The following is a 101,090-nucleotide window of genomic DNA, read 5'->3' on the forward strand; positions in this document are numbered from 1 at the left end:
CTGCGCAAACGAGATATTCGCCAAGTAAAACTGTAGCCCACTTACCCAGATAGCAAAAAGCCGACTCTGCAGTCGGCTTTTTAGTGTTGGTAGAGTTACTGTTTAGGCAACGGCAACATTACCTTGTGCTTCTTCTAAATCTTTCGCTGCACGAGCACGCTTGATGTAGCTAATCATTAGCAGTGAGGTAGCCAGAGCCAGCACGAAAGCACCAGCAAAGATGTACAGTGTCAGCTCATAAGAACCAGTCAACGTATGCAGGTACGCATTGATTTGTGGGCCAGCCAAACCTGCGGCTGCCCATGCAGTCAATACATAGCCATGAATCGCTCCGAGTTCTTTGGTGCCGAACAGATCACCGATAAATGCAGGTAGGGTAGCAAAGCCGCCACCGTAACAGGTCAGAATGGTGTACAACACAATCTGGAAGACAAGTACGCTAGTGATATTTGGCAGAATCACAAACGCAGCAATTTGAATCAAGAAGAACACCATGTAAGTTTGGCCACGGCCCAGTACATCAGAGAACGACGCCCAACCAATACGGCCCAAACCATTAAACAATGACATCAAGCCAACAACTGCTGCCGCTTCCGCCGCGCTCAAGCCAATACTTTCTTGCGCTAAAGGCGAGGCAGAGTAAATCACACCAATGCCACACGAAATGTTAATGAACATCATCACCCACAAGCCCCAGAAAGGACCAGTCTTAACGGCTTCGTTAGCAGTTTGCTGAGACAAATCTTCAACTTTTTTCTGCTTGCCTGACTCAATGGCTTCTTTCATGTGAGCAGGCATCCAACCTTGTGGTGGGCGCTCTAGATAGAGGGCAGAAGACATCATCACAACGATGTAAACCACACCCATGATGAACCAAGTGTTGGCAATACCACCGTTCTGAACACCGAAGTACTCAATGATGAAGTTAAATACTGGCGCACCAATCATGGCACCAAAACCAAAGCCCATGATCGCTAGGCCAGTAGCCAAACCGCGACGGTCTGGGAACCATTTAACCAACGTTGACACAGGCGTAATGTAACCAATACCAAGGCCGATACCACCTAACACACCATAACCGAGCCAGATGATGTAGAGGTTTTCCATCGCGGCGCCAAGGCCCGCAACTAATAAACCACCACCAAAGAAACTAGCGGACAAAATACCAGCTTTGCGAGGACCATGCTTTTCAACAAAGTGCCCCATAATGGCTGCAGCCATACCTAAGAAGAAAATAGCCAAACTAAACGTCAACGCAATTTCGTTGTTGGTTGCAGTTTCAATAAGTTGACCCAATGGCTTTTTAAATACGCTGAACGCATATACAGAGCCAATCGAAGCATGAACACCTACCGCCGATGCGGCAATGAGCCAGCGATTTTTCATTTGTTATCTCCAGATGAATTTTGTTAATGGCACTTTATATTGGTTGCGATTTTGTTAATTGACGGTGATCAATAAGTCGTCACAGCACTTCAATCATAGTGATTTTGTGCTTGGTAAAGTCTTGATACTTGGAAATGAGTGGATTGGCTGCCGGATGGGCACCCAGAAAAGCAAGCTTCATTAACATATAATTAACAAAGAGCTATTTATGAGCGCAATTCTTGTAGCATCCCTAATGGGAAACAACAGACCTGGTCTGTTAAAAGATCTTGCGGCGAAGACCCATGAACTCGGTGGCAAATGGCTCACCAGTAAGGTCAACCACCTCGACGATCAGATTTCAGCCTTAATCAAAGTAGAACTGCCACAACCACAAGTTCAGCCACTAAAAGATATTTTTAACAATGAGCCGGCGATATGCGCAGTGTTTTCCGAAGGAGAGCCAACACCGCCGCCTAGTTCGATTGTGGAAATGGTGGTTGATTCAAGCGACAGAGCCGGCATCGTCAATGAGATAACTCAGGTGTTGGATTCAGAGAGCATTGAGCTAGTTGATATGGACTGCCAGCGCATTGGTGTTGCAGAGCTTGGTCGCAGCGTCTTCACTGCGCGACTGATGCTTAAAGTTCCCAATAGTCTTAAAAGCGAAGAACTTGCCGAAGAGCTTGAGGGGATAGCCGACGATATGGTTGTCACTGTGGTGTAACCGCTACCAAAGCACCATTAAAAAAGGGAGCAGCTGCTCCCTTTTCGTGTCTGCGACAATTGTCTGTCTAGGCTTTGAACAGCGACTCGACAGATAAGCCATTTTTGCTCAATACGTCACGCAGGCGACGGAGCGCTTCGACTTGAATCTGACGTACGCGCTCACGAGTCAATCCAATTTCAGAACCAACATCTTCCAACGTTGATGGTTCGTAGCCGAGAAGACCAAAACGACGAGCCAGTACTTCTCGTTGCTTTGGATTCAAGTCTTCCAACCAACGGACAATGTTGCGCTGCATATCAGAATCTTGTAACCGTTCTTCGGGTCCTGAATCATTTTCATCGGCAATCACGTCGAGTAATGCTTTGTCATTACCACCGCCTATTGGTGTATCGACTGAACTGATTTTTTCGTTCAGGCGCAACATACGGCTGACATCCTCGACAGGCTTGTCGAGTTTCATGGCGATTTCTTCCGCAGTCGGTTCGTGATCTAACGATTGAGCCAACTCACGAGCTGTACGCAAGTAAACATTCAGTTCTTTGACAACATGAATCGGCAAACGAATGGTTCGCGTCTGATTCATAATCGCACGTTCGATGGTTTGTCGGATCCACCAAGTGGCGTATGTAGAAAAGCGGAAACCGCGCTCAGGGTCGAATTTTTCTACTGCGCGAATTAAGCCCAGATTACCTTCTTCAATGAGATCTAGCAGCGTCAAGCCGCGATTGTTGTAACGTCTGGCAATTTTTACAACCAATCGCAGGTTACTCTCGATCATCCGCTTTCTTGCTCGCTCGTCACCTTTCAGAGCGCGGCGGGCAAAAAACACTTCCTCGGCCGCAGTGAGTAGCGGCGAAAAGCCAATTTCACTTAAGTAAAGTTGCGTTGCATCGAGGTTTTTTTGTAAATCTTGCTGTGTGACTTCGTCGCTTAAGAGCGATTCTCTACCTTTGGAGTTCGTCCGTTTTGTTTCTGCTTCAACGACTTCAAACGCTTCATCTTGTTCGTGGATTTCGTCTTCCAAAGTGACTGCTTGTGCTTCTTGAGTCATACCCATTCTCCCAACCTAATATCCCTATGTATTTTTGTAGTGCTACCTTGCGTACGGAGCCCCCGCTCCAACAGACCGCCCTATTTAGGTAAATATTTCATGGGATCGACTGGCTTTCCTTTGTATCTAATCTCAAAGTGCAGCTTGACCGAATCAGTCCCCGTACTACCCATATTGGCAATCAATTGACCAGCCTTCACCCATTGTCCTTCAGTGACACGAATGACACTGTTATGGGCGTAAGCGCTAAGGAATTCGTCGGAATGTTTGATGATGATGAGTTCACCATAACCACGCAGTCCAGACCCGGCGTAAACGACCTTTCCTTCAGCAGAAGCGGTTATAGCTTGACCAAATTTACCTTTTATATCAATACCTTTGGAGCCGAGAGAAGATGCCGAGAATCGTCCCGATAAAGTTCCCTTGGTGGGCCAAAGCCACTGTTTTACACGTCCATATGGGCGCGGTTTGGTCTGAGCCGTACTGCTTCTTTCTTGACCAGCCTTGACCTGACGATATCCCTGTGCGGAAGTCGAGTCAACGTCATTTTTATGACGACTGTCGATGTTTTTTTGTTGGTGAGTTGAACTATTTGACCGATCGGTATTTTTTTTACTAACGACGGAATTATTGGCTTCTCCACGCAGTTTTAATGTCTGTCCCGGAAAAATTGTATACGGCGCTTTTATATCATTAATTTCTATCAGGTTTTTATGATCTTGACCGGAAGCCCAAGCGATCGAGAAAAGTGTGTCGCCGGACTTAACACGATAAGTGTTACCGGTAATTTTTGTCTGATACTGCTGGGAATAATCTTTTGTGATTGATCTCACAGGGGCAGGATTTTGTGATTGGCTAGCGCAGCCAGCCAATCCAAGACTCATCATTAACCATAATATTTTCATGGCTTTTAGTGAGTTCAAGTAGGTCTCCTGATTACTACTAATGCTTCAGCACTAGATACAAAACAACACCTAGAGCAACGACTAGCCAGCCAAGTACCTCAACGTACTGCCTCAGCTTTTGCTCCATTGCAGCACCGCCCCAAACCATCAGTCCAGCAACTAAGAAGAAACGCATTCCCCGTCCAACCGCAGAAGCGAGCATAAATGGCAAAAAAGCCATGCTTAGAACGCCTGCACCGACGGTGAACAATTTGTAGGGTATTGGCGAGAAACCGGCAATGAATACCACCCAAACGCCGTATTGCTCAAACCAGTCGACCACAAGGTTGAACTTGTCCATCTTGCCCATCGATTCAATCACTGGAACAACCAGAGGATCGAATAGTAGATAACCCAGCAAGTACCCTAAGGCACCGCCGATTATTGAGGCTATCGTGGTAATGGTAGCGTAACGCCATGCCTTGGCAGTTTGCGCCAGCGACATAGGAGCAAGCATCACATCAGGTGGGATGGGAAAAATTACCGATTCAGTAAAACTGAGGGCAGCGAGATATGTCGGTGCGTGACGATGTTGTACTTTGGTCATCACCCAATCATACATCCCTGTGAATATCTTCATGCTAAATCTCCGGGTACCAAAGGTACGAAGCGAACGGCTTCAATCACTTGTTCTGAAAATCCGTCTTCGTGTCGGTCGATAATGTACAACTGTTGTTGCGCTTCGCCAACAGGGATCACCAATCTTCCGCCAATATTCAACTGTTGTTTCAATGCTTCAGGCACTTCCGCCGCTGCGGCTGTGACAATAATCGAATCAAACGGCCCTTTGCTTTGCCAGCCTTGCCAACCATCGCCATGACGCATCGACACACCATGCAAGTCAAGCTGGCCGAGACGTCGCCTCGCCTGCCACTGCAACGAACGGATTCGTTCAACACTAAACACCTTCAAACCGAGCGCCGCTAAAATTGCAGTTTGATAGCCGGATCCGGTACCTATTTCTAATACCGATTGCGGCGCGTTTTGCAGCAACAGCTCAGTCATTCTGGCAACAATATAGGGTTGCGAAATGGTTTGCCCTTGGCCAATTGGCAACGCGGTGTTCTCGTAGGCTTTATGGCCTAAGATCGACTCAACAAAATGCTCTCGAGGCACCATTGCAATGGCTTTGAGGACCGCTTGGTCGGTAATCCCTTGTTGTTGTAATACGCTGGCTAAGCGCAGTCCATTGCGAGACATGGCATTCAATTCTTTCATCATTCCAGTGTTAGTTGGCTAGCCCATTCGGTGAGCGCTGGTAGTTGCCGATGGGCCGTCAAGTCGACCTTAATAGGGGTAATGGATACGTAACCATTCTCGATGGCGTGAAAGTCGGTACCTTCGCCGGCATCGGCTTTTTCTCCCGGCGGGCCAAGCCAAAAGATTTCTCTACCGGCAGGATCCGTTGTCCGAATCATATGCTCAGCTCGATGACGGCTACCTAGTCGTGTCACCTTAAAGCCCTTCAGTTGCTCAAATGGCAGATCAGGCACATTGACGTTAATAATTTGGTCCGATTCTAGCGGTGACTTCATCAACTGGGCAACTACTTGCGCTGCCACTTTTGCCGCAGTAGCGAAATGTTTTGGCTCTCTCGCGCATTGCGACACCGCGATCGCTGGCAGGCCTAAAAATCGCCCTTCTGTCGCCGCTGCAACAGTACCGGAATAGATCACATCATCGCCCAGATTTGCACCAGCATTGATACCACTCACCACTAAACTTGGCAGTTGTGGCAACAACTCATTGATGGCTAAGTGAACGCAGTCGGTCGGAGTACCTTTCACTGAGATATAACCGTTCGCTAAAGTCTGGGTTCGAAGCGGGTTCTCTAATGTCAGCGAATTCGACGCGCCACTGCAATTGCGATCGGGCGCTACGACCATGACTTCTGTGACGCCAGGCAAATTGGCCAATGCTCGTTCTAGCGCTTCAATCCCTGGCGCCTGTACGCCATCATCATTACTCACCAAGATCTGCATGGGCACTCCCTGAAACATCCTGATAGGACACTAATTCGCGAAGAATACTGGTTGCGAAAGAACCAGAAGGTAACACAAAGCCGATTCTGACATCATCGACAACTTGGTCAATACGACCATGTTCGGGTTTCAATAGTAACGGCCGCAAAGCCAGCTTAACCCGCTGTGCAACCAAACCATTGGCCAATTCAGGTTCTTCGTTGATAACAGATTGAGCTAACTGGGCGTAGTCACCTGCTAGCTTTTCGAAGCCCTCGCCCCACATAGGCGCGGTCAACTGCACATCGCCCGAGGCTAAGCGTTGCGGCAGATCACTTTCACCTTGATTCATAAAGTGGCTTCGACTGCCCGCCAGCATCAACATATCGCCGGAAACAAGAGTTTGTAGCTGTTGCTCATTAATCCGGTTACTAACAATCCGATTAAATAACCAAGAACGTGCTGCGGATAAAAACAAACCTTGCAGGTGACGTTTAAAGTGCTTACCGGCAAATAGCTGCTTGGCTTTTTCTATGTTGCCAAAGTCATGACCAAATCGTTGCTCACCAAAGTAGTTTGGTACCCCAGCGGAGATTTTCTGCCAGCGCTCGATCACTGCTTGAGGATCGCTAACTTTGGTAAGGGTTAACTCGAACCGATTAGCCAATAGTACCGCGGGGCGAAGCTTTTGCGAATGGCGATGAGCAGCAATGACCTGAATATCATCAGACTCTAGCAACTGAAAATCGGGATCTGGTTTGCCGGGCAATTGGACCGACAACCACTGCTCAGTGACGGCGTGGCGATCTTTTAATCCGGCATGGCTAACTTGTCGCTCCGCCACTCCGGCCCACTTCGCCACCTGTTTGACCAAATACTGAGTATTCATCCCGCGTTTGCGAATGTTCAACCACAAGTGCTCGCCCTGGCCGTCGGGCTCAACTCGGATCAGCTCCTGTACTTTAAAGTGTTCAGGCTGTTTACGAATCGCGGCAGTTTCTGTTGGCTTACCAAAGCGATACGCCAACTGTTCGAGGGAATATTTAGTCATAACTACTTGATTATCGTTGCAGCAATACCACTGCGTGAGCGGCGATACCTTCTTTACGGCCGGTGTAGCCGAGCCTTTCGGTAGTCGTGGCCTTAACATTGACTTGATTCAAGCCACACTTGAGATCTTCCGCCAGATGCTGCTTCATTTGTTCGATGTACGGCGCCATTTTCGGCGCTTGGGCAACAATAGTGGCGTCAAGGTTGCCAAGGACGTAGCCATTCTGCTCGGCCTGAGCAAAACACTGGCGCAACAATTCACGACTGTCTGCCCCTTCATAAGCATCATCGTTATCTGGAAAATGATGACCAATATCGCCAAGCGCCATGGCACCTAGAATCGCATCGCTAATGGCGTGCAACAGCACATCGCCATCCGAATGAGCAACTAATCCCATTTCGTAATCAATCGATACACCACCAATGATCACCGGCCCTTCGCCACCAAATTTATGGACATCAAAACCATGACCGATACGAATCATACGAGCTCCTGTTGTAGGTAAAAGCGTGCCAACGCTAAATCTTCAGGGTGGGTGATTTTTATATTGTCGGCGTGACCTTCAACCAATAATGGCTGCTTGCCGGCCCATTCCAGTGCTGATGCTTCATCGGTAATGGTTGCGCCAGCTGTAAGCGCAGAGGCAAGGGCCGACTCGAGCTCAGCAGCAGGAAACATCTGTGGCGTTTGCGCATGCCATAGCGCGGTTCGATCAACCGTTGCACTGATGGCACCGTTGTCGGATCGTTTCATGGTGTCGCGAACGGGCACTGCCAAGATTCCACCTATGTTGGTGGACATCGAAGTGGCAATCAATTGCTCCAAATCTGCCGCCCGCAAACAAGGCCGCGCAGCATCATGAACCAAGACCCAATCGGCTCGACAAACTGATATCGCATATCGAATACCTGCCAACACCGAATCAGCGCGCTCTTTGCCGCCAGTAACCACATGGACTGGTTTGTCGACAGGCCACTGAATATCGCCGACGTACGGATCATTGGCCGACACAGCAACGACCGCCTGTGACACTCTAGGATGCGCAAGTAGTCTTGACACGCTATGCCAGAGAACAGGCTGCCCTTCAATGGATAGGTACTGCTTGGGACAATCAGCCTGCATACGCGAGCCAACACCCGCCGCTGGAATGACAGCCACCAGATTGGCGGCATTACTCATGAATCTGGCTCCTCCAGATCCTGATAAATTCGGTAGAACACTTCATCTTTTTGAATTAACCCCAGCTCATTACGAGCTCGTTCTTCAATCGCATCCAAGCCACTTTTTAAATCGCCAATCTCGGCATAAAGCAGTTCATTGCGCCGTTTTAGCTTTTCATTGGTCAGCTGCTGCTCCGCCACCCGCTCTGTCAGAACGACATAATCAGGCATGCTGTTGCGGCCGAACCAAAGTCGGTACTGCAGCAGCACAAGCAAGATCAACAATATAGGGGTAACAAAACGCATGTAGCGGGCGGTTCGATTAACTTTGACGTTATTATGCGAGGTTGCAGAAGGATAGCCAACTTAAAAAGTTGCCAACAAGAGTTTTGTTTGAGATTTGGTCACTTTTTTAGCTTACCGTATACTCCGGCAATGATTTCCCCGTGTTTGCGCAAGGTTCACTGCGCATCCATGCGCTTCGCCCTCCGGGCCAGCTAAAGCTGTTCAAATTCGTTCCAGACCAATTTGTGAGCATTCCCAACGCAACACTCGAACGCTCTAAAAAAGCAAAAACCCCGCCAGAGCGAGGTTTTTAATGAGCTAAATCAGCTAAATAATTTGTTTGGATTGAACTCAGAAGTGTTCAGGACAAGACCGAAACGCGCAGTTTGCTATTGCAAATACTTCGCGCATCCATGCGCTTCGCCCTCTGGGCCAGCTAAAGCTGTTCAAATTCGTTCCAGACGAATTTGTGAGCATTTCCAACGAAGTCATGGGCTCTTCTGAGGAGTAATCCAATAAATTATTGACCTTTAACTTCTTTCAGACCGTTGTACGGTGCTTTTTCGCCCAAAGCTTCTTCGATACGGATCAGCTGGTTGCCCGTAGTTAGATATGAGCAGCAACACGGTCAGAACGGCTCATTGAGTTTTCTCAGGGTAAAAAAAATCCCCGCCGAAGCGAGGATTTATCAACAAGCTAAAAGCTTAAAGCGTCAATTACTGACCTTTAACTTCTTTCAGACCGTTGTAAGGAGCTTTAGAACCTAGAGCTTCTTCGATACGGATCAGCTGGTTGTACTTAGCAACACGGTCAGAACGGCTCATAGAACCAGTCTTGATTTGACCTGCAGCAGTACCAACAGCTAGGTCAGCAATGGTTGCATCTTCAGTTTCACCTGAACGGTGAGAGATAACAGCAGTGAAGCCAGCGTCTTTCGCCATCTTGATCGCAGCCAGAGTTTCAGTCAAAGAACCGATCTGGTTGAATTTGATCAAGATAGAGTTAGCAATACCGTTGTCGATACCACGCTTGAGGATCTTGGTGTTAGTTACGAACAAATCGTCACCAACCAATTGGATTTTGTCGCCCAGCAATTTAGTTTGATGTGCGAAACCGTCCCAATCAGACTCGTCCAAACCGTCTTCGATAGAAACGATTGGGTAGTCAGCAACTAGGCCTTCCAAGTAGTGGTTGAACTCTTCTGAAGTGAAGATCTTGCCTTCGCCCTTCATGTTGTAGTTACCAGCTTCTTTGTCGTAGAACTCAGAAGCAGCACAGTCCATAGCCAGAGTTACGTCTTTGCCCAGCTCGTAGCCAGCAGCTTCAACAGCTTCTTTAATGGCAGCCAGTGCAGCAGCGTTTGACTCTAGGTTAGGAGCGAAACCACCTTCGTCACCAACCGCAGTGCTCATGCCTTTTGACTTAAGAACTTTAGCTAGGTTGTGGAATACTTCAGCACCGATGCGCAGACCTTCTTTCAGAGTTTTCGCGCCAACTGGCTGAATCATGAACTCTTGGATGTCGACGTTGTTATCAGCGTGCTCACCACCGTTGATGATGTTCATCATTGGTAGAGGCATAGAGAATACACCTGGAGTGCCATTCAATTCAGCAATGTGCTCGTACAAAGGCATGCCTTTGGCAGCAGCTGCAGCTTTGGCGTTGGCCAGAGAAACAGCCAAGATTGCATTGGCACCGAATTGTGATTTGTTTTCTGTGCCGTCCAAATCGATCATGATTTGGTCAACAGCTGCTTGGTCTTTGGCATCTTTACCAACAAGAGCACCAGCAATTGGGCCGTTCACAGCTTCAACAGCTTTAAGAACGCCTTTACCCAAGAAGCGGCTTTTGTCGCCATCACGCAGCTCTAGCGCCTCGCGAGAACCAGTAGAAGCACCAGAAGGAGCAGCTGCTAGGCCTACAGAGCCGTCAGCCAAGTGTACTTCGGCTTCAACAGTTGGGTTACCACGAGAGTCGATGATTTCACGACCGATGATTTTAACGATGTCAGACATGGTTATTCCTCATATCCATTTATTTACGTGTGAAATGAAAGCCGCTGAACTACTTACTCAACGGCCCTGAATTCGGCGTTTAAAGTTTAGTTGGCTTTTTGGTACTCACCAGCGGCTTTCACAAAGCCACTAAACAGTGGGTGGCCATCACGCGGGGTTGACGTGAACTCCGGGTGGAATTGGCACGCAATAAACCACGGATGGTCTGCCAGCTCAATGATCTCAACCAACTTTTTGTCTTCACTTAAGCCAGAGAACACCAAACCGGCTTGTTTTAGCTTGTCAACATAGTTGTTATTGACTTCATAACGATGACGGTGACGCTCAACAATAGTGGCATTACCGTAAAGTTCACGAGCTTTTGAGCCATCTTCCAAGTGACATTGCTGACCACCTAAACGCATGGTGCCGCCTAAGTCACTTGTTTCGGTGCGCTGCTCAACCTGACCTTCGGCATCAAGCCATTCGGTGATTAGGCCGACAACTGGAGCTGGCGAATCGGGCTCAAACTCAGTTGAGTGAGCACCTTGCAAACCAGCGACATTGCGCGAAAATTCGATCAGCGCAACTTGCATACCAAGGCAAATACCTAGGTATGGAATTTTGTTTTCACGAGCATATTGGGCCGCGGCAATCTTGCCTTCGACACCACGTTCGCCAAAGCCACCCGGCACCAAAATAGCATCAATGCCTTCAAGAACTTCCTCACCTTTACTCTCAACATCTTGTGAATCGATGTATTTGATGGTGACATTCAAGCGGTTTTTCAAACCACCGTGCTTCAGCGCTTCATTCACTGATTTATAGGCATCTGGCAAAGTAATATACTTGCCCACCATACCAATGGTCACTTCTCCGACTGGGTTGGCTTCTTCAAAGATCACCTGTTCCCATTCGCCAAGGTTGGCCTCGGGTACATCAATGTGGAAGCGACGGCAAATTAGCTCATCGAGCCCTTGCGATTTCAGCACCGATGGAATCTTGTAAATGCTGTCGAGATCTTTCAGTGCCACAACAGCACGTTCTTCAACATTGGTAAACAAAGCAATCTTGCGACGTTCATTAGCAGGAATGGTCCGATCAGAACGACAGATTAGAATATCTGGCTGAATACCAATTGAACGGAGTTCTTTTACCGAGTGCTGGGTCGGTTTGGTTTTCACTTCACCGGCAGCTGCGAGGTACGGTACCAAAGTCAGATGCATGAACATGGCGCGCTCGCGGCCTAGTTCAACGCCGAGCTGACGAATGGCTTCTAAGAACGGCAGTGATTCAATATCACCAACGGTGCCACCGACTTCAACAATGGCTACATCATGGCCTTCACCACCGGCAATCACGCGCTCTTTAATCGCGTTGGTGATGTGTGGAATGACCTGAATAGTGGCACCGAGGTAATCACCGCGACGCTCTTTGCGAAGCACGTCGGCGTAGACTTTACCTGTGGTGAAGTTGTTGCGTTTTGAGGTCTTGGTGCGAATAAAGCGTTCGTAGTGACCTAAGTCCAGATCGGTCTCAGCACCATCCTCGGTGACAAATACTTCACCGTGCTGAGTTGGGCTCATGGTACCCGGATCGACGTTAATATACGGATCCAGCTTCATGATGGTGACATCCAGTCCCCGTCCTTCTAACACGGCGCCGAGAGATGCTGCGGCAATACCTTTACCTAGGGATGAAACTACCCCACCAGTGACAAATATATAACGAGTCGTCATTCTGAACCTGAGAGCTGAGTGATAGATGTTATGCGTGATCAAAAGATCACCAAAAGACGGGGCGACAGTATATCAGCGGCCCCCTCGGTTAACAAACTCAGATCACAGTTTTTCACTGACTCTTGAGCTGATCCACATCAACAACCGGTTTATTTATCCAAATCAATGCAAAACAATTTCTTGGCGGCCGTCAACACGACGTCAATTTCGAGCCCAATTAAAATGGCATTTCGATCGCATTAGTTGTCGCTGAGGTGCTTTTTCGCGTCGCGCCAAAGGGCGTCCATTTCGGCAAGATTGCTGTCTTCAAACGAGCGTCCTTGTTCAGCTAGCGTTTGCTCAATAAAGCCGAAACGACGTTGAAAGCTGCCGTTACTAATGCGTAGCGCATGCTCCGGGTCAATGTTGTGATGGCGCGCTAAATTGACCACTGCGAACAATAGGTCACCGATTTCTGCTTCAAGACGAGAGTGATCAACTTTATCGGCAGCCAGCTCGTCAGCTACTTCATCCAGCTCTTCTTTGATTTTATCGAACACTGGCTCGGGTGTTGGCCAGTCAAAGCCGACCTTTGAGGCCTTTTTTTGCAATTTATTCGCGCGCATTAAGGCCGGTAAACCAACGGTCACCGCATCAAGTAATCCGGTTTTCACCGCCCCTTTTTGAGCTCGTTCTTTTTGTTTCTCTGCTTCCCAATTAGCCGATACTGCAGCTTCATCGACGAACTCTTTGTTGGCAAAAACATGAGGATGACGGCGAATAAGCTTGTCATTAATACCGGCGACAACATCATCAAAATCAAACAAGGATTGCTCTTTTGCCATCTGGGCATGAAAGACCACCTGCAACAACAAATCACCCAGCTCTAGACGCAGCTCTTCAAAATCGCGATGTTCGATGGCATCGGCGACCTCATAAGCCTCTTCGATGGTGTATGGCACAATGCTGTCAAAATCTTGTTTGATGTCCCAAGGGCAACCACCATTGGGATCGCGTAGCTTGGCCATGATATCGAGCAATTGTTGAATCGAGCTGGATTGGCTCACGGAATTCTCCTTTACGATTGAGTCGACAACGGGTTGTTGGAGCTTGAGGATACAAGCATCGGCCGCATGGACGCGGCCGCTGAGCCAACAGGGATGTTTTCACGACGTCTTGTAGCATTAAGCTGCGACAACCCGTCTACTCCAAATACTTGTCCCCTCAAACACCAACAACATGCCCCATTGAGATTGTGCTTGATGACAGGGTTCGGGCATTGAGCTGCAACAGCCAGTTTGTTCCGGTGACCTAAAGCCTGCGAGTTTCAATCACTCCGTTGAGCTGGCCGATTCGCGTTAGCATTCGAGCAACGGTATCAATATTGTAGATTTCAACATCCATATCGATGGTCGCAGTTTGGTCCGCGGCATTAGAACGCGTCGTCATACCCATGACATTAATTTTTTCATTGGCCAGCAAGGTGGTGATGTCACGTAGCAAGCCACTGCGATCCATCGACACAACTCGAATGGTAATGGCGTAGCCGCCGGAGTAGTTTTCTCCCCAGCGCACATCAATCACTCGCTCTGGATGGGCTTCAGCCAGATCATGAAACTGATCGCAGTCCAAACGGTGCACCGATATACCACGACCTTGGGTAATGTAACCACCAATGGCATCGCCAGGCACGGGTTGGCAGCAGCGGGCTATGTTGGTCATCAAGTTACCAACACCATCAACTACCACTGCATCCTTACTTTTCTTTTTAGCCGAGTGGTTCGTTCGCTTAATCAGACGCTCGGCAAGCTCTTCATCACTGGGTTTGTGAAGCTGGCTTTGCAAGTAATTAATCACTTGATTCAAGCGAATATCACCGGCACCAACTGCAGCCTGCAGATCTTCGACACGATTGACATTAAAGCGCTTGACCGCCAAGCCAATGTGCTTGATATCGATGTTCACTTTGGCCAGTTCGGTTTCAAGTAGATCTTTGCCTGCTTGCAGGTTGGAGTCCTTATCCTGCAGTTTGAACCAGTGCTGAACTTTGGCTCGTGCTCGTGCCGAGTTGATGTAACCCATATTAGGGTTCAACCAATCGCGGCTTGGCTTGCCATTTTTAGCCGTTAGGATTTCAACTCGGTCGCCGCTCTGTAAGGTATAAGTGAACGGCACAATACGGCCGTCGACCTTTGAGCCAATGCAGCGGTTACCCACTTGAGAATGAACATAGTACGCAAAATCGAGCGGCGTGGAGCCTGCTGGCAAGTCAACCACATCGCCATTTGGAGTGAACACATAGACCCGGTCTTCGACGACCTGATTACGCAACTCTTCTGCTAAATCACCACTTTCAGCGACATCATCTTGCCACGCCAAAATCTTCCGCAGCCAAGCGATTTTCTCTTCATACTTGCTGCTCGAGCTGCCACCTTCTTTATACTTCCAGTGCGCCGCAACTCCCAATTCGGAATCTTCGTGCATTTCATGGGTACGAATTTGAATCTCAACGTTTTTGCCTTCAGGGCCAATCACCACCGTATGAATCGAGCGATAGCCGTTAGGCTTCGGCGTGGCAACGTAATCATCGAATTCTTTAGCCAAGTGCTTCCAGTTGGTATGCACTACTCCTAATGCCCCGTAACAGTCTTGCAGTTGTTCAGTTAAGATCCGGACGGCACGGACATCAAACAACTTATCGAAAGTGAGGTTCTTACGCTGCATCTTTTTCCAGATGCTGTAAATGTGCTTCGGACGTCCTTGCACATCGGCTTTGATGCCTTCTTTATCCAACGCGGTTTCAAGAGCAGAAACAAATTCAGTGATGTAGCGCTCGCGGTCTAAGCGCTTCTCTTTCAACTGCTTGGCAATTTGCTTGTAGGTTTCAGGGTGCTGATAGCGAAATGCGTAATCCTCCAGCTCCCACTTTAATTGGCCGATTCCCAATCTGTTTGCTAACGGCGCATAAATCGTTGACGTCTGACGCGCAACCATCACTCTGGTGTCTTCATCAGCATTTTTCACCGATCGCAGATAACAAATCTGAGATGCTAATTTGATCACCACGGCGCGGACATCTTCCGCCATTGCCAACAACATGCGGCGCAGTTTATCGACCTGTGCAGCAGAAGCGCTTTCGCTTTGGTTATGAAGCGTGCTAATCGCATCCATGGTGTCGACATTTTGAATCAACGTTTGAATATCAGCACCAAACTGCTGTTCGATATCCTCTCGCTTGATGGCATTGGCTTGCACCAGAGGCACCATGAGCGCTGCCAGCAAAGTATCGATATCCATATTCAAGGTCACGAGAATTTCGACCATCTCGCGTCCTTGGCGGAGCAACTCTTGGTTTTCATCGGTTTCGCCAGCAACATCCGCTACGCACTGATACACCTCGGTAAAACGTTGTGCCTGGGTGTGATTAGCGAGTGGCAGAGCAGCCAACCAATCTGCGGTTGACGTATGATCCTGTTGGTGGGCTTGGCGCACCGAAACCATGATAAAACTCCTTTGTCGGCAGGACTAAGACGTGTTGCTGTTAATTCTTACTGAACAAGATCATCGATTCAAGATGATGAGTGTGTGGAAACATGTCCATCACCCCTGCTTTTTCAGCTTGATAGCCATGGCGTTGCAAAATAGCCGAATCTCTGACCAATGTCGTCGGATTGCAGCTGATATAGAGCACTTTACTAGCTCGACAGTGAGGCAGTTGTTCCACTACGGCCTGCGCACCTGCGCGAGCAGGATCGAGAACAATGATATCGACCGGTTGCCACCAAGGCTGTAAATCCAGTCGTTGCGACAAATCAGCCTGATAGAACTCGGCATTTGTTAGTTGATTGCGCTCAGCATTCGAGTGAGCTTGCGTCACCATCGCAGCCACGCCCTCAACCCCAACGACCTTTTTAGCTTTAGTCGCTAACGGTAGGCTGAAGTTGCCGGCACCACAAAATAGATCCAATACGGTTTCACTGCCTGTCATTTCCAGCCAACTAACCGCCTGCGCAACCATCTGTTCATTGACCTGACGATTGCTCTGAATGAAGTGGCTTCGACAATAGTAAATAGTCACATCAAATTGGCCAAGATGATAACTGAGCTCAGAATCTTGCGTTAGCAGTCGAACTTCGTGTTGCTGGCACCACTGTTCGATCAATTGCCGCTCGGGTTGCGACCAAGCACCTTGACGATGCAGCCAAACCGCAGGCTGTTGCCCACTTAGGTGCAATTCAATATGACCAACATCGGATGCTGAAGCCAATTGCTTGAGCAGCTCTTGCAATGGTTTAATCAGCGGCTGCAGTGGTTCAGCGAGCACTGGGCATTGCTGAATTGGCACAATGGTTTGACGTTCCTGATGGCGAAACCCGAGTTTGACCCGTCCCCTAACATCCAACGCTAACCGAGCTTTGCTGCGGTAGCCTAGATCAGATGGTGAATGGATCGCTGAGGCCCAATGGTCAATGGTTACCCCAACTTTAGCCAACATCCGTTGCAACGCCTGCTGTTTGTATTGAATTTGTTGGTCTGCTTGCAGGTGCTGCAACTGACAACCACCACACTGATGATAGTGCTGACAAGGAGCCACTTGCCTAAATTCCGAGGCCTTGGAGATATTTTTCAGCTGTGCTTTTATTGGCCCTTTACTCGGCACCATGGCTTGAACTTGGACAGTCTCACCTGGCAAGCCTCCGGCAACAAACACCGCGCGTTGCTGCCAACGCCCTACGCCTTGACCATGACTATCCAAGTCGTTGAGCTGACATTGGAACACTTGTTTATTTTGTCGTTTCTTGGGAGTAAAGAAGTTTGCCATAGTGGTGATGTGTGAGTAATTGCTCTTGCTCAGCGCACAAAGTGTGCAAATGATCGAGGCTGTGTCATTATAGCCCTTTGTATTTGCCGAATTGTCCCATAATCCATCACCATGACAAAGTACGGTTTGCGCACCTGGGTAATCTTACTGACATTAGCACCAACTGTGCTGGTGAGCTTGTTGCTGGGCTCGTATTTTACGGTGACAAGATATGAGCAACTCGAGATGCAGTTGGTCAAAGACGGCACCAACATTATTGAGCCACTAACCATTGCTGCGGAACAGGGCTTAGTGACCAATGATCGCGAAAAATTGATGCGTTTGTTAAGTGTCACCCATCGCAAACATTCCCCGGCCGTTCGCTCAATCACAGTATTCACCCCTGATCATGAGGTCTTTGTCAGCTCCAACTTTCATCGCCAGTTTGACTCGTTCCGACTTACTCCGGATGAGCCGATGCCAGACACCACTGACATTGAGTATAACTACAGCAACAACTCGATTTTGTTTCGAGCCCCAATCCTAAGCTCGGCAAAGCAGGATGTTGGTTTACCACCGACACCGTTGGGCTATCTGACGCTGCAGTTAGACAACTCGCCGACCATGCTCAATCAGCATCGAGCAGCATTCTATACCTTCTTAATTGTGCTGCTTGGGATCTGCGTTTGTATGGTGTTTACCATTCGCTTAGTCCGTAAAGTGACCAAGCCAATTACCGAGATGGTTCATGCCATCGATAATATTCGCAAAGGTAAGCTTGAGACTCGACTTGGCGGCCAACACATCGGCGAGCTCGATGACTTGAAAAATGGTCTTAACGCCATGGCGAAATCCATTTCCGAATACCACTTGGAAATGCAGAACAATATTGAGCAAGCAACCAGCGATTTACGTCAAACCCTAGAACAGATTGAAATTCAAAACGTTGAATTGGACTTAGCCAAACGCAGGGCGCAAGAGGCTGCCCGGGTCAAAACTGAGTTCTTGGCCAACATGAGTCACGAGCTACGTACTCCGCTCAATGGGGTCTTGGGTTTCTCCCGTCAACTGTTAAAAACATCACTGACGACGTCACAATATGACCAAGTGATGACCATTGATAATTCGGCGAAAAACTTACTGGGTATCATCAATGACATTCTCGACTTATCGAAACTAGAGGCCGGTAAGCTGACACTCGAGCAAGTGCCATTTATTTTGCGTGATGCAGTCGATGAGGTGATGCAGTTGCTAGCACCAACGGCACACCATAAAGGTATCGATTTTGCCTTTATCATCGATAACAAAGTGCCCGATGATCTGCTCGGCGACGCCCTGCGGATCAAGCAGGTCATCACCAATCTGGTTGGTAATGCGATTAAATTTACCGAGCAGGGTAGCGTCACTCTGCGGATTAGCGTTGATCAAGTTCGCGGCGACAATGTGTGCCTCAAGCTCGAAGTGAAGGATACCGGTGTTGGTATCTCCAATGAGCAGCAAGAAGCGCTGTTCCAAGCATTTGCGCAAGCTGACGCAAGCATCTCAAGACGTTTTGGCGGCACCGGCTTGGGTCTGGTGATCACTAAACGACTGCTAGCAGAAATGGATGGTGATATTGGCCTAGAGAGTGAGTTGCATCAGGGCTCATATTTCTGGTGTACCCTGTGCTGCCGTCTAAGTCCGATTGCGTTAGGCGATCACAGCCAGTCAGAAATGTTGGCAGGCAAAACCGCACTGATCTACGAGCCGCAAGCTTACTCGCTGGAAAGCTTGGAAACCCCTATGCATGGCTGGCTGATGAACGTTACCCCATGTCGGAGCAAGCAACAATGGCAGTCGCTACTTAAGCGCAGCGTCAAGTACGACTACGTCGTCGTTGCAATTGACGAATTTGATAGCAATCAGCTGCAAGCTCAGTTGCAGGCTCTCACTTACATTACCCGTCATGCCGTGCTGCTATCGGCAGTATCCAGTCAACATGAACTAGAACACCTTGAGAATTACCAAGGCATGTTCATTAGTCACTTACGCAAACCTTTGGTTAGCAACCGCTTGCTCAATGCGTTGCAGCGCATGACCCGAACCACCAAAGCATTCCCTGTCGGTCATCAATCGCTTCAGCGAGCCGAAAAAATGCCAATGAAAGTATTGGCAGTGGACGATAATCCAGCCAACCTGAAGTTGATTGTCACCTTGCTCAAAGAGAAAGTAACGCAAGTTGCAATGGCTAATAATGGCGAGCAAGCAATTGAAATGGCAGCACAAGAGTCATTTGATATCATTTTCATGGATATTCAAATGCCCAATGTTGATGGCGTAACCGCGACACAAACCATTCGCCAAGGGGAATACAATCAGCACACCCCGGTGGTCGCCGTTACAGCGCACGCCTTGCCTGAAGAAAAAGCCAACTTGCTAGCCAGCGGTATGGATGATTATCTGACCAAACCCATCGAAGAAAATTTACTCGATAGTATTCTGCAGCACTGGTATACCTTCAACCAGCAAAAGCAGCAATCGAAAGAGCTTTGCCACCCCCTAATCGATTGGCAGCAAGCGCTTAATCAAGCCGGAGGCCGAGCCGATTTAGCCAAAGAAATGCTGCATTTACTGATCGAATCACTGCCCGAATCACGAGATGCAATTGAGCAGGCATGGCAGGCAAAAGACGCCGCAACGCTAAAAGCTCAGGTGCACCGTTTGCATGGTGCTTGTTGCTACGCAGGCATCCCAAAGCTGAAGTCAGTAGTTGGCACCCTCGAACGTTTGCTCAAGGAGCAATATGGCCAACAAGACGTTGAACCAGAATATTTCGAATTGATGGATTTGCTGGAGCAGCTCATTGAATCGCCGCCTCAAGGGCTGACCGATTCTAATACCACAGTCGCCAATGCATAGTGACGCTCATCAGAAAGACTTAACCAGCAATTGGTTATCGCTTGTGCATTGGCCAGCTGCAGCGCTTGACCCGAGAGGGTCAGCAAGGGTCGCCCTGCAGCATTATTAGACACTTCAAAATCTTGAAAAGTCACACCAGCCGCAATGCCAGTGCCAATCGCCTTGGCGGCAGCTTCTTTCGCTGCAAAGCGCTTAGCCAGAAAGCGAGCTGGTTGTTTATGCTGCTGAAACTGGCGTAACTCGTTTGGTGTTAGCACTCGCGCGGCAAAGCGATCTGGCGTCCGCTGCAGCACTTGCTCAATTCGGTCAATCTCCACCAAATCATTGCCAAGTCCAATAATTGCCATGTCGTCAAATCACTCCACCAGCACAGCTGTTTTAGAACACCAGTCCACCGTCAATGCTGGCTTGTGTGCGCGCTTCAACCATCAGCTTACGCATGGTTGCGACGGCTTCGGGTAAGCCAGAATAAACAGCCCGAGCAACAATCGAATGACCAATGTTTAGTTCTTCGATCTGCGGAATAGCAGCGATAGGCGCTACGTTGTGGTAATGCAAGCCGTGGCCAGCATTAACCCGTAACCCCAGACCATCAGCAAATTCAGCACCGGCAGCAATCTTTGTTAATTCGAGTTGCTGACTGGCATCATCTTCAGCATCGGCGTAAGCGCCAGTATGAAGTTCAATGTAAGGTGCACCAGAGGACTTGGCAGCTTCAATTTGATCCGGCTCGGCATCGATAAACAACGACACTTTAATTCCGACTTCAGCCAACTGAGCAACAACGTCGGTAATGCGGGTAAGATTACCCTGCACATCCAAGCCGCCTTCTGTTGTTAGCTCTTCACGTTTTTCCGGTACTAAGCAAACAAATTCAGGTTTGATACGACGGGCAATAGCGACCATTTCATCGGTGGCGGCCATCTCTAAGTTCATTCGAGTTTTGATGGTTTGAGCCAATATTTCGACATCGCGATCTTGGATATGACGGCGATCTTCACGTAAATGTACGGTGATACCATCAGCACCAGCTTGCTCAGCCAAAGCCGCGGCATGGACCGTATCGGGGTAAACGGCTTTACGAACCTGACGTAAAGTTGCGACATGATCGATATTGACACCGAGATATATTTGTTTCACACCTTGCCTCGTTTCATTTGTAACCATACTTGACGACTCTGCAATGGTCGCCCTGCCAACAATGGCTCAAGCCGTTGCCGGGTTAAAATCTTGGCAGCCCGCAGTACTGCCTCGTCAGCATAATCTGACGATTCGATACATTGTAAATGCCAGCCCTTAATAGCACTGTCATACTCACTCGGCACCAGTCCTTGTTGGGGCTCCCAGAGGTAAAAGCCATCATCAACAAGCTGCTGAGTATCACTCAAACCATAGCCGAGATGATCCAGTAGCGCATGTTCGAACTGCCGCAATACCGGCTCTAACTTGACCGTTGGCTGAGCTAATTGCGCAATGGCAGCACCATAGTGAGCAAACACTGCGCCCGCCGATTCCAACGGAGTCAGTAACCGATACAGTAATTCATTGAGGTAAAAACCGGCGAGAGTGTTATCGCCGGTCAGGGCAAAGGCCTGATTGCCAGCTTCAACCTGTTGTAACTGTCCCAAATCAGACTTGCTTTGCCAGCTAATCAGCAATGGCGCAAAGGGTTGCAGTATCGCGCCTAGCGGCTGCTTTTTGCGCCTCATGCCTCGGGCAACCAAACGCACCAAGCCATGCTGCTGAGTGAGCAAATCGACTAGCGCTGAATCTTCGCGGTAGGGGCGCCGATTCAACACATAAGCGGGCTCTAATTGGGCCCGTAACATTTAGTCTTCGCCGTAACCCAGGCTACGCAGAGCGCGCTCATCGTCAGCCCAACCACTTTTGGTTTTGACCCAGATTTGCAGAAACACTTTCTGCTGAAATAACTCTTCCATGTCTAGTCGAGCTTCTCGACCAATGCGTTTAAGCTTTTCGCCCCCCTTGCCAATGATCATGCGTTTTTGTGAGTCACGCTCGACCAACACCAAGGCATTAAGTTCAGCAATACCTTTCTCATTGACCGCAAAACGCTCGATTTCAACCGTGACACTGTAGGGCAGCTCATCACCAGTAAAACGCATCAGTTTCTCGCGCACAATCTCTGCTGCCATAAAACGTTGCGACCGATCGGTAACGTAATCTTCTGGAAAGAAATGCTCACACTCAGGCAAGTGATCGAGGACAATTTTCATCAAAGCATCAACGTTGTCACCTTTTTCTGCCGAGATTGGCATCACATCATCAAATGACATGCGGCCAGATAGCTTTTGCAGAATCGGTAGTAACTGCGCCTTGTCTTTAAACTGATCAACCTTATTGATGGCAGCGATCACCCTTACTCGCTTCGGCAGGCGCTGCAACTTCTCAATGACCAGATCATCATCAGTGGTCCACTGATCACTGTCGCAAAGAAAGATCACCATCTCAATGTCGGTCAGGCTGGAGGAGGCTGCTCGATTCATCAATCGATTGATGGCTCGTTTCTCTTCCTTATGCAGACCCGGGGTATCGACAAATACCACCTGATCATTGCCTTCGGTGAAAATGCCAGTGATGCGGTGACGAGTGGTTTGCGGCTTTTTCGATGTGATACTGATTTTTTGGCCAAGGATCTGGTTGAGCAAGGTCGATTTACCGACATTCGGGCGGCCAACAATAGCCACCATACCTGCGCGTTGTTTAATCATCGGATAGTAACCCCTGCAATACTTGCTCTGCAGCCGCCTGCTCCGCTTTGCGACGACTTGAGCCTTTGGCAATAACTGGCTCAGCCCCAGCAATTGAGCAGCTCACAGTAAATGTTTGCTTGTGAGCCTGACCAGAGGTGTCAATTACTTCATAGTCGGGCAACGGTAATTTGTTCGCTTGCAAGTATTCTTGCAGACGAGTTTTGGGGTCTTTTTGATTAACCCCTGGCGCAATGGTGGCAAGACGGCTTTGATACCATTTCAAGACCATGGCTTTGGCGACTTCAATGCCAGCATCCAAGAACACCGCACCGATGATGGCTTCAACTGCATCGGCCAATATCGATTCGCGACGAAATCCGCCGCTCTTTAGTTCGCCCGGACCAAGCTTGAGGTAGTCGCCTAAACCAAAATCTTGCGCTAATTCTGCCAGCGTTTGCCCTCGTACTAGGGTCGCTCGCATGCGGCTTAAGTCACCTTCATTTTGCTCTGGAAAAGCATGGTACAAAGCTTCCGCAATGACCACACCCAAAATCGCGTCACCAAGAAATTCGAGGCGTTCGTTATGCAATGACGCCGCACTGCGGTGAGTCAACGCTTGTTCGAGCAATTGAGCTTGAGCAAACTGGTGACCCACGATCGTTTGCAAGCGTGCTAAATTGACGGCGTTTAACGCCATTATTCAATACTTCCTAAACGTTCAAAACGGATACCGGTTGGTATCCAAGACGGCAACCACGAATCTTCGCTGCGCTCAAATTCAAAGCTCATCCAGATAAACACGGCTTTACCGACCAAATACTCTTCTGGCACGAATCCCCAGAATCGGCTATCACGAGAATTATCGCGATTGTCGCCAAGCACGAAGTATGAATCAGCAGGTACTTTCCACTCATCGAGCTGAGTGCCCGGTTGGCTGTAGTATTCGTTAAGACGATCAGGAATGGCTGGGTTTACCAAAATTTGATGGTTGGTCTCGCCGTGTTGCTGAGAAGCCTGAATCAAAGGGAACGGCCCCTGTAAATACTGACTTTTAGCTTTATTCGTCATTTCTACCGGTTGGTACCCGGGACACTCTGTGCCATCACAAGCTGGCTTCACATACAGTTGCTTATCGCGGTAAATGATCGAATCACCCGGCACACCAACAACACGCTTGATGTAATCAACGTTGGGCGACTCTGGATATTTAAAAACAATAACATCGCCGCGTTGTGGCGCTCCGGTCTCAACTATTTGCTTGCGAAGCAGCGGCTCACGCAAACCATAGGCATACTTCTCTACGAGGATAAAATCCCCCTTGAGTAACGTGGGCATCATCGAACCAGAAGGAATTTGAAACGGCTCGTACAAGAACGAGCGCAGAATCAAGACAAAAGCCAGCACCGGAAACACCGACACTGCAGTATCAATCCAGCCTGGAATTTCCTGCAGCTTGGCCTTGGCTTCGTCTGGCAGGCCCGACTGACTATTGGCTTCGCCGGCAGCCAAAGCTTCAGCTCGCTTTTTGCTCCAGACCAAACGTTCCATGGCGTAGACAAAACCAGTGAACAAGGTCAGAAAAAATAAAATCTGAGAAAAATAAGTGGCCATTTATATCCCTATTTACCATCAACTTTGAGAATGGCCAGAAACGCTTCTTGAGGTACTTCAACGTTACCCACTTGCTTCATTCGTTTCTTACCTTCTTTCTGTTTTGCCAACAGTTTCTTCTTACGGCTAATATCACCGCCATAACACTTGGCGATTACGTTTTTGCGCATTTGCTTGACTGTTGAGCGGGCAATCACGTGGTTACCAATAGCGGCCTGAATTGCAACATCAAACATTTGCCGCGGGATGAGCTCGCGCATTTTTTCAACCACGGCGCGGCCGCGGCTTTGAGCATTATCGGCATGACAAATAATCGCCAATGCATCCACCCGATCACCATTGATCAGAATGTCCACTCTAACCATTTTTGCCGCTTGGAAGTGTTTAAAATTGTAATCAAGTGATGCATAACCACGACTGGTTGATTTTAGTCGGTCGAAGAAGTCAAGAACCACTTCACCCATTGGAATATCATAATTCAGCGATACTTGATTGCCGTGGTAACTCATGTTCGTTTGCACACCACGCTTTTCGACACACAAAGTAATAACATTACCCAAGTGTTCCTGTGGCACCAGAATATTGACGTCGGCAATCGGCTCACGAATTTCATCAATGTTGTTGATTGGCGGCAACTTGGCCGGGCTATCGACCATTTCGATAGAGCCGTCGTTTACTGCCACTTCATAAACTACCGTGGGTGCGGTCGTAATAAGCTCTAGATCGTATTCACGCTCCAAGCGTTCCTGGATGATTTCCATGTGCAGCATGCCCAAGAAACCACAGCGGAAACCAAAACCCAGTGCAGCTGAGCTTTCAGGCTCATAGAATAGTGATGCGTCATTAAGGCTCAATTTAGCCAGCGCATCTCGGAATGCTTCGTAGTCGTCCGAACTAATCGGGAACAAACCGGCATAGACCTGCGGTTTTACTTTTTGAAAGCCCGGTAATGCGGTTTCGCAAGGTTTACGAGCAAGGGTCAAGGTATCACCCACCGGCGCTCCCAAGATCTCTTTCATACCGCAAACAACCCAACCAACCTCACCGGTTTTTAGCACCCCAGTATCGGTTTGCTTGGGTGTAAAAATACCAATGCGGTCAATGCCCCAATCTTGGCCAGTACTCATGACCCGAATCTTGTCGCCTTTTTTCAGCTCGCCATTTTTCACTCGAACCAGAGAGACAACACCGAGATAGGAGTCAAACCATGAGTCGATGATCAGCGCTTGAGTTTCAGATTCTTCGTTGCCTTCAGGCGCTGGAATCGATTGCACAATTCGCTCAAGCACATCCTCAATACCAATACCGGTTTTCGCTGAACAGCGCACCGCATCAACGGCATCAATACCAACGATATCTTCGATCTCTTCAGCCACCCTATCAGGGTCGGCCTGTGGCAAATCAATCTTGTTTAAGATCGGCACCACTTCCAAGTCCATTTCAATGGCGGTGTAACAGTTGGCTAAGGTTTGAGCCTCGACGCCCTGACCGGCATCAACGACCAGCAAAGCCCCTTCACAAGCAGCCAACGAGCGTGATACTTCGTAAGAGAAGTCAACGTGGCCCGGAGTATCAATAAAATTTAGCTGATAGGTTTCGCCATCTTTAGCGGTGTAATTAAGCGTCACAGACTGCGCTTTAATGGTGATACCACGCTCTCGTTCCAAATCCATGGAATCCAACACCTGTGCCGCCATTTCCCGATCACTAAGGCCACCACAATGTTGGATCAATCGATCAGATAAGGTCGATTTACCATGGTCGATGTGGGCGATAATCGAAAAATTGCGAATGTGCGATTGCTTCATTGGGTTAGAACTGCCTGCTTTGTGTTAATTCCAAGGGCGGAGATTGTACTGAAAATAAACCGCAGACACTAGGTCTACAGCATTCAGCGCCTTAGCAGTCGACGGTGAGCCCATCCACAGGTTGGTGTCGTCGTTTTATATGCGGCTCAAACCATTGATGTTTTTGAATTTTACTATGCCACCAGCGGGCCCCAACAAAACCAGCGGCACCAAACAACAAGGCGCTGAGCACCACCATGAGCTCAGTTTGGTTAAGCAGACCGACGAATAACCAGTTGCCAACGCCCGCGCCAACTAAGATCGCCACCAAAGGAACCACAAACATCAGCCCGGCAGCGGTCAGTAAGCCTTGCTCTGGCAAGGCCAATACCACTTGTTCACCCACTTTTAACGGCGCATTGTACGGCAAGGTCAATCGATGGTAACGATTGGATAGCGCTCGGTTAACCTGACCATTACCACAATCTTTATCGGTACACTGTTCACAGCTGGAGCGCCGCAGCGCTTCAACGGTAACTTGACCGCCATGATAGTCAACGACAGTGGCAATCGTTTCGATCATGGAGCTTTACCAGGCTGAGCGTTTTTCGTCACTACAGGATGAACACTCTCAACAATACGGGTAATCGTTTCTGGCGGCAGTTGACCAACAACAGCGACTTCGACACCATCTTTGGCTACCGTCATCAAATGAGTGGCGCCTTTACTCACTAAAGATTGTCCTGGCTGACCATCAACCGCCGACCCGACATAAACTGACACTGAGCTAATGCCATCGCTGTACAGTTGATAATCGACCAAACCATTGGTGGCACCAAGTTTGTGGCGATCCCGGCCCACCAGCTCAAACCCGCTTGGCACATAGCCGGCTACCCATCGAACCCGACCTTGGCCTGATACCTGTTCCGATTCCATCAAAGGCACCGGAGCGGGCAGTGTAACCTGCGACAACTGTTGAACAATCGGACTTGGCGACTCACTGTAAGCCATCGAAACAATTTGCACATGCTCCAGCGGCTCGCCATTCGGAGCCACTAAATCTGCCCGCAATAACATGCCATGTTCGGCATCGAGCCATACCCAAATAGCATAGCGATCGGCCTCCTTTGGCTCGATCCGAATGAGTTGAGCGGCTCGTCCCATGACACGATTGCGGCCACCTAACACAAAGCGATAGCTCGTCTTTAAGACATCAATATTGTTAATAAATGCTCGAGGAATGGGGCCAACAGCGCGCTGCCCTGCAACGGAATATGGCGGTTCGTCGTGCTGAAAGTAGGTCACGGTATCGCCACGATGAAGAATTTCTCGCTCTGGACCATTGAGATAATTGACGTAAACCAAGGGCTCGCCATCGACAATGCCATGTTCAATCGCGATCGGCTCAAAGTGCTGTTGGTTGACACGAATTACCGATAATGAGTAATTGGCGGCTTTAAACGTTTGCCCCATGCGCTTGAGCCAAGACTCTGCGCTAGCGGAGTTTCCCTGATCTGCTTGCGTCGCAAAAGAGAGAGTGAGGATTAGAAAAGAGAAAGCTGCAGCGGCTAAGCGCTGCAGCGATATAGGATTATTGTTGAGGCTGTTCAGTCGTTGAACTATCTGCATCTTGTTGTTTCACAGCTCGAGCAGTGTGCTGAGGCTGCTGAATTCTCATTTGAAGCTCGTGGTCTTGGAAATATGCATTAATTCGACGTCGTTGTTCAATCAATCTTTGTCGCGCGTCGGCCTGAGATTGAGCACTATTGTTGACAGGTGTCGCATTCAAACTAACAGGAGAGGCACTAACACCGACAACCGGATTGGTATTTAAGATTGGCAGAGGTTGTTCTTCAACCGACTCTTGACCGGTTTGTTGAACACCGACAATCGCAACGGCAGCAACGGTCGCCGCAATGGCATATTGGCCGACTTGGCGGAACATACGAACCACCTTGCCAGGTACCTTAACCGTTGATTTGGTTTTCGCTGGCTTAGGAGCAAGCACTGTTGGCTCTTGTTCAATAGCCGCAGAAACGCTCGCCGCGAAGTCAGTACTCAATAAGGAAACGTCGTCACCCCGGACAGCATCGCTCACGGCATGGTGGCGCGCCCACTGATCTTGCAATTCTGGATCATCCAGCAATGCATCGATCATTTTGTCGTCTAGTTGATTATCAACCAGAGCAGAAACCCGTTCGAACTTGTCAGTCATACTAAACACCGTGCCTTAATAGGCTTATTTTATTAGCGCTGAAGAAGCGGTTGCAGCCGCTTATCAATTGTTTCTCTCGCCCGGAAAATTCGTGAACGCACTGTACCAACAGGACATTCCATCACTCCGGCGATATCTTCGTAACTCATGCCTTCGAGCTCACGCAAGGTAATTGCAGTGCGAAGATCATCGGGCAGTGTTTCAATCGCGTCGAACAACACTTGCCTGATTTCATCGGATAAAGCTTCACGCTCTGGTGTTGCCACCTCATGTAAAACTTCACCACCTTCGTAAAACTCGGCATCCTGCGCATCAACATCAGCCGCGGGCGGACGGCGCCCTTGCGAAACCAGATAGTTTTTTGCGCTGTTTACTGCAATGCGATACAGCCAAGTGTAAAAAGCACTTTCGCCGCGAAAATTACCAATTGCCCGATACGCTTTAATGAACGCTTCTTGCGCTACATCTTGAACCTCAGCAGGATTCTTTACGTATCTAGCAATTAGATTTGCGACCTTGTGTTGGTATTTATGGACCAACAAATCAAATGCGCGCTTATCACCTTGTTGCACTCGCTCGACCAACTTATGGTCGATACTTTGCTCGCTCATTCGAGCCAGTTCTCCTATGTAATCCGTTTACAACAACTTCGCCGGCTCGTTGGCGATACAAGTGAGACCAACGGGTTCCGGAAAAGTTCGGATAAATTTAAAAAAAATTTGCGACTTCAAATATGGGAGTTATGTAACGAGAAGCCAACTTCCGCTAACATAACAAGGACTAATACCTGTAGCCAGTAACTTGATGAAACAACCAGCTGATTATACCTGTGATGTTCTTATTATCGGCAGCGGTGCCGCAGGCCTGACTGCTGCTCTGCGCCTCGCACACGATGCCAAAGTGCTCGTACTAAGTAAAGGCCCTCTGACCGAAGGTGCAACCTATTATGCCCAAGGCGGCATAGCCGCGGTGTTTGATGAGACCGACAGTATATCGTCTCATGTCACCGATACCCTTGATGCAGGAGCCGGCCTTTGCGACGAAGAAGCAGTACTTCATACTGCATCTCGAGCCCGTCAAAGCATTCAATTTTTGATCGAAAAGGGTGTCCCCTTTGATACCGTTCGAGATGAAAATGGTCAGCTACGCTATCACCTAACGCGCGAAGGGGGTCACAGCCACCGACGCATTTTGCATGCCGCCGATGCGACAGGCAAGGCAGTACAAACAACGTTAGTGGATGCCGTTCGCGAACACCAAAACATTGAGTTACTGGAACGCTACAACGCCGTTGACCTGATCACTGGTCACAAACTCGGCTTAGAGCAAAACAAAGTGCACGGTGCATACATATGGAATCGCAACAAGGAAAAGGTGGAAACGGTCCTCGCCCGTTTTGTGATTCTCGCTACCGGCGGTGCTTCTAAGGTCTATCAGTACACCAGTAACCCGGATGTTGCCTCTGGCGATGGCATCGCAATGGCTTGGCGAGCAGGTTGCCGGGTCGCCAACATGGAATTCAATCAGTTTCATCCTACTTGTTTATTCCATCCCGAAGCGCGCAATTTCTTACTGACCGAAGCGCTTCGCGGCGAGGGAGCTCACCTCAAGCTACCCAATGGTGAACGCTTTATGCAGCGGTTTGATGATCGACTGGAGTTAGCCCCTCGAGATATCGTTGCCCGCGCGATCGACTATGAAATGAAACGACTCGGTGCTGATTGTGTCTATCTAGATATTTCTCACAAACCAGCTGATTTTGTTCGCAGTCATTTCCCAACGATATACGAAAAACTCAAATCACTAGGCATTGATATCACCACTCAAGCCATCCCTGTGGTACCCGCCGCGCACTATACTTGCGGTGGTGTCATTGTTGATTTTGATGGCAAAACCGACTTAGAAGGCTTGTATGCCATTGGCGAAGTTAGCTACACCGGCCTCCATGGTGCCAACCGAATGGCCAGCAACTCGTTACTCGAATGTGTGGTATTTGCCGAGGCAGCAGCACAACACATTACCGAGCAGCTCGAAAGGCCGTGCGACCTTGTGGACATTCCCCAGTGGGATGAAAGCCAAGTTTCTTGTTCCGATGAAGAAGTTGTCATTCAACACAACTGGCATGAATTGCGGCTGTTCATGTGGGATTACGTCGGGATTGTAAGAACCGACAAACGACTGCAGCGTGCTCTTCGAAGAATCAGATTGCTGCAACAAGAAGTCTTTGAATACTATTCATACTTTAAAGTAAGTAATAACTTACTCGAGTTAAGAAACTTACTTCAGGTGGCTGAGTTGATCGTTCTTTGTGCCATGCAACGAAAAGAGAGCCGCGGCTTGCACTACACCCTTGATCACCCCGATCAACTCGAACATAGCGAACCAACGGTGCTCGTGCCAGATCCCATTAAGCCGGCACCACCGTCACTGTAACGGCCGCTTCAACTGATACAACATGGCGCTGAGCAGGCGAAAGTCTGTTGGCGCCACTGCATCTTTCATGATCAGGCACCAACGTATTCCCAACTCAGACTCAAAACGCATTAAAATAGCGATGTCAGTAGTGACTATCGGCAAGCATAAGGCTCCTTGAAGTTGCTGGTCGCCATGCTGGATAGACAACTGACTGGAGTCGAGCAATATCAGCTTCCCATGGTACGAAGCAATTTTGTCGTTCAGCAGATAAGTGACCCATACCACCAAGGGCATCAACAGAGTCGCCGCAATCGTCTGGCTGAACGCACCGTAGTAGGTGATCAACAGTAAGGACGAAAGCGCCACCAGCGCACCGAGATAAAGGATGTAGTGCGCCAGCTTTGAGCGAGTAAAATCAGTGGAGCAAACTACGGTTGTAATCGACAATCGTCTTTACCATCGCCGCTAAATCTGGGTCGCTACAATCTTCATGGCCCATGATCCACGCAAACAATTCAGGGTCATCGCAGCTGAGCAAGCGTTCGAACACTTGCTGCTGTGTTTCACTCAGCGACTCGAACTGATTGTCAAAAAATGGCTCCAGAATGACGTCAAGCTCAAGCATTCCCCGACGGCAGCCCCAACGCAGACGAGCTAGATTGCCGTCTGTTGTTCCATTGGCAGAATCGTTCTGTGCCATGATTATCCTCTAACATTTGACTATTGGCTGACTATCATAGCAGTGCCAACAAGATGACCCAATAGCTCTTGAAATACACAGTTCACGTCCCCACGATCAATCCAATGACAAGCAACGGACCAGTCCCATGAGCAAACCCTACTTACTTTCTGACTTTGGCGTGATCCAAGTCAGCGGCAATGATCAAATCAGCTACTTGCAAGGACAGCTAACGTGTGATCTGAGCAAGCTTGATGAACATGGTTGGTTGGCAGGCAGTCACTGCGACGCCAAAGGCAAGATGTGGAGTAATTTTATAGTGCTCCAATCGAGCCAAGGTATCCTCATGGTGATGGCCAAAAACGTCCTGTCAGCAAGCTTGGCTGCGTTACAAAAGTTCGGCGTTTTCGCCAAGGTCGAAATCACTGACGCATCAGACCAACTATACGTATACGGCGACTTAGCGCAGTCACAACCGGCAAGCTCTGTTGCTGGCGCACAACTGCCGTTCGGTCAGTTATGGGTTGCGAATGAACTTGTTGCTCATGAGGCAGATGCAACTGCATGGACAGTACAACAAATTAAAGCCGGCTGGCCATTTTTGGCTGATGCCGATCAAGTGAGTGAATTTGTACCACAAATGCTTAATCAAGCTGATGTTGGTGCCATCAGTTTCAAAAAAGGTTGTTACATCGGCCAAGAGACTGTTGCCCGGATGCAGTATTTGGGCAAGCAAAAACGAGCCACTTTCTATCTAACCGGCGCTGCTAGCGCTGAACTTGGTGATATTGAAGTCAATCGCAATGGCAATTGGCGTAAGGCAGGCTCGATTGTCAATACCGCCAATGATGATCAGGGCCAATTACACCTGTTGGCAATTCTAGCCAGTGACGCCAGTACAGAGCAACAATACCGCCTGAGTGGCAACCCAAATTCGCAATTGCAACTGCAACAACTGCCCTACACGCCAGCGCAAGCAGCAGAATAACTCTACCAGCATCACGCAAAGCAAAGGCCTGCTAGTCGCAGGTCTGTTGCTTATCAGAGACGGATATCAGTTCGACTAGCACCAAGGTATCAACCAGAGACTCGCCTTCCATTGCCGGACGTTGTTCAATGACGCCATTGACGCTGATTAGCAAGGGCTCCCCAGGTGCTGACCGCCATTGTTGATATTGCCGTTCTAACTGCAGACGAATTGGATTCTCAGCAACAGGCCAACGACGACCAGTACTGCATTCCATAAATAGCGCAGCATCAGCCATGTAACGAAAATCACCGGTTAATCGCTGAGCTGAAACCATTGCTTCTGGGGTGTCTCGGAGCCGCTGGATCGGCTCTACTTCGATGGTTAGCTCGCTCGGTTGAGTCGGTTCAACCCCGTAATGACGTGTGCTGCTAAACAATAATTGATTATTGGCGGAAATGGTCGCTCTAACCGAGTAGCGCCGGTTTGGTTCAAATTGCGATTTCATCGCCCCCAAGGTGAATGCTATCGGCACTTGGGAGTTAATGAGTTGAGTGCTGCTGGCAATGAGCTTGGCAGGAGCATCTGCCAGTGACACATCATTGAGGGTGACACGCAACACCGCGTCAGGCGGCAAAGCGATGCGCTGGCGATAATTTACCTCACCAGAGATAACTGTGACCCGCTCATCGGCGCGAATATAGCGGCCAGAAAACAAGCTTCGTCCCTGCAATTCCAGCGCCGACGCGGACAGTGAACCGACAATGAGTTGCTCAGTCTGAGGTTGAGGGTAACGATCGGTGTTGGTAGATAGCAGCAAGCGATTATCTGCGGCACTGAACTGCCACGTTGCACCTTGCATGCTAGCAATGCCCAACAGACTGAGGCGACCATCAGCGTGCAGCAGCAGCCCTTGCTTATGACCATCTTGAACTTGTAGCCAAGCACCAACAAGCTCATCGGTCGGATGCATTTGCGGTTGACAGCCAAACATCAGAGCCACACCAGCAAACAACACAGCATACAACTTCCGACTAACCATTCATCACTCCCTGAACACTGGTTAGCAACGCCAAATTCATGACTTAGAAGCGGCAGCGTTGCCAAAGATACAATGTTGAGCATAGTCCTGAGAATCAGATTCGGACCATAAAGTTTTATCGATCTTGGCCTGTTTTTCACACCATTGCGGACTGCCAACATCATTACAACAAGCTTGAAGCAGCAATAGCAAAACGACCGCCACACCATAACGGATAAATTTCAAAACCATTTCCTAGTTAAGTTTTAAGAGCTTACGAGGTAATCATTAATTGAATGCAGCAACTTTTACAAGCGCTTGACGCAAGCACATGGTGAATTCACCAGTTTAAGGTAAGAGTTTGTTGCTGATAATTGACGATCCCTTGGTGCTTGACTAAAAAGTCGGTTCCCAAGATACCAACAATCGGCTGCGGCGAAGAGATGCGGCGAATATGATGTAAATCGGTACTGTAGAAATCGGGAGTTGGGAATACTGCCATACCAATTTCCAGATCAATGACATCTAAGTCTTTCATGGACTGACGTTTGGTCCCCAAGCCAGCCAGCTTGGTTCGACTTCTATTCGGGCTGACATCAATCCCGAGTTGTTTGGCGGTGCGCTTGTCGATCAAGGAAATACCGGCCGCAGTGTCAATTAGCATCGCTGTAGGTTGCATACCGTTGAATGATACTTCGATAATCAAGTGACCGCTTTCAGCAAGAGAAAACGGAACGACCACCTGCTTTGCTGGCTCGATAGCGTTTACACCAAAAACGGCACCAAGAAATGTCAGTGATACCACAAACCGAATGACGACACTGGTCATGGTTCACCTCCTAAAATAGTCGACCAAAATTCCCAAAGGGAATTATTTAGTAATTATGTCACACAGGTGAAATATTGCAGAATGGATGGATTTGATTCTGGATCTGAATCAAATGAAATGAGATCTGAGGCAGCACTAGGCCGCAAAAACGACAAAAGCCAGGCTCAAGGCCTGGCTTTTACTTGAGGGATAGTGGCGACTACTGACGAAGCGCCCTTTCCCCACGGGCGACACCCGCAACGCCGGTGCGAACCACTTCGATAATCTCCGTGGTGTCTCTCACTGCAGCAATAAAAGCATCTAATTTGTCGCTTGGACCAGTCAATTGAACTGTGTACAACGAGTTAGTGACATCAACGATCTGACCGCGAAATATATCGGCGGTACGTTTTATCTCTTCGCGAGTAGCATTACCATTGGCACGCACTTTGGCGAGCATTAGCTCTCGTTCAACGTGAGCGCCATCAGATAAATCGGCAACTTTTAACACATCAACTAGCTTATTGACTTGCTTAGTGATCTGCTCAATCACTTGGTCATCACCCATGGTGGTGATGGTGATCCGCGAGAGAGTTTCATCGTCTGTCGGTGCTACTGTCAACGACTCGATGTTATAACCCCGCTGAGAAAACAAACCAACAATTCGCGACAACGCACCCGGCTCATTTTCAAGCAAAATAGAAAGAATACGTCTCATTAGGTGCGCTCCGTTTTCGATAACCACATATCATCCATGCTGCCAAACTTAATCTGCATCGGGTAGACGTGCTCTGCAGGATCAATGCGGATATCCATAAACACCAGCCGGTCTTTCATCGCAAATGCATCGGTCATGGCCTGCTCAAGATCAGCAGGATCATCAACCCGCATGCCGACATGACCATAGGCTTCTGCCAACTTGACAAAATCAGGCATTGATTCCATGTAGGAGTGAGAGCGACGTCCGGAGTAGAACATCTCCTGCCACTGTTTAACCATACCTAACGCAGCATTATTTAACGAAATGATTTTCACTGGAATGTTGTACTGCAAACAAGTCGACAGCTCTTGGATATTCATCTGAATTGAGCCATCACCGGTGATCACCGCAACATCTGCATCAGGGAATGCAGTTTTAACGCCCATGGCTGCAGGGAAGCCGAAGCCCATGGTGCCTAAACCACCAGAGTTAATCCACTGGCGAGTTTTCTTGTATGGGTAATAAAGCGCAGCAAACATTTGATGCTGACCAACATCGGAACAGATGTAAGCGTCACCATTGGTGACTTTGTGCAGCATTTCGACCGCATACTGCGGCTTAATGACATCAGTTGATTTCTCGTAATTCAGACACTTACGTGCACGCCACTCATTAATCGTTTGCCACCAATTAGACAGTGCTTCTTGATCCAACTGAGCGTCCGCTTCGTCGAGCTGCTGCATCATTTGTTCAAGCACAGTGTCAATGCTGCCAACAATTGGAATGTGGGCCGTAACTGTTTTGGAAATACTGGTCGGATCGATGTCGACATGAACAACACGGGCATTGGGGCAGAACTTACTGACATTATTGGTCACCCGGTCATCAAACCGAGCCCCCAGAGCAAAAATCAGATCCGAATTGTGCATGCTCATGTTGGCTTCATAGGTGCCATGCATGCCTAGCATCCCTAAGAACTGCTCATGCTCTCCCGAGATAGCTCCGAGTCCCATCAGCGTATTGGTAATGGGTAAGTTCAGCTTTTCGACGAACTGGGTGATCAGTTCCTGTGCCTCGGCTGCGACAGCACCGCCACCAACATACACTACCGGTTTCTTGGCCGCCAAAATAGCAGCAATGGCCTTTTTGATTTGTCGGGTGTGACCACGTGTTGTCGGGTTGTACGAACGCATGTTCACTGTTTCAGGAAACTTGTATGGGAACTTAAGTTGTGGGTTTTGCACATCTTTTGGCAAATCAACCACAACCGGGCCCGGCCGGCCGGTTGACGCAATGTAAAACGCTTTGCGAATCGCCTCAGGGATCTCTTCCGCACTCTTGACCAAGAAACTGTGTTTCACAACTGGTCTTGAGCAGCCGATCATATCGGTCTCTTGGAATGCATCCATACCAATCAAGGTAGTTGGCACCTGGCCCGACAGCACGACCATTGGGATAGAGTCCATGTAGGCGGTAGCAATGCCAGTAATGGTATTGGTCGCGCCAGGTCCCGAAGTCACCAAACAGGCTCCAACTTCACCCGTTGAGCGGGCATAACCATCGGCCATGTGCACCGCGGCTTGTTCATGACGGACCAGAATATGTTCGATGTCGCTGCTCTGAAACAGTGCATCGTAGATGTCGAGAACGGAACCACCGGGGTAGCCGAACAGATGTTTTACGCCGAGATCGGTGAGAGTTCTAACCACCATCTCAGCGCCAGATAATTGTTCCACGCGAGGGCCTCTTGACTATTATTTTTAAAATATTACGCCTTAACCTTTGTCAAGCCTTAAATGGAAATCTTTTCATTTAAAGAGGTAAAGCTGACGTTACAGCGCAAGAGTGCAGTAAATAGGGTATTAAAGTCAATCAATTTCCCCTTTATAGCGGAGAAAACTGACTAAAACGAATTTTAGATTCAAGGCGTTTAAAATGCATCTAAGTCTCATTTCCACTGCCTTAAATCTGTTACCACCAGCGCTCGGTTGCTGGTCTTATCTGCGGATCATACCTTCCAATGGTATAAACTGCCGCAATTTTAATCACAGAGCATTCAAACAGGGCAATTAAGGGCCCTAGTTGTAGTACAAAAACTATGGTTTTAGAAACTTTCTATCAGCGTCAGCTAGACTCGGTCACCATCTCTGCGGAACAAGCCAGCCGGTTTGCCAAGCGAATTGCCGGGGACTTCAACCCCATCCACGACGCCGATGCTAAACGTTTTTGTGTGCCCGGTGATTTGTTATTTGCCATTGTGTTGAATGAATACGGCATCCAAGCTCACATGGATTTCAAATTTGAAGGCATGTTAGGTGCGGGCCGAACCATCGTGCTACCCCAACGTGAGAGCGCGGCGATCGCCATTTGCGATAAAGAATCCGGTAAAGTTTATTTAAACGTCAATAGTGACGGTGAAAATCGTCCTTACTGCCCTGCCGTAGAAACTTTGATCCGCAACTATGTTGCATTCTCTGGACAAAACTTCCCATACATCTTAGTGCCACTAATGGAACGCCATGGCGTGATGATTAACCCGGCGCGACCGCTAGTGATGTACGAGAGCATGTCACTGCAACTGAACCAGTTGAATTTCACCAACCCAGAGCTCAGCCTCGCCAATACCGAGCTGCAGGTGAACGGTAAGCGTGGCGACGCATTTTTGCATTTCCATATTCACGATCAAGGTGAACTCATCGGCACGGGTCGCAAGAAAATGGTGTTAAGCGGCCTACGAGACTTCTGTGCCGATCAGATGGCCGCAATGGAACAAGCTTACCTGCAACGCAAAGAGGCACTGCCCAACGACTAACTAGAGTTTAGGCGCCATTTGAATTAGCAGCGCAGGCTTGAACAGCATCTGTTCTTGAGTCAGCCAAAGGTGGCGCTGCTTATCCATACATATCGCTTCAACTTGACCAAAGCCTGTCAAATCCTTGGTTGCTACCACATTGAAACTGTCATCAAGCTGAGCAATGAAAGGCGTTAGCTTTGGCAATCCTTTGCTGTTGTAACCAACCACCCAATAATTCTTACTTGCGGCATCATAATGAGCACCAGTGATCATTCCTGGTAAGTTATCGATAGTCGCAATCGGCATCAGCCGTTGTTGGGTTTGATTTGGGTCGATGCGGTAAGCGCGAGCAACGTTAGTTCGCCAACTTTTGCTAAACACAATCAACTGCTCTTGATTGAACGCCATTGCCTCGGCATCAACATCATGATGAACACTATCGACTGGAAAGGTGTCGTAGTCGGCAAACTCAAAAGTGGTGGAGGAGACTTCAGCGGCAATACCTTTGCGCACCGAATCTAATGTCAGTTGATAAACTACCATGTTCCTACGATTGGCATGATTGTTACCAATATCGGCGATGTATAGCTGGCCATCGGCGAAGCTCAATGCTTCCCAATCGCGATTGTTGATAGCTGCGGTGACTTCGGTGATAACCTGTCCCTGATCATCGAGTTGATAGATAATCGCAGGATTGCCAGAGTCATTGATGGTGTATTTGCTATCGCCAACGCAGGCTAACCCTGATGTTTCAGCGACTTGCGCAGATAGTTTGTGTTGGGCGATAACCTCATAGCGTGCCAAGTCAGCACTTAGTGCCGAGCTACATACCCCAGACAACATCAGCCAGCTAAGCACTCGCCTTACCATCAAAACCACTTACCTCACACAGAGCTACAGAGCGAGCAGACTAGCAAATCTAAAGGCTTAAGTAACGAAAGCTGCAAGCTTGTTTTACATCAATATAACTGTACAGATAACCAGTACCCTGTTAACTTGTAACAAGTCATCGAATGAACACTAGACTGTTGGTGACATAAAAGTGGGCGAATTGGGGATTGGCGAATGAGGAGAAATCATGGCAGTTGAAACCCGCTATGTCGTTGTGCGCAATGGCGAGGAGGTCAAAACGTTCGTGGATAAGAAGCAAGCAGATGAATATGACCGCATGCTGGATATGGCGGCGGCAATGGAAGATCTGGTCACTGCATCAGGGATTAAAATTAGCGAAGATGCACTTGAGCAACTCGGCGTTTACTTGGCGGAAAATCGTGAGGAAGTATTGTATGCCTTGCAAGCCAAACGTCGTCCTCAGCCAAAGAAGCCAAAGCCTGAAGAAGCAGAATCAGACGCCGCGTAAGCGCTTATCAAGCATAAAAAAGCTGGCAAATGCCAGCTTTTTAATGACCGATTCAGAGTTACTTTTTCTTCGCCTTTGGATTTGGCAAATCAGTAATTGAACCTTCGTATACCTCTGCTGCTAGACCGACAGACTCATGCAAGGTTGGGTGAGCGTGAATAGTCAGCGCGATATCTTCGGCATCACAGCCCATTTCAATCGCCAAGCAGATTTCGCCCAACAATTCTCCGGCGTTCTTACCAACAACCGCACCACCAAGTAGACGATCTGTTTCTTTATCAAAGATCAGTTTGGTCATACCGCTATCGGCATCCGCAGCAATTGCGCGACCAGAAGCAGCCCATGGGAACGTCGCGGTTTCGAACTTGATACCCGCTTCTTTGGCTTCTTTTTCGGTCATACCCGCCCAAGCAACTTCAGGGTGGGTGTAAGCAATGGATGGGATCAGTTTAGGTTCGAAGAAGTGCTTCTTACCGGCAATGTTTTCAGCCGCAACGTGGCCTTCATGCACACCTTTGTGAGCCAGCATAGGCTGACCGACGATGTCACCAATAGCGAAGATGTTTGGCACGTTAGTGCGCATTTGCTTATCAACCGCAATGAAGCCTCGCTCATCAACGGCAATACCGGCTTTTTCAGCGTCCAGCAGTTTACCGTTTGGCGTACGACCAACGGCAACCAACACGGCGTCATAACGAATCGCAGCATTTGGTGCGTTTTTACCTTCAAAGCTCACGTAGATACCATCGTCCTTGGCTTCAACCGCAGTCACTTTGGTTTCTAACATCAGCTTGAATTTTTCTTTGATTTCGCGGGTATAAACGCGAACCACATCTTTATCGGCGGCCGGGATCAACTGATCCATGAACTCAACCACTTCAACTTGGGCGCCTAATGCATGGTAAACCGTTCCCATTTCCAGGCCGATAATACCGCCGCCTAAAATCAACATTTTCTCTGGTACAGTTTCCAGTTTCAGAGCGTCCGTTGAATCCCAAATACGTGGGTCATTGTGTGGAATGAATGGCAATTGAATTGGACGAGAGCCAGCTGCGACGATGGCATTGTCGAAGTTAACAACGGTCTTACCATCGGCACCTTCAACTTCAATAGTGTTAGCGCCAGTGAATTTACCATAGCCGTTGACGACTTTAACTTTACGCATTTTGGCCATACCAGCTAGACCACCGGTCAGCTTAGCAATCACCTTGTCTTTCCAAATACGGATCTTGTTGATGTCGGTTTGTGGCTCGCCAAAGACAACACCGTGTTCCGCCATGTTCTTGGAATCTTCAATCACTTCTGCCACGTGCAACAACGCTTTTGAAGGGATACAACCAACATTCAAACACACACCACCTAAGGTATCGAAACGCTCAATCAATACGGTTTCCATACCTAAATCTGCGCTGCGGAATGCAGCTGAATAGCCCGCAGGGCCAGCACCAAGTACCACCACCTGGGTTTTGATTTCGTTACTCATTACGACCTCAAATATAATTCTTTTCTAGTTGTTCGATTATCCGACTCGCTCGAGGGTACGAGGTCTCGGCAATATAACTTAGGGTCAGTTAAAACGCCAAGAGCCGGGATGAACCCGGCTCTGGTAACTGACTTTACATGACGAGACGACGGATATCGCTCAACACGTTGTTCAGCTCAGTGATGAAGCGTGCACCATCGGCACCATCAATCACCCGGTGGTCATAAGACAGCGCCAGCGGCACCATCAAACGAGGTCCAAATTCTGAACCGTTCCACTTCGGCTTCATATCAGATTTAGACACACCCAAAATCGCGACGTCAGGCGCATTGACGATTGGGGTGAACTGAGTACCACCGATACCACCAAGGCTTGAGATAGTGAAGCAGCTGCCTTGCATATCAGCAGCAGTCAACTTACCACCACGGGCTTTCTTGCTAATTTCGCCCAATTCCTGAGTGATCTCAATAATGCCTTTCTTATCGACATTACGCAGTACTGGTACAACCAAACCGTTAGGTGTATCAACCGCAACACCGATATGAATGTACTTCTTCATGATCAGGTGATCGCCATCTGGGTCCAGCGAGCTGTTGAACTTAGGATAAGTTTCCAACGCTTTGGCTGCAGCCTTGATGATAAAGGCCAACGGCGAAATCTTGTAACCAAGGTCGCGCTTTGCAGCAATTGCATTTTGTTCTTTACGGAACGATTCCAGATCGGTGATATCAGCTTCATCAAACTGCGTCACATGAGGAATGGTTACCCAATTGCGATGCAGGTTCGGGCCAGAGATCTTCTGAATACGGCTCAGCTCAACCTTCTCGATTTCACCAAACTTGCTGAAATCAACCCGTGGTTGCGCCAGAACAGAGAGACCACCGCCACTGACGTTGGTGTTACCACTTGCCTTCGGACGTGACAGTTCTTCTTTCACGTAAGCCTGAACATCTTCTTTCAGGATCCGCCCTTTACGACCAGTGCCTTTGACCTTACTCAGGTCGACACCAAACTCGCGAGCGATGCGGCGTACAGCTGGTGAAGCATGACCAACAGCGCTAGCTTTTTGGCTAGAGCCTGGGTGGTCTGAAACTGGTGGCGGCTTAGCGGCAGCGGCAGGCGCAGCTTTTGGTGCTGCCGGAGCAGCTGGCGCAGGAGCCGCAGCAGGGGCTGGGGCAGCTGCAGGCGCTTCGCTCACTGTTTCTAGAAGAGCAATCAAAGTGCCTTCAGCAACTTTGTCACCAACAGCAACTTTGATTTCTTTCACGGTACCAGCAAACGGAGCGGGTACTTCCATCGACGCTTTATCGCCTTCGACTTCAATCAAACCTTGCTCTGCTTCAACGGTATCACCAACGGCAACCAAAATTGTCGTTACGTCAACTTCATCACCGCCGATGTCTGGAATTGTTACTTCCTTCAGCTCTGCCGTAGCAGGAGCCGCGGCTGGAGCAGCTGGAGCTTCTGCAACAGGGGCAGCGGCAGGCGCTGCAGCACCAGTTTCGATGCGAACAATCAGAGTACCTTCGGCAACTTTGTCACCCGCACTAACGATGATTTCTTTGACGGTACCGGCCACTGGCGAAGGTACTTCCATAGAGGCCTTATCGCCTTCTACTTCAATCAAACCTTGCTCAACTTCAACGGTATCGCCAACAGCAACCAGAATAGTGGTGACATCCACTTCATCACCGCCGATATCTGGCACCGCAACGTCTTCTACCGCACCGCCTTCAGCAGGAGCAGCGGCAGCCGGAGCAGCGGCTGGAGCTTCAGCAGCAGGAGCTGGCGCGGCTTCTTCTGCAGCTGGTGCATCGGCGCCAGTTTCCAGAATCACAATCAAACTGTCTTGAGAAACTTGGTCACCAACGGCAACTTTGATTTCTTTCACAGTGCCAGCAAACGGAGCCGGTACTTCCATCGACGCCTTGTCGCCTTCGACTTCAATCAAACCTTGCTCTGGTTCTACTTTCTCGCCAATCTCAACGAGAATACCAATTACGTCAACGGCATCAGCGCCAACGTCTGGAACCAGAACTTCTTTCAATTCGGCCATTTGTATTCTCCTTAAGCGTACAGTGAGTAGACTTTGTCGACATCCAGACCGAACTTCTCGATCGCTTCTGGAACGACTTTAGCGTCTACGTCACCGCTCTTAACCAGTTCACTCAATGCTGCAACGACAACATATGGTGCGCTGACTTCAAAGTGATCACGCAAGTTCTCACGGCTATCAGAGCGACCGAAACCGTCAGTACCTAGTACTTTGTAAGAAGCAGGGACATATGCACGGATCTGATCAGCGAAGATACGCATGTAGTCAGTGGTAGCAACAACTGGCACATCCTTGGCCAACACTTTAGTGACGTACGCTTCTTTTGCGTCAGCACCTGGATGCAGCATGTTGTAACGCTCAACGTCATTACCTTCACGAGCAAGCTCAGTGAATGAAGTGACCGAGAACACGTCAGCATCAATGCTGTAATCGTTGGCCAAGATTTCCGCCGCTTCACGAACATGACGCAAGATTGAACCACAACCCAATAGTTGTATTTGAGCCTTCTTCTTGGCGTGATCCAGCTTGTAGATACCTTTGATGATGCCTTCTTCAACACCTTCTGGCATCGCTGGCTGAACGTAGTTTTCATTCAACGTGGTGATGTAGTAGAACACGTCTTCCTGACGTTCACCGTACATCCGGTCCATACCTTCTTGCACGATCACGGCAATTTCGTAACCGTAAGCTGGATCGTAAGAGATACAGTTTGGAATCGTCGCCGATTGCAAGTGGCTGTGGCCATCTTCGTGCTGCAGGCCTTCACCGTTCAGGGTCGTACGACCTGAGGTACCACCAATCATGAAGCCACGAGCACGCAAGTCACCAGCAGCCCAAGCTTGGTCACCAATACGTTGGAAACCGAACATCGAGTAGTAGATGTAGAACGGAATGGTTGGCGCATCGTTTACTGAGTAACTGGTAGCCGCAGCCATCCAAGAACTCATCGCACCACCTTCGTTGATACCTTCTTGCAGCACCGCACCGGTCTTGTCTTCACGGTAGTAAGCAACTTGGTCAGCATCTTGTGGGGTGTATTTCTGGCCGCCGTGAGCATAAATACCGACCTGACGGAACAAGCCTTCCATACCAAAGGTACGGGCTTCATCAGGAATAATTGGTACCACGCGCTTACCAACACTCTTGTCTTTCAACAAAGCGGTCAGGACGCGAGACAACGCCATAGTAGTTGAGATCTCACGGCCGTTTGAGCCATCCAACACTTGTTGGAATGCTTTCAGCTTAGGAATATCCAGCGATTCGCTGAACTTCACCCGGCGCTGTGGCAAGTAGCCATGCAATGCCGCGCGGCGCTCACGCAGATAGACCATCTCTGGGCTATCTTCTGCTGGCTTGTAGTACGGCAAGTTCTCAATGTCGTTGTCGTTAATTGGAATGTTGAAACGATCACGGAAGTGCTTGACCGCATCCATATTCATTTTCTTGACGTTGTGCGCGATGTTTTTACCTTCGCCCGCATCGCCCAAACCGTACCCTTTCACGGTCTTAGCCAGAATCACTGTAGGACGACCTTCAGTGGCAACTGCTTTGGCATATGCCGCGTAAACTTTTGCTGGATCGTGACCACCACGGTTCAAACGCCAGATGTCTTCATCTGACATGTTGGCAACCATTTCAGCGGTTTCTGGGTACTTACCAAAGAACTTCTCACGGGTGTAAGCGCCGCCTTTGGCTTTACAGTTCTGGTATTCACCATCAACAGTCTCTTCCATCAACTGCAGTAATTTGCCTGAGGTATCGCGGTTCAGCAGAGCATCCCAATAGCGGCCCCAAATGACCTTAATCACTTCCCAACCAGCGCCGCGGAAAGTACCTTCCAATTCTTGAATGATCTTGCCGTTACCACGGACCGGACCATCCAAACGTTGCAGGTTACAGTTAACCACGAAGATCAGGTTGTCGAGATTCTCGCGAGTTGCAAGACCGATAGCACCCAATGATTCTGGCTCATCAATCTCACCGTCTCCCAAGAAACACCATACTTTCTGATCCGAGCAATCTTTAATACCACGGTCAGTCAGGTACTTCAGATAACGCGCTTGGTAAATGGCTTGCAGCGGTCCTAAGCCCATCGATACCGTTGGGAATTGCCAGTAGTCCGGCATCAATTTCGGGTGTGGATAAGAAGACAAGCCTTTGCCGTCCACTTCCTGACGGAAGTTATCCATTTGCGAATCAGTGAAACGGCCTTCAAGGTATGAACGAGCGTAGATGCCCGGTGCAATGTGACCTTGGAAGTAAATCAGATCGCCGCCGTCTTTTTCATTTGGCGCGCGCCAGAAATGGTTGAAGCCGACATCATAAAGGGTCGCACTCGAGGCGAAAGAAGAAATGTGACCACCCAAATCCAAGTCTTTCTTAGATGCACGCAAAATGGTCATCAAAGCGTTCCAGCGAATATAACCGCGGATCTTACGCTCCAATTCCATGTTGCCAGGCATTTGTGGTTCTTGCGATGGTGGAATGGTGTTCAGGTAAGCGGTCGTTGCCGTGTATGGCAAGTGCGCACCGCTGCGACGTGCTTTTTCAATCAGTTGCTCAAGCAGGTAGTGAGCGCGTTCTGGCCCTTCCTGCTGCAAGACACCAGCTAGGGCATCAAGCCATTCCCCAGTTTCTTGGGGATCGACGTCATGCTCGAGATGATCAGACATGCCGTATTCCTTCTTTCAGAGTAATTAGTTGCAAAAACAAACTGAGCGAGTTGTCGCTTGGTCTGTCGTTATTTCGTCTCACTGCGAACTCGGCGCAGTGAGCGCTCCATTCGCGTTGTTTGGCGACTTACATCGAGCAGAGTTTCCTCGATATAAGCCAGATGCTCATGGCTGGCTTGTCTTGCCAACTCTGGTTCTCGTTGAACAATCATGCTGAGCAAATGCTTTCTATGGTTAAACACAGAATGCTGAGCTTCGAGGCTCCGCAACATCTGCCGCAAATTGTCTTCAATATTTTGTTGCAGCAAGGGCTTTAAACAGTGCATTACCTGTAATACCACGGCATTGTGGCTGGCTTCCGCCATTTTCAGATAAAAGCCCATCACTGCATCGGCGTGGGTATGTATGGTGGCATCAGTTAACTTCACACTGGCAATGTCGTCAATGCACTGAGCTAACTGTTCATCATCGGTTTCGGTGCCACGCAAGGCTGCATAATAGGCGCAGATCCCCTCTAATGCATGGCGAAACTCTAATAAATCGAACTGCGATTCTGGGTGATTTACCATCAGTTGAAACAAGGGTTCGGCGACATTTTGCCAGCTGTCTTCACTGACGAATGTGCCGCCACCTTGCTTACGATTCAGCAAACCTCTGGCTTCGAGCTTTTGAATTGCTTCTCGTACTGATGGTCTAGAGACATTGAACTGGCTAGCCAGCTCACGCTCCGATGGCAACTTTTGTCCAGGAGCCAACACCCCTTCAATGATCATGCGCTCCAACTGCTCAACAATAGCGTCGGCAAGTCGCGCCTGTTTCACTGAATTAAATGAAGGTTTGATCTGAGTCATGTTGCCCTTGGTTAATTGGTCATACCATTTAGCCAGCAAAAATCTATCAGACCAAGGGTGCTGTGTCTAGCCTTAAACTCAGGGTCTTATCCTGCCTTATTGTTAAGCCCCGTCATACTTGGTTCTAACCGCCCACATATGTGGTCGGACCATTTAGACTAATTCTCATTTCGATTTAATTTGAGACAAAAATAAACCGAGTTTGATAGCAACTCGGTTTATGGGTAGCGGCAATAAGTCGTTAACAAACAGCTAGCTGACACTGCCATATAGGGTCAGGATCGCCACCACACTGAGTACTAACAACACGTTACGCTTAGCAATTTCGACGAACTTGCCAACACTCACCACACAGGTTGGGTTGTCTGGCTCAGCAATCTCTTCAGCAGCCAAAGAGACTCTCACTAAATGCGCTTTTGGTGACTCTTGAGTATTCACTATGTGCTCAAGCCACACCGGCATGGCTTTACCAAAGTTACCCACTAAGGTCAGTCCCAAAGAGGCGAGCCGCACAGGTATAAAGTCGAACCAGCGCAATAGCTCTGAAGCAACAGCTAGCTGCGGTTGCTCGCTAAGTTCATCCAATTGCTGCTCTAAACCCGATACTTCGCCGTCAGCATCGACCTGCAATGCATCGGTATCAATGTCTTGTTGCGGTTCTTTGGCGGCCATAGTTTCCTTATCGGCCAAGGTTCGTAGAGTGGCATAAAAAGCGACGCCCACAGGACCAAAGATCACCAACCAAATCATCACCGCGATGTAATAGCGGTAATTCACCCATGCCAGAGTTTGTCCAACGCCCTGCTCCAAATCGGTGTGGGCAGTCTGCTGCGATTGCTCGAGCTGCTCATCATCATCAAGCAGCTCTGCGGCCAATTCCACATCATTTGGCAATGGCGTCTGCTTATCACCGCCAGTAGCGACTGCCGTCTGCTCTGACAGTGCGCCCAATTCTTTGGCCACCATATAGCAAGCTTGTTCGTCTTCGCGTCGAGCTGCGCGGAGAAACTGCTTGTAAGCTTTGCGCGCTTGTAGGCAGCCCATCGCTACAGTAATGACTAACACTGTGACGGCCAAACTCAACAAACCAAACAGCGCGCCTTCAACCACTTCCAGCAGCAGCCACACAATTAGCGCTGGGATGGCAGCAATAGCGACAATGCCAAGCGGTGCATCAAACCAGCTCTGGGTGGTCGAGTTTTTTCGTAATGCAGCAAACAGAGATTCAACATATGTGGTGAATTGCCATTTTGGCGACGGTAGAACAATCCGCTCCAAAGCGAGGGCAAAAAGAAGAGCGAGTAACGTCATGGCATTATTCCAGCTAGTCAGCGTTGAGTGTTTTAAACAGCCGTGTTCGAGCCAATTGGCTCGCCACTTGACGACAATTGGGAGCGAAAGTAACCCCAGTCGAAAGCTACCCCAGGATCAGTTTTACGGCCAGGAGCAATGTCGCAATGCCCAACAATTTTTCCCAATGAAATAGTAGGATAGCGCATCATCAAAGCTTTTGTGATGGCAATTAAACGCTGGTACTGAGCAGAAGTAAAGCCACTGCTATCGGTTCCTTCTAATTCTATCCCGATAGCAAAATCATTCACTCGCGCGCGGCCTTGAAAGCTTGACACCCCGGCATGCCAAGCGCGCCGATCAAAGGGCACATATTGGCTGACGTTGCCTTGTCGGTTGATCACACAATGCGCTGATACCCGAAGACCTTCGAGTTGTTGAAAAAATGGATGGGCAGCACAGTCCAGAGTTCCCATAAACAAATCATCAATATAGCGATGTCCAAACTCCCCCGGAGGTAGGGTTATATTGTGGATCACCAAGACACTCGGTAGTTCCCGATTTGGTCGTTCATCATAATGAGGGCTAGGTCGCTGCTGAGCATCAACTAAGCAATGGTGTTCATCAATTTCGGCGCACTTAATGACGGGCATCGTATACGGAGTCCTCAAGACAACAGTAAATTAGTTTAATTGTGTCGCAGCCAACGAAAAATCTCAGGCAAAACACCGCGATTGAGTAATAGAAATACTGTGCAGTTGCTCACAGAGAGAGTAAACTATTGCGCAAATTTTTCCGAGTTCAGAGCCGAAGACCGAAAAATGGCCACCGCAGAAAACGTTCGTCGCTTAGTAAAAGCCTGCCTGTCAGAAGATCTCAACCGCCTAGCCCCCAGTGAAGGCGATATTACCGCGTCACTCATTCCCCTACACACTATCAGTCAGGCTTACATCATTAGCCGAGAAAAGGCGGTGTTCTGTGGCAAAGCTTGGGGAGATGAAGTGTTTAAGCAACTCGGTGGCGCCGTGAAGGTGGAATGGCTGATCGAAGATGGCGATGTGATGGAAGAGAACCAACGCATCTGCAATCTCGAAGGGCCATCGCGCGATATTTTGACCGGCGAGCGCACCATGCTCAACATTATTCAAACTTTGTCGGGTACCGCCACGGCTACTCGGGTTTATGTCAACGCCATTGAAGGAACCGGCGTCCGCTTGCTCGACACTCGCAAAACGATCCCAGGTATGCGCAATGCTCAGAAGTATGCGGTGTATTGCGCCGGTGGCGTCAATCACCGTTGTGGTCTCTATGACGCTTTCCTGATAAAGGAAAACCATATTGCCGCTGCAGGTAGTATTGCTTCAGCGGTTGAGCAAGCACGCGCCAACTTTCCAGGTAAACCGGTCGAGGTAGAAGTTGAGAACATGAATGAATTCTGCCAAGCACTGGAAGCTGGCGTTGATCGCATCATGTTGGATAACTTCTCCACAGCGCTAATGCGTGAAGCAGTGATCATCAATCAGGGTCAAGCTGAATTGGAAGCATCGGGCAACGTAACAATTGAAACCATTCGTCAAGTGGCCGAAACCGGTGTTGATTTTATTTCCGTTGGCGCATTAACCAAGCACATCCGCGCTGTGGATTTCTCAATGCGAATTGAATCGCCCAATCAATATTAATTGCGCAACAACTTAGCAACACACAGTCCAATAAATGAGCTATACCTTAGTGGTAGCCCCCTCATAAAACGCGCCAATTTTTTGTAATGCGTCAAAGATTGATTCAAAAAAGCAAGATGAATCAATTTTTTGGCGCGTTATTAAACTGGCACCTGTCTGGCTTTCGACGTTTTCTCTGCCAATTTCAAATTAATTCGCAAAAGTTGATTATTTGTTATTGAAAACACCAAAAAGCCTACCTAGTATCATTCCAACGCACCCCGACACAGCGTCCTCTACGGAGAATATATTATGAAAGCGCAACAAGGTTTTACTCTAATTGAATTAATGATCGTAGTAGCGATCATCGGTATTTTGGCAGCCATCGCATTGCCTGCTTATCAAGATTACGTTCGTGGCTCTCAAGCTTCGAGTGCGATTGCTGAAGCTTCTTCGTACAAGATGGCAATCAGTGTTTGTACTAGTACCGAAGGTACTGGCGGCTCAGTGAAAGCAGATTGTGCCAGCGTACCGACGCCACCGACCACTGGTGCAGGCTCTGCAGTAGCAGTTAACAGCACTTCAGGCGTGATTACCGTCAATACCGACATCGATAGTCAAGGTTCAGCTGTTGCTGGTGTTGGCAGCGTGACGATTACGCCAGCAGTTAGTGCGGGCAACTTGACCTGGACCGTAGCCGGCGGCGCAGATTGCGTGAAGTTAGTTAAAGGCTGTGTTGCCTCAGGCGGCTAGTAACTCACTATCAATTAGCGAAAAAGACCACCTCTGGTGGTCTTTTTTTATGACTGTGTTATTTTGAGTCCTACCAGCTAGATAACCTATTCTCAGGCTTAATTGCCTCCGACAACGATAGAGATCTGAATGGATCACGCAGCAAAGATTCAAGGCTTAGCCACCCTATTGGTTCGCAAGCGCCTGCTTGAAGCCAGCACCGCCGTCGGCTTGATCGAACAAGCCCGCACCGGCAAACAGAACTTTATCAGCTTGCTCATTGAGCAAAACATCACGACCAGCAAAGCTCTTCAGCAACTGTTAAGTGATGAGTACGGCATTGTTGCTGTCGATTTGGACACCGTCGACGTGAACCAAATTGATGAAGAATATCGCAACGAATCACTGATTCGAAAACATCACGCGCTACCTTTGTATGTCGAAAAAGGCATGTTGATCGTGGCCGTTGATGATCCAATCAACATCACGGCACTGGAAGACTTTCAGTTTAGCTTTGGCAAACGAACCGAGCCGGTACTGGTTGAACACGACAAACTAGCCAAAGCCATCGAAAAAGTGCTTGATGGCGGTTTCGATGACATTGACTTGGGCGACGTATCAGATGATGAACTCGCCGGCATGGAAGTTCAGGATACTGAGCATCACGAAGACGATGTCGTTGATGGCGCTGATGATGCCCCCATTGTTGTCTACATTAACAAGCTGCTGATGGACGCTATTCGCAAAGGCGCTTCCGATCTGCACTTTGAGCCCTATGAAAAAAATTACCGCGTGCGCTTTCGTATCGACGGTATTTTGCATGAAGTCGCCTCACCACCGATCACTTTATCCTCGCGCTTGGCCGCGCGTCTAAAGGTGATGGCGAACCTTGATATCGCCGAACGACGCGTGCCCCAAGACGGTCGTATCAAGATGCGTATCAGTCGGACAAAGTCCATCGATTTTCGAGTTAGCACTCTGCCCACTCTGTGGGGCGAGAAAGTAGTAATGCGGATTCTAGATTCCTCAAGTGCACAACTCGGGATTGATATGCTGGGTTATGAGCCGGAGCAAAAAGAACTCTACTTGAGCGCTCTCAATCAACCTCAGGGGATGATTCTAGTCACCGGTCCTACCGGTTCGGGTAAAACCGTCTCGCTTTATACCGGCTTGAATATCCTCAATACCGCTGAACGAAACATTGCCACCGCAGAAGATCCGGTTGAAATTAATCTCGGTGGCATCAACCAGGTACAGATTAACAATCGAGCAGGACTTGATTTTGCCTCCGCGCTGCGGGCCTTCCTGCGCCAAGATCCAGATGTCGTCATGGTCGGTGAGATCCGAGATCTTGAAACCGCCGAGATCGCAATCAAAGCGGCACAAACGGGTCACCTAGTACTGTCAACACTGCATACCAATTCGAGTGCCGAAACACTCACACGCCTACTAAACATGGGCGTCCCAGCCTATAACATTGCCAGCTCGGTGAGTTTGATCATCGCCCAGCGCTTGGCTCGACGGCTTTGCAAGAAATGCAAAGCCGCTGATGACGTTCCAGTTGAAGGCTTATTAGCCGAAGGTTTCAGCCAACAGCAAATCGATCAAGGCATCTCCGTCTACAAAGCGGTTGGCTGTGATGATTGCACCGGTGGATACAAGGGCCGAGTTGGCATTTATGAAGTGATGCCAATGACAGATGCAGTCGCCAAACTTATTATGGAAAATGGCAACTCATTACAGATAGCACAACAAACGCAGAAGGAAGGCGTGGCTAACTTACGCCAATCAGCGTTGACAAAAGTTGCTCAAGGCGTAACGTCTTTGGCGGAAGCCGCCCGCGTTACCAGTTTCTAAACCGGCGGAAGTACTCCTATGGCGGCAGTGGCAAAACCAGCATCAGTAAAACTAAATACCTACCAATGGCAGGGTGTCAATCGTAAGGGCCGACGAGTCGAAGGAGAGACTACCGCAGCGAACGAGCAAGCAGTAAAAACTCAGCTTCGCAAACAAGCCATTGCTGTCTCGAAGATCAAGAAAAAACCGAAACCGCTTTTTGAGCTCGGCAATAAAGTCAAAGCTGCCGACATTTGTATGGTCACCCGCCAAATAGCCACCATGCTCGGTGCCGGCGTGCCACTGGTTCAAGCACTAGAGATTATTGGCAAAGGTAGTGAGAAAGAAGCGCTGCGCAAACTTCTGGAAGAGGTCCACGCGCAGGTCTCGGCAGGTAACCCGCTGAGCGAAACGCTGAAGAAGCACCCCGCACATTTCGATGATCTTTACTGCGATTTGGTTGCCAGCGGCGAGCAATCTGGTGCCCTCGATACGATTTATGATCGAATTGCCACCTACAAGGAAAAAGCCGAAGCGTTAAAAGCAAAAATCAAAAAAGCCATGACATACCCAGCAATTGTCGTGTTAGTTGCCATTGTGGTGACAGCTATTTTGCTAATTTTTGTGGTTCCTAGTTTTGAGAACATATTTGCCAACTTCGGCGCTGAGCTACCAGCATTCACACTATTTGTGATCGGTATTTCCAATTGGCTCACCGGTAACTTATGGGTCGTTATTATTGCCGTTTTTGCTGCCAGCTTTGCATTTGTCCGTGCCCATCGTTCATCGAAATCGCTTCGAGATAAAACTGATGCATTGATTCTAAAACTGCCGGTTATCGGCGGCATATTGCATCAAGCAGCGGTTGCTCGTTATACCCGAACATTATCAACCACCTTTGCTGCAGGTGTGCCACTGATTGATGCCCTAGACTCGGCAGCTGGCGCATCGGGTAATGCCGTTTATCGTGATGCAATTAGAGCCGTCAGATCCGATGTCGCTTCTGGGATTCAACTGAACAATGCCATGCGTCAAACTCGGCGTTTCCCGGATATGGTCAATCAAATGGTGATGATTGGTGAAGAAGCGGGCTCCCTTGACGATATGCTCGCTAAAGTGGCAACTATCTATGAACAACAAGTCGATGATGCCGTTGATAACCTCAGCGCCATGCTTGAGCCGCTGATCATGGTGATTATTGGTACCTTAGTCGGTGGCTTGATTGTTTCCATGTATTTACCGATTTTCCAGCTCGGCCAAGTCGTCGGCTAACGATTAATCCAAATGGACTGCGCCAATGATTGACCAATTTACTCAAGCCGCGGCTGCGTCGCCGTTGCTTATTTCCGCGATTTGCTTTGTCTTTGCCGCCTTAGTGGGCAGCTTTCTCAATGTCGTCATTTACCGCCTACCTGTAATGATCGAACGGCACTGGCAAATAGAATGCGCAGCATTGAATGATCAACCGGCACCGCAATTCGACCGTTTCAACCTCATTGTTCCCGGCTCTCAATGTGGTAGCTGCGGTACCACCATCAAACCATGGCATAACTTGCCGATTGTTGGCTGGTTCATTTTGCGCGGTAAGTGTGCTGCATGTGGGCAACCTTACTCTATTCGTTATCCACTGATTGAGCTATTGACGGCTTGCCTTTCAGTGCTCGTGCTGCATGTCATTGGCTTCAATGGGTTTGGCTTAGCTGCAGTGGTGTTTACATGGCTACTGATCTGCTTAACCTTTATCGATATCGATCATTACTTACTGCCTGACCCACTCAACTACGTGCTGCTTTGGTTAGGGTTGTTGGTCCATATTGTCATCACCCCGCATACACTAGCAGATGCAGTTATTGGTGCCATTGCCGGTTATTTAACGCTGTGGAGCGTTTACTGGGCGTTCAAGTTACTGACCGGCAAAGAAGGGATGGGTTTTGGCGACTTCAAACTGTTAGCGGCATTGGGCGCTTGGCTGGGTTGGCAACTATTACCTTTAGTGGTTCTGCTATCAAGCGCGGTTGGCGCAGTATTGGGTATTGCCATGATCGTTCTCAAGGGTAGGGACCACCAGAAACCAATTCCATTTGGACCATACTTGGCAATCGCCGGTTGGATCGCTCTACTGTGGGGAAATGACATTCTCGATAGCTATTTCGCCATGCTGGGTTACTAACCATGGGCCAGCTGGTGGTCGGCCTTACCGGTGGTATTGGCAGTGGCAAAACCACTGTTGCCAATGAGTTCCAACGGTTAGGCGCTGGGCTTGTTGATGCCGATGTGATTGCTCGCCAAGTCGTTGCCAAAGGCGCTCCTGCCCTAGCTCAAATCGGTGCCCATTTTGGTACTCAGGTGATTGACGCGGCAGGCGAATTAGACCGAGCGGCGCTAAGAGCTTTGGTTTTTGACAATGAAGCTGAACGCCAATGGCTAAACCAATTGCTACACCCGATCATTCGCCAACAAATGATCGCCGAAAGCCAGAACCAACAAGAGCCTTATACCCTGTTGGTCGTTCCATTGCTGGTGGAAAACCGACTACAAGAACTCTGTCAGCGGATTGTCGTAGTGGATGTTCCGGTGTCGACTCAGGTGCAACGCACCGTCGCTCGCGACAACGTCAGTGACCAATCCGCTCAGGCCATCGTTAACCGACAAGCAAGCCGCTGGCAGCGGCTTCGAGCCGCAGATCACGTCATCTCCAACAACCGACCTTTTGAGTTGGTTGCAAAAGATGTTTTACAGTTGCACCGGCATTTCCTAGAATTCGCTACTCAAAGCTATTCAAATTGATTTGCTGGCCAATAGCGGCTCGGCGCTAACTCGATGGAACCCGCATGGCTGAAGCGTTCACCTATCAATTTCCCCTGAATGAAACTTCTCGCGCTTACCTCAGAATTGAACAATTACTGCTACGCTGCCATCAGGCAATGCAGCATATCAATGAACAATCATGCTTAAGCTACTTCGCAGCTTTGTTCGATTTACTTGAGCTACTGGAGCGCGCAGACGTCCGCCAAGATTTGATCAAAGATCTTGAAGTACAACAAAAAGAGTTAGCTCGATGGGCGACATATCCAAATGTCGATTTGGAAGCATTGGCTAAACTTGAGGCCGCCAATCAACATTGCCTGACTAATCTTCGCAGTCAGAATCGACTAGCTAACTGTCTTAAGTCCGATAAGTTTCTATCGGGTATTCGCCAGCGCTTTAGTATTCCTGGAGGCAATTGCTGTTTCGATTTACCACAGCTTTATCACTGGATGAACCTACCCGCGGAGAAATGCTTAGGTGATATGAAAAACTGGCTCAGGCAGCTCGACATATTGGCCGGAGCTATCGCCCAGTTGATGCATTTAATCAGAGACGGCAAGCCTTTCCAGCGAGTTATTGCGCGCAAGGGATTCTATCAAGCCAGCGCTGAGAACTTGCAGTTGTTGAGGATTTCATGTGCGCCAGAACAAACTGTTTTTCCCACTGTATCGGGCAATAAACACCGTTTTACCATTCGCTTTATGCAGCACACCGATAGCGGAACAGCTGCGACCGAAAATGATATCGAGTTCCTGTTGTCAGCCAGTTAGTCGCTGAATATTGACTTAGTCAGAGAGTAGTTTTAATGAAAGTAAGTTGTCCAACGTGCCAAAAACAAGTGGAATGGAAAGCGGAGAACAAGTTCCGGCCGTTTTGCTCAGAACGTTGTAAGTTGATTGATTTGGGCGAATGGGCCGATGAAAGCCACCGAATCGCAGGACAGCCCGATCCAAAACAAATGGAACACATGAGTGACGACGAATTGATGGCAATGATGGAGAAATTACAAGCCAAACCCGATGGTGATTAATCAGCGAGTAACTGCGCCACTACTTGCTCAACAATCGCCACATTAGCTGCCGGAAAATCATAGTCTGGTAGCACTGACGCCAGAACCCATCGACCCTCTAGCCCCTCTTGGCTTTGCGGCTCTCCGTCAAAGTCACGCACCCAATGGACATCCAACTTGACCTGTTTGTCACCATAGTCGTGACAAACCACTAACAATGGCGAGCAATCATGAACCGTGATCGCCAACTCTTCAGATAACTCCCGAGCGAGCGCTTGAGCGACAGTTTCACCGGGCTCACATTTACCGCCGGGAAACTCCCATTTGTTGCCTTGATGCTGATGTGCTGCCCGTCGGGTCAAAAAAATGTGGCCGTTGCGCTCAATCACGCCAACGGCCACATGGACTTGCTTATCAGTCATTGAGCAGCCTTAGTTCAGCTTGCCGTGACATTGTTTGTACTTTTTGCCAGAACCACACGGACATGGCTCATTACGACCGACTTTGGGCACCGCATTCTGTTGGCCTTGTTGCGCCCCTGCTGATTCTGCTCCCGCAGCGCCTTGATATTGCTTCGGCAAGGCTTGTTGCTGTTGGCGACGTTTTTCTTCAGCAGCATCAACATCTTCTTGTGACTGAACTCGAACCCGGCTCAAAATCGAAATTACTTCGAGTTTTAGCGCATCTAGCATGTTGCTAAACAATGCAAAGGACTCTCGCTTGTATTCCTGCTTCGGATTCTTTTGAGCGTAACCACGCAGGTGAATGCCCTGACGTAAATGATCCATCGCCGCTAAGTGATCTTTCCAGTGGGTATCGAGCACTTGCAACATGATTTGCTTTTCGAACTGACGCACGATCGGCGCGCCAATCATTTCTTCTTTCTGGCGATATGCGTCAGAGAAGGCGTGCTGAATACGCTCGCGCAAGCTATCTTCATGTAATTTGTCATCGTCATCGAGCCACTGTTGTAGTGGCATGACCATGCCAAAATCGCCTTTCAAGCGTTCTTCCAAGCCCGCCACATCCCACATTTCTTCCAGTGATTGCGGTGGAATGTATTCACTGATCAGTTGCTCAACGACATCTTCGCGAATATTAGCGACCGAATCTTTGATATCTTCAGCATCCATCAGATCATTACGCTGAGCGTAGATCACTTTACGTTGGTCATTGGCAACATCGTCGTACTCAAGTAATTGCTTACGAATATCGAAGTTACGCGCTTCGACTTTACGCTGAGCATTTTCGATGGCACGCGACAACCAAGGGTGCTCAATGGCTTCACCACGCTCCATACCAAGCTTCTTCATCATGGTTCCCATGCGGTCAGAAGCAAATATGCGCATTAGCGGATCTTCCAATGATAGATAGAACCGCGATGAACCTGGGTCGCCTTGACGGCCAGAACGACCTCGAAGCTGATTATCGATCCGACGAGATTCGTGACGCTCGGTACCGATAATGTGCAAACCACCGGCTTCAATGACGGCATCGTGGCGTTCTTGCCAAGCCGCTTTGATCTCCGCGATTTGTTCATCAGTAGGGTTATCCAGAGCATCGATCTCTGCTTGCCAGCTACCGCCCAACACAATATCGGTACCACGACCTGCCATGTTGGTAGCAATTGTTACCGCTCCGGCTCGACCAGCTTCAGCAACAATTTCTGCTTCTTTTTGGTGGAACTTGGCATTCAAAACGTTGTGCTTGATCTTGGCTTTTTTCAGCAAGCCAGAGAGCAGCTCAGAGGTTTCAATGGTGATAGTACCGACCAGAATCGGCCGACCTTTAGCTACCTGCTCGTGGATGTCTTTAGCAATGGCCTCGTACTTTTCTTCCGCAGTCAGGTATACCTGATCGGCGGTATCGTCACGTACCATTGGCTTGTTGGTTGGGATAACCACAGTATCCAAACCATAAATGCTTTGGAATTCGAATGCTTCAGTATCAGCAGTACCCGTCATACCTGACAATTTTTGATACAACCGGAAGTAATTCTGGAAAGTAATTGAAGCCAGTGTTTGGTTTTCATTTTGAATCTTGACCCGCTCTTTGGCTTCAACAGCTTGGTGTAAGCCTTCAGACCAGCGGCGGCCCGGCATGGTACGACCGGTGTGTTCATCAACGATAACAATCTCGTCATCTTTGACAATGTAATCGACATCGCGCTTGAACAGCACATGAGCGCGGAGTGCGGCATTAACATGGTGAAGCAGTGCAATGTTAGCAGCGTCATACAATGATGAGCCTTCTTCTAGCAACTTATTGTTCGCCAGTAGCTCTTCAATGCGTTCTTGACCTTGTTCTGTCAGGTGAACTTGCTTGGCTTTTTCATCAACCGTGTAATCGCCCTCGGCCGCTTCTTCTTCAGTGTCTTCTTTTTCGGCCTTCACCAACATAGGGATCAGGGTATCGATTTGGCGATACAGGCCAGAGCTATCCTCGGCTGGACCAGAGATAATCAATGGCGTCCGCGCTTCGTCGATAAGAATGGAGTCAACTTCATCCACTACGGCATAAAACAGCGGTCGCTGAACTCGATCTTCTGGGCGGAAAGCCATGTTGTCGCGGAGGTAATCGAAGCCAAACTCGTTATTGGTGCCGTAAGTGATGTCTGAACCATAGGCTTCTTTCTTAGCGTCAGGCGCCATGCCGGCCAAGTTGATACCAACGGTCATACCGAGGAATTCGAACAATGGCTTGTTCCACTCAGCATCACGCTGAGCAAGGTAATCATTCACTGTAATGACATGAACACCTTTACCCGTTAAGGCGTTGAGGTAGGCGGCCAAGGTTGCCGTCAGAGTTTTACCTTCACCAGTTCGCATCTCGGCGATCGAACAGTCATTCAATACCATACCGCCAATCAACTGAACGTCGAAGTGGCGCATGGAGAACACGCGCTTACTCGCTTCGCGAACGGTAGCAAAGGCTTCAGGCAGCACATCTTGTAAACTTGCGCCGTCACTGACTCGAGCTTTTAGCTCTTCGGTTTTTTGTTTGAGTTGGTCGTCAGAGAGGGCTTCGAAGTCTGCCTCCATGGCATTAATTGCGTTGACAACTTTACGCAGTTTCTTCAGAGTCCGGTCGTTCTTGCTGCCGAACAAAGAAGTCATCAATTTTACAAACATGGCTTGCCTAGTATTTTTATTTGTTGGTCGCTGGTTATTTATCTAACCAACGCTCATGGACACATTGTTCCGATGACCCCGCATAATGAACGGATCAGTCAATCAGGTAAAGTCTATTTATGGGGTCATTTATCGAAAAATAAACGGGCTGGGATCCACTTGCTTACCATTTTTAAGCACTTCGTAGTGCACATGGGGCCCTGTAGAGCGACCAGTACTGCCCATAGCCGCAATGACGTCGCCTTTGGTAACTACATCACCAACGGCAACATAAATTTTGCTGTTGTGACCATAACGGGTTGCAAAACCACCGCCATGACTTACCTCAACCAAATAGCCATAACCCCAACGTTTGCCGGCATAAGTCACCACACCGGCTGCCGTGGTATAAACATCGCTGCCTGCGTGACCAGCAAAATCAACGCCCCAGTGAGACGCCTTTTTACCGGTAAATGGGTCTTTACGTATACCAAAACCAGATGACAACCAGCCTTCACCGATAGGGCGCCCGGACAACCAACTAGCATCTTCGACGTCTTGTTGTTGCAATAGCACGGACAGCAAATCAAGTTGGCGCTGCTTATCATCGTACTGCTCAATAAGCTCATCGACCGCCGTCAGCATTTGATGAATTTCATCGCTGTTAGAGGCTGGCGCAGCTGAGAGTGGACCACCTGCAGAATCCATGGACTGCAAACTGGCCGTGGTCGCAACTTGAAATTCGGATTGCTCAATATCTGATTTTTGCACCAGCACTTGACTGACTCGATCTAACTGCGACGCCTTGGCTTGCAAGGTGCCAATGTGCTCAGCCATCAAGCTAATTTGCTCATGCATTTGACTGCGGAGTTTAACCAGCGCATCTCGTTGTTCTTGGTGAGCAAGCTTAGCCGCTGTGATTTGCTGTTGGTAATGCTGAGCAGAGATTAACTTTGGTGCCAACCACCAAGGCGCGATTACCACCGCCAATAAAGCGAACACAGAGAACAGCAACGCCGTAGGCGAAGGACTCCAACTGACTGGCTTCCCTGCTACATTAAACGTTAAACTGAAATTCGTTCGACTCATGGTCATTAATCACTAAATCTCTACTGCAGATGTCAAAATCAAAACGCCAACCCGTGGCATTCAATCAGATTGTCCAGAATAATCGCTCTGGATTAGCGAATATTGCCCGCCGCAGCCAAGCTTTGCAAAACTTACAGCAACAGTTTGCCAAGGTGATCGATGACGACCTTCAAGCCCATTGCCGGGTGACCAGTTATCAGCAGGGAGTACTCTCGCTGACCGTCGACTCACCGGTTTGGCAATGGCGTCTCAATATGAACAAAGCTGCCATATTGGCTAAACTGCGACAATCTGGATTCACCGCTTTAACCACGGTGGAATCTCAAGTTAAGCCAACTACCACGTTGACGCAACAGCAGGGCTCAGGCTTCGAGGTCGACCGGAAGATCTCCCACCAAACCGCCAGTGACCTTCGTCAACTCGCAGAATCAACCCCTGAACCACTTAAATCTCAATTACTTAAGTTGGCAGGGCATGAAAAAACAAAACCAGCGTAAGCGCTGGTTTTGTGGTTTTATTTGCAAGTTGTCACTATGCCAAACTCGGCACCTGATAGCTGATAGGAGCTTCCTGGTCGTCGAAGCTGACGATCTCCCACGCTTCTGGCTGAGCCAGCATCGCACGAGCCAACATATTGTTGAGCGCATGGCCTGACTTGTATGCCTTAACTTCACCAACAATACCAAGACCAGCCATGTACAAATCACCGATGGCATCGAGGATTTTGTGTTTCACAAACTCATCGTTGTAACGCAGGCCATCAGTATTCAAAATCTTGAACTCATCCAACACAATGGCATTGTCCAAACTACCGCCGAGAGCCAGGTTATTCGCTTGCAAGTATTCAATATCGCGCATGAAGCCGAAGGTTCTGGCGCGAGAGATCTCTTGCACAAAGCTGCAAGCCGATAAATCCAACACTTTACGCTGGGTGTCAGCTTCAATCGCAGGGTGATTAAAATCGATCGCAAAATCGATGCGGAAACCGTTATAGGGTGAGAGTTCGGCCCACTTATCACCATCTTCGACACGAATTGCCTGCTTAATGCGGATGAATCGCTTGGCGGCTTGCTGCTCTTCGACACCGGCTTGCTGTAACAAATAAACGAACGGCAAAGCACTACCATCCATAATGGGAATTTCTTCGGCGTCCACTTCAACGAAGACGTTATCAATGCCCATTCCGGCCAATGCAGCCATCAGATGCTCTACTGTTGACAGGCGAACACCATCATCTGTTACTAATGCCGTGCACAATGTTGTTTCTCGGACTAGCTCAGCACTGGCTGGAATATCAACTACCGGATCAAGATCTGTACGGCGAAATACAATACCAGTATTCACCGGCGCAGGACGCAAAACCAGTTGCACTTTGTTGCCAGAATGCAGACCAATCCCTGTCGCTTCAATCGCTTGCTTAAGCGTGCGCTGTCTCATCATATAGCTTGCCAATTATCCAAATTTATCCGAAAAATGTGCGTTGGGTCGCGATTGTACCAGAGAGAACTCCGGAACACAAAAAGCGACCAAAAATCAACCAACGCACTCCGTTAGTCTGCTTGCTTCCGCAAAAATGCTGGAATGTCCAAGATGTCGTTATCGCTTTCAGGCAATTCGACTTGAACCGGCTGTTGGCTACCAACGGCCACTTTGCCAGGCGATTGCGGCGCAGTAACCGGCGCTCTCATCGTTGGCACTTCAGGGCGCTCTAGGGAAGATTCAACCAGAGTGATATCTGGTTTACGCTCAGCACCAATACCGGTAGCAACAACTGTTACACGCAGCTCATCACTCATTTCAGGGTCAATCACGGCACCGACAACAACCGTTGCGTTGTCCGACGCAAACGCTTTGATTGAGTTACCCACGGTATCGAATTCTTCGATAGTGATATCCAGACCCGCAGTAATATTGACCAAAATGCCGCGAGCACCAGCTAAATCAACATCTTCTAGCAGTGGTGAAGCAATTGCTAATTCAGCTGCTTCTTGAGCTCGGTCGGCTCCGGAAGCAACACCGGTTCCCATCATCGCCGTGCCCATTTCAGACATCACAGTTTTAACGTCGGCAAAGTCAACGTTGATCAGACCGGGACGAGTAATCAGTTCAGCAATACCCTGAACTGCCCCATAAAGCACATTGTTAGCTGCTTTGAACGCATCCAGTAGAGATGTGCCAGGGCCCAATACCTTCATCAGCTTTTCGTTTGGAATGGTGATGAGTGAATCGACGTGTTTCGCCAGCTCATCAATTCCTTGGCCAGCGAAATTCATCCGCTTATTGCCTTCGAACGGGAATGGTTTAGTCACCACAGCAACCGTCAAAATGCCTAACTCTCGAGCAATCTCAGCAACAACCGGCGCCGCACCGGTACCTGTACCGCCGCCCATGCCACCGGCGATGAAGATCATATCAGCACCTTCCAATGCTTGTTGAATGGCTTCGCGATCTTCCATTGCCGACTGACGCCCCACTTCAGGATTGGCACCAGCGCCCAAGCCTTTGGTGATGTTGGCGCCAAGCTGAATCTTGTTGCCAGCACTCGATTTACGCAGTGCCTGCGCATCAGTATTGGCAGCTAAGAATTCAACACCTTCGATGCTATTTTGCACCATGTGTTCGATGGCGTTGCCGCCACCGCCGCCAACACCAATTACCTTAATGACAGCCTCGTCAGTATGGCTTTCCATAATTTCAAACATGACAGATTCTCCGTCGAATTTTCAGTCTCACCCTATATTAAAACTCGCCTTTGAACCACCCCAGAATGGTGGACCAAAGGGAAGCAACCTTTTCTGTGCCAGTGCGCTCTCGCGTGTTGCCCAATACATCGTCCATACCATAATGCAGCAGGCCTACTGCGTTGGCATAACTTGGGTCACTGACATAGTCGTACAAGCCCTTAACTTCTTGCGGCTGTCCCAGCCGTACTGGCATCTGGAAAATATCTTCGGCCAACTCAATAGCCCCTTCAATTTTCGCTGTTCCGCCAGTGAGAACCACGCCAGCAGCAATTTGATCTGCCAAGCCTGATCCTTTCAGTTCTTCATGAATTAGTTCGAACAGTTCGTGATACCTTGGCTCGACCACTTCAGCCAAGGTGTGACGAGACATAGTTCTCGCTTGTCGGCCGCCAACACTTGCTACTTCAATAGTGTCTTGCATGTTGACGAGCTGACGTTGAGCGCAGGCATACTGCACTTTGATTTCTTCCGCGTGATTCAATGGCGTGCGAAAGATCTTAGCGATATCACTGGTGACTTGATTACCAGCCACCGGGATCACTGCGGTATGGCGAATTGCGCCATTGGCATAGACCACCATATCAATGGTACCGCCGCCCATATCGACCACGCAGACACCAAGCTCTTTCTCGTCCTCGGTCAACGCCGCATCGCTGGCCGCCAAGGCGGAGAAAATCAGCGATTCTACCCGCAAATCACATCGCTCAACCACTTTTTCTATATTGCGCGCCATATCATTGGCACAAGTGATCAAGTGGACCTTGGCTTCCATGCGCATACCATTCATGCCAATCGGACTTTTAATATCCTCCTGACAATCGATAGAAAACTCTTGCGGCAACACATGCAACAAACGGCGCTCGTCTGAAATTGGAATCGACTTGGCGGTATGAATGACGTTATCAACGTCTTCTTGCGTCACTTCCTCACCATTGATCGACACCATGCCGTTCTCGTTTTGGCATTTAATATGGCGACCGCTGATCCCCAAATAGACTGAAGCAATTTGGCAGTCCGCCATTAACTCAGCTTCTTGTACCGCTCTTTGAACACAGCGCACGATGGAGTCCAGATCGTTAACGCCGCCTTTATCCATACCCCTTGAGGCATGATTACCAACGCCAACAATGCTGAGTTCGCCGTTCGCTAAAATCTCACCAACCAAGGCACAGACTTTGGATGTACCAATGTCCAATCCAACGATGAGTTTGCGCTCGTTACTCTTTGCCATCTTGCTCTGCTAACCCTTTTTCAGATTCATCCGGCCACTTCACAGCAGCGCCGGTGTCATACCGCAAATCTACGTATTGCGGCGTACTTCGTTGCGCTTCCAACAGCGTTGGGTACAACGCCAAAAACCGTTCAAAACGCGTCAATGTCTGTTCTCGCCCGAGCCTCAGCTCAATGCCATTTGCCAACCATAATGTCCAAGCTTGGCGTGACGTCACCTGCATCCGCACCACTTGCAAATCTGCAACCTTGGTCGCTGCTCTAGTTGCCGCTAGCATCGAGATGGTATCGCCAACCAAATCATCGGTTGCTTCCACCATTGGCAACTCAGCCACCACCGAAGTGTCTGGCACAGTAAACAAGTCTCCCTGATCACTGACTAAACGACTCTCGGTCCAGCGCATCACCGGCTCAAACTCAGTGACATGAACACTCAGCTGATCGGGCCATTCTTTTCGTACCGCTGCCTTGTATACCCATGGCAACGCAACCATTTGCTGTTGCACCCAATCGACGTCCAATTGGGTCAGACTTGGCAACGGTCCTTGTGCCAACAATTTCTCAGTGACCATTTGATCGCTGACAAACTGGCGATCGCCATGAAGTCGCAGGTGCTGTACCGGCAACGCCGCTCGATCGCTCCATACATGAGCTGCGCCGTAGGCCAAATACAAGCCACCAACCAGTGTGACCAAAAAAAATGCCACACCAAACCAAAACTCCCATTCAGGAAGACGCTGAGCTTGCGATGCTCCAACAGTCACCCTGATGCTCCGCTTAGACTTTGGCTTGAGCCAAAATCCGTACCACCAATTCGGAGAAACTTAATCCTTTTGCTTTTGCCGCCATCGGCACCAAACTCTTCTCAGTCATGCCGGGCACTGTGTTAACTTCCAGCAAATGCCATTGGCCATGATCATCACGCATTGCATCAACCCGTCCCCAACCTTCAGCACTAACCGCATCAAATGCCTCTTTGGCATAGACCTGAAGTGCTTTTTCATCGGCCTCGGACAAACCACAAGGGCAAAAATACTCGGTGCTCTGCGACTGATATTTGGCATCGTAATCATAAAACTCGTGTGGCGTTCGCATCTGCACCACAGGCAGAGCTTCATCGCCCAAAATCGCCACAGTGAACTCATCACCTTCGATCCAGCGTTCGACCAACACTTGCGGATCGTATTTCAATGCATCAGCTACAGCGGCAGTTAGCTGAGCAGCGGTTGTCGCTTTAGCCATACCGATACTGGAACCTTCGCAAGCTGGCTTGACAATAACCGCACCAGACAACGCTGCCAGCACATCAGCAGCTTCAGCTTCATCAAGCGGTTCGGCGATAATTCGATAGCCAGCAGTCGGCAAGTCCATACTCTGCCAAATCTGCTTGGTGCGAATTTTGTCCATCGCTAAAGCCGACCCCAGTACTCGACTGCCGGTATACGGAATACCAAGCCACTCCAACGCGCCTTGCATCACACCGTCTTCACCACCACGGCCATGCAATGCAATAAATACCCGATCAAAGCCTTGCGTTTTCAATTCAGCCAACGGTGTCTCCGCCGGGTCAAAACAATGAGCATCAACCCCTTCATTGACTAATGCCTGATGCACCGCTGTACCGGACTTTAGTGACACAGGCCGCTCCGCAGAGCACCCGCCCAGCAACACTGCCACTTTGCCAAACTCGGCCACATTGACATCATGCGCCATGTTCACATCCTCCGGCGCTCGCCTTCATGGTTTCAATATTCAGTTGATAATCGGCCAATCGTTTGGCCAGAGCGCCAACACTGCCTGCGCCTTGAGTCAGCACTAAGTCGCCATCATCAAGCACATCCGCCAGTACCGAAGGCAATTCTTCTGGGCCACTGACATACACCGGGTCGATCTTGCCGCGTTGCCGAATGGTTCGGCACAATGAGCGGCTATCAGCCCCAGCAATACTCTCTTCGCCAGCGGAATAAACTTCCAGCAACAACAAGGTATCGGCTTGTGACAGAACATCGACAAAGTCTTCGTATAAATCTCTGGTTCGGGTATAGCGGTGAGGCTGATACACCAAGACCAAACGTTTTTCTGGCCATGCCTGACGCACGGCAGTTAATGTTGCGGCCACTTCGGTTGGGTGATGACCATAATCATCAACCAACAGCGCGTTGCCTGCGCCAGTGTTAAACTCGCCATACTGTTGCAAGCGGCGGCCAATGCCTTCGAATTTTTGTAACGCCACCAACAAATGTTGATCGGCGACTCCTTCATCGGTCGCTACGGCAATCGCCGCCAATGCATTCAAGGCGTTATGCTGGCCGGCCATATTCAGCGTTACTGCCAACGGCTGGTGATTCGGCCGGTGGACAACGAATTCGCTGCTGGCACCCGACTGGCGGTAATCAGTGGCTCGGACGTCGGCATCGTCTGAAAATCCATAGGTGATGACTTGACGGCCTCCTTCCTCAGCCAACTCACGGACCACAGGGCAATCAATGCACATCACCACCAAACCATAAAAAGGCAGATTGTGGATAAATTCGCGGAACGTCGCTTTGAGCTGTTCAAAGTCGCCGCCATAGGTGTCCATGTGATCCGCTTCGATATTGGTGATCACCGAAATCATTGGCTGCAAGTGCAAGAACGAGGCATCGCTCTCATCGGCTTCAGCCACTAAGTAACGACTTTTCCCTAAGCGAGCATTGGTGCCAGCACTATTGAGCAAACCACCAATCACAAAGGTCGGATCCAATCCGGCTTCAGCCAAAATACTGGCGGTCAAACTGGTTGTGGTGGTTTTGCCGTGGGTGCCCGCGATGGCAATACCGTGGCGGAATCGCATCAGCTCGGCCAACATTTCGGCCCGGCGTACCACTGGAATACGATTGGCTTGCGCCTCGGCAATCTCTGGGTTAGTCGGGTCGATAGCGGTAGAAACCACCACCACACTTGCACCTTCGATATTCGACGCGGCATGGCCAATAAAGACAGTCACTCCCAGACCACGAAGGCGAGAGACCATAGCATTTTCGGCAATGTCGCTGCCGGTTACTTGATAGCCTTCACCAGCCAACACTTCAGCAATACCGCCCATGCCGGCACCACCGATGCCGACAAAGTGGATTCGCTCAACCCGGCGCATTTCCGGAATTCGCATTGCGGTATTTGGCTCTAAATTCACTGTTATCCTCTTACTACTCGTTGGCATAACGACGCCATGCGTTCTGCCGCATCTTGCTTGGCAACATCGCGGCCAGCATTGGCCATATCCAGCAACCGCTGGGGCTGCTTCGCCAGTTGTTCAATTTGTTGTGCCAGCACCGCAGGTGAAAGCTCACTCTGCGGCATCAGGATGCCTGCGCCTGCTTGCACCAATACTTGGGCATTTTTAGTTTGATGGTCATCAACTGCATGAGGCAGAGGAACCAAAATAGACGCACGACCAATTGCCGCCAGTTCCGACACGGTTAGCGCACCAGCGCGACATACTACCAAATCACACCACTGATAGGCTTCATCAATGTTGTGAATAAAGTCATCGGCATGGTAAGGCTCGATACCAAAGTGCTGATAGCTATTCTTAATGGTTTCACCATTGCCCTTGCCTGCTTGGTGCCATACCTCGATCTGACATTCTTTAATCAGTAATGCCAACGCCTCTGGCACCACATCATTGAGCACCTTGGCGCCAAGGCTGCCACCTACGACTAACAGGCGCAGCGGCCGTTGCTTGGCCAGTTCGGGCAGCGACAAAGCCATTAAACTAGCGCGTACCGGGTTGCCAACCACTTCGCCGCTATCAAAAGCGCCAGCAAAGGCCATGAGTACCTGATCAGCAAATTTTGCAACATAGCGGTTCGTTAGGCCTGCCACCGCATTTTGCTCGTGTAGTACCACAGGAATACCGGCGAGCTTGGCGGCCAATGCACCTGGGCCACTGGCATACCCTCCCATACCAATGACCACTTGGGGTTGGAGTTTCTTCAGCACAGTACGGGCTTGCATCACAGCCTTTAGTATCTTAAACGGCGCCGTCAGCTTGCGCAGCAAGCCATTGCCCCGCACGCCTTTGATATCAATGAAGTGGATCCGGTAACCATAGCGCGGCACTAAATCTGCTTCCATCCGCTCAGCAGTGCCAAGCCATTCAATGTGCCAGCCGCGTTGAGCCAGCTGTTCGGCAACAGCTAACCCTGGGAATACATGGCCACCGGTCCCGCCTGCCATGATCAACGCGCGTTGGTTGGGCATCGTCATTTGCTACGCCCTCCAACAGCTTGCACATTGGCCATTCGCATTTCATGGTCAATACGGATCAATACCGCAATGGCGATACTCAAAATCACCATCGAGCTGCCGCCGTAACTGACCAACGGCAGCGTCAAACCTTTGGTAGGCAATAACCCTGCGCTGGCACCAATATTGACTACGCCTTGGAAGCACAACCAGATACCAATACCGCTGGCCAGGAAGCCTTCAAAATAACGTTCGTTGTTGAGCGCTTCGCGACCAATAAGTAAGCCGCGGAATACAATCACAGATAGCAGTAGCACAACACCGACGACACCGATAAAGCCAAGTTCTTCGGCCAATATGGCGATAACAAAATCAGTGTGCGCTTCGGGCAGATAGGACAATTTTTGAATGCTGTTGCCGAGCCCTTCACCCGTCCAACTGCCACGCCCAAACGCCATCAAGGATTGGGTCAGCTGATAGCCACTGCCAAATGGATCGGCCCACGGATCCCAGAAACTGGTGACCCGGCGCAATCGGTAAGGTGAAAACATGATCAGCAACACCACTGCACCAACACCAGTCATCACCAATGCGGCAAATTGCCACAACTTAGCACCCGCCAAGAACAGCATGCCCATGGTTGTCACTAACATCACCACCACAGTGCCAAGGTCAGGTTGCATAATGAGCAAACAAGCGAGAAAGAAAAACACCACCAAGGGCTTGAGGAATCCTTTGACGTTTTCCCTCACTTCATCGTGGCGCCGAACCAAATAACCTGCGAGATACGAGAAGAAAAACAACTTGGCTAGTTCAGCCACTTGGATGTTAATTGGCCCCAACGCTAACCATCGAGTACTGCCGTTAACCTTTTTACCAATAATCAGCACCGCAACCAGTAATACAAATGCGATTAACAGCAGCAACGAGTTGCCTTGCTGCCAGCGATACATGGGGACGTGCAAGATAGCACCAGCAACGGCCAAGGCAATGCACAAGAACACCGCATGACGAATCGCAAAATGATATGGGTTGCCGAAGATTTTCTGTGCCTCGGGGATTGATGCAGACATCACCATAACGAGGCCAGTGGCCATTAGCGCAAGGGCACAAGTAATCAGAGTGCCATCATATAAAGATGGTGCTGCTGGACGACCTTCGGTGCGCGCCAATAACAATTGCGTCCACGCCGGCCATGTCCAGTTACTGCGCCATTGGCTCAGAGTTGCCATCATTGCGACACCTCTCTAGCCAGTTGAGCAAACTGTTCTCCGCGAACCATGTAGTTAGGGAACTGATCGATGCTGGCACATGCTGGTGATAACAGCACGAGGTCGCCATAGCAGCTAATGTCATTGGCTAGTCGAACCGCTTCTTCCAAGTCATTGACCAGTCGCGCCTGACGTCGTTTGTTGGCCAGCTTCACCGCATCTTTGCCAAAGCAGATTAATTCATCGACCTGCTGGTTCAACACCTTGCACAAACTGCAGAAGTCGGAGCCCTTACCGTCGCCTCCAGCCAACAAGATCAATTTACCTTGATAACTTCCCGCCAGCCCTTGCAAGGCAGCAAGTGTGGCACCTTCATTTGTCGCTTTTGAGTCGTTGACCCACACCACACCATGTTGATCATAAACCGTTTGACAACGATGAGGCAGACCACCAAACGACTTAAGTACAGCTAAACAAGGCGTTAGGTCATCAACAAATTCAGTGACACAGGCCAATGCAGCCAACGCATTGGCTTGATTATGGGAACCCAGCATGGCCATGTCTTCAGCGTGCATGATGGCACGTCGACCAAAGTGCAATTGATTGCCTTGCAACGACCATTGCTGCTCATCAGAGCCACTATCTAAGCCGAAGCTGACTTGTTGCTGAGTTGGCGTCGCCGGCTTTGTGTTGCGATCTTGACGATTCCAAACCGCCAACTTTGCGTCATCGTATATAAGGTTTTTCGTTGCTGCGTAATGCTCGAAACTGTCATAGCGATCAAGATGATCAGCGGTGACATTAAGGCAGCAAGCAACATCGGCACGCAGCGAATGCGTTGTTTCCAACTGGAAGCTCGATAACTCCATAACGAGCACTTGCGCATCACTGCCAATTTCATCCAAAACCGGCACACCGATATTGCCGATAGCTGCCGCCTTAACTCCAGCGGCATTGAGCATCTGCGTCACTAACGTAGTGACCGTCGATTTACCGTTCGATCCTGTAATGGCAATCCGAGGACGTGAATCTGCCCGGCAGAACAGTTCAACATCACCAATAATCTCTGTTCCTGATTGCGCTGCTTTTTCAATTGCAGGCGTCGCAATAGCGATACCCGGGCTCACAACCAGCACGTCGCAGCAACTGAGCAATTCATCATCGAATTCACCGAGATGAACAGTCAGTGAGACATCAAACTGAGTTATCAGCTGGCTCGCATTCGTGGCCAGTGTGTCGCGACTATCAAACAGCACAGGCTGTTGACCTTGGGCCAACAGCCAGCGAAGTACCGAGCAACCTGTTTGCCCCATACCTACAATGCCGATTTTGTCAGTCGCTAAATTCAATGTTTGTCCCCTGTTAGCGCACTTTCAACGTTGCTAAGCCAATGAGCACCAAGATCAAACTGATAATCCAAAAACGAACAATCACCCGTGGCTCGGGCCAGCCTTTGAGCTCATAGTGGTGATGAATCGGTGCCATGCGGAAAATGCGCTGACCACGTAATTTGTATGAGCCCACTTGCAGGATTACCGACACGGTTTCCATCACAAACACACCGCCCATGATGAACAGTACCAGTTCCTGGCGTACCAAAATCGCCAAGGTGCCAAGCGCAGCCCCCAGCGATAACGAACCAACATCACCCATAAAAACTTGTGCCGGATAAGTGTTAAACCACAAGAAGCCGAGCCCAGCACCAACAATGGCGGCGCAGACAATCACTAGTTCGGAAGTTTCTGGGATATATGGAATATGCAGATAGCTAGAGAAGTTGACGTTGCCGGTAACATAGGCAAAGAAGCCAAATGCAGCGGCAACCATCACCGTCGGCAAGATCGCTAAACCATCTAAGCCATCAGTTAAATTCACCGCATTGCTGGTACCAACAATAACGAAATAACTCAGCAGCAGATACATGGCACCGAGTTGCGGCATCACATCTTTAAAGAATGGCACGACGAGCAGGGTTTCGGCTTCCAAGTGTGCTGTTTGATAAAGGAAGAATGCGGTGCCAATAGCCACTACTGACTGCCAAAAGTACTTCCACTTGGCAATCAAGCCTTTCGGATCTTTGCGGATCACCTTGCGGTAGTCATCGACCCAACCAATCGCACCAAAGGCGGCTATGACAAAGATCATCACCCACACATAACGATTACTCAGATCGGCCCACAACAGGGTTGCCAGCAGAATGGCGGCCAGAATTAGCACCCCACCCATAGTTGGTGTGCCTGCCTTGCTGAAATGCGACTCTGGACCATCATCGCGAACAGTCTGACCGATCTGCATCGTTTGCAAGAAACGAATGACTTTGGGGCCAAGTAGCAACGCCACCATTAAGCCGGTCAGGATACTGACAATTACTCGCAACGTCAGATATGAAAAGACGTTAAAACCAGAATAAAACTGCGTCAGCCAGTCCGCTAGCCAAACTAACATGATATTTCCTCTTTACTGCGCAACCATTGCTGCAGTCGTTCAATTACGCGCTCCATCGCCGCACTGCGTGAGCCTTTGACCAACATTCGCACCGGTTGCGGTTGTTGACCAATCCACTCAGTCAGAGCAGCCATCAAGGCATCAATCTCGTAAAAGTGTTCGCCGTGCCCTGTTTGGCTGCCATAGCCATGTTGAGCCACCTCACTTAATGAACCCAAAGTAAACAGCGCATTGACGCCCTTATCCTTGGCATAAGCCCCGGCTTCCTGATGGTGTTGACGAGCCCAGCCACCGAGTTCACCCATATCGCCCATCACCAATGCAGTTTGTTCATCTCGGCAGGTTGTTAATACATCGACTGCCGCTTTCACTGATGCCAGATTGGCGTTATAGGTGTCGTCAATGACGGTCAATCCATCTGCCAGTGTTTGGGCGTCAAGACGACCTTTGACAAACACCCCTGCTTCCAAGGCGGTGGCGATTTCAACAATGCCAATACCCATGGCATAGGCCGCGGCACTGGCAGCCAAGGCATTGTCGATATTGTGTAATCCTGCCATTGGCAAACACATGTCAATTGATTCATGACCGATGGATAGCACGAATTGGCTACTGTCTTGTTCAAGCTCAATATGGCTGGCGCGCACTTGCGCTTCTGCGGCACCTTGACGAGACCAAGTCACCACTTGCTTGTCGCTAAGCTTGCGCTGCCATTGTTGCGCGTACTTGTTGTGGTAATCGAAGATGGCAACACCCTGAGCTGGTAAACCTTGGAAAATTTCAGATTTTGCGTTAGCAATGCCTTGCTCTGAGCCAAAGCCTTCAAGATGAGCGCTACCAATATTGGTGATCATCGCTACCTTGGGCTTAACGAGGCTAGTGGTGTAAGCAATTTCGCCCTGATGATTGGCGCCCAACTCCATCACACCATGGGTGTATTGGTGGGTTAACCGCAGTAGAGTTAGCGGCACGCCAATTTCGTTATTGAAGTTACCCGCAGTGGCCAACACTTTGTGATGCTTGCCGATAATTGCCGCGGTCATTTCTTTTACCGTGGTTTTGCCTGCACTGCCGGTAATCGCGACGTTTTTGGTTTGACAGCGATCAGCGACCAACGATGCAATAGCACCTAGAGCGAGCTTAGTATCTTCAACAATCAAATGTGGTAAGTCAGACTCCACCGGTTTGCTAACCACCAACGCAATGGCGCCGGCTTGCTGAGCTTGAACTAAGAAATCATGGCCATCAAAACGCTCGCCAACCAAGGCTAAAAACAGAGCATTATCGCTCACTTTGCGAGTGTCGGTAGTCACCGACTCTATCACTAGCTGACCATCGCCAATCAGTGTGGCATCGAGCGCCAGAGCAAGCTCTTGGAGATTCAATGGAATCACAAAGTCACCTCCAGTAGGCTCTGCACCACAGCTCGGTCGCTGAAGTTGAGGCGTTGCTCAGCAATCAATTGATAATCTTCATGGCCCTTGCCAGCAATGACGATAAGGTCATCCGCATTTGCCTCTCGCAAAGCGGTTTGAATGGCTTGGTGACGATCATCAACAACAAGCACCGCTGCTGGTGTTTGGAAGCCAGTCATAATATCGGCACAAATATCTTGTTGCGCCTCACTGCGCGGATTATCAGCGGTGACAATCACATGGTCGGCATATTGTTCTGCGGCCTCAGCCATGAGTGGCCGCTTGCCTTTGTCGCGATCGCCACCGCAGCCAAATACCAGCCATAGCTTTCCTTGACAGTGGTACCGTGCTGCTTGCAGAGCAACAGCTAGGGCGTCAGGCGTGTGGGCATAATCAACGATACAAACTGGATGTTCGGGCTGCTGGAAACTTTCCATACGACCGGCCACTGGAGTTAACTCGGCAAACGCTGTAATCAGTTCAGCCAAGGGAATACCCGCAGCTAGCAGCGGCCCCAGTGCGGCCAATAAATTACTCAGATTGAAACGACCCAGTAGTGGGACATGAGCTTCTGCATTACCCCAACTGGAAGCCAAACAAATATCAAAGCCTGTCGCTGTTGGCGTCAGTTGCTCAACGCCAATCCATTTCGAATACTGGCGCAAGCCGGCGATGTCATCGATGCCATAGGCAATCGTGTCGACACTAACTTCCGACAACAGCTTGCGACCAAATGGGTCATCAGCATTAATCGTTGCGCTAACCAGGGTCGGCCAGTGGAACAAGGCAGATTTAGCTTCGCCGTATGCTGCCATACTGCCATGATAATCAAGGTGGTCGCGGCTTAAATTGGTAAACACAGCGTGCTCGAAAGCGACGCCTCCGACTCGGTTCTGCACCAAACCATGGGACGACACTTCCATGCACACCCAGTTGGGATGCTCGGCGCAATGTGACTGCTTTAATTGCGCTAACAAACGATGAACGGTTAACGCATCTGGCGTAGTATTCGGTAACTCATGGAGCGCTTGTGGGTCACCATACCCCAGAGTACCGATCACGCCAGCGCGGTGTTTCAAAGCTTGAAGCAGCTGCACCATGTAGTGAGTCACCGAGGTCTTGCCATTGGTTCCAGTCACGCCCACAGCCACCGGCGCTCCGATAGCATTTTGATAAAAGCGCGCCGCCAATTCGCCGAGTTGCTCGGGAAGCTGAGTCAGTTCAACCACTGGTACCTGCCATTGGCTATTAACATGGACTCGCTCGCCATCGACCAGCACCGCGCAGGCTCCTTGGCAAATAGCTGCATTAATAAAATCGGCGCCATTGCGCTGATGACCGCGCAAAGCAACAAAGACATCGCCATGGCTAATTTGACGACTATCTAAAACCAAATGACGCGCAGTTACATCAGCAACGCGCGCGCTTATTCCCCAGGGCTTGACGATGTCGCGTAAACGCTTGCTCATGGCCATACCCTCGCGTAATCAGATGTATCCGCATCAGGCGGAATGTTGAGGTAATGAAGCGCTCCAGCCATCACGGCAGAAAACACCGGCGCAGCAACATCACCGCCGTAATACTTATCGCCAGCGGGCTCATTAATGACGACCGCAATGGCCAACTTGGGCTGAGACAAGGGGGCGACACCGGCAAAGTCAGCAACATATTCTTCACCGTATCCGCCGGCAATGGCCTTACGGGCGGTGCCAGTCTTGCCTGCAACGCGGTAACCCGGTACCCGAGCCTTGGTACCTGTTCCACCTTCTTCGGTCACTGATTCGAGCATTTCAAGCACATTTGCCACATGCCGCTCATCAATCACTCGATCGCCGTTCGGCAACTCATTGAGTTTCAGAATCGACAGCGGGTATTTGATACCTCCAGCGCCCAACACGGCATACGCCCGAGCCAGCTGAATCGGTGTGATGGTCATGCCATAACCAAATGACAACGTCGCTAATTCAAAGTCAGACCACTTGCGGCGAATCGATAAATGGCCCATCGACTCACCCGGTAACATGGCATCTGACAAACCGCCAAATCCCAATTGGAAAAAGGTTTCGATCAGCTGATCAGGGCTCGATTGCAGCGCCATTTTGGTGACACCAACGTTGCTCGATTTTTGCAATACCGCCCGCACGGACATGTCGCCATAGTTTTTGCTATCACGCACTTCTCGGCCACCGATGCGCATCCAACCCGGCGACGTACTAATCACCGAGTCTGCATCAATAACACCATTGGCTAAGGCTCCCAGTACCACCATAGGCTTCACTGTCGAGCCAGGTTCAAAGGCATCGGTTACCGCGCGATTGCGCATTCTGAATGGGTCGCGGTCAGCGCGATTATTGGGATTAAATGATGGCGTATTAGCTAGCGCTAATATTTCACCAGTTTCAACATCGATCACCACTACCGAACCAGAAGTTGCACCGTGATACTCGGTCGCAATTTTAAGTTCTCGATAGGCCAGAGCTTGAATCCGTTGATCAATGGCCAACTCAATATCGCCCGGCTTCTCACGGGCTTCAATAATGCCTAACTCTTCCACGGTACGACCGGAGCGATCTTTGCGGATCCGGCGCTTCTCTGGGCTACCGATAAGCCAGTCGTTAAAGGTTGATTCGATGCCCTCAATACCATCGGCATCAATGTTGGTGACACCAACAATGTGAGCACTCACTTCGCCCGCTGGATAAAAACGGCGAGATTCTGTTTTAAGGAACACTCCAGGTAACTTGAGTTTGCGAACATACTCAGACAATGCTGGCGTTACTTGCCGCTTGATGTACATAAAACGGCGGTTAGGTGACGACTCGATCTTAGCAATCAGCTCCGCGGCTTTAATACCAAGGGCATCGGCAAGAGCGGTCCAATGCTGACGCTTTTGAATACCGCCACGGTCGGCAATCACTTTCGGATCGACCCACACCGCTTTAACCGGCACACTCACAGCCAACTCTTCGCCATGACGGTCGGTGATAGTACCGCGCTGAACATCGCCAGTTTTAGTTCGTAGTGAACGCATATCGCCTTCGCGCTTGAGACGTTCAGGTTCAAGGACTTGAATGTAGGCTGCCCGCGCCACCAGCATGGTAAACATCAAACCAATAGCAACCACCACGGTATAAAACCGCCATGGGATCACCGTTGGTCGGAGCTTACGCTTAGCGTGAGTGGAGCGGCTCATCGAACCTCCACCAGAGTTTGGTTAGCTCGCGATGGCCTGACCATACCCAGTTGCTTGGTTGCTTTGCGACTGATGCGACTGTGCTCAGCAAGTGCGCCTTCTTCGAGTCGCAAGTGACGCCATTCAATATCGAGATGGTCACGCTGCTGTTTCAACTCATCGAGCTGAGCTGTCAGCTGACGATTGTCATAGGCTAGTTGCACCACAGCAAAAGCGCTGGCCAATACCGCGATACCGAGAGTCCAGCGTAACTTGTAACGCAGGACATCTCGCAGCATTACTTTCACTAGCAGGGGGTGACTCATTGCTTCACCCCCTGCTTTTCAGCGACCCTCAGTACAGAGCTGCGCGCACGGCTATTGATTTCAATTTCCTGCGCTGAGGGTTTAATCGCCTTGCCAATCGCTTTTAATGGCAATGACTGTTTCAACTGTTCTTCAGTGAGTGGCAAACCACGCGGCGGCGGCGTGCCTTTGCTATGATGGCGAATAAATTGCTTCACAATCCGGTCTTCAAGCGAGTGGAAGCTGATCACTGACAAGCGCCCTTCGTCAGCTAGCGCGTCAAGCGCTCCATCTAATGCTTGGCGAATTTCTTCTAACTCGGAATTGATATAAATCCGAATTGCCTGAAAACTGCGAGTGGCAGGGTGTTTGTTCTTTTCTCGCTTGGGGCTGACCTTAGCAATCAAATCAGCGAGCTGATGGGTCGTGGTTAGTGGCGCGTCATCGCGATGAGCAACAATCGCTTTGGCAATCCGCCAAGCAAAACGCTCTTCACCGAATTCTTTGAGCACCCAGCTGATCTCATCAGCCTCGGCTTCAGCCAGCCACTGTGCAGCATTGCGGCCGGAAGTGGGGTCCATCCGCATGTCGAGTGGTCCATCTCGCAAAAAGCTAAAGCCGCGGTCGGCCTGATCGAGTTGCGGCGAGGAAACCCCTAAATCAAATAAGATGCCATCAACTTTGCCAATTAGCTCACGTTGTTCCAGATAGCTGTGGATGTGGGAGAAAGGACCATGCTGGATGCTAAATCGTGGATCGTTGATCTGCGTTGCGGTGGCAATGGCTTGCGGATCGCGGTCAATCGCAATCAATTGGCCGTCAGGGCCGAGACGGGACAATATCTCTCTGCTGTGGCCACCGCGACCAAAAGTCGCGTCCACATAGATCCCATCCGTTTTGATCGCCAACGCATCCACTGCTTCATGCAGTAATACGGTGACATGCTCCTGACTCGCTGCCATTTAAATACTTATGTTTAGAAGGTTATCGCTTAATGGTTCATCATCGGCAAGCTGTGCTGCCAAGTCCTTGTCCACCTGGGCTTGCCAGTTGTCATCGGACCAAATTTCAAATTTGTTGGTTTGTCCAACCAGCGTGATTTGCTTTTCTAAAGAGGCAAATTGACGCAGTTTGGCGGGGATCAGAAAGCGGCCATTTTTGTCCATATCACAATCGCTGGCATGACCGATCAACAGCCGTTGCAAACGACGTTCAGCTTCTTTCATGCTGGAGAGCCGGCGTAATTGTGCTTCAATGGCTTCCCATTCGGGCAGGGGATATAGCAGTAAGCAGGGCGAGGCAACGTCAATGGTACATACCAGACGCCCTCCACATTGATTCATCAGCATGTCGCGATAGCGCGAGGGTACAGCGAGCCGTCCCTTACTATCCAAGCTGATTGCACTTGCCCCACGAAACATGATCCACCTTTGTGTCGTAACATTCGACACACTAATTCAACAATGATCCACTTTGATCCACTTTTTCCCACGAAAGCTAGTTTAGGGATTGCAAACAAGGTCTGTCAAGGGAGGTGATGAGGCTTTTATGGCAATAAAAAAGCGGCTTTCAGCTAACCGATTGGTATTGCATAAGAAGTGGGAAATGATGGCATAAATGTGACAATCAAAGGGCTGGCGAAGGTTTGAACAAGATCGATTTTTTGACAAAAGTGATCGCTTGGTGGATCAAAGTGGGCAGATGGGGAAGATCACAAATTTGTTGATTAATTGTTCAATTGCTCAGTTTTATCGACATAAGTGAGCGCTCGGCGTTCACCGAGCTAGGCGATTTATGCTCCAAACTAGAGTTGCAGCTTCACCCAATGAACAATGTCTTTACTCAAATCATTTAGACAACGTTCTGTGGCAGAACAAACCGTGACACCGTAGCTTCCCATATCAAGTACACTGCTCACTGCCGGTGAAACCTGCTGAATCGTACTGATGGCACAACTATGCTTGGCGGTGATCATTTGGCTATCTTGCAGCTCTAGTTAGAGCACTATCGCTTCGAATCGGTATCCGAAAAAATTCTGCTTCCTTCGCAATGAATAATCTAGCTGGGACCTATACTTATCGCGAGCCCGATGAATTCATAGAGCGAGCGAAATGAAACAATTCGTATCGATGGCCAAGTTAGAGCAGCATCTGGTCGATGCCAATCCACTTCGAATGGAACTTTCACAACTCATTGAGCAACTGATTGACAACTCCAACAGTAGCCAGAATGTGCCCGAATCCCACTATCAAATTGACCCTCGAGACGGCACCATTAGTGTGTTTAGCGCCGCTCGCGCCAAACGCGTCCACACCGTTGCGACAGAACAAGTGGCGCCGTCGAACGATGAAGCAGCCTGCCCGATTTGCCAAGGTAACTTGACCACAGTGTGTCATATTCAACCTCTGTCTGAGGGGGCAAGCTTTATTACCGATAACCTCTACCCAGTAGTCACGCCACATGGCTTAACCCCCGAAGCCCACACTGAATTTGGCACCCAATCTTTTATCCGTGGCGGCCATATTTTTGGTGGTCACTTTCTGCAGTGGACCAGCAGCGACCATGATGCTGATTGGCACAATATGCCAATTGATGACCTAGTACTAACACTCGAACAATTGGCAAAATTTAGTTTAAAAGTGCTAACAGAAGCAGATGCCATGCCGAAAACCGCCGGATGTCAGCAAGGCAGTCGCGGCTATTTTTCTATCTTTAAAAATTATGGAGCTAAGGCAGGCGCTTCGCTGACCCATGGCCATCAACAGTTAGTGTTTTCTAACATCATGAGCCGTAGCAGTTTCAATAACTGGCGTTTCTATGGCCGTCATATGGAAACCTTTGCCGACTATATGCTAAGAGAAAACCCAACCTCTCTTGAGTTGCTAGATTTGGGTGAAGTGGTGTTACTGATCCCCTATTTTATGCATCGCCCCTACACCATGATGGCGTTCATAAAAGACACTGCTTGCAGTCATTTGCATCACCTAACGCCATTGCAAACTCGACAACTAACTGAGGCGATGCAACTGGCAATCAAGTCCATTCGAGCCGAGCTTGCCGCCGATGGCAAAGCGATAGCCTTCAATGTCACCGTCCACACAGGTCCGGGTTGTGGCCTTTACGTCGAGTTCTTACCTCGAGCAGATACGATGGGAGGACTTGAGTTGCAGGGATGTTGGGTTTGCCAAGCGTTGCCAACTGATTGTCATCAGCGCCTGAAAGACAGAATTGGTCAATTGCGAATCAAGCCAGAGAGTTAATCTTCACCACAAAAAACGCCTGCATCAAGCAGGCGTTTTCATCACCAGTCAATACTGACTATTTTTTCGGATAGATTTCTACCCGACGGTTTTTCGCACGATTGGCTTCCGAGTCATTGGCGACCACTGGATCATCCATACCATAGCCTTGAACGTCGAGCTTCGATTCAGCAACGCCTTCAGAGACTAAAACGGCGCGAGCATTACCAGCACGGCGCTGTGACAAGCGAACATTGTACTCTTTCGAACCAATTGAGTCGGTGTAACCAGCGACTTCTAGCATAGGCACATTGGTTGCGTTGGCAGCACGAGCGACGCAAGACAAGATTTTTTGACCTTCACCAGAGATTTCTGCTGAATCAAAGGCAAATAGTACCGGCTTGGCTTTGACCATTTTGTCATCAGTAACAAACAAGTATGGCTTACATTCATCTGGAATATTCGATGCAATGATCAGCGGACAGCCTTTGTCATTTACTTTGACACCAGCTGGCGTATTTGGACACTCATCCAAGTGATCAGGAACACCATCGCCATCGGTATCAAGAGGGCAACCATCGCGATCAACTTTCACCCCTTCAGGCGTGCCCGGGCATTTGTCAAACTCATCTGGCACGCCGTCACGGTCTTCGTCAGCCGGATCACAAATCAGTGCACCAGCAACGGCACCGGCAACGGCACCCGCTGGAGCAGCGGCACCAGCCATACCTGCACCAGTTGCAGCGCCACCAAGGGCACCACCAGCCAGAGCACAAAAACCAATGTTTTCTCCAGGGTTATCACGGTTCGTGGCACAACCGCTTAGCATCACTGCCGCGAAGGCGATTAACGATATAAATCTTTTCGCGTTCATCCAAAAAATCCTCTAAGTGTGTATTACTTATTATGCTCCTAGCACAGAAGCTCTAGCCTAAAAACGACGACCAGTTTTTAGTTGTCAGGTCATTCCATACAAAAGTAGGTGACAAATGTTCGACACGCCACTTTTTGCGCCTTGTATTTTAACCAAAAATCCTTTTCCACCAAGGCTTCACATTATCATCTCTAGGTGTCTCTTTTTTGACACAGGGTTTTGCCGCTAAGGCTTTGCGTTGGTCGATAGGTACTCGTCGCTGCTTTTGACACTCACCAGAAAAAATCTGGCCACTGTCATCAACCGCCATGAAAGCAACGTCGGCTGGAGGAATGAGCTGCAATGGCAACGCTTGGCGCTTACTCAAATAGCGTTTGTAAAACTGCATTGCCGCCTGACTACCGGTCAGCTTTATCGGCTGGTTGTCATCTCGCCCTACCCAAACTACAACGATTTCTCGACCATCGACCCCAACAAACCAAGCATCGCGGTAGTCGTTAGAGGTTCCTGTTTTGGCTGCCAATTCGGCGTCGACAAAATCGCCTCCAAGCTGTTTGGCGGTCCCTTCGCTAACCACTTGCTGCATCGCAAACATCACTTGATAGGCATTGGAAGAATCCAATGCTTGATAGCTAGCAGGAGGGCGGACATATTGATTCCCTGAACGATCTAAGGAAACTCCGGCCACCAGATACAAAGGCTGATAGGAGCCATAATTGACCAGTGAGCTGTAGAGTTGCGCCACTTGCCATGGCGACATCGACACACTACCAAGCAAATCCGATGGATAAAGGTGCGGCGCTGGGGCTCCAGTCAAGCCAGCAAGTAATTTGCCGACTTGCTCTAATCCAACCGACATTCCCAAGTTAACAAATGGCACATTTAACGATTTAGCCAGCGCATCAATCGCCGCCACACTGCCTCGATATTGCTTATCAAAATTTTGTGGTTGCCAGCGCTTACCTTCTGAACTGCGCATCGATACAGGGCGGTCATTTAGCTCAGAGATCAGCGTCATATTTGATTTAAACTCAAGGCCCGCTAGCAAAATCACCGGCTTGAGCAAGGAGCCAATGGGCCGTTGTGCAGCGGTCACTCGGTCGTAACCGGGATACCCTGGCTGACGATCACTAATCATGGCTCTGACTGCACCACTGACGCTATCGACAGCGATCATAGCAACTTGCAAATCGTTCAGTTGATAACTGTCCTCCAGCTCTTCAATCACACTGACAGCGGTTTGCTCCATTGCCACTTGCGACAACGGGTCAATAGTCGTTGCCACAGCGGTCAATTCACCAGCATGTCTAGCGGAGATTCGTTGCCTCAACTCCTGCCTGACAGCCCGCACGATGGCAGGCCGTTGCTTTAACACAAGCTTTTGTTTGTTAACGACAGCCACCGGTCGAGCAATAATTCGCTGGTACAAATCGGAGTCGAGCTGCTCCCGCTCAAGCAACATACGTAACACTAAATCGCGCCGCTCGGCCAATTTGTCAGGCCGTCGCCAAGGGTTGTATAGACTCGGGCCCTTGACCATCGCCACCAAAGCCACTTGTTGCTCTAAATTCAGTTTGTCCAGCGACTTGTTGAAGTAAAACTGACTGGCAGTAGCGAAGCCATGGATCGCAGTCGCGCCATGCTGGCCCATGTATATCTCGTTGACGTAGGCTTCAAGAATCACCTTCTTGTCGTATCGCCACTCCATCAGCAGCGCTAAAAAAGCTTCGTTGATCTTTCTGATCAAGCTGCGCTGACGGGTTAGCAGCAAGTTCTTTGCGAGTTGCTGAGTCAAGGTGCTACCACCTTGCACTGTTTGCCCGGCTTGTAAATTGGCCATCATTGCTCGGGCAATGGCAATCGGATTAATTCCCCAATGCTGATAGAAGCTCCGATCCTCAACCAATAGCAATAACTCAATAAGTTGTTCAGGCACTTGCGACAAATCGACCCAAATTCGATCTTCGCGGGTGCCTGCCCAAATCTTGTCCAACGTCACTGGTTGCAACTCGAGCTTATCTAAATGTTCGCCACTACGAAGTACTTTGGTAATGCGGTTTTGATCAAAACCTACGGTAACCAACACAGCTTCGCCATCGGCTGATAAAAAGTGAATCACATCGCGTTGATGTACCAGACTCCTGGCACGTTTATCCTGCTGCAACTGTTGCAGTTGCGCCACCTTGCGGTACCCCAAGGCGCGCAGCTCGGCAATAAGTTCGCCAGCAGATAACCGAATCCCAGGCTGAATCACCAAAGGCCGAGCTTGTACTGTCAGCCCATGTGGCTGATAAAGCTCGGCAAAAGCCTGCTGCAATTTACTATCTAGGTAAATTAAGTAGCCGGCGGTCAATGCCAGCAAGGTGATGGTGATTTTGAGTAACACCCGTAACCAGGAGTCATGACCCAAGATCCGCTGCCGCCAACTCATACGGAAACAACTTTCCTTTGCAATAGCAGCACGTTAATGCCGTTGTTTGATTTCATGAATATCTCGACACATCAAGATGTTGGCAAATACCTGTCGCTCAACACGTGATACAACTGAACATTTTTTAAACAAAGCAAGGTCTACTTACGTAAGAGCAAACACTAATAACATTTGTCGGAGTACCTATGATGATCTTGATTGAAGGTGATGACAATGCCATTGAGTTGGAATTTCACTTGATTGAGCAACGAAAACCCGTGGCTCAGCCCGAGCAATTCGGTAGCAACCAACAAGTTGACGCCGCCAGCGAAGCAGGAGCCTTGCTGCCGAACGGCTTTGAACTCAAGTAGCTATCCGACTTTACTGGCGACGCGCTGATTCAGTGACTACCTGACACTGCCATTTTGTTCCATTTAATGAAACAAGGCATGCCATCGCTGGCTATTTTTTATTCATCTCCAGCCCTCTAATATTGCTTCCGTTGACGATTAACACCGGCCCACGAATAGAACGAGCCGGTGCCGACAAACAGTTGAGTGGAGGCTATGAAAATGAAAAAGCGTAACTACCTTGGCAGCACATTGATGGCTGCCACAGCTCTTGTGTTATCAGGTTGTGCAAGCAGCCCAAAGGTTGATGCCGACTATGCCGATGGCTATAACTTCGCGCATATAGAAACCTACGCCATGGTGTCAATTAACAACGACACATATGCTGGTCAGCCAGGAGAAAGTCTAACAGAACAACGCATTAACGATTCTCTTAGAAATCATTTGAGCAATCGCGGCATGCAAGAAGTGGCTGCCGAGCAAGCAGACATTCTGGTGTCTTACTCCGTCACCAGCGAAGATAAAACCCAAGTAAGAAGCTACAACACAGGTATTCACCATCACCGAGGTTACTATCGTGGTCATCACCGCCATGCGTGGGGTTATGGTACCGGTACTGACATTCAAGTTCGGCAATTTACCGAAGGCCAACTGCTCATTGATTTTGTCAATCCGCAGAGCAACATGGTTGTATGGCGAGGTGTTGGTGCGAAAAAGCTAAAGTCATCACCAACTCAACAAGAGCGCGTTGAAACCATCGATCAATATGTCGACGCAATGTTGGCCGAAGTCCCCGGTTGGTAAAGGCCTGCGGCTCGACCACTAGAAGCCCTCCGTGATGACGTGACCGGGGGCTTTTTATTGCCGGCTTAGCCATCAACCATCGCGACCACAGCCCAAAAGGCATTGTTGCAACAGGTGGCACAGTTCGTCTCACTAATGACTATTTTTCAAACAAAAGGTATCCCCTAAACTTGCGTCATCAGTTGATAACAACTTAAACAAACGTCCCGGAGAGCAAGATGACAACTCACACTAAAGGTAAAAGTATCACTTTGATTGCAGGCATTGTCGGCATACTTGCGGTGTTCTCAGCCAACGCCAGCGAGCATACAGATACAGAGCAATACATGATCAATACCGCAGGCAAAGCGATCTATATGAATGAATTTTGCGGCACCAATATTGAGAAAGATAAGTTCTTCGAGGTCGCCAAGTTAGCAGCTTTTGCCAACGGTCAGTCGATGCCTGAACCAGCAGACCTCAACTGGAACGAACTGCAGCAACCGGCGCATCGCGCCTATTACGACTATGCGGTGGCGAATCCCAATGGTTCAGCTTGCGAACAGTTACTCGAACGTACGGCTAACGTACTTCCGATGCTGGAATCAGGTGGCGTGATGCAACTCGACTTGGAGCAACAATTAGCGCAATAACAATTCGCTCCCAACAACCGACAGCAACTCACTCCAACCAGTGATAATCGACAGCCGGCTACCGCCGGCTGTCGGGTATTTTTCAGGCAAATAACTAGTAATTTTGCCAGCAGAGCTCACCGAAAAACCGCCGTATAGTGATATCAAACCTAATCACTGTCGCGCCAATCATGACTATCACCCAAGCAGTCCGAGCTTCGTTTATCGCCGCAGGCTTGTGCCTTTATCTGATTCAAGCTAGCAATATGCAGCTTAACAGCGATTCAGAACGACAATATCCGCCACTCCACCTGTTTGCCGTCGAGCCGCACGATCAATTTGGTGTTGATGACACGCGTCAGTTTGATATCGGGACAATTAGCGATCACAACTACTCTGACAAGTCACTTGCTGAGTTGTCTTCACAATCATCGGACGGTATCTGGCTGGAGCTAGATAACCTCTTTGATCGCGGCTCCAACAGCGGCTTTTCGCAACTACTTTAAATACCGCCTGCGAGTGTTTAAAGTGGCGCCAAGCCGCTTCCTGGGTTTTGTCTTATTTTTTGCAACAGTACTTCCCACCCTCCCATATATATCTCTCCAATCCCGATCGCTAAAGTTGCTCTTGTTTTCACAACTTAATGAGAGTGGTAAGAGGTTATGGGTATGAAACTGAGGAAATTGGTCGCTTCCAGCTTAGTGGTGTTGTTTTCTGGCTTGTCGTTTGCCCATGCGGCAACCGTCCACTTAACCGATGGTCGCAGCATCGAGGCTGATAGTGTCGGTCGCGATGGCGACACTGTCATACTGGACGTAAGCGGTATCGAAATCCGACTGGCTAGTAGTGATGTTGCAGCAATCGACATGGCCACCAAAACCTCTGCCACTACTAGCGAACAAACCGCACAAGCACCTGCCGAACAAGCAACAACGACAGCATCATCAGCAGCTCAGCAGTCGATGGCCATCCCCGCTGGTACGCAATTGATGGTCAGAATGAATGATTCGATTAATACTCGCGCAAATAGCACTGGCCAGCGGTTCACAGGCGTCCTAGAAGCAAACCTAATGGCCGGTGACCTAGTGATCGCCGAACGTGGAACGACTGTGTACGGCCGCATTACCGAATTGACCAAAGCAGGACGAATGGCCGGAAGTGCATCGATGTCCATCGAACTGACCGAACTACTAATAGATAATCAGATGGTCGCGATTGTCACTGAGACGTTATCCGCTCAAGGCAACAACACCGCTAAATCAAGTGCCGGACGGACCGCTCGGTCAGCAGCAATCGGCGGGCTAATTGATGGCAGTTCGGGGGCCAAAACGGGCGCTAAAGTTGGACTGGGAGCCTCGTTGCTCACTCAGGGCAACGATATTGAATTACCCAAAGGAACCCTCGTCGATTTCACTTTGCGGGCACCACTCAATTCATAGGACCTCCTGACGGAGTTAACGCACGTATGACTGGACGTCATACCTAAAATGCCACCGCTTGCGGTGGTTTTTTAGTTTCTGCTGCCAACAGCGCCAAAACAGTTCGCTTTTTACGGTCACGTACTATAGTTGTTGAAGGTTGATAAAAGGTAATGAGTTGATGAAGTTAGAGGACATGGAACTGTTTGTTTTGGTCGCCGAGCTGGGTAGTTTTACCAAGGCTGGTGATTATTGCGATATGCCTAAAAGCACGGTCAGTCGGCGAGTCAAAGAACTCGAAGACAGTCTCAAAGTTCGGCTGTTAAACCGCACCACTCGAGCACTTCATCTGACTCAACAAGGTGAAGTTTTTTATCAACGAGCAAAAACCATTCTTGATGATATCGCGCGTATTCAAAATGAGGTGGCGACAGAGCAAGCAACTGCTTCTGGCCGTATTACCGTGTACGCTCCGTCATTGCTATTTCACGTGTTCGCCCGTTGGGTGACCCAATTTCGAAAGGACTTCCCCAACATATCCCTTGAACTGTTGTCGCGCGACGACAATGCGCCATTGGCAGATGACAAGCGCTTCGACCTACTGTTTCAGGCTGGCACATTAGAAGATTCCAGTTTAATTGCAAAAAAGATCTGTGACATTCCCGGCGGTTACTACGCCAGTCCAGACTATCTAGCGCAGGCCGGCACGCCAGAGACCCCGAACGATTTGGTCAACCATGACATTCTGTTTCGTGAACTCGTTCACGGCGAAGAGCCCAAGTGGCAGTTCAAAGATCAGGACAGTGAGTACATCGTTCAATTAGAGCCCAGTGTCATCACAGACTCGCCCCAAGGTTTATTGGCACTGGCCAAAAGTGGCGCGGGTATCTCTAGGCTTTCTGATATTCACGCTAGGGAACCGTTGGAAAACGGTGAATTGGTTCAGTTGTTTGATGGCCGCTACAAAATGCAAGTGCCGATCTACGCCCTCTACCCCTCGCGGCGCTACATGCCTGAACGCGTTCGTCTACTGCTGCAGTTTTTGGAAACCGAGCTTCCCAAAGCAGTCAATCAACTGCTAAGCCGATAGACGCTTTGGGGTTCGCCTTGGCTAGCCAATGAGTTTAGACAGGTTGATTTGCTGGGCATCGATCAGTGGCTGTTGCAATTGGTCTATGTAGCAGCTCGCCGCCGCTGTTAACTCAACGCTCTGGGCACTTGAGTCGACCCGCAACCAAACCCCAGGAGCCGTGAGGTCTAGCTCTCGTAGCATGGCAAATGCCGCCTCCCGACCAATGGCTCTATTGGCAGCTAACCCATCGACACAGCCTGCCTCCGCGAAATCAGCCAGTAATTGGATGGCGGCGATACTAAGCATCATAGCTTGAGCCTCCATTGGTCGAAGGATAAAAGCTGGCCCCATATTGATACCAGACCGACATTTTGAGCCCATGATTTATTGACATAACAAACTTCCCTACCCTAATTGTTGATTGCAGAAAGCAAATGGTAGGTAGCCCGCTTAGTTTGAGAAATAGCCATCGATAGGAAGCAGTGTTGCAACCACTGCAACAATCAAATGAACTCAATCTAACGGAATTACAAGTGGCGTTTAGTTTTTCGAGTCGGTTCGGTATTAGCCGGATCATCAGGCCACAGGTGTTTGGGATAGCGCCCTTTCATTTCTTTTTGTACTTCCCGGTAAGAGCCTTGCCAAAACTGCGGCAGATCCTGGGTTAACTGCACCGGGCGCTTAGCCGGCGATAGCAGCTCAAAAGCTAGCGGACAATGACCATCGGCTAGCAACACTTGTTCATTGAAACCATACATTTCTTGCATCGGAACAGCGACTTTAGCACCACCATTGTCATCATAGACAATTGCCACTTGGCGGCCCAAGGGCGTGGTAAAGGATGTCGGTAAGGTTCGATCAAGCTGTTGTGAGGGCTCATAACCTAAGTAAGCTCGCAACAGTTGCAGCAAATCTAGTTGTTGCAGCTCTTTATGGCTCCGAATACCGGGCAGGTAAGGCAACAACCATTGTTCGACCGTATTTAACAACGCTGCTTCGGTGAAATCAGTCCAACAATCAGCACCAGAAACTTGCCATTGCTTAGCCAATATTACTCGCTGCTTAAAGTTGTTGGCGGCATTAGACCAATTCAGCACACTAAGACCTTTTCGCCGGACCCACTGACACAAAGCGGCTCCTAGCTGATCGCTAGCAATGTCGCGCAATGGCTTACTAGTCAACATCAACCGGCCTAGCTTTTGTTCGCTGCGACCGATCACCCGACCTTTGCTATCATCCCAGTCAACCACATCTTGTTGTTTAATAAATTCGCCCAATTGTTGCTGAATGGACTGTGGGTCGATAGCAATAGCGGCTCGAATCCAACTATCGGCATGGTATTCACTGAGTTGGTGCTGCAGTATTAGTAGCCATTTCGCCCGCTGCAACGGATCATCAGCGGCCAGTTGCACGCCAATACCATCACTGGTGCTGTAACTGTTGTTGTGTCGCTGCTTAGCAACTCGATCGGGAAAGGCTCTTAACAACAAACCCTCGAGCCCGTCAGTCGAGGGTTTAGCGGGCCATTGTCGGCCTCCAGCACGCTTGAACCAGAGCCTTGCCTGCTTAGTGACTGCCCCGCTTGCTGTCAGAGTTGGCTCGAGCCGCGATAAAAACTCCACAGTTCGAGTGGCGCGCTGCTCTAACAAGGCGGCACAACAGCAAGCCGTTGCCAACAACTCGTCACCTTGCTCAGCGCCGAGCACTAGCAAATGGGCTAACCGTGGTGCCAAACCAAGTTGCAGCATAGCGCGACCATGATTGTTGATACTCCCCTGCCGATCCACCGCTCCGAGCCACTGCAGTTGTTGTTGAGCATGCTGCCATAAACCGCTATTAGGCATCGTTAGCCAAGTTAATTGGTCCAATTCAGTCACGCCCCACTGGGCCAGCTCCAATGCCAATTGAGTGAGCTCGGTATAGCTAACTTCCGGAACAATTGCGGGCTCAAAACTCTGTTGTTGCTGCTCACTCCACAATCGATAGCAGTGTCCTTCGGTCACCCGGCCCGCACGGCCGGCACGTTGTTGAGCAGAAGCGCGGCTGATTTGTCGAGTTTCCAAACGACCGGCATTGGCACTGCTGACAAAGCGCATCGAACGTTCGAAACCACTATCAACCACAGTTCGAACTCGCGGCAAGGTAATCGAGGTCTCGGCAATATTAGTCGCAACAATAACGCGTCGCCGTTGCCCCGGTAGAAAGATCCGTTGTTGTTCCGTGTGGGACAGGTCGCCATAAAGCGGCAGCCAATCGAAACGTTGACCCAACTCCGATTGTTGCTCGGCCCAATCAATAATCTGCCTGATTTCCCGTAAGCCAGGGACAAATACCAACACATCACCATCAGACTGTTCGCTGAGCGCTTGTTTCAGCAACTCGAAGCATTGTGGCAGCCACGGTTGATGGCTATCGCGCTTGCGATGATGAAGATGAACGGGAAACTGCCTACCGTCACAACCGATTAATTCAGCCTTGGGCAAGCAGCGCTGAAAGGCTTCAACGTCCAAAGTTGCCGACATCATCAGCAAACGTAGGTCTTCTCGCAGGCCCTGCTGAGCATCGAGGCATAACGCAAATGCCAAATCAGCGTTGAGATTGCGTTCGTGACATTCATCAAAAATGATTAAATTGTAATCACTCAATTCCGGGTCATGTTGCAACAACCGAGTGAGAATTCCTTCGGTGACAACCATCAGCCGAGTTGCCGCAGATTGCTTTTTTTGTTGCCGAATGTGGTAGCCAATCGTGTCGCCGACTGATTCCCCCAATTGTTCTGCCATGTACTGCGCAACGGATGTCGCAGCGAGCCTTCTAGGCTCTAGCATAATAATTTTTTTATCTTTAAATTCAGTGCGTTGAATCAACAGCAGAGGAAGCAAGGTGGACTTACCAGATCCGGTTGGCGCAGTGACGATAACATCGCAATCAGCGCTAATAGCCTGACCAATCTGGTCGGCAATTTGGGCTACGGGGAGATCAGTATTCATGATAAAAAAGCTGGCAAAACCAATGACTAGTCTAAGGATAGGAAGGCCAAAAGTCATCGCTAAAGCAGTTTATTAACGATTAATAATGGCTTTCTAACCGCAAATACACATTGACGCGCCCCGCTAGCCTCTTATAATCGGACTTGCTTGATTGTCTGCCTGATATTTATGCACCAAACTGCGATGGACCGTTGGCGTACCTCTTGATGGACCTTACGCCCTTCGTAAATTGAAAATAAGTACCAAGAGCAATATTTCAGCACCACGCCGCAAGGCACCAATTTTTATCGAAGAGTTTAAAGGACATCCCATGTCAGAAATCAAAACCGGCACCGTCAAGTGGTTCAATGAATCAAAAGGCTTTGGCTTTATTGAACAAGAAGGCGGCCCAGACGTATTCGCTCACTTCAGCGCTATTAAAGGCACCGGTTTCAAAACCCTAGCCGAAGGCCAGAAAGTTCAGTTCACAGTAACTCAAGGCCAAAAAGGTCCTCAAGCTGAGAACATCGAAGCTCTGTAATTTGCCGGTCCGCAAATCGCAAAAATGCCAAAAAACGAGGTCAACACGACCTCGTTTTTTTATGGCCACCTTGTTAGTCATTCACTAAACTTATCGCCATCATCTAACTCGTTGGAATATCCATGAAAATCACTTTTACCGGCGTTATCGCTGGGATGGCTCTTGCCTTTGTTTGTTTTGTCGGCGCGAGCCGCATCGCAGTAGACAGTTTGGTGTCTGGAGTCGGTACCAGCCAAGTTGAAACCCTGCTAAAAGATATTCGTCATAAGCTGGCAATGAAACAGGCGCTGGATCAAGGCCAGCTTGGTGATATACAGCAAATGCTAGTCACTGATCTTGCGCGAGATCTAGACGAACTCAGAGGCTTTCGCTCCTATGCTTCCGATCCAAGAAAAGCCGATATTGATAAAGCCTTTGTCGATATTGTTAGTTATCGTCAAACGTTAACAGCGGCCAACTCCAGCGCCGTCAGTCGCAGCAGTTGGCAAGCCCAAAATATCGAAGCCCTGCTTGGACCAATTGAGCAAGCCCTGCTCAAACAACAACAAGCTAAAGCAGCACAACAACCAGAGCAACCGTAGGCGCAGTAACCTTGTTTCGCCGCCTTTTTGTCGCCGTTTCGGTACCCAAATCGGTGCAGCAACGCATCAGTCGTTGGCAACTGCAATATGCGCCTATTGGGAGTCGGCCAATTGCGGCGGAAAATTTGCACCTGACACTGGCATTCCTTGGCAACTGCGACGATGACTCAGAGCAACGGTTGTGCCAGCGACTCAATGACATTAGCGCAAGTGGCTGGCAACAGACACTCGATACCACAGGGTGGTTCGCCAAACCAGCCATTGGTTATCTGGCCCCAACCAAAGCCAGTAATCACTTGCTGACGCTTCACGAGCAGGTAAAACGATGTGCCGAGAAAGAAGCAATGGTACTCCCCTGCCATCAGTTTGTTCCCCATGTCAGCGTGTTCCGTCACCACCAATATGGCCAGACATGGCGGCCGCCGCTAACACCCTTGAGCTGGCAGGTAACCGACTTTCGTTTGTATCAATCTCATCAAGGTCAATACCACCAGCGGCAACAATGGCAACTGCATTCAATTCAAAGTTAGAGCACCATAGATGAATTTGATTCCGGCAACCTTAATCAAGCGTTACAAACGCTTTCTTGCAGACGTCATCCTCGACGATGGTAATGAGCTCACGGTTCATTGCCCAAACACTGGCTCAATGAAAAACTGCGGCCAATCTGGCGATCGGATCTGGCTCAGCAAATCCGCTAATCCTAAGCGCAAGTATGCATACACTTGGGAATTAACCGAAACCTCCAGCGGTCATTTCATTTGTGTTAACACTCAACGTGCCAATCCAGCAGTCGCAGACGCTATTGCCAATGGCCAATTACCATCATTGGCTGGCTATAAGGCATTGCAACGAGAGATAAAATACGGCGACTCGAGTCGAGTGGACATACGGCTCAGCGACGGCCCCCAGGCTGACGTTTATGTTGAAGTAAAGTCTTGCACCCTGCTCGAAGCCGATGGCTGCGGCTATTTTCCTGATGCCGTCACGGCGAGAGGCCAGAAACACTTGCGTGAACTAATGGCAACGGTGGCTGAGGGCAAACGAGCGATGCTGATCTTTGCGGTCATGCATACCGGCATTAGTTCCGTCTATGCGGCAAAACACATCGATCCCAACTACGCCGAACTATTAACACAAGCAGCAAACGCTGGTGTCGAAGTGTTAGCCTGCTATTTCCACATAAAGCCAGGTGGTATTACCTTTTGTCGCGCTGGCAACGCAGTTACAGCATAATGCTTGGGTCAATCCCATCGGCTAGTGCGCCGAAAGCCAGAGCCCGCAAGCATCGGCGATCAGTCACTTTGTGAGCGCTTTTTTTTTCAGGGTCGAGGCCTTCACCTCATGTTAATAAAATGCGATTGCGACAGCGCCCTGATTCTGATATAGATAGCGCCCTATTGCTCTGGTTAAGGCCAGAGATGTCGTTGGATTTGAAGAGGTATGTAGCATGCCAGAAACTAAAAAAGCCAGCTCACTGGGCGTATTAGCGCTGGCTGGCGTGAACCCGTACCAGCCGGGTGCGGACGAAGAGTACATGAATGAAGCCCAACAGGCTCACTTCCGCAAAATTCTCGAAGCTTGGCGCAACCAATTACGCGAAGAAGTTGATCGCACCATGTCTCACATGCAAGACGAAGCGGCTAACTTCCCTGATCCGGTGGATCGTGCTGCGCAAGAAGAAGAGTTCAGCCTTGAACTCCGTACTCGTGACCGTGAGCGTAAGCTGATCAAGAAGATCGAAAAAACGCTGCAGAAAATTGAAGAAGACGAGTTTGGCTACTGCGATACTTGTGGTGTTGAGATTGGTATCCGCCGCCTTGAAGCGCGCCCAACCGCCGACCAGTGTATCGACTGTAAAACTCTGGCTGAAATCAAAGAAAAACAACTGGTCGGCTAATCTGTCACGATTAACCGATCATCTAATGCGATGATCTCTCCAGCCCAAACGCCGCGGCAGCCTAACTACCGCGGCCGTTTTGCACCGTCTCCTTCCGGCCCTCTACATTTTGGCTCGTTGCTCGCAGCTGTTGGCAGTTACCTTGACGCTAAAGCGCATCATGGCCAGTGGCTTGTTCGTATTGAGGACATTGACCCGCCAAGAGAGGTCGCTGGCGCCAGTGATGAAATTTTGCGTGCTTTGGAAGCCTTTGGTTTGCACTGGGACGAAGAGATTCGTTACCAAAGCAGCCGCTTGAACGACTTTCAATCGGCCATTGATATGCTGCTCAGTAACCAAGCGGCCTACTATTGCGATTGCACTCGCAAGCGCATCAAAGCCATTGGTGGCCTTTATGATGGTCATTGCCGTGACCGCCAACTAAGCGCCAATCAATGCGCAGTGCGTTATCGCTATGACAATGCAATTGAGCACTTTGAAGATTTACGCTTGGGGACGCAAACCAGTATCCCCGCCCAAGATTTTGTGATTAAACGTCGAGATGGCTTGATTGCCTATCAGCTGGCTGTAGTGCTCGACGATATTGACCAAAGCATTACCCACATCGTTCGTGGCGTCGATCTGCTAGAAACAACCAGTTGTCAGTTGGCGCTTTATCGTCAATTCAACCAACCCGCTGGGCAATACTTACATTTGCCAATGGCGGTGGATGCCCATGGCAACAAACTAAGTAAACAAAATCATGCCCCGGCGATTAACTGGCGACAACCACAACAGCAACTCTGGCAGGCAATTGAAAGCCTTAATTTGAAACCTCCCGCGGCGCTACAAAATGAAGCGGTCGCAACCCAGCTCAGCTGGGCTGTTGACCATTGGGATCGCCGATTGCTCGCTAAAAACAACCAAGTTTTGACGTAAAAACCGGAACTTACCGACGTTTTTGTGCTTTTCGTTCTATTTTTCTAACAGTTTGCTAAAATTGCGCTTCTTTTAACCTCGGACAACACTTTATTCATGGTACTTAACCGCGTTCTTAATCTGTTTCGGCGCACTTCTGCGGGCGACAATGACGACCAATCGGGCCTTCACGCCACGGTGATCCCTCGTGCCGAGCACAATATTTCGCGCAAAGATATTTCTGCAAGTGCCATCAAGGTGATGTATCGGCTACACAAAGCAGGCTATGAGGCCTACTTAGTGGGTGGCGGTGTTCGCGATTTACTACTCGGGCTATCGCCGAAAGATTTCGACATTGTCACCGATGCCAAGCCCGAAGAAGTTAAAAAGCTCTTTCATAATTGCCGCTTAATTGGTCGTCGCTTTCGCTTAGCCCACATCATGTTCGGTCGCGAAATTATCGAAGTAGCGACCATGCGTGGCCATCATGATGAAGAAAAAGGCGGCCACATCTCTAAGCGCGATGCTAGCGGTATGATTGTTCGCGACAACGTTTATGGCAGCATCGAAGAAGATGCCGAACGTCGCGACTTCAGTATCAATGCGTTGTATTACAGCATCGCTGATTACAGCATCCTTGATTTCGCCAATGGCGTTGATGCAATTGCCAAACGTCGCATTGAGATGATTGGTGATCCAGCGGCTCGCTATCGCGAAGATCCAGTAAGAATGCTCCGAGCCGTCAGATTTGCAACCAAGCTCGATATGACCATTGATGCCGCCACTGCAGAGCCAATTTACGAGCTAGCCGATACCCTCGGAGCGATTCCACCAGCCCGTCTATTTGATGAAATGTGCAAACTGTTGTTGGCCGGCAAAGCTGAGCAAAACTTCGATATGTTGCGCGAGTTCGGCCTCTTCAACGTGCTGTTTCCTGAGTTGGGTGATTTTCTCGATGATGAAGCCACTGAGCAGGACCTTGATTTCATCCGCGGCGCGTTGCGCAATACTGATAGCCGAGTCAACAGTGACCAAAGCGTTACGCCAGCATTCATCTATGCCGCTTTGTTATGGCCGATGGTTGAGGCTAAAGCTCGCGAGCTAGGTACCGAATCGGAGCTAAGCGAGCAAGACGCGTTTCAGGTTGCCGCCAGTGAGACGCTGGATCGCCAGCAACAGCGCACCGCAGTGCCAAAACGCTTTACCTTAATGTCTCGAGATATTTGGACCTTGCAGTTCCGCCTACCCAAACGCGGCGGTAAACGTGCTGAACGTTTGTCGACTCATCCTAAGATCCGCGCAGGCTTTGACTTTCTGCTACTGCGGAGCGAAGTCTATGGCGGTGAGCTAGTTGAATTAGCTAACTGGTGGCAGCAATTTTTGACCTCTACTGGCGACAAACGAAGCTCGATGGTCCGCGATGTATCTGGCCCAAAACGAGGAAACCGCCGCCGTCGGCCGCGTCGCAAACCACAAAACAAAACAGCTGCGCCTAAATCTGATTCTTAAAAATCGTCGGAGCAACTATGACAAGCCAGAGCCAAGCAGCAACCGTCACTGCTTACATTGGCGTCGGAGCCAATCTCAACAACCCGGTAGCCCAAGTTGTCAAAGCCATTAACGCTTTGAAAGCTCTACCACAAACGACCTTCAGCAAGGCTTCCCCAATGTATGGGAGTAAGCCATTAGGGCCTACCGACCAACCTGATTACATTAATGCAGTAGTGAAACTGGAAACCAGCTTAACACCAGAGTCATTGCTCGATGCGCTGCAAGAAATTGAACAACAACAGGGGCGCGAGCGCAAAGCAGAGCGCTGGGGGCCGCGAGTCATTGATCTGGATATTCTGTTATTTGGAAACCAAACTATCCAGACCGAGCGGCTGACAATTCCTCACTACCATATGGGCGAACGAGAATTTGTCCTTTATCCTCTATTCGATATTGATTCTGACGTCACCATGCCGGATGGCACTGCGGTGCGGGATATGTTGGTTAACTGTCCGCGCAATGGATTGCAGCGTTACTACTAAATGACGTGTTGACGTCCAGCCCGCCCCGTTCGGGCTGCTCATTGCGGGTGAACAACCCTAGGGTTAAGTTATGAAAAAAGTCTCCGTTGCCAGCTTGTTGAAAAAGAAGCAGGAAGGCCAAAAATTTGCCACCCTGACTGCTTATGATGCTTCCTTTGCCAAATTGTTTGATGACTGCGGCATTGATTTGATTCTTATTGGTGACTCATTGGGCATGGTGCTACAGGGCGAATCTAGCACCCTACCTGTGACCGTTGAACAAGTGGCATACCACACACGCTGTGTTGCGTCTTCTACGCAACGCACCATGGTTGTAGCCGACATGCCATTTATGTCCTATGCCACCCCGGAACAAACCTATGAAAACGCCGCAGAGCTAATGCGGGCTGGCGCCAACATGGTCAAAATGGAAGGTGGCGAATGGCTTTGCGAAACCATTCAAGGCCTAGTCGACCGTGGTGTCCCCGTTTGTGGCCACCTTGGTTTGACACCGCAATCGGTCAATGTTTTTGGCGGTTTTAAAATCCAAGGTCGTGGCGATGCAGCGGCGCGACAGCTGATTAATTCAGCCATGGAACTGGAAAAAGCAGGCATTCAATTGTTGGTACTTGAGTGCATTCCGGCGCCACTCGCCAAACGTGTAGCCCGAAGCTTGACGATCCCAGTGATTGGTATCGGCGCAGGTAAAGACACTGATGGCCAGATCCTAGTCATGCAGGACATGCTCGGCATTACCGCAGGTTACGTGCCTAGCTTTTCGAAAAATTATTTAGCAGCCACTGGCGATATTCGTGAGGCAGTGAAGCTTTATATTGATGAAGTGGAGCAAGGCTTGTTCCCTGCTGCAGAGCAGAGCTTTGACGAATGATCATTTCTGAGCAAATTGCGGTGATCCGCGACACGGTCCGCGAATGGAAACAGCAAGGTTTAACGGTTGGCTTCGTGCCAACCATGGGCAACCTCCATCAAGGTCATCTGACGTTAGTCAAAGAAGCGCAACAGCGCGCCGATAAGGTGGTCGTCAGCATCTTTGTTAATCCGATGCAGTTTAATAACGCTGCCGATTTGGACAACTACCCGCGCACCCTAGAAGACGATTGTGGCGCGCTAGGGCAAATCGGTACAGATCTAGTGTTTTGCCCGACGCCTGACATCATGTATCCGAAAGGCTTAGCCCACCAGTCACAGGTATCTGTGCCCGGCATTGGTGACGTGCTCGAGGGAGCCATGCGGCCCGGTCATTTCACCGGCGTCGCCACGGTCGTCACCATGCTATTCAACATTGTTCAACCCGATGTGGCCTGTTTTGGTGAAAAGGATTATCAGCAACTGGCACTGATCCGTGCAATGACCCGCGATTTATGCTTGCCGATAGATATCGTCGGTATAGCAACGGTTCGAGAATCCGACGGTTTAGCAATGAGCTCTCGCAATGGTTATCTCACCGCTGCTGAACGCCAATTGGCGCCGAAGCTAGCGCAAGTCATGAACAGCATCCAACACCAGCTGAGCAATGGCGAAAAAAATCTAATCAAGTTAATTGATAATGCCACTAAGCAGCTGAATGAACATGGGTTTAAAACAGACAGTATCGATATCTGCGATGCCCATAGCTTGTCACCAATAACGGCGGATTCTCGTCAAGCAGTTGTTTTAATGGCTGCATTTCTTGGTAAAGCCCGCCTCATCGACAACTGCGTGGTAGATTTGCAGGGATAAGCGAATTGTTATATATTCCGCCGTCCGTGGACTACCACGGCCGTGTTAAATCTATATGTCAGTAGTGGGAAGCTCAATGCAAGCGATCATGTTAAAAGGCAAACTTCACCAAGCCCGCGTCACTCACGCCGAGCTGGAGTATGAGGGATCATGTGCCATTGATCAGGATATGTTGGACGCCGCCGGAATTCTCGAGTACGAACAAATCCAGATTTACAACATCGAAAATGGTGAACGCTTCACCACTTATGCCATCGCCGGCGAGCGCGGTTCGCGCATTATCTCCGTGAATGGCGCCGCCGCTCACAAAGCCAGCATCGGCGACCGTATTATTATTTGTGCTTACGTCAGCATGAGCAATGCCGAAGCGGCAAGTCATAAGCCATCGTTGGTTTATCTCGATCAGGACAACAATATTGCTCGCACCAGCAAGGACATTCCTGTCCAAGTTGCCTAATCGACCATTGTTGATGCAAAAAGCCAGTCTAGCGACTGGCTTTTTTGTTGCTTCAACTTCAAACCATCAATTTGATTGATGGTCACTCACAAGACCTTTAACAGACAGTGTTGATCGGCTACATGATTCGCTGATTACGTTTCACTAGTTTCATCGCCTCACGCTTAATGCAATCTCTAAGCGGGTTATCAAGACTATCGCTACGCCAAACAAATGACAGCGGTCGCTCAATTTTGATATCCGGCGTGTTAAGTACCACCAAGTCACCATTTTCAACGAATTTAATCACATCCAAATAGGGCAAACAGCTTAAATACAAACCATCTGCCACCAACTGGCGCAGTACCGGCACATGAGAATACTCTCGCCAAACATCCAAATCATCGATTAAGCCATGTAAAGTGCTGTCAAAGATCGCTCGTGTGCCAGCCCCCTGTTCGCGCAGCACCCACTTTGCCTGCTCCAACTGCGACAGACTGACTCGCTCTTTGTTGGCATACGGATGGTGAGCAGACGCCACGATAACAAGATGATCGTGACACCAAATTTGCTGTTCAATTCGGGCATCATCGCAACGTCCCTCAATAATACCTAAATCAAATTGATAGTTGCGAACACCATCGATTACCCGGCCAGAATTAATCTCTTCAAATTCAATCCTTAGCTCGGGAAATGCACTATCAAGATGACTGATAAGCTCTGGAACCAAATGTTCTGCTGCTGTTTGGCTCGCTGCTAACGTCAGCTCGCCACTAATAATTTGTTGGTCGTAAAAACCTAATTCGATTTGCTGGGCATCAAACAATAGCTGCTTTGCTCGTGGTCGCAGCCACTTGCCCCAGTTGGTTAGTACCAACCGCCGACCTTGCCGTTCGAACAAAGGCCTGCCAAGCATTTTCTCCAATTGAGCCAACGCCATGCTCGCTGCCGACTGAGTAAGCGCCAACTTATCAGCAGCAATACTGACACTTTCGAACCGTGCCACAGCATCAAACACAGCCAGCTGCTTTAGCGAATACCTCATCTCCAAACACCCCCGTCATCAACAAGCCAAGCGTCCTTAGCTTAGCAAGTTAGTCATCAATTTTTTTGATGACGCGTAAAAATATTATCAATTTTACTTGGTCAATCAGTTCCCTCTATTGTGTTTGCACTGTTTACGGAGCAACCAACTTGGAGGTTTTCAATGTACATAATCGCCACTCTCATGATGGCAAACACTGGAGCGACACCATGACCATCAACACCGCAGGTAATCCTGATATCGTCAACCCGCGCTTGCTGCTAGCGGTTGCCGAGGAGTATGCGATCGCAAAGCAGCAAAAACGCAGCACCGAAACATTGGGCCTAGCGATGATGGCCGGGATTTTCATCGGCTTGGCGTTTGTGTTTTACCTGACGGTCACTACAGGTAGTGATGACAGCTGGGGGCTGACTCGGTTGGCAGGAGGGATAGCATTCAGCCTAGGACTGATGCTGGTGGTGATTTGTGGCGCAGAGCTATTTACCAGTTCCGTGCTATCGGCTATCGCTCGTGCCAACGGTCAAATCAGTAGCAAAACCATGCTGTTGAATTGGTTAAAAGTGTACCTCGGTAATCTGCTCGGAGCGCTCGTTCTAGTGGTCTTGGTGATGGCTGCCGGTATGTTCATGCTGGCCAAAGGTCAATGGGGACTAAACGCCTTACAGCTTGCGGCACACAAAGTTCATCACAGCCCAATGCAGGCGTTTTCTCTTGGTTTGCTGTGCAACATGCTGGTTTGTCTGGCGATTTGGATGACATTCAGTACCAGCCAAATTCTCAGCAAAGCACTGCTGGTGATGTTACCTGTTGCCATGTTTGTTAGCAGCGGTTTTGAACACTGCGTTGCCAACATGTTCATGGTGCCATTGGCTATCGCTATTAAAAACTTTGCACCAGCAGAATTTTGGCAGCAAGCAGGTGTTACCGCCAGCCAGTTTAGCGAACTGACATGGAGCCACTTTCTGAGCGCTAATTTAATCCCGGTCACCCTAGGCAATATCGTTGGTGGCGCCGTCGTCATCGGCTTAGGTTACCGCACTATTTATCAACCAAAGACCGCTGTCGTGGCAACAGCGGAAGCACTAACGACAACGACAACAACTGACATCTACCGACTTGAGGATAACGACATGCTAAATGATACCCTAACCATTGCCGACATCATGGATACTAACCCATTAACCCTGAATGCTGGCGACTCAGTGCAGAGTGCGCTCGACTTACTTCTGGCTTGCCATATTAGCGGCGCACCTGTGATTGACCGCAACAATAATTTGGTCGGCTTCTTCTCTGTTCAAGACGCCTTGGCGGATATGTGGGCGAGTGACTTCATGCCATCGCTAACCCAACAAGTGCAAGACTTGATGGTTCGAGACGTGCACACAGTTGAAGCAAATGAAAGTTTGCTCGATTTTGCCGAGTACCTCAGCGTTGATAAGAGCAAAGTCTATCCGGTAACTTCTTCTGGCATTGCCCTGCAAATGACAGATTTGTCCTTAGCTCAACGTGCTCGCGCCGCAGCACCGAATGTACCGCACAATTATCCTGTGGTAGCCAATGGTCAACTCGTCGGTTCAGTCAGCCGATTGCAATTGATGGCAGCCTTGCGACCAATTTATGGCCAACAACTGAATTTGGTTCCAAGTCACGACATAGTCGCATAGAATGCGCCCGCTTCAATGTGTATGAGCACCGAAAGCCAGTCTATTGGACCTGTCTCTTATACACAAATCCCCGCTAAGCAATTGGCGGGGATTTTTTTGAACTTTTTCCGTTAACTTCGATCTGATCTCCACACTACTTTTTGGGGAGTATCATC

At 49.4% G+C, this 101,090-nt stretch carries 100 protein-coding genes and 1 pseudogene (1 of these 101 only partly in view); 35 read left to right on the top strand and 66 right to left on the bottom strand.

Features of this window, described 5'->3' with window-relative positions; genetic code table 11:
* A protein-coding gene (locus CBE68_RS07320) for a Na/Pi cotransporter family protein (protein WP_229744686.1) crosses the window boundary here: on the top strand, window positions 1-36 show its final stretch. 1,761 nt of this gene lie to the left of the window's left edge; the window shows 36 of its 1,797 coding nt (coding positions 1,762-1,797); the start codon falls outside the window, past its left edge; its stop codon occupies window positions 34-36.
* Window positions 37-102: 66 nt separating this feature from the next.
* On the opposite strand, the gene CBE68_RS07325 is transcribed toward CBE68_RS07320, so the two are convergent.
* Window positions 103-1,386, bottom strand: coding sequence for an L-lactate MFS transporter (locus tag CBE68_RS07325; protein ID WP_087505416.1), 1,284 nt, complete (start codon window positions 1,384-1,386; stop codon window positions 103-105).
* A 208-nt stretch (window positions 1,387-1,594) separates the two neighbouring features.
* On the opposite strand from CBE68_RS07325, the gene CBE68_RS07330 reads away from it, so the two are divergent.
* Window positions 1,595-2,092 (top strand): glycine cleavage system protein R, encoded by a 498-nt coding sequence (locus CBE68_RS07330; protein WP_087505417.1) that lies wholly within the window; start codon window positions 1,595-1,597, stop codon window positions 2,090-2,092.
* A 67-nt stretch (window positions 2,093-2,159) separates the two neighbouring features.
* On the opposite strand, the gene rpoS is transcribed toward CBE68_RS07330, so the two are convergent.
* From rpoS to rlmD, 15 genes and pseudogenes are all read right to left on the bottom strand, one after another.
* Window positions 2,160-3,146 carry an RNA polymerase sigma factor RpoS gene (gene rpoS, locus CBE68_RS07335; RefSeq protein WP_087505516.1) on the bottom strand — a complete coding sequence of 329 codons (987 nt, stop codon included), beginning with the start codon at window positions 3,144-3,146 and terminating at the stop codon, window positions 2,160-2,162.
* Window positions 3,147-3,226: 80 nt separating this feature from the next.
* Entirely contained in the window at window positions 3,227-4,069 is an 843-nt protein-coding gene (locus CBE68_RS07340; RefSeq protein WP_229744685.1) for a peptidoglycan DD-metalloendopeptidase family protein, read from the bottom strand.
* Window positions 4,070-4,088: 19 nt separating this feature from the next.
* A complete protein-coding gene (locus CBE68_RS07345) occupies window positions 4,089-4,670 on the bottom strand; it encodes a YqaA family protein (protein ID WP_087505419.1) in 582 nt (193 codons plus the stop codon).
* On the bottom strand, window positions 4,667-5,290 hold the full coding sequence (locus tag CBE68_RS07350; RefSeq protein WP_408633816.1) for a protein-L-isoaspartate(D-aspartate) O-methyltransferase: 624 nt from the start codon (window positions 5,288-5,290) through the stop codon (window positions 4,667-4,669). Before CBE68_RS07350 ends, CBE68_RS07345 begins: the two co-directional genes overlap by 4 nt.
* A 17-nt stretch (window positions 5,291-5,307) precedes the next feature.
* Complete coding sequence (gene surE, locus CBE68_RS07355) at window positions 5,308-6,072, bottom strand: 5'/3'-nucleotidase SurE (protein WP_087505420.1); 765 nt, start codon at window positions 6,070-6,072, stop codon at window positions 5,308-5,310.
* Window positions 6,053-7,102, bottom strand: coding sequence for a tRNA pseudouridine(13) synthase TruD (gene truD / locus CBE68_RS07360; RefSeq protein WP_158100524.1), 1,050 nt, complete (start codon window positions 7,100-7,102; stop codon window positions 6,053-6,055). Before truD ends, surE begins: the two co-directional genes overlap by 20 nt.
* Before the next feature lie 10 nt (window positions 7,103-7,112).
* A complete protein-coding gene (gene ispF, locus CBE68_RS07365; RefSeq protein ID WP_087505422.1) occupies window positions 7,113-7,586 on the bottom strand; it encodes a 2-C-methyl-D-erythritol 2,4-cyclodiphosphate synthase in 474 nt (157 codons plus the stop codon).
* Entirely contained in the window at window positions 7,583-8,281 is a 699-nt protein-coding gene (ispD, locus tag CBE68_RS07370; protein ID WP_087505423.1) for a 2-C-methyl-D-erythritol 4-phosphate cytidylyltransferase, read from the bottom strand. The genes ispF and ispD overlap by 4 nt, the downstream gene beginning before the upstream one ends.
* Window positions 8,278-8,568, bottom strand: coding sequence for a cell division protein FtsB (gene ftsB / locus CBE68_RS07375; protein WP_087505424.1), 291 nt, complete (start codon window positions 8,566-8,568; stop codon window positions 8,278-8,280). Before ftsB ends, ispD begins: the two co-directional genes overlap by 4 nt.
* Before the next feature lie 499 nt (window positions 8,569-9,067).
* Window positions 9,068-9,192 (bottom strand): annotated as a pseudogene (locus CBE68_RS19065) (hypothetical protein); the annotation flags it as partial.
* Between the two features lie 71 nt (window positions 9,193-9,263).
* A complete protein-coding gene (gene eno / locus CBE68_RS07380; RefSeq protein ID WP_087505425.1) occupies window positions 9,264-10,562 on the bottom strand; it encodes a phosphopyruvate hydratase in 1,299 nt (432 codons plus the stop codon).
* A gap of 86 nt (window positions 10,563-10,648) precedes the next feature.
* Entirely contained in the window at window positions 10,649-12,280 is a 1,632-nt protein-coding gene (locus CBE68_RS07385) for a CTP synthase (protein ID WP_087505426.1), read from the bottom strand.
* A gap of 239 nt (window positions 12,281-12,519) precedes the next feature.
* Entirely contained in the window at window positions 12,520-13,326 is an 807-nt protein-coding gene (gene mazG / locus CBE68_RS07390) for a nucleoside triphosphate pyrophosphohydrolase (protein WP_087505427.1), read from the bottom strand.
* Window positions 13,327-13,570: 244 nt separating this feature from the next.
* The gene (gene relA, locus CBE68_RS07395; RefSeq protein ID WP_087505428.1) at window positions 13,571-15,760 is read right to left on the bottom strand and encodes a GTP diphosphokinase; all 2,190 of its coding nucleotides are present in this window, start codon (window positions 15,758-15,760) and stop codon (window positions 13,571-13,573) included.
* A gap of 40 nt (window positions 15,761-15,800) precedes the next feature.
* A complete protein-coding gene (rlmD, locus tag CBE68_RS07400) occupies window positions 15,801-17,081 on the bottom strand; it encodes a 23S rRNA (uracil(1939)-C(5))-methyltransferase RlmD (protein WP_087505429.1) in 1,281 nt (426 codons plus the stop codon).
* 111 nt (window positions 17,082-17,192) lie between these two features.
* Here rlmD and barA point away from each other — a divergent pair, with 111 nt between their 5' ends.
* Window positions 17,193-19,958: a two-component sensor histidine kinase BarA gene (barA, locus tag CBE68_RS07405; RefSeq protein ID WP_087505430.1), complete on the top strand. Its 2,766-nt coding sequence runs from the start codon at window positions 17,193-17,195 to the stop codon at window positions 19,956-19,958.
* On the opposite strand, the gene acpS is transcribed toward barA, so the two are convergent.
* The 11 genes from acpS to rpoE all read right to left on the bottom strand — a co-directional run bounded on the left by acpS (window position 19,916) and on the right by rpoE (window position 28,896).
* Entirely contained in the window at window positions 19,916-20,305 is a 390-nt protein-coding gene (gene acpS / locus CBE68_RS07410; RefSeq protein WP_087505431.1) for a holo-ACP synthase, read from the bottom strand. The genes barA and acpS overlap by 43 nt on opposite strands.
* 31 nt (window positions 20,306-20,336) lie before the next feature.
* On the bottom strand, window positions 20,337-21,098 hold the full coding sequence (pdxJ, locus tag CBE68_RS07415) for a pyridoxine 5'-phosphate synthase (protein ID WP_087505518.1): 762 nt from the start codon (window positions 21,096-21,098) through the stop codon (window positions 20,337-20,339).
* Window positions 21,095-21,787, bottom strand: a complete 693-nt coding sequence (gene recO, locus CBE68_RS07420) for a DNA repair protein RecO (protein WP_087505432.1) — start codon at window positions 21,785-21,787, stop codon at window positions 21,095-21,097. The genes pdxJ and recO overlap by 4 nt, the downstream gene beginning before the upstream one ends.
* Entirely contained in the window at window positions 21,788-22,690 is a 903-nt protein-coding gene (gene era / locus CBE68_RS07425; protein WP_087505433.1) for a GTPase Era, read from the bottom strand. It abuts the gene before it with no gap.
* Window positions 22,683-23,369, bottom strand: coding sequence for a ribonuclease III (gene rnc, locus CBE68_RS07430; protein ID WP_087505434.1), 687 nt, complete (start codon window positions 23,367-23,369; stop codon window positions 22,683-22,685). The genes era and rnc overlap by 8 nt, the downstream gene beginning before the upstream one ends.
* Window positions 23,369-24,283 (bottom strand): signal peptidase I, encoded by a 915-nt coding sequence (gene lepB, locus CBE68_RS07435; RefSeq protein WP_087505435.1) that lies wholly within the window; start codon window positions 24,281-24,283, stop codon window positions 23,369-23,371. Before lepB ends, rnc begins: the two co-directional genes overlap by 1 nt.
* 8 nt (window positions 24,284-24,291) lie before the next feature.
* Window positions 24,292-26,091, bottom strand: a complete 1,800-nt coding sequence (gene lepA / locus CBE68_RS07440) for a translation elongation factor 4 (protein ID WP_087505436.1) — start codon at window positions 26,089-26,091, stop codon at window positions 24,292-24,294.
* A gap of 91 nt (window positions 26,092-26,182) precedes the next feature.
* The gene (locus CBE68_RS07445) at window positions 26,183-26,653 is read right to left on the bottom strand and encodes a SoxR reducing system RseC family protein (protein WP_087505437.1); all 471 of its coding nucleotides are present in this window, start codon (window positions 26,651-26,653) and stop codon (window positions 26,183-26,185) included.
* Entirely contained in the window at window positions 26,650-27,699 is a 1,050-nt protein-coding gene (locus CBE68_RS07450) for a MucB/RseB C-terminal domain-containing protein (protein ID WP_087505438.1), read from the bottom strand. The genes CBE68_RS07445 and CBE68_RS07450 overlap by 4 nt, the downstream gene beginning before the upstream one ends.
* Complete coding sequence (locus tag CBE68_RS07455) at window positions 27,662-28,285, bottom strand: sigma-E factor negative regulatory protein (RefSeq protein WP_087505439.1); 624 nt, start codon at window positions 28,283-28,285, stop codon at window positions 27,662-27,664. The genes CBE68_RS07450 and CBE68_RS07455 overlap by 38 nt, the downstream gene beginning before the upstream one ends.
* A 32-nt stretch (window positions 28,286-28,317) precedes the next feature.
* Window positions 28,318-28,896 (bottom strand): RNA polymerase sigma factor RpoE, encoded by a 579-nt coding sequence (gene rpoE / locus CBE68_RS07460; RefSeq protein ID WP_087505440.1) that lies wholly within the window; start codon window positions 28,894-28,896, stop codon window positions 28,318-28,320.
* A 193-nt stretch (window positions 28,897-29,089) separates the two neighbouring features.
* On the opposite strand from rpoE, the gene nadB reads away from it, so the two are divergent.
* A complete protein-coding gene (gene nadB / locus CBE68_RS07465) occupies window positions 29,090-30,718 on the top strand; it encodes an L-aspartate oxidase (RefSeq protein ID WP_087505441.1) in 1,629 nt (542 codons plus the stop codon).
* Here the strand turns inward: nadB and CBE68_RS07470 are convergent.
* Entirely contained in the window at window positions 30,710-31,147 is a 438-nt protein-coding gene (locus CBE68_RS07470) for a protein YgfX (protein ID WP_143824506.1), read from the bottom strand. The genes nadB and CBE68_RS07470 overlap by 9 nt on opposite strands.
* Window positions 31,116-31,400: an FAD assembly factor SdhE gene (locus CBE68_RS07475; RefSeq protein WP_087505443.1), complete on the bottom strand. Its 285-nt coding sequence runs from the start codon at window positions 31,398-31,400 to the stop codon at window positions 31,116-31,118. Before CBE68_RS07475 ends, CBE68_RS07470 begins: the two co-directional genes overlap by 32 nt.
* Window positions 31,401-31,527: 127 nt before the next feature.
* On the opposite strand from CBE68_RS07475, the gene ygfZ reads away from it, so the two are divergent.
* Window positions 31,528-32,367 (top strand): CAF17-like 4Fe-4S cluster assembly/insertion protein YgfZ, encoded by an 840-nt coding sequence (ygfZ, locus tag CBE68_RS07480; RefSeq protein ID WP_087505444.1) that lies wholly within the window; start codon window positions 31,528-31,530, stop codon window positions 32,365-32,367.
* A 31-nt stretch (window positions 32,368-32,398) separates the two neighbouring features.
* Here the strand turns inward: ygfZ and CBE68_RS07485 are convergent, their stop codons facing one another.
* From CBE68_RS07485 to CBE68_RS07505, 5 genes are all read right to left on the bottom strand, one after another.
* Window positions 32,399-33,388: a YbaY family lipoprotein gene (locus CBE68_RS07485; RefSeq protein ID WP_087505445.1), complete on the bottom strand. Its 990-nt coding sequence runs from the start codon at window positions 33,386-33,388 to the stop codon at window positions 32,399-32,401.
* A gap of 36 nt (window positions 33,389-33,424) precedes the next feature.
* Window positions 33,425-33,619 (bottom strand): DUF3012 domain-containing protein, encoded by a 195-nt coding sequence (locus tag CBE68_RS19070; protein ID WP_087505446.1) that lies wholly within the window; start codon window positions 33,617-33,619, stop codon window positions 33,425-33,427.
* 88 nt (window positions 33,620-33,707) lie between these two features.
* Complete coding sequence (locus tag CBE68_RS07495; protein WP_087505447.1) at window positions 33,708-34,196, bottom strand: retropepsin-like aspartic protease; 489 nt, start codon at window positions 34,194-34,196, stop codon at window positions 33,708-33,710.
* A 199-nt stretch (window positions 34,197-34,395) separates the two neighbouring features.
* Window positions 34,396-34,893, bottom strand: a complete 498-nt coding sequence (gene ilvN / locus CBE68_RS07500) for an acetolactate synthase small subunit (RefSeq protein WP_087505448.1) — start codon at window positions 34,891-34,893, stop codon at window positions 34,396-34,398.
* Window positions 34,893-36,611: an acetolactate synthase 3 large subunit gene (locus tag CBE68_RS07505; RefSeq protein WP_087505449.1), complete on the bottom strand. Its 1,719-nt coding sequence runs from the start codon at window positions 36,609-36,611 to the stop codon at window positions 34,893-34,895. Before CBE68_RS07505 ends, ilvN begins: the two co-directional genes overlap by 1 nt.
* 362 nt (window positions 36,612-36,973) lie before the next feature.
* Here CBE68_RS07505 and CBE68_RS07510 point away from each other — a divergent pair, with 362 nt between their 5' ends.
* Window positions 36,974-37,687, top strand: a complete 714-nt coding sequence (locus tag CBE68_RS07510) for a DUF3581 family protein (protein WP_087505450.1) — start codon at window positions 36,974-36,976, stop codon at window positions 37,685-37,687.
* Here CBE68_RS07510 and CBE68_RS07515 read toward each other — a convergent pair whose 3' ends face one another.
* Window positions 37,688-38,527 (bottom strand): SdiA-regulated domain-containing protein, encoded by an 840-nt coding sequence (locus CBE68_RS07515; protein WP_158100526.1) that lies wholly within the window; start codon window positions 38,525-38,527, stop codon window positions 37,688-37,690.
* Window positions 38,528-38,747: 220 nt separating this feature from the next.
* Here CBE68_RS07515 and CBE68_RS07520 point away from each other — a divergent pair, with 220 nt between their 5' ends.
* Window positions 38,748-39,029 (top strand): YebG family protein, encoded by a 282-nt coding sequence (locus CBE68_RS07520; protein WP_087505452.1) that lies wholly within the window; start codon window positions 38,748-38,750, stop codon window positions 39,027-39,029.
* 58 nt (window positions 39,030-39,087) lie between these two features.
* Here the strand turns inward: CBE68_RS07520 and lpdA are convergent, their stop codons facing one another.
* The 6 genes from lpdA to ampD form a co-directional block, all read right to left on the bottom strand.
* Window positions 39,088-40,512: a dihydrolipoyl dehydrogenase gene (lpdA, locus tag CBE68_RS07525; protein ID WP_087505453.1), complete on the bottom strand. Its 1,425-nt coding sequence runs from the start codon at window positions 40,510-40,512 to the stop codon at window positions 39,088-39,090.
* 133 nt (window positions 40,513-40,645) lie between these two features.
* Window positions 40,646-42,568, bottom strand: coding sequence for a pyruvate dehydrogenase complex dihydrolipoyllysine-residue acetyltransferase (gene aceF, locus CBE68_RS07530; RefSeq protein WP_087505454.1), 1,923 nt, complete (start codon window positions 42,566-42,568; stop codon window positions 40,646-40,648).
* An 11-nt stretch (window positions 42,569-42,579) separates the two neighbouring features.
* Entirely contained in the window at window positions 42,580-45,240 is a 2,661-nt protein-coding gene (aceE, locus tag CBE68_RS07535) for a pyruvate dehydrogenase (acetyl-transferring), homodimeric type (protein WP_087505455.1), read from the bottom strand.
* 68 nt (window positions 45,241-45,308) lie between these two features.
* The gene (gene pdhR, locus CBE68_RS07540; protein ID WP_087505519.1) at window positions 45,309-46,091 is read right to left on the bottom strand and encodes a pyruvate dehydrogenase complex transcriptional repressor PdhR; all 783 of its coding nucleotides are present in this window, start codon (window positions 46,089-46,091) and stop codon (window positions 45,309-45,311) included.
* A 252-nt stretch (window positions 46,092-46,343) separates the two neighbouring features.
* Window positions 46,344-47,402, bottom strand: coding sequence for a regulatory signaling modulator protein AmpE (gene ampE, locus CBE68_RS07545; protein WP_087505456.1), 1,059 nt, complete (start codon window positions 47,400-47,402; stop codon window positions 46,344-46,346).
* 32 nt (window positions 47,403-47,434) lie between these two features.
* Complete coding sequence (ampD, locus tag CBE68_RS07550; RefSeq protein WP_087505457.1) at window positions 47,435-48,034, bottom strand: 1,6-anhydro-N-acetylmuramyl-L-alanine amidase AmpD; 600 nt, start codon at window positions 48,032-48,034, stop codon at window positions 47,435-47,437.
* Window positions 48,035-48,202: 168 nt separating this feature from the next.
* Here ampD and nadC point away from each other — a divergent pair, with 168 nt between their 5' ends.
* The 8 genes from nadC to yacG all read left to right on the top strand — a co-directional run bounded on the left by nadC (window position 48,203) and on the right by yacG (window position 55,445).
* Window positions 48,203-49,060 (top strand): carboxylating nicotinate-nucleotide diphosphorylase, encoded by an 858-nt coding sequence (gene nadC, locus CBE68_RS07555; RefSeq protein ID WP_087505458.1) that lies wholly within the window; start codon window positions 48,203-48,205, stop codon window positions 49,058-49,060.
* 291 nt (window positions 49,061-49,351) lie between these two features.
* A complete protein-coding gene (locus tag CBE68_RS07560; RefSeq protein ID WP_087505459.1) occupies window positions 49,352-49,792 on the top strand; it encodes a pilin in 441 nt (146 codons plus the stop codon).
* Window positions 49,793-49,921: 129 nt separating this feature from the next.
* A complete protein-coding gene (gene pilB, locus CBE68_RS07565; RefSeq protein WP_087505460.1) occupies window positions 49,922-51,628 on the top strand; it encodes a type IV-A pilus assembly ATPase PilB in 1,707 nt (568 codons plus the stop codon).
* Window positions 51,629-51,646: 18 nt separating this feature from the next.
* Entirely contained in the window at window positions 51,647-52,879 is a 1,233-nt protein-coding gene (locus CBE68_RS07570) for a type II secretion system F family protein (protein ID WP_087505461.1), read from the top strand.
* Between the two features lie 25 nt (window positions 52,880-52,904).
* Entirely contained in the window at window positions 52,905-53,777 is an 873-nt protein-coding gene (locus tag CBE68_RS07575) for a prepilin peptidase (protein ID WP_087505462.1), read from the top strand.
* Between the two features lie 2 nt (window positions 53,778-53,779).
* Entirely contained in the window at window positions 53,780-54,394 is a 615-nt protein-coding gene (coaE, locus tag CBE68_RS07580) for a dephospho-CoA kinase (protein WP_087505463.1), read from the top strand.
* Between the two features lie 44 nt (window positions 54,395-54,438).
* The gene (gene zapD, locus CBE68_RS07585) at window positions 54,439-55,185 is read left to right on the top strand and encodes a cell division protein ZapD (protein WP_087505464.1); all 747 of its coding nucleotides are present in this window, start codon (window positions 54,439-54,441) and stop codon (window positions 55,183-55,185) included.
* Between the two features lie 35 nt (window positions 55,186-55,220).
* Window positions 55,221-55,445, top strand: coding sequence for a DNA gyrase inhibitor YacG (yacG, locus tag CBE68_RS07590; protein WP_087505465.1), 225 nt, complete (start codon window positions 55,221-55,223; stop codon window positions 55,443-55,445).
* Here the strand turns inward: yacG and mutT are convergent.
* From mutT to CBE68_RS07605, 3 genes are all read right to left on the bottom strand, one after another.
* Complete coding sequence (mutT, locus tag CBE68_RS07595) at window positions 55,442-55,846, bottom strand: 8-oxo-dGTP diphosphatase MutT (protein ID WP_087505466.1); 405 nt, start codon at window positions 55,844-55,846, stop codon at window positions 55,442-55,444. The genes yacG and mutT overlap by 4 nt on opposite strands.
* A 9-nt stretch (window positions 55,847-55,855) precedes the next feature.
* Window positions 55,856-58,555: a preprotein translocase subunit SecA gene (gene secA, locus CBE68_RS07600; RefSeq protein WP_087505467.1), complete on the bottom strand. Its 2,700-nt coding sequence runs from the start codon at window positions 58,553-58,555 to the stop codon at window positions 55,856-55,858.
* 129 nt (window positions 58,556-58,684) lie between these two features.
* A complete protein-coding gene (locus tag CBE68_RS07605) occupies window positions 58,685-59,623 on the bottom strand; it encodes a M23 family metallopeptidase (RefSeq protein ID WP_158100527.1) in 939 nt (312 codons plus the stop codon).
* A 53-nt stretch (window positions 59,624-59,676) separates the two neighbouring features.
* Between CBE68_RS07605 and CBE68_RS07610 the strand changes: the two genes are divergently transcribed.
* A complete protein-coding gene (locus CBE68_RS07610) occupies window positions 59,677-60,120 on the top strand; it encodes a DUF721 domain-containing protein (protein WP_158100528.1) in 444 nt (147 codons plus the stop codon).
* A gap of 34 nt (window positions 60,121-60,154) precedes the next feature.
* Here the strand turns inward: CBE68_RS07610 and lpxC are convergent, their stop codons facing one another.
* The 17 genes from lpxC to CBE68_RS18705 all read right to left on the bottom strand — a co-directional run bounded on the left by lpxC (window position 60,155) and on the right by CBE68_RS18705 (window position 78,347).
* Window positions 60,155-61,063 carry a UDP-3-O-acyl-N-acetylglucosamine deacetylase gene (lpxC, locus tag CBE68_RS07615; RefSeq protein ID WP_087505470.1) on the bottom strand — a complete coding sequence of 303 codons (909 nt, stop codon included), beginning with the start codon at window positions 61,061-61,063 and terminating at the stop codon, window positions 60,155-60,157.
* A gap of 110 nt (window positions 61,064-61,173) precedes the next feature.
* Window positions 61,174-62,325 (bottom strand): cell division protein FtsZ, encoded by a 1,152-nt coding sequence (ftsZ, locus tag CBE68_RS07620; RefSeq protein ID WP_087505471.1) that lies wholly within the window; start codon window positions 62,323-62,325, stop codon window positions 61,174-61,176.
* Between the two features lie 37 nt (window positions 62,326-62,362).
* Window positions 62,363-63,598, bottom strand: a complete 1,236-nt coding sequence (gene ftsA, locus CBE68_RS07625) for a cell division protein FtsA (RefSeq protein ID WP_087505472.1) — start codon at window positions 63,596-63,598, stop codon at window positions 62,363-62,365.
* On the bottom strand, window positions 63,585-64,361 hold the full coding sequence (locus tag CBE68_RS07630; protein WP_087505473.1) for a cell division protein FtsQ/DivIB: 777 nt from the start codon (window positions 64,359-64,361) through the stop codon (window positions 63,585-63,587). The genes ftsA and CBE68_RS07630 overlap by 14 nt, the downstream gene beginning before the upstream one ends.
* A gap of 13 nt (window positions 64,362-64,374) precedes the next feature.
* Window positions 64,375-65,310: a D-alanine--D-alanine ligase gene (locus CBE68_RS07635; protein WP_087505474.1), complete on the bottom strand. Its 936-nt coding sequence runs from the start codon at window positions 65,308-65,310 to the stop codon at window positions 64,375-64,377.
* A complete protein-coding gene (gene murC / locus CBE68_RS07640; protein ID WP_087505520.1) occupies window positions 65,300-66,745 on the bottom strand; it encodes a UDP-N-acetylmuramate--L-alanine ligase in 1,446 nt (481 codons plus the stop codon). The genes CBE68_RS07635 and murC overlap by 11 nt, the downstream gene beginning before the upstream one ends.
* 26 nt (window positions 66,746-66,771) lie before the next feature.
* Complete coding sequence (murG, locus tag CBE68_RS07645) at window positions 66,772-67,845, bottom strand: undecaprenyldiphospho-muramoylpentapeptide beta-N-acetylglucosaminyltransferase (RefSeq protein WP_087505475.1); 1,074 nt, start codon at window positions 67,843-67,845, stop codon at window positions 66,772-66,774.
* Window positions 67,842-69,056 (bottom strand): cell division protein FtsW, encoded by a 1,215-nt coding sequence (gene ftsW, locus CBE68_RS07650; RefSeq protein WP_229744690.1) that lies wholly within the window; start codon window positions 69,054-69,056, stop codon window positions 67,842-67,844. Before ftsW ends, murG begins: the two co-directional genes overlap by 4 nt.
* Window positions 69,056-70,384 (bottom strand): UDP-N-acetylmuramoyl-L-alanine--D-glutamate ligase, encoded by a 1,329-nt coding sequence (gene murD / locus CBE68_RS07655; RefSeq protein ID WP_229744684.1) that lies wholly within the window; start codon window positions 70,382-70,384, stop codon window positions 69,056-69,058. Before murD ends, ftsW begins: the two co-directional genes overlap by 1 nt.
* A gap of 13 nt (window positions 70,385-70,397) precedes the next feature.
* Window positions 70,398-71,480: a phospho-N-acetylmuramoyl-pentapeptide-transferase gene (mraY, locus tag CBE68_RS07660; RefSeq protein ID WP_087505478.1), complete on the bottom strand. Its 1,083-nt coding sequence runs from the start codon at window positions 71,478-71,480 to the stop codon at window positions 70,398-70,400.
* Window positions 71,474-72,874, bottom strand: a complete 1,401-nt coding sequence (locus CBE68_RS07665) for a UDP-N-acetylmuramoyl-tripeptide--D-alanyl-D-alanine ligase (RefSeq protein ID WP_087505479.1) — start codon at window positions 72,872-72,874, stop codon at window positions 71,474-71,476. The genes mraY and CBE68_RS07665 overlap by 7 nt, the downstream gene beginning before the upstream one ends.
* Window positions 72,871-74,364, bottom strand: a complete 1,494-nt coding sequence (gene murE / locus CBE68_RS07670; protein WP_158100529.1) for a UDP-N-acetylmuramoyl-L-alanyl-D-glutamate--2,6-diaminopimelate ligase — start codon at window positions 74,362-74,364, stop codon at window positions 72,871-72,873. The genes CBE68_RS07665 and murE overlap by 4 nt, the downstream gene beginning before the upstream one ends.
* Window positions 74,361-76,088, bottom strand: coding sequence for a penicillin-binding transpeptidase domain-containing protein (locus tag CBE68_RS07675; RefSeq protein WP_087505481.1), 1,728 nt, complete (start codon window positions 76,086-76,088; stop codon window positions 74,361-74,363). Before CBE68_RS07675 ends, murE begins: the two co-directional genes overlap by 4 nt.
* Window positions 76,085-76,393, bottom strand: coding sequence for a cell division protein FtsL (ftsL, locus tag CBE68_RS07680; protein ID WP_087505482.1), 309 nt, complete (start codon window positions 76,391-76,393; stop codon window positions 76,085-76,087). Before ftsL ends, CBE68_RS07675 begins: the two co-directional genes overlap by 4 nt.
* The gene (rsmH, locus tag CBE68_RS07685) at window positions 76,390-77,334 is read right to left on the bottom strand and encodes a 16S rRNA (cytosine(1402)-N(4))-methyltransferase RsmH (RefSeq protein WP_087505483.1); all 945 of its coding nucleotides are present in this window, start codon (window positions 77,332-77,334) and stop codon (window positions 76,390-76,392) included. The genes ftsL and rsmH overlap by 4 nt, the downstream gene beginning before the upstream one ends.
* Entirely contained in the window at window positions 77,335-77,793 is a 459-nt protein-coding gene (gene mraZ / locus CBE68_RS07690; protein ID WP_087505484.1) for a division/cell wall cluster transcriptional repressor MraZ, read from the bottom strand.
* 383 nt (window positions 77,794-78,176) lie between these two features.
* On the bottom strand, window positions 78,177-78,347 hold the full coding sequence (locus CBE68_RS18705; RefSeq protein ID WP_158100530.1) for a hypothetical protein: 171 nt from the start codon (window positions 78,345-78,347) through the stop codon (window positions 78,177-78,179).
* Between the two features lie 136 nt (window positions 78,348-78,483).
* On the opposite strand from CBE68_RS18705, the gene CBE68_RS07695 reads away from it, so the two are divergent.
* The gene (locus CBE68_RS07695) at window positions 78,484-79,632 is read left to right on the top strand and encodes an HIT family protein (RefSeq protein WP_087505485.1); all 1,149 of its coding nucleotides are present in this window, start codon (window positions 78,484-78,486) and stop codon (window positions 79,630-79,632) included.
* Window positions 79,633-79,690: 58 nt separating this feature from the next.
* On the opposite strand, the gene CBE68_RS07700 is transcribed toward CBE68_RS07695, so the two are convergent.
* Both CBE68_RS07700 and mrcB read right to left on the bottom strand, forming a co-directional pair.
* Window positions 79,691-80,485: an OmpA family protein gene (locus tag CBE68_RS07700; RefSeq protein ID WP_087505486.1), complete on the bottom strand. Its 795-nt coding sequence runs from the start codon at window positions 80,483-80,485 to the stop codon at window positions 79,691-79,693.
* Between the two features lie 148 nt (window positions 80,486-80,633).
* Entirely contained in the window at window positions 80,634-82,916 is a 2,283-nt protein-coding gene (gene mrcB / locus CBE68_RS07705; protein ID WP_087505487.1) for a penicillin-binding protein 1B, read from the bottom strand.
* Between the two features lie 185 nt (window positions 82,917-83,101).
* Here mrcB and CBE68_RS18710 point away from each other — a divergent pair, with 185 nt between their 5' ends.
* The 6 genes from CBE68_RS18710 (at window position 83,102) to CBE68_RS07730 (ending at window position 87,168) form a co-directional block, all read left to right on the top strand.
* Entirely contained in the window at window positions 83,102-83,266 is a 165-nt protein-coding gene (locus CBE68_RS18710) for a hypothetical protein (RefSeq protein ID WP_158100531.1), read from the top strand.
* A 201-nt stretch (window positions 83,267-83,467) separates the two neighbouring features.
* Window positions 83,468-84,049, top strand: a complete 582-nt coding sequence (locus tag CBE68_RS07710; protein ID WP_158100532.1) for a DUF4136 domain-containing protein — start codon at window positions 83,468-83,470, stop codon at window positions 84,047-84,049.
* 218 nt (window positions 84,050-84,267) lie between these two features.
* Window positions 84,268-84,681: a hypothetical protein gene (locus CBE68_RS07715; protein ID WP_087505489.1), complete on the top strand. Its 414-nt coding sequence runs from the start codon at window positions 84,268-84,270 to the stop codon at window positions 84,679-84,681.
* A gap of 170 nt (window positions 84,682-84,851) precedes the next feature.
* Window positions 84,852-85,166 (top strand): hypothetical protein, encoded by a 315-nt coding sequence (locus CBE68_RS07720; protein WP_087505490.1) that lies wholly within the window; start codon window positions 84,852-84,854, stop codon window positions 85,164-85,166.
* A gap of 162 nt (window positions 85,167-85,328) precedes the next feature.
* The gene (locus CBE68_RS07725) at window positions 85,329-86,099 is read left to right on the top strand and encodes a hypothetical protein (protein ID WP_087505521.1); all 771 of its coding nucleotides are present in this window, start codon (window positions 85,329-85,331) and stop codon (window positions 86,097-86,099) included.
* A 160-nt stretch (window positions 86,100-86,259) separates the two neighbouring features.
* The gene (locus CBE68_RS07730) at window positions 86,260-87,168 is read left to right on the top strand and encodes a LysR family transcriptional regulator (RefSeq protein WP_087505491.1); all 909 of its coding nucleotides are present in this window, start codon (window positions 86,260-86,262) and stop codon (window positions 87,166-87,168) included.
* Window positions 87,169-87,189: 21 nt separating this feature from the next.
* Here CBE68_RS07730 and CBE68_RS07735 read toward each other — a convergent pair whose 3' ends face one another.
* Window positions 87,190-87,459 (bottom strand): hypothetical protein, encoded by a 270-nt coding sequence (locus CBE68_RS07735; RefSeq protein WP_143824508.1) that lies wholly within the window; start codon window positions 87,457-87,459, stop codon window positions 87,190-87,192.
* Between the two features lie 218 nt (window positions 87,460-87,677).
* Window positions 87,678-90,140 (bottom strand): ATP-dependent helicase HrpB, encoded by a 2,463-nt coding sequence (gene hrpB / locus CBE68_RS07740; RefSeq protein ID WP_158100533.1) that lies wholly within the window; start codon window positions 90,138-90,140, stop codon window positions 87,678-87,680.
* Window positions 90,141-90,450: 310 nt separating this feature from the next.
* Between hrpB and CBE68_RS07745 the strand changes: the two genes are divergently transcribed.
* The 11 genes from CBE68_RS07745 to panD all read left to right on the top strand — a co-directional run bounded on the left by CBE68_RS07745 (window position 90,451) and on the right by panD (window position 98,247).
* Window positions 90,451-90,660, top strand: coding sequence for a cold-shock protein (locus CBE68_RS07745; protein WP_087505494.1), 210 nt, complete (start codon window positions 90,451-90,453; stop codon window positions 90,658-90,660).
* A 122-nt stretch (window positions 90,661-90,782) separates the two neighbouring features.
* The gene (locus tag CBE68_RS07750) at window positions 90,783-91,241 is read left to right on the top strand and encodes a hypothetical protein (protein ID WP_087505495.1); all 459 of its coding nucleotides are present in this window, start codon (window positions 90,783-90,785) and stop codon (window positions 91,239-91,241) included.
* Between the two features lie 11 nt (window positions 91,242-91,252).
* Window positions 91,253-91,771 (top strand): RNA 2',3'-cyclic phosphodiesterase, encoded by a 519-nt coding sequence (gene thpR / locus CBE68_RS07755; RefSeq protein WP_087505496.1) that lies wholly within the window; start codon window positions 91,253-91,255, stop codon window positions 91,769-91,771.
* A gap of 10 nt (window positions 91,772-91,781) precedes the next feature.
* Window positions 91,782-92,477 carry a DNA/RNA nuclease SfsA gene (sfsA, locus tag CBE68_RS07760; RefSeq protein ID WP_087505497.1) on the top strand — a complete coding sequence of 232 codons (696 nt, stop codon included), beginning with the start codon at window positions 91,782-91,784 and terminating at the stop codon, window positions 92,475-92,477.
* Between the two features lie 214 nt (window positions 92,478-92,691).
* Window positions 92,692-93,141 (top strand): RNA polymerase-binding protein DksA, encoded by a 450-nt coding sequence (dksA, locus tag CBE68_RS07765; protein ID WP_087505498.1) that lies wholly within the window; start codon window positions 92,692-92,694, stop codon window positions 93,139-93,141.
* 30 nt (window positions 93,142-93,171) lie between these two features.
* Window positions 93,172-94,059 carry a tRNA glutamyl-Q(34) synthetase GluQRS gene (gene gluQRS, locus CBE68_RS07770; protein WP_087505499.1) on the top strand — a complete coding sequence of 296 codons (888 nt, stop codon included), beginning with the start codon at window positions 93,172-93,174 and terminating at the stop codon, window positions 94,057-94,059.
* A 96-nt stretch (window positions 94,060-94,155) separates the two neighbouring features.
* On the top strand, window positions 94,156-95,547 hold the full coding sequence (gene pcnB / locus CBE68_RS07775) for a polynucleotide adenylyltransferase PcnB (protein WP_371870480.1): 1,392 nt from the start codon (window positions 94,156-94,158) through the stop codon (window positions 95,545-95,547).
* Window positions 95,548-95,564: 17 nt separating this feature from the next.
* The gene (gene folK / locus CBE68_RS07780; RefSeq protein ID WP_087505500.1) at window positions 95,565-96,071 is read left to right on the top strand and encodes a 2-amino-4-hydroxy-6-hydroxymethyldihydropteridine diphosphokinase; all 507 of its coding nucleotides are present in this window, start codon (window positions 95,565-95,567) and stop codon (window positions 96,069-96,071) included.
* Between the two features lie 70 nt (window positions 96,072-96,141).
* Entirely contained in the window at window positions 96,142-96,939 is a 798-nt protein-coding gene (gene panB / locus CBE68_RS07785) for a 3-methyl-2-oxobutanoate hydroxymethyltransferase (protein ID WP_087505501.1), read from the top strand.
* Window positions 96,936-97,790: a pantoate--beta-alanine ligase gene (panC, locus tag CBE68_RS07790; protein ID WP_087505502.1), complete on the top strand. Its 855-nt coding sequence runs from the start codon at window positions 96,936-96,938 to the stop codon at window positions 97,788-97,790. The genes panB and panC overlap by 4 nt, the downstream gene beginning before the upstream one ends.
* Window positions 97,791-97,866: 76 nt before the next feature.
* Window positions 97,867-98,247, top strand: coding sequence for an aspartate 1-decarboxylase (panD, locus tag CBE68_RS07795; RefSeq protein WP_087505503.1), 381 nt, complete (start codon window positions 97,867-97,869; stop codon window positions 98,245-98,247).
* A gap of 118 nt (window positions 98,248-98,365) precedes the next feature.
* Here the strand turns inward: panD and CBE68_RS07800 are convergent, their stop codons facing one another.
* Window positions 98,366-99,271 carry a LysR family transcriptional regulator gene (locus CBE68_RS07800; protein WP_087505504.1) on the bottom strand — a complete coding sequence of 302 codons (906 nt, stop codon included), beginning with the start codon at window positions 99,269-99,271 and terminating at the stop codon, window positions 98,366-98,368.
* A 209-nt stretch (window positions 99,272-99,480) separates the two neighbouring features.
* Between CBE68_RS07800 and focA the strand changes: the two genes are divergently transcribed.
* On the top strand, window positions 99,481-100,935 hold the full coding sequence (focA, locus tag CBE68_RS07805; protein ID WP_087505523.1) for a formate transporter FocA: 1,455 nt from the start codon (window positions 99,481-99,483) through the stop codon (window positions 100,933-100,935).
* Window positions 100,936-101,090 lie beyond the last annotated feature (155 nt).

The sequence above is a fragment of the Neiella marina genome, from assembly GCF_002165625.1.
Lineage (GTDB): Bacteria > Pseudomonadota > Gammaproteobacteria > Enterobacterales > Neiellaceae > Neiella > Neiella marina.

Bases quoted from the DNA above. Each gene is read 5' to 3' on its own strand.
- CBE68_RS07325 (WP_087505416.1), bottom strand. From the start codon at position 1,386: ATGAAAAATCGCTGGCTCATTGCCGCATCGGCGGTAGGTGTTCATGCT.
- CBE68_RS07330 (WP_087505417.1), top strand. From the start codon at position 1,595: ATGAGCGCAATTCTTGTAGCATCCCTAATGGGAAACAACAGACCTGGT.
- rpoS (WP_087505516.1), bottom strand. From the start codon at position 3,146: ATGACTCAAGAAGCACAAGCAGTCACTTTGGAAGACGAAATCCACGAA.
- CBE68_RS07345 (WP_087505419.1), bottom strand. From the start codon at position 4,670: ATGAAGATATTCACAGGGATGTATGATTGGGTGATGACCAAAGTACAA.
- CBE68_RS07350 (WP_408633816.1), bottom strand. From the start codon at position 5,290: ATGTCTCGCAATGGACTGCGCTTAGCCAGCGTATTACAACAACAAGGG.
- surE (WP_087505420.1), bottom strand. From the start codon at position 6,072: ATGCAGATCTTGGTGAGTAATGATGATGGCGTACAGGCGCCAGGGATT.
- truD (WP_158100524.1), bottom strand. From the start codon at position 7,102: ATGACTAAATATTCCCTCGAACAGTTGGCGTATCGCTTTGGTAAGCCA.
- ispF (WP_087505422.1), bottom strand. From the start codon at position 7,586: ATGATTCGTATCGGTCATGGTTTTGATGTCCATAAATTTGGTGGCGAA.
- ispD (WP_087505423.1), bottom strand. From the start codon at position 8,281: ATGAGTAATGCCGCCAATCTGGTGGCTGTCATTCCAGCGGCGGGTGTT.
- ftsB (WP_087505424.1), bottom strand. From the start codon at position 8,568: ATGCGTTTTGTTACCCCTATATTGTTGATCTTGCTTGTGCTGCTGCAG.
- eno (WP_087505425.1), bottom strand. From the start codon at position 10,562: ATGTCTGACATCGTTAAAATCATCGGTCGTGAAATCATCGACTCTCGT.
- CBE68_RS07385 (WP_087505426.1), bottom strand. From the start codon at position 12,280: ATGACGACTCGTTATATATTTGTCACTGGTGGGGTAGTTTCATCCCTA.
- relA (WP_087505428.1), bottom strand. From the start codon at position 15,760: ATGGTTTCGGTGCGCCAAGCCCACCAACAGGATCATACGTCAACCGCA.
- rlmD (WP_087505429.1), bottom strand. From the start codon at position 17,081: ATGGCAAACTTCTTTACTCCCAAGAAACGACAAAATAAACAAGTGTTC.
- barA (WP_087505430.1), top strand. From the start codon at position 17,193: ATGACAAAGTACGGTTTGCGCACCTGGGTAATCTTACTGACATTAGCA.
- acpS (WP_087505431.1), bottom strand. From the start codon at position 20,305: ATGGCAATTATTGGACTTGGCAATGATTTGGTGGAGATTGACCGAATT.
- recO (WP_087505432.1), bottom strand. From the start codon at position 21,787: ATGTTACGGGCCCAATTAGAGCCCGCTTATGTGTTGAATCGGCGCCCC.
- era (WP_087505433.1), bottom strand. From the start codon at position 22,690: ATGATTAAACAACGCGCAGGTATGGTGGCTATTGTTGGCCGCCCGAAT.
- rnc (WP_087505434.1), bottom strand. From the start codon at position 23,369: ATGGCGTTAAACGCCGTCAATTTAGCACGCTTGCAAACGATCGTGGGT.
- lepB (WP_087505435.1), bottom strand. From the start codon at position 24,283: ATGGCCACTTATTTTTCTCAGATTTTATTTTTTCTGACCTTGTTCACT.
- lepA (WP_087505436.1), bottom strand. From the start codon at position 26,091: ATGAAGCAATCGCACATTCGCAATTTTTCGATTATCGCCCACATCGAC.
- CBE68_RS07445 (WP_087505437.1), bottom strand. From the start codon at position 26,653: ATGATCGAAACGATTGCCACTGTCGTTGACTATCATGGCGGTCAAGTT.
- CBE68_RS07450 (WP_087505438.1), bottom strand. From the start codon at position 27,699: ATGCAGATAGTTCAACGACTGAACAGCCTCAACAATAATCCTATATCG.
- CBE68_RS07455 (WP_087505439.1), bottom strand. From the start codon at position 28,285: ATGACTGACAAGTTCGAACGGGTTTCTGCTCTGGTTGATAATCAACTA.
- rpoE (WP_087505440.1), bottom strand. From the start codon at position 28,896: ATGAGCGAGCAAAGTATCGACCATAAGTTGGTCGAGCGAGTGCAACAA.
- nadB (WP_087505441.1), top strand. From the start codon at position 29,090: ATGAAACAACCAGCTGATTATACCTGTGATGTTCTTATTATCGGCAGC.
- CBE68_RS07475 (WP_087505443.1), bottom strand. From the start codon at position 31,400: ATGGCACAGAACGATTCTGCCAATGGAACAACAGACGGCAATCTAGCT.
- ygfZ (WP_087505444.1), top strand. From the start codon at position 31,528: ATGAGCAAACCCTACTTACTTTCTGACTTTGGCGTGATCCAAGTCAGC.
- CBE68_RS07485 (WP_087505445.1), bottom strand. From the start codon at position 33,388: ATGGTTAGTCGGAAGTTGTATGCTGTGTTGTTTGCTGGTGTGGCTCTG.
- CBE68_RS19070 (WP_087505446.1), bottom strand. From the start codon at position 33,619: ATGGTTTTGAAATTTATCCGTTATGGTGTGGCGGTCGTTTTGCTATTG.
- CBE68_RS07495 (WP_087505447.1), bottom strand. From the start codon at position 34,196: ATGACCAGTGTCGTCATTCGGTTTGTGGTATCACTGACATTTCTTGGT.
- ilvN (WP_087505448.1), bottom strand. From the start codon at position 34,893: ATGAGACGTATTCTTTCTATTTTGCTTGAAAATGAGCCGGGTGCGTTG.
- CBE68_RS07510 (WP_087505450.1), top strand. From the start codon at position 36,974: ATGGTTTTAGAAACTTTCTATCAGCGTCAGCTAGACTCGGTCACCATC.
- CBE68_RS07520 (WP_087505452.1), top strand. From the start codon at position 38,748: ATGGCAGTTGAAACCCGCTATGTCGTTGTGCGCAATGGCGAGGAGGTC.
- lpdA (WP_087505453.1), bottom strand. From the start codon at position 40,512: ATGAGTAACGAAATCAAAACCCAGGTGGTGGTACTTGGTGCTGGCCCT.
- aceF (WP_087505454.1), bottom strand. From the start codon at position 42,568: ATGGCCGAATTGAAAGAAGTTCTGGTTCCAGACGTTGGCGCTGATGCC.
- aceE (WP_087505455.1), bottom strand. From the start codon at position 45,240: ATGTCTGATCATCTCGAGCATGACGTCGATCCCCAAGAAACTGGGGAA.
- pdhR (WP_087505519.1), bottom strand. From the start codon at position 46,091: ATGACTCAGATCAAACCTTCATTTAATTCAGTGAAACAGGCGCGACTT.
- ampE (WP_087505456.1), bottom strand. From the start codon at position 47,402: ATGACGTTACTCGCTCTTCTTTTTGCCCTCGCTTTGGAGCGGATTGTT.
- ampD (WP_087505457.1), bottom strand. From the start codon at position 48,034: ATGCCCGTCATTAAGTGCGCCGAAATTGATGAACACCATTGCTTAGTT.
- nadC (WP_087505458.1), top strand. From the start codon at position 48,203: ATGGCCACCGCAGAAAACGTTCGTCGCTTAGTAAAAGCCTGCCTGTCA.
- CBE68_RS07560 (WP_087505459.1), top strand. From the start codon at position 49,352: ATGAAAGCGCAACAAGGTTTTACTCTAATTGAATTAATGATCGTAGTA.
- pilB (WP_087505460.1), top strand. From the start codon at position 49,922: ATGGATCACGCAGCAAAGATTCAAGGCTTAGCCACCCTATTGGTTCGC.
- CBE68_RS07570 (WP_087505461.1), top strand. From the start codon at position 51,647: ATGGCGGCAGTGGCAAAACCAGCATCAGTAAAACTAAATACCTACCAA.
- CBE68_RS07575 (WP_087505462.1), top strand. From the start codon at position 52,905: ATGATTGACCAATTTACTCAAGCCGCGGCTGCGTCGCCGTTGCTTATT.
- coaE (WP_087505463.1), top strand. From the start codon at position 53,780: ATGGGCCAGCTGGTGGTCGGCCTTACCGGTGGTATTGGCAGTGGCAAA.
- zapD (WP_087505464.1), top strand. From the start codon at position 54,439: ATGGCTGAAGCGTTCACCTATCAATTTCCCCTGAATGAAACTTCTCGC.
- yacG (WP_087505465.1), top strand. From the start codon at position 55,221: ATGAAAGTAAGTTGTCCAACGTGCCAAAAACAAGTGGAATGGAAAGCG.
- mutT (WP_087505466.1), bottom strand. From the start codon at position 55,846: ATGACTGATAAGCAAGTCCATGTGGCCGTTGGCGTGATTGAGCGCAAC.
- secA (WP_087505467.1), bottom strand. From the start codon at position 58,555: ATGTTTGTAAAATTGATGACTTCTTTGTTCGGCAGCAAGAACGACCGG.
- CBE68_RS07605 (WP_158100527.1), bottom strand. From the start codon at position 59,623: ATGAGTCGAACGAATTTCAGTTTAACGTTTAATGTAGCAGGGAAGCCA.
- lpxC (WP_087505470.1), bottom strand. From the start codon at position 61,063: ATGATGAGACAGCGCACGCTTAAGCAAGCGATTGAAGCGACAGGGATT.
- ftsZ (WP_087505471.1), bottom strand. From the start codon at position 62,325: ATGTTTGAAATTATGGAAAGCCATACTGACGAGGCTGTCATTAAGGTA.
- ftsA (WP_087505472.1), bottom strand. From the start codon at position 63,598: ATGGCAAAGAGTAACGAGCGCAAACTCATCGTTGGATTGGACATTGGT.
- CBE68_RS07635 (WP_087505474.1), bottom strand. From the start codon at position 65,310: ATGGCGCATGATGTCAATGTGGCCGAGTTTGGCAAAGTGGCAGTGTTG.
- murC (WP_087505520.1), bottom strand. From the start codon at position 66,745: ATGCGAATTCCGGAAATGCGCCGGGTTGAGCGAATCCACTTTGTCGGC.
- murG (WP_087505475.1), bottom strand. From the start codon at position 67,845: ATGACGATGCCCAACCAACGCGCGTTGATCATGGCAGGCGGGACCGGT.
- ftsW (WP_229744690.1), bottom strand. From the start codon at position 69,056: ATGGCAACTCTGAGCCAATGGCGCAGTAACTGGACATGGCCGGCGTGG.
- mraY (WP_087505478.1), bottom strand. From the start codon at position 71,480: ATGTTAGTTTGGCTAGCGGACTGGCTGACGCAGTTTTATTCTGGTTTT.
- murE (WP_158100529.1), bottom strand. From the start codon at position 74,364: ATGAGCAAGCGTTTACGCGACATCGTCAAGCCCTGGGGAATAAGCGCG.
- CBE68_RS07675 (WP_087505481.1), bottom strand. From the start codon at position 76,088: ATGAGCCGCTCCACTCACGCTAAGCGTAAGCTCCGACCAACGGTGATC.
- ftsL (WP_087505482.1), bottom strand. From the start codon at position 76,393: ATGAGTCACCCCCTGCTAGTGAAAGTAATGCTGCGAGATGTCCTGCGT.
- rsmH (WP_087505483.1), bottom strand. From the start codon at position 77,334: ATGGCAGCGAGTCAGGAGCATGTCACCGTATTACTGCATGAAGCAGTG.
- mraZ (WP_087505484.1), bottom strand. From the start codon at position 77,793: ATGTTTCGTGGGGCAAGTGCAATCAGCTTGGATAGTAAGGGACGGCTC.
- CBE68_RS18705 (WP_158100530.1), bottom strand. From the start codon at position 78,347: ATGATCACCGCCAAGCATAGTTGTGCCATCAGTACGATTCAGCAGGTT.
- CBE68_RS07695 (WP_087505485.1), top strand. From the start codon at position 78,484: ATGAAACAATTCGTATCGATGGCCAAGTTAGAGCAGCATCTGGTCGAT.
- CBE68_RS07700 (WP_087505486.1), bottom strand. From the start codon at position 80,485: ATGAACGCGAAAAGATTTATATCGTTAATCGCCTTCGCGGCAGTGATG.
- mrcB (WP_087505487.1), bottom strand. From the start codon at position 82,916: ATGAGTTGGCGGCAGCGGATCTTGGGTCATGACTCCTGGTTACGGGTG.
- CBE68_RS18710 (WP_158100531.1), top strand. From the start codon at position 83,102: ATGATGATCTTGATTGAAGGTGATGACAATGCCATTGAGTTGGAATTT.
- CBE68_RS07710 (WP_158100532.1), top strand. From the start codon at position 83,468: ATGAAAAAGCGTAACTACCTTGGCAGCACATTGATGGCTGCCACAGCT.
- CBE68_RS07715 (WP_087505489.1), top strand. From the start codon at position 84,268: ATGACAACTCACACTAAAGGTAAAAGTATCACTTTGATTGCAGGCATT.
- CBE68_RS07720 (WP_087505490.1), top strand. From the start codon at position 84,852: ATGACTATCACCCAAGCAGTCCGAGCTTCGTTTATCGCCGCAGGCTTG.
- CBE68_RS07725 (WP_087505521.1), top strand. From the start codon at position 85,329: ATGAAACTGAGGAAATTGGTCGCTTCCAGCTTAGTGGTGTTGTTTTCT.
- CBE68_RS07730 (WP_087505491.1), top strand. From the start codon at position 86,260: ATGAAGTTAGAGGACATGGAACTGTTTGTTTTGGTCGCCGAGCTGGGT.
- CBE68_RS07735 (WP_143824508.1), bottom strand. From the start codon at position 87,459: ATGATGCTTAGTATCGCCGCCATCCAATTACTGGCTGATTTCGCGGAG.
- hrpB (WP_158100533.1), bottom strand. From the start codon at position 90,140: ATGAATACTGATCTCCCCGTAGCCCAAATTGCCGACCAGATTGGTCAG.
- CBE68_RS07745 (WP_087505494.1), top strand. From the start codon at position 90,451: ATGTCAGAAATCAAAACCGGCACCGTCAAGTGGTTCAATGAATCAAAA.
- CBE68_RS07750 (WP_087505495.1), top strand. From the start codon at position 90,783: ATGAAAATCACTTTTACCGGCGTTATCGCTGGGATGGCTCTTGCCTTT.
- sfsA (WP_087505497.1), top strand. From the start codon at position 91,782: ATGAATTTGATTCCGGCAACCTTAATCAAGCGTTACAAACGCTTTCTT.
- dksA (WP_087505498.1), top strand. From the start codon at position 92,692: ATGCCAGAAACTAAAAAAGCCAGCTCACTGGGCGTATTAGCGCTGGCT.
- gluQRS (WP_087505499.1), top strand. From the start codon at position 93,172: ATGATCTCTCCAGCCCAAACGCCGCGGCAGCCTAACTACCGCGGCCGT.
- pcnB (WP_371870480.1), top strand. From the start codon at position 94,156: ATGGTACTTAACCGCGTTCTTAATCTGTTTCGGCGCACTTCTGCGGGC.
- folK (WP_087505500.1), top strand. From the start codon at position 95,565: ATGACAAGCCAGAGCCAAGCAGCAACCGTCACTGCTTACATTGGCGTC.
- panB (WP_087505501.1), top strand. From the start codon at position 96,142: ATGAAAAAAGTCTCCGTTGCCAGCTTGTTGAAAAAGAAGCAGGAAGGC.
- panC (WP_087505502.1), top strand. From the start codon at position 96,936: ATGATCATTTCTGAGCAAATTGCGGTGATCCGCGACACGGTCCGCGAA.
- panD (WP_087505503.1), top strand. From the start codon at position 97,867: ATGCAAGCGATCATGTTAAAAGGCAAACTTCACCAAGCCCGCGTCACT.
- CBE68_RS07800 (WP_087505504.1), bottom strand. From the start codon at position 99,271: ATGAGGTATTCGCTAAAGCAGCTGGCTGTGTTTGATGCTGTGGCACGG.
- focA (WP_087505523.1), top strand. From the start codon at position 99,481: ATGACCATCAACACCGCAGGTAATCCTGATATCGTCAACCCGCGCTTG.